The sequence below is a fragment of the Clavibacter sp. A6099 genome, from assembly GCF_021919125.1.
Lineage (GTDB): Bacteria > Actinomycetota > Actinomycetes > Actinomycetales > Microbacteriaceae > Clavibacter > Clavibacter seminis.
Genome location: NZ_CP083439.1, coordinates 2,658,116 through 2,770,774 on the forward strand (window position 1 = coordinate 2,658,116; position 112,659 = coordinate 2,770,774).

Sequence of the window (112,659 nt, forward strand, 5' to 3'; positions counted from 1 at the left end):
TCCGGCACCGTCAAGATCGGCTACCCGGCGTTCCTCGGCGTGCTGCTCGCGAACGGGCAGGGCACCGTGGCGGGCGCGCCCGTGCAGGGCGTCGTCGACGGATCCGGCGCCGCGAAGGCGGGACTCGCCCAGGGCGACGTCGTCACCTCGGTCGACGGCAAGGCCGTCGCCTCGGCCTCCGAGCTCAGCACCGCGATCTCCGCGCACAAGCCCGGCGAGTCGGTGAAGCTCGGGTGGACCACCGCGGCCGGCGCCGAGAAGACCGGCACCGTCACCCTCACCGAGGGCCCCGTGAGCTGACCCGCTCCTCCCCCACGACGACGGCCCGTCCTGCATCGCGCAGGGCGGGCCGTCGTCGTGCGGCGGGCGTCAGCTCCGGGTCACGTCCAGCACCACGACCGCCCAGGACAGCGCCGGGAGCGTGAGCGTGAGGCGCCCGCCCTCGGCGTGCACGCCCTCGAGCGGCACGAGGCCGACCTGCTCGCCCGACTCCAGCGTGTTGCTCGCGTGCCGGTCGCCGCCGTCGGGCACGCGCAGGACCTCGGCGCGGAGGATCCGCCCGGCGTCGAGCCCGCGCAGCGCGACCTCGGTCGACGCATCCTCCTCGAGCCCGCGGTTGGCGAGGAAGAGCGACACGGTGCCGGCCTCGTCGTCCCAGGTCGCGCTCACGTCGACCACGTCGGCCGTGCCGAACCGGTCGTTGTCGTAGCGGTCGCTGTCGACCTCGACCTGGAGGATCCGACCCGTCGCGAGCTGCGCCATGCGGGCGAACGGCCAGAAGATCGACTGGCGCCAGGCGGGCCCGCCCTCCTCGCTGCGGATCGGCGCGATCACGTTGACGAGCTGCGCCTGGTTCGCGATCTTCACCCGGTCGCCGTGCCGCAGCAGCGAGTTGAGCAGCGTGCCGACGACCACCGCGTCGGTGACGCTGTACTCGTCCTCGATGACCCGCGGGTGCTCGCGCCAGCCCGCCTTCTCTATGCGGTGCGGCTGGTCCTCGCCGTCGAGCCCGCGCTGGTACCAGACGTTCCACTCGTCGAACGAGAGGTCGATGCGCTTGCGGTCCTTCAGGCGCGCGCCGGTCGCGTCCGCGGTCGCGACGACCGACTCGATGAAGAAGTCCATGTCCACGCTGCTCGCGAGGAAGCTCCGCACGTCGCCCTCGTGCTCGTAGTAGTAGGCGTGCAGCGAGACGTAGTCGACGACGTCGTACGTGTGGCCGAGCACGGTCTGCTCCCACTGGCCGAACGTCGGCATGCCCGAGTTGGAGCTGCCGCACGCGACCAGCTCGATGCTCGGATCCACCAGCCGCATGGCCTTGCCGGCCTCCTGCGCGAGGCGGCCGTACTCGTCGGGCGTCTTGTGCCCGATCTGCCACGGCCCGTCCATCTCGTTGCCGAGGCACCAGAGCTTGATGTCGAAGGGCTCCTCTGCGCCGTTCCTGCGGCGCATGTCGGAGTACTTCGATCCGCCGGGGTGGTTCGCGTACTCCACCAGCGAGCGCGCCGCGTCGACGCCGCGCGTGCCGAGGTTGATGGCCTCCATCACCTCGACGCCCGCGGCCTTCGACCAGCCCACGAACTCGTGCAGGCCGAACGCGTTCGTCTCCACGGTGTGCCAGGCGCCGTCGAGGCGGCGGGGCCGATCCCCGACCGGGCCGACGCCGTCCTCCCAGTCGTAGCCCGAGACGAAGTTGCCGCCGGGGTAGCGCACGACGGTCGCGCCGAGCTCCTTGGTGAGGTCGAGCACGTCCTGCCGGTAGCCCTCGGGCGTCGCGGTGGGATGGCCCGGCTCGTAGATGCCGCTGTAGACGCACCGTCCCATGTGCTCGACGAACGAGCCGAAGAGCCGGCGGGGCACGTCGCCGATGGTGAAGTCGCGGTCGATGGTGATGCGGGCGCGCGTCATGGGCGTCCTCCTTCACGAGCGGCCCGGGCGCGTGCGTCCCGGGCGGGATGGGTGGTGCGGGTCGGGCTGTCGTCGCGCGGCATCACTGCCCGCCGAAGCCGGTGGTCGAGATGCCCTTGATGATCTGGCGCTGGAAGAAGAGGAACACCAGGATCAGCGGCAGCGCGGCGAGCACGGCCGACGCCATGTTCTGCGCGTACTGGATCCCGTAGGCGTTCTTCACGGTCTGCAGGCCGACCGGCAGGGTCATGAGCGTGGCGTCGTTCGTGGCGATGAAGGGCCAGAGGAAGTTGTTCCACGCGCCGATGAAGACGAAGATCGCGACCGCCGAGAGGATGGGGCGCGACAGCGGCATCACGATCTGCAGGAACACGCGCACGCGTCCCGCGCCGTCGACGCGCGCGGCGTCCTCCAGCTCGATCGGGATCTGGTCGAAGAACGCCTTCAGGATGAACACCATGGCCGGCTGCACGATCTGCGGCAGGATCACGGCCCAGAGGGTGTCCACCAGGTTGAACGACAGCATCTGGTAGAAGAGCGGGACGATGAGGATCTGCGGCGGGATGATGATCGACGCGACGATCGCGCCCATCAGCAGCTTGCGGCCGCGGAAGTCGATGCGGCTGAGCGCGTAGCCGGCGAGGGCCGAGAACACGACCGCGACCACGGTGATCACCGTGCTCGTCAGCAGGCTGTTCCACGTCCACAGCGGGATGGTGCCGCCGTTCAGCACCGACGCGTAGGCGTCGAGCGTGAAGCCGCCGGCCGGGAGGATCGTCACCGGGAAGGCCGCGGCGTCCGTCTCCGACTTGAACGACGTGAGCACCGCCCAGAGGAACGGCAGCAGCCACGCGGCGGCGAGCACGATGAGGATCAGTAGCGCGGCGATCCGCGACGGGGCGAACCGCGGCGTCCCCGTGCGGCCCTGGCGGGCGACGGCGCCGGTCGCGGGCCTCCGGGCGAGCGTGCCGGAGGAGAAGGCGGGACGGGTGGCGGTGGTCATGACTTCCTCCGGGTCGCGGTGAACTGGATGACCGAGATCACGACGATCAGGGCGAAGAAGATGTACGAGATGGCGGCCGAGTAGCCGAAGCGGAAGCCGGTGAACCCGGTCTCGAAGACGTACTGCACGATGGGCCGCGTCGATCCGCCTGGCCCGCCCGCGGTCATCTGGTAGATCTGGTCGAAGACCTTGAGCGACGCGAGCACCTGCAGGATCGCGAGGAGCGCGGTGGTCGGGGCGAGCTGCGGGATCGTGATGGAGAACAGCTGCCGCCACTTGCCCGCGCCGTCGAGCGCGGCCGCCTCGTACTGCTGGTCGGGGATGTTCTGCAGCGCCGCCAGGTAGATGAGGAAGTTGAACCCGACGGTCCACCACACGGTGGTGACGACGACGCTCGTCATGGCGAGGTTCGAGTCCTGGAGCCACGCGGGCTGCGGGAGGCCGAACGCCCCGGCGATCGCGTTGACGACGCCGAGCTGCGGGTTGTACATCCACAGCCAGAACAGCGACACCACCGTGGACGCGAGCAGGAACGGCAGGAAGAACGCCAGCCGCCAGAGCCACTGGCCGGGGAGGCCGAGGTTCACGAGCAGCGCGAGCACGAGGCCGACGACCAGGAGCGGGATGGTGCTCGCGATCGTGAACACCACGGTGTTGCCGAGCGAGCGCCACATCTGGCTGTCGCCGAACGCCTCGAAGTAGTTCGCGAAGCCGATGAGCTCGCTGTTGGCGCCCGTGAGGCTCTGCCCGGTGAGGCTCTGGTAGAAGCCGTAGAGGACGGGCCAGACCAGGAACACCAGGAAGGTGATGAGGAACGGGGCGATGAAGAGCATGCCCTGGGTCTGCTCCTTGGCCTTGACCTTGGGCTGCCCGACGGCGGGCCGCGGGGAGGCTGGCCCGGCCGCGGGGGCGACCGGGGTGGGTGGTGCTGCTGTCGTCACGAGTGGACTCCTTCGTCGTTTCGCTGGGAAGAGGGTGCGGCGCCGCGCACGGGCGGCGGCCGCGGGGTCGATCGGGCGCTGCGGGGTCGCGCGCTACAGGGGGTTGGGCTTGGCGAGCAGCGCGTCGATCTGCCGGATGAAGGCGTCGAGGCCATCGCCCGCCTCCTGGCGCCCGAGGAACACGTTCTGCACGTTCTCGGCGAAGTACGTCTGGAAGTCGGAGCCGGATCCGGTGAAGTACGCCACCGGGTCGTACTCGATCTGCTCGGCCGCGTTCGCGTAGTGCGCCTGCGGAAGGAGCTCCGCGTACTCGGGGCTGTCGACGATGGGCTTGTACGCCGGGATGTGCCCGGCGCCCGCCCACTGCAGCGAGTTCTTCAGCAGGTCGGCGACGAACGCGTACGTCCTCTCGCGCTTGACCGGATCCGGCGAGCTCTGGTGCGGCAGCACGAACGCGTGCGAGTCGGCGAAGGTCGCGGGCGTCCCGAACAGGTTCGGGATGGGCATCGCGTCGAACGGCACCTCCGCCTTCTGGAAGGTGGGGAGCTCCCACACGCCCGTGACGATGGCACCGCTCTTGGCGCCCGCGAACTCGGCGATGGCGGTGCCCGCGTCGCCGCTCGGGGTGGCGATCGTGCCGTCGAGCAGGGTCTGGATGTACTCGAGCGACGCGACGGCCTTGTCGCGGTCGTAGACGACCTGGCCGCCCGTGGGCAGCTCCATGTCGCCGCCCATCTGCTTGTAGAACGTGTAGAAGAGACGCCACATCTGGGCGCCGTCGCCGAGGTACCCGTAGCTCAGGGCGTGCTCGCCGGTGACGACCTGCATCGCCCGCATGACCTCGAGGAACCGGTCAGGCGACGTGATCTCCTCGAGCTGGCCGTCACCGCCCAGCACGCCCGCCTGGGCCGCGATGTCCGTGTTGTACATGAGGATGAACGGGTGGCTGTCGAGGGCGATCGAGTACAGCTGCCCGTCGACGACGCCCTTGTCCCAGACGCGCGGCTCGAAGTCGGCCTGGGTGACGCCGAGCTCGGCGAGCCTGTCGGTGTCCCATGCGTCGAGCAGGCCGCCGGGCGCGAAGCCGGGCACGCGGGCCGCGTGCATGATGGCGACGTCGGGGGCGCGGCCGCCGACCGACGCCATGGCGAGCTTCGTGTAGTACGGCTGGCCCCAGGCGAGGACGGTGGCCGTGACGTCGAAGCCGCCGCCGGAGTCGTTCGCCTCCTTCACCATCTCCGTCATGCGGATGCCGTCGCCGCCGGACAGCAGGTGCCAGTACTTCAGGTCGACGATGCCGCCGGCCGACGCCACCTGGGGCGCGCAGCCCGAGAGTCCGCCGACCAGGAACGCGCCGCCCAGGGCCGCCGCTCCGCCCATGAGGATCTGACGCCTCGACCATGCCGAGGGACGTCCCCCGGCCTTTCCCGTAACAGGATCCATTGACCACTCCTTCGTGATGCGACGATCATTACATCGTTGTAATGCGGAGCGCAACGTTTCCCCGGGCCGATCCGACGGAGGCTCGCGGTCGGGTCAGGCCGGGTCAGGCCGGGTCAGGCGGTCGGGCGCGTGCTGCCGCGGACGACTATGCGGTGCGGGATCACGAGCTGCACGGGCGGGCCGTCGCGCTCCTCGATCCGGCGCACCAGCTGGCCGACGGCCGCCTCCGCGTACGCGCGGATGTCGAAGTGCACGGTGGTGAGGGTGGGGATCGAGAAGCGCGACTGGTCGACGTCGTCGAAGCCCGCGACCTGGATGTCCTCGGGTACGCGGATGCCGTGGTCGGCGAGCGCGCGCAGGACGCCGAACGCGAGGCCGTCCGTGAAGCAGAACAGCGCGTCCGGGAGGGGGTTGCCGTCGGCCAGCCAGGCGTCGACGGCCTCGGCGCCTGACGCGCTGTTCCAGCCCGTCCGGTCGATCTCGACGGGCTCCTCGCCCGCCTCCTCCATCGCGCGCCGGTAGCCGATGCGGCGGAGGTCGCCTGCCGCGGACTCCTCGCGCGTGGCCGTGCCGAGCGCCGCGATGCGACGGGCGCCCGTGCCGAGGAGGTGGCGCGTCATGTCGTACGCCGCCTGGACGCTGTCGACGAGCACCCGGTCGACGATCTCCTGCTCGACCTCGCCGATGACCACGACGGGCGGGAGCGACTCGGCCCGCGCGATGGCGCTCCGGGACAGCAGGACGGGGTTGAGGATCAGGCCGTCGACGAGGTGCTCGCGCGCCCGGGACATCAGGTCGCGCTCGCGGTCGGGCCGCGAGCCCGTCTCCTCCATCTGGATGCTGTAGCCGGCCTCGTGCGCCACCTCCACCAGGTGATGCGCGAGCTCGGCGGAGTAGGCGGTGCCGAGGTCGGGCAGGGCGACCGCGATGACGCCCGTGCGCCCGTTGCGAAGGCCGCGCGCGGACAGGTTCGGCACGTAGTCGAGGTCGGCGACCGCCCGCTCGACGCGCTCGCGGGTGGCGGGGCTCACGGCGACGCGGCCCGTGATTACGTTCGAGACCGTCTTCGGGGAGACCCCGGCGCGCGCGGCGACGTCCTTCACTGTCGCGCGCATGGTCCTCCCGGGGCCGACCGTCGGCGGCGTCTGCCGCACGCGGTGCCCTGCGAATCTAATGCACACGCATTCCCCCGCCCGCGGAGGCGACGCCCGGGAGCGCCCGGCATACTTCACGGATGATCTCCACCGCGCACGCCACGACCCTCCTGGAGCTCGGCCTCGAGTGGAGCCCCGAGCCCGGCGACCGGTTCCGGATCCGCGGCCAGGGCTTCGAGTCCGACGTATTCACCATCAGCGAGCTCACGATCGAGGCGCACGAGCACGCCACCGGCACCGTGCTGGGCTTCAACGGGACGACCGAGTGGGCGCTCGACTCCGTGGCCCTCGAGGACAGCCTGTGGCTGCCGCGCGAGGACCAGCTCCGGGCGCTGCTCGGCGGGGCGTTCCGATCGCTGCGGCGCGAGATCGGCGGCGCGGAGGACGGCGCGCACGTGGTGCTCGTCGTGATCGACGGCGCAGAGGTGGAGCACCGCGACCTCGAGGCCGAGGAGGCCTACGCGAAGGCGCTCATCGCCGTGATGGAGGCCGCGGCACCGACGACGCCCGGCGCCTGAGGCGTACCGGCCGGCGGGCTCAGGCCCGCGCGCGCCGGCGGACGACGACGGCCGAGATCGCGCGCCAGCCGAGCATCAGGAGCCCCAGGATGATCGCCGTCGTGATGACGAACGGCACCACCACGCCCTCGCCGCTGAGCGCGCGGAGCACCATGCCGACCACGAGCGTCACTCCCCACACCACGAGGCCGGTGGGCACGACGCGCGAGGGGCTCCGCCAGGCCCGGGCGACGATCCAGCCGGCGAGCCCGCCCGCGAGGAAGGGCCACGCGGTGCCGAGGACGCCCGAGGGCGCGAGGTCCTCGCCGTGGCTCGCCCGGCCGATGAGGACGAAGACGACGATGAGCGCGGCGTCGAGGACGACGGCGCGGACGATCTCGGGACGGGCGGCGCGGCGGCGGGAGGTGCGGGGAGTCACCCGGCGATCCTAGGCGTCGCGCGCTGGGCGGTCGGCGAGTCCGTCGTCGTCGGGCACCGCGCCGGGGAGCGTGAGGAACCCGTCGGCGACGAGCGCGCGGACCCGCGGGAGCAGCTCGGCGCGCAGGGCGACCGCGTCCACGCCGGTGAGCTGCGCGACGGCGTCGACGATGGCGCCCACCGCGAGCTCTCCGTCGCACGCGCCGACGAGCGCCGCGAGCCCGGTGTCGAGCGGCACCTCGCGGCCGAAGCCCGCGCCCTGGCGGAGCGTCATGACCGTGGGATCCTCGGCACCAGGCCAGTAGTGCCGCTCCTCCGTGACGTCGCCAGCCACCACGAGCGCGAGCCCGGCGAGCGCGCGGTCGTCGACGCCGGCGAGGGCGTCGTGCGCGGCGAGCGAGGCCTGGAGGTGGTCGCCGAGGCCCGTCGGGTTGTGGCCGAGGCCGCCGTGCAGCCGCTCGATCCGGCGGAGCGTCGGCGTCCCCGCAGCGGGGCGACGGAGGGTGAGGTAGCCGAAGCCGACCGCGTCGACGCCGCGCGCGGCGAAGTCGTCGAGCCAGGCGTCCATGAGCGCCTCCGACTCGGGCGTGCCGGCTCGGGTGCCGCCGTCGCGGATCCACGTCTCCGCGTACAGCGCGGCGTCCTGCACCTCGCGCTCGACGACCCAGGCGTCGAGGCCGGATCCGGTGCGCGCGGCCGCCCGGTCGAGCCAGCCCGCGACGCGCTCGAGGCCGGGCTCCCCGGCGCGGTGCTCCCAGTTGCCGAGCAGCTGCGCGACACCGCCGGGCGTGAGGTGGTCCGCGAGGTCGGCGACGACGCCCTCGACGAGCGCGTCGCCGACGAGCCCGGCGTCGCGGTACTCGTAGGCGGGCACACCCTCCGCGCGCGGCGTGATCACGAACGGCGGGTTGGAGACGATGTGGTCGAACCGCTCCCCCGCCACCGGCTCGAACAGGCTGCCGAGCCGCAGCTCGATGGTCGTGATCCCGTTGAGCGCCGCGTTGAGCGCCGCGAACGCGAGGGCGCGCGCGGAGATGTCGGTCGCCACGACGCGGTCGGCGTGGCGGGACGCGTGCAGCGCCTGGATCCCGCAGCCGGTGCCGAGGTCGAGCGCGGTGGCGACGGGCGCGGAGATCATGAGGCCGCTGAGGGTGGCGGACGCGCCGCCGACGCCGAGCACGTGGTCCTCGTCGAGGGCACCGCCGGTGGCGAGCTCGCCCAGGTCGGACGCGATCCACCACTCGCCGACGCCGTGCGCGTCGATGAAGCCGTAGGGGCGGAGGTCGACGGCCGGGCGCACCCGCTCGCCGTCGACCTCGACGAGGCCGAGGCGCGCGGCGCCGCCGAGCCCCAAGGTCGGCAGGGCCGCGCGGAGGTCGTCCGCATCGACCGGGTCGCCGAGCACGAACAGGGCCGCGAGCACGGCTGCGGCGGGGAGCCCGTCGGACGTGCGGGCGGCCTCCACGGCGCGACGGGCCGGGATCCGGTTCCCACGGTGCAGCGCCTGGCCGGCGGCGTCGCCCCAGACGCCGAGCGCCGACGCCAGCGTGAAGGGCGCCGCCTCGAGGTCCGCCCGCAGCGCCCGCACCTCGGGGGTCGCGACGGTCACGGGCGGGATCGCGGGGCGGGGCATTGGTCGAGCTTAACCGGCGAGGCGCCGGCCGCCGGGCGGGTGCCCGACGACCGGCGCCGTGGATGCGGGATGCTGCTCAGCGGCTGGTGACCGTGAGCCGAGGAGAGGACGGGGCCGGGCCGCCCGCCGCCTGCAGGCCGACGTGCACGGTCTGACCCGCGGACAGCGCGCCCGCCCAGTCGGCACCCGTGCAGGTCACGGTGCCGGACGCGGCGGCGCAGCGCATGCCCCAGCTGTTGCCGACCGAGGTCGTGCCCGGGCTCGCCCAGGACACGGTCCACCCGGCCACCGCGGACTTCGCGGTCACGTCCACGTCGGCCACGTAGCCGGACGACCAGGATCCGCCGGGCTGCCACGTCGCCGTCACGGCACCCGAGGTGGCCGGCGCCGGCTGCGGCTGCGGCTGCGGCTGCGGCTGCGGTGCCGGCGTGGTCCCGGAGGAGGACCCGGAGCCCTTCGACGCGCCGGAGCCCGAGGACGACCCGGATCCCGACGACGAGCCCGAACCGGAGCCGGACGCCGGGTGCAGGATCGGCGCCATCGCGTCGAGCTTCGCCTGCTCGGGGGTGACCCAGTCGCTCTTCACCAGCCCGCCGGTGTCCCCGCTGTCGGGGTTGAACGACCAGAAGGACGAGCTGATGCCGGTCGTCTGGAGGTACGTCACGAGGGTCGAGAGCCACTGCTTGTCGCTGGTGGTCTCGAGCTTCGTGCCGAACTCGCCGAGCAGCACCGGGGCGATGCTCTTCTTCGCGAGGTAGCCCCAGTGGGTGTCCCACACGCTCGTGAGGTTGTTCGGGTAGTCGGGCGAGCTGAACCACGACTGCGCGTAGATGCTCGACGGATAGTCGTGCGGGGAGTACACCACGCGGTTCGGCACGCTCAGCTCGACCGGCTTGTCGCCTGCGGCGCCGAGGGCACCGGCCCACCACGTGCCGGATCCGTCGGGCTGCTTCTCGGTGCCCTCGACGATGACGAGCAGCTTCGGGTTGACCGACAGCACCGCGTCGCCACCGCGCTCGGCGGCGAGCCGCCAGTCGGTGCCCATGTCCCCGGTGCCCCACGTCGCCCGACCGTGCGGCTCGTTGTGCAGGTCGACGCCGATGACGGTGGAGTCGTCCTCGTAGCGCTCCGCGAGCATCTTCCAGTCGGCGATCCACTGCGCCTCGGAGAGGTCGTTCGAGTACCACAGCTCCGACTGGCCGTCGGTCGTCGGCCGGTGCTGGTCGAGGAACACGTTCAGGCCGTTGGCCTTCGCGGAGGCGATGGCGCGGTCCATGAGCTGCAGCGGGGAGATGCCCTTCAGATCCGGATTGGCGGTGGTGCCCCAGTCGGCGACGCTCGACGCATGGAGGCAGTCGTTCGAGAACGGCATGCGCACCGTGGTGAAGCCCATGTCGTGGAGGTGCTTCATGCCGCTGTCGAGGGTGATCTTGTCGAGCCCGTGGAGCACGCAGCCCGACGACTCGAGCCCGAACCAGGCGGCGCCGCGGATCGTGTACGTGGAACCGGACGAGTCGACGATCTTCCCGCCGTCCGTGTGGAGCCATCCGGACGCGGTGGATGCGGTCGACGCCGCGGCGGGGTTCGCCGAGGCGGAGCCCGGGTCAGCTGCGGAGGCCGAGGCGGCTGACGCTCCCGCCGCCGCGAGCGCGACCGGGAGGAGCAATCCGAGCAGGGCTGTGGTGATGCCTCTTCGTGTGTTCATGCGGGAAGGCTAGGACCGCCGCGCCCGCCGTGCGCGCATCCCTCACACCCTGTGAGGGTGCGTTCGCGGGCGACGCCGGGAAAAGCAAAAACCCCGCCGGAGCGGGGTTCTTGTGGACCTAAGGAGATTCGAACTCCTGACCTCCTCGATGCGAACGAGGCGCGCTACCAACTGCGCCATAGGCCCTGACAACTCCACGAGACTACCACGTCGCCGGGAGCCCTCCGAACCGCTGGGCCCGGAGGAAGGCGGCTCAGCCGACGGCCCTGCGGCGGCGGAGGACCTCGTCGAGGTCGCCCATGCCGGGCTCGGCGTCATCGACGATGCCCATGCGGGAGAAGCGGCTGTCCGGAGCGGTGCGCGCGGCGGGGGCGACAGGGGCGGCGGACGCGGCGGGCGCCTCCTCCTCGGCGGACAGGCGGGCGACCTCGGGCTCGAGGTGCGCCCGGCGCAGCGTCTCCTCCGACGCGGCGGCGGCGCGGCGCATCTCCTCGACGGGCGAGAGCGGCGTGCGGGGCGCGCTGCCGGCGCCGGGACGCGGGCCGGGCGCCTGCGAGCGGGAGAGGTAGAGCGGCTTGGGCACGGGCACGGGGGTCCAGGACTCGCCCTCCTCGCGCTCCGCGACGGGCTCGGCGGGCTGCGCGGCCTGCTCGTGGAAGTCGGTGAAGCCGGTGCGCGGCTTCGGGCGGGCCTCCGGCGCCTGGAGGCGGCGGGCGGCGGCGATCTGCGACATGCGCTGCAGGAAGGCGAGCGACGCGAACGTGGCGAGCGAGGAGATCACGAGCAGCGTCCACGCGCCGGCACCGGCGACCTGCGCGATCCCGGCGATCACGCCGACGAGGGCGAGGGCGAGGATCGCGGTGGCGGCGAGGCGGCTGCGACGGAGGCGCGTGGCGGCGGAGGGCGACGTTGCGGACACGGGGGCCACTTTCGGTAGGGCGCGCTGGGCGGCGGCGTCTCGCGCACGCGCTGCGGCTTCGGCTTCTTCGGCAGCACGGCGGAGGGCGCGCTGCTGCTCGACGACGCTGCGCGCGTTGGTCTCGGCGCGCACCGCGTCGGGGACCTCGGCCGTCTCGGCCAGGATCCGCAGGGTCTGCTGGAGGCGCACCGCGTTGCGCTCGGTCGCCATGTACTGGCGCCGGTGCAGCCACGTGGGCAGGAGGTAGGCGAGCCAGAGCACCGCGGAGAGCGCGATGATGATGCCGCCGGATTGCATGATCCCGAGGCTAGGAGGTCGCGTGCCCGCGGCGCGGGAAGCGCGCCGCGTGTCCACCCGCGGACCGGCGCATCCGCAGGTCCGAGGGCACGCGGATGTCAGATCCGGCGCTGCACGGCCAGCGGCGCCGCGGCCGCCTCGACGTCCGCGTCGGGGACGCGCGACCACTCGGGATCCACGCCGCCCTCCTTCCAGCGCGCGAGCACGCTGGTGGAGAGCTCCTCGACGACGAGGCCGAAGCAGAAGTGGTCGCGCCAGTCGCCGTTGATGTGGATGTAGCGGCGACGCAGCCCCTCGTACCGGAAGCCGAGCTTCTGCACGACGCGGAGGCTGGGCGCGTTCTCCGGGCGGATGCAGATCTCCATCCGGTGGAGCCCGAGCGCGGTGAAGCAGTAGTCGGTCGCGAGCGCGACGGCCGTGGGCGTGACGTTCCGACCGGCGAACTCCTGGCCGACCCAATAGCCGATGGTCGCGCTCGAGAGCGAGCCGTAGGCGATGGAGGACACGTTGAGCTGCCCGGCGAACTCGTCGTCGTAGTCGATGACGAGCGGCACCCCGAGGCCGGCCCGCGCGTTGGCCTGCAGCGACCGGATGCTCGCACGCGTGTCGAACGCCATCGGCGCGTAGGGGCTCGTGGCCTCCCACTTGCGCAGCCAGGAGCGGTTGTCGAGGAGCGAGCGCTCGAGGGCCCGCGAGTCGCGGAGCCGGATGGGCCGGACGGAGATGCGCCCGTCCCGCATGGTGGGTACGGTCTGCGGCACGTCCATGAGCCTAGGCCTCAGCGGGAGCGCCGGTGCGACCGGACCCCGCGCCGGGGGCGCGGATCAGCGCTCGAGCGTCTTGACGAACTCGGGCAGCCACTCGCGCAGGCCCTCGCCGAGGTCCTCGTGGTCGACGCCGAGCTGCACGATGGCCTTCAGGTAGTCGAGCCGGTCGCCCGTGTCGTAGCGGCGACCGCGGAAGACGACGCCGTACACGCCGCCGGTCCACTCGGGCGCGGCGGCCATCTTCTCGAGCGCGTCGGTGAGCTGGATCTCGCCGCCCTTGCCGGGCTCCGTCTTGTGCAGCACGTCGAAGACCTCGGGGCGCAGCACGTAGCGGCCGATGATCGCGAGGTTGGAGGGCGCGGTGCCGGCGGCGGGCTTCTCGACCATGCCGGTGATGCGCACCACGTCGTCGTCGTCGGTCTCCTCGACCGTGGCGACGCCGTAGAGGTGCGTCTGCGAGGGATCCACCTCGAGGAGCGCGACGACGGAGCAGCCGCGCTGGAGCTGGACCTCGATCATGCGGGAGAGGAGCACGTCGCGCTTGTCGATGATGTCGTCGCCGAGGAGCACGGCGAAGGGCTCGCGGCCCACGTGCATCTCGGCGCGGAGCACCGCGTGGCCGAGGCCCTTGGGGTCGCCCTGGCGGACGTAGTGCATGTCGGCGAGGTCGGTGGACTCGTTGACCTTGCGGAGCTTCGCGTCGTCGCCCTTGAGCTGGAGGGTGGCCTCGAGCTCGGCGTTGCGGTCGAAGTGGTTCTCGAGGGCGGTCTTGTTGCGGCCCGTGATCATGAGGACGTCGTGCAGTCCCGCGCCCACGGCCTCCTCCACCACGTACTGGATGGCCGGGCGGTCGACGACCGGCAGCATCTCCTTCGGCATCGCCTTCGTCGCGGGAAGGAATCGCGTTCCGAGTCCCGCGGCGGGGATGACAGCCTTCGTGATGTGGGTGACCATGCGATCGAGCGTACCGGGCGGATCTCCTTAGACTCGAACCATGCCGAGCGAAGTCGGGAACGAGAAGAGGGCCCTGCGCGCCCAGCTGCGGGAGCGTCGTCGGCAGATGACCTCGACGGAGCGCGACGAGGCGGCGCACGGGCTGACCAGCCGCCTGACGGAGCTCGTGGCGAACCACGACGCGAGCCGGGTGGCCTGCTACCTCTCCACGGTCGACGAGCCCACCACGCGGCCCTTCCTCCAGTGGCTGCACGCGAACGACCGGCAGGTGCTCCTGCCGGTGTCGCGCAACGACGGCCTGCTCGACTGGGTCGTGAGCGACGGCACCGAGACCGAGGGCCTGTTCGGGCTGCCTGAGCCCGTGGGCGAGCTGCTCGGGCCGATCGCCATCAACGACGTCGACCTCATCGTCGTGCCCGCCGCCGCGGTCGACCAGGGCGGGATGCGCATGGGCTGGGGCCGCGGCTACTTCGACAAGACCCTCGGATCCATGGAGGCCTGCCCCCCGGTCTACGCTGTGGTGTTCGACGCCGAGTTCGTCGACGAGCTCCCGCGGGAGAAGCACGACATGCCGGTCGACGGCATCGTGACCCCGACCCTCATCCACTCCTTCTAGGGACCCATGCCCACGTACTCCTACCGCTGCACGGTGTGCGGCAACGCCTTCGACATCGTCCAGGCGTTCACCGACGACTCCCTCACCGAGTGCCCCGTGTGCGGCGGCAAGCTCCGCAAGCTGTTCGCCGCGGTCGGCGTGAGCTTCACCGGCAGCGGCTTCTACCGCAACGACTCGCGCACCGAGGACGCGGCCAAGCGTTCGCGGTCGTCGTCCGGGTCCTCGTCGGCGAAGTCGGGCGACGCGTCGTCGTCGTCGTCGTCCTCCGATTCCTCGTCGTCCTCGTCTTCGTCTTCCGGATCCTCGGACTCGTCCGGCGGGTCCGGCTCTGGCACCGTCGGCCAGGGCTCCGGTACCGTGACCCCCAGCACCCCCTCCGGTCCCGCGTCCTCGGGCTCCGGCTCGTCCTCGCCGTCCACCTGATCGGACGGCCCGCCAGACAGGAGCACCCGTGAAGGGCTTCAAGGAGTTCATCCTCCGCGGCAACGTCATCGACCTCGCGGTCGCGGTCGTCATCGGCGCCGCGTTCACCGCGATCGTGACGGCCATCGTCACGTCCGTCTTCAACCCGGTCATCGGGGCGCTGTTCGATGCGAAGGATCTCGCGACGGCGCTGCCCGTAACGATCCCCACGGTGTCGGGCGGAGAGAACACCATCTACTTCGGGGCCGTCGTCGCCGCGATCATCAACTTCCTCATCGTCGCCGCGGTCGTCTACTTCGCGCTCGTGCTCCCGGTGAACCACCTCAAGAAGGTCGCGTTCGCGAAGCAGAAGGCCGCGGAGGAGGCGACGCCGAAGGACGTGCCGCCGACCGAGACCGAGCTCCTCATCGAGATCCGCGACCTGCTCGCCGGGCGGCCGTCGCCCGAGGGCGCGCACACGATCCCGTCGTCCACCGGCCAGCACGTGGCCGACCCCGGGAAGCCGGCCTAGCGCTCCACCCGCACGACCCGACCGCCTCCGGCGCGTCCGTCAGCCCCAGTGGGGTGGGCGGTCGAGCCGGAGGCGGTCGTCGTTCGCGTCGGAGGCGGCGGTCGCGTCGCCCCAGCCCTGCGGGGCGTCCTCGGCGGCGGTCACCGCGGGCGCGCGCGCAGCGGCCTGCGGCGTGGGGTCGGATCCGGGCACCGGCGGCGTCGACGCGCGACGCGAGCGGCGCACAGGGCGGCGCTCCCCCGCGGCGTCCGTCGAGTCGGCTCCGGACGCGTCGCGCTCGGGCATCACTCCGCCCGGTGCGCGCCGGCCTGGACCTGCACCGGAGCGGTCACCGGGTGCGCGTCCGAGATCGCGCCGAGGGCGGTGGCAATGCGGCGGGCGACGGCGTCCGGATCCGCGAACAGCTCGAAGGAGTGCACGCGCAGGTAGTGCCAGCCGAGGCGCTTGAGCATCTCGGGGCGCAGGCGCAGCGACTCGCGGAGGCTCGTCTGATTGACGACCGGATCCGTCTCGATCGCGATCGCCCGGCCGCCGTAGGACGCGACGAGCCCGAGCTTGTCGCGGTGCCCGAGGGCCGGCGCGAGGCCGAGGCCCTCGAGGCGGCGGGCGAGGTCGACGAGCATGGCGTCGCCGTCGTCCGGGATCGGGTCCTCCTTGAAGCGCGCCTCCGCCTCCGAGAGGATCTGGGCGAGCGCGACGATGCCGTGCTTCATCCGATCCTGGTCGATGTCCGAGGGCTGGAAGCAGGAGACGACCACCATCGAGCGGCGGGCGCGTGTCATGGCGACGGCGAGCAGGCGCTCCCCGCCGGGCGCCGCGAGGGCGCCGAAGTTCGACAGCACGCGGCCGTGCGGGGTGCGGCCGTAGCCGACCGAGAAGATCACGCGGTCGCGGCTCTGCGCCACGCACTGCTCGAGCGTCGCCACCATGAACGGCTCGGCGCGGTCGCCGATGAAGAACTCGGTGACGTCGCTGCGCTTGGCGGCCGCGTGGAGCACGGCCTGCTGCACGCGCACGGCGTGACGGGCGCTCGCGGTGATGACCATGAGGGACTCGCGCGGGCGGTGGCTCGCGTGGTCGAGCACGAGCTCCACCACGCGGATCACCTCGGCGTCGACGCTCTCGACGGCTCCGGTGTCCTCGTCCGGCATGCCGTGGCCGTCGGCGACGAAGTCGAGCGACAGGCTGCCGTGGCCGAGGAACGTGCCCGCCCACGGGAGGGACTGGATCCGGCCGCCGTAGAAGCGGCGGTTGACGAGCTCCGCCAGGTCCTCGCCGCCCGCGCGGTAGCTGCGCGTGAGCGAGAGGGTGGGCAGGAGCTCGCCGAGGCGCGCGAGCGCGGAGTCGGCGTGGCGCTCCTCGAGCGTCGAGTCGTCGTCCGCGAGCTGCGGCGTGGAGCGTTCCGGCTGCGGGACGACCGCGATGGTGAACGGCGACGGCGTCTGCGTGACGGGATCCCCGAACACCACGGTCTGCTTGCCGCGCCGGATTCCGCCGAGGGCCTCCGCGAGCGTCATCGCGCCCGCGTCGACGAGGAACACGGCGTCGAACGGCATCTCGTCGGTGATCGCGGGCACCTCGTAGGGCGACGCGAGCCAGACCGGCGCGATGGTGCGCGAGAGGTGGGGCGCGGAGTGGTGGAGGGCCGCGGCGTCGACGGGAGCGGATCCGCCGAGCAGCTGGCGCAGGTGGTGCGCCTCCTCGGGCCAGTCGACCACGCCGATCTTCCACGTCTCCGCGAGCTGCCAGGCGAGCAGGCCCGCGCTGGCGGTGGCATGCGCCTCGTCGACGAGGCGGAAGTCGGACTCGAGGCGGTCGAGCACGCTCGTGTTCGCGTTGAGGAGCGCCTTGTCGCCCGCGAGCATCTGCTCGAGCACGGACTGCCACCAGGCGAGCTCGAGCTCGGCGGCCACGGCCTCCTGCGGGACGTGCCGGTCGGAGAGGTCGCGGAGCAGCGGATCCAGGTCGAGGCGGCGGAGCTCCGCCAGCAGGGAGGTGCGCTCCTGCAGGTTCTGGAGCACCTCGCTGTCCTCGGCGAGCTGGGCGACCTTCACGCGCAGCTCGTCGACGGGCAGCTTGCCGAGCGGGGTGGGGCGGGTGAGCATGCTCAGCGGCTCGTCGAGCACCTTGAGGTCGGCGGCGACCTCCTGGTAGCGCACGTGCACGTCGGAGATGCCGCGCGGGACCTCGGGGGTGGAGCCGACCGCGACGTAGCGCTGCCACAGGATCCGCTGCTTCTGGATGGCCTTGAGGCTCTCGTGCATGTCGGAGATGTGGACGCCGGGGCGCACGTACTCGCGCGCGAGCTTGCGGAGTCGACGACGGGTGATGCTCGTCATCTCGGGGGCGTCGCGGCGTGATCCGGTCGCCGCGATGATCTCGCTGAGCGACCGGTCGAACACCACGGGCTGGAACTTGTCGAGCGTCTCGCGCACGTCGAGGAGGAGGCGAAGGTACACGCCGAGCTCGTCGATGGACGTGTATGCCCGCATGCGCGTCTGGCCGATGAGCTCGTCGGCGCGCTCGAGCAGGCGCGGCAGGCCGTCGGCGGAGAGCGACTTCGCGAGGTCGTGCGCGTGGGTCGCGGCGGCGCTCGTGGAGAACGTGGCGCCGTACCAGGGCGAGTCGCCCGGGCCGTAGCGGAACTCGCCGAGGCTCGCGGCCTTGACGAGGGAGGCTGCGGCGCTCGCGCGGTCGTGCGCGATGGCGACGACCGCGTCGCGGGTGAGGCGCGCGGTGGTGGCCGGCGGATCCGGCAGCAGGGCCAGGCGCGACAGCTCGCCGAGCGCGTCGAGCACGGAGACGCCGAGGTCCCTGTCTGGGCGGCCGAGCGCGAAGCGGTAGTCGAGCAGCACGTGGCGGAGGCGCACGAGCGCGTCGTCGACCTCGGCGGTCTGGGCCGGCGCGGCCTTCTCGTTGCGGACGATGGACTGGACCACGTCGCGCTTGAGCGACTTCGGCGCGACGGCGAGGCCCGGCAGGCCGACGTCGGCGAGGCGCTGGCCGATGCCCTTGAGGGAGGAGGCACGCGGGCTGACGACGAGCACGCGCTTGTTCTGCGCGACGAGGCAGCCGATCGAGTTGACGATGGTCTGCGTGCCGCCGGTGCCCGGGAGCGTGGTCACCACGAGCGAGTTGCCCGCGTTGATCTGCGCGATGACGTACTCCTGCTCGGGATCCGCGTCGAGCAGCAGGGTGTCGGTGACGGGCGGGCGCTGGTCCTGCGGGATCGGGTCGACGGGCGCGTACGCCTCGCCCACGCCCCACTTCGCGGTGGGGTTGCCGGCGATGGCGTCGATGACGAGGTGGTCGAGGTGCTCGGCGTCCTCGGCGAGCGCTCGGCCCACCTCGGCGAACGAGGAGACGACGAGGCGCGGCTGCACGGCGAACGCGGGCAGGTGCGAGGTGAGTCCGCGGAGGCGGTCGATGACGGGCTGCGGCTTGAACGCGCCGTTCTGCACGGCGAGCGCGACGAACGAGTCGGCGTCGAGCGTGATCTGGAACTGCTCCTCGAGCGCGCGCGCGAGCGCCGGGTTGAGGAACGGCTGGCCCTTGAGGCGCACCTCGTAGTCGCTGCCGTGGCGGCGGATCGCGAGCGGGCGCAGCAGCACGGGCGCACGGAACTGCTCGTCGGCGAAGCGCCACTCGGCGAGGCCGATGGCCAGGTGGATCGACTCGATGCCCCGGGCCGAGACCAGCTCGATGCCCTTCTGGGTGATGCGGTTCGCGGCCTTGCGGGCGCTGCGGAGCGCGAGGTCGTCGCGGATGAGAGAGGACAGCAGGGTCGTCTTGCCCGTGATGAACTGCGCGAGGCCACCCGGGTGCGTGGTGCTCAGCTCGATGCGCGAGCCGGGCGCGTCCACGAAGTGGAGGAGAGGAGAGGGCCCGCCGATGCCGGCGAGCTGCTCGCGCCACTCGCGCCAGCGGGGCTCGGCCACGTTGCCGCTCCCGAGCTGCACGTCGCCGACCCGGAGGTCGTGGGGGCTGGTGCTGTTGTGGGAAGCATTCACGTGGGGGTCCTCAAGAGGCTCGGCGGCGAACCCGGAGAGCAGGTCGTCGTCGTCGTCGGATCGTTCATTGGCACGCCACACCCGGCAACAGTACGACGCGTCGGGTGGGGAAACCGGCAGGCGGAGCCGGGCGGGGCCGGATCTGCGGGGCGCGGCGGCGGTCGGGCTCGGGCTCGTCGGTGGAGGGCTCGACCTCGTCGGGAGCGCGCCGCTGCCGCTACCATGGGCCGGTCAGCCTCTGTAGCTCAATGGAAGAGCAGTTCCGTCCTAAGGAAAGGGTTGGGGGTTCGAGTCCCTCCAGGGGCACCCTCCGTTTCGCGATATCGACCCGCTATCATCACGGCCATGAGCGATCCGTCCGTCGGCGAGGAGCTGCGTCGGCTGCGCCGGGAGTCCGCGCTCTCGCAGCGCGAGCTCGCCGCGGCGACCGGCGTGCCGCAGCCGAACATCGCGGCGTACGAGAGCGGTCGCCGGCAGCCGACCCCCGAGACGCTCGAGCGGCTGGGCGCGGTGCTGCGGATCCCGTCGCTCGAGCGGGTGCGGGCGTCGCGAGAGCGGATCCTCGAGGTCGCGGCCCGCTGCCGGGTGGACGACGTCCGCGTGTTCGGATCCGTCGCACGGGGGGACGCCACAGCGGGGTCCGACGTCGATCTCCTCGTGCACCCGAAGCCGGACGCGTCCATATTCGACGTGGCGGGGTTCATGGCAGAGGTCACCGAGCTGCTCGGGATCCACGTCGACGTCGTCTCCGATCGAGGCACGGGGCCGGTCATGGACCGCATCCGCGCCGAGGCCGTCGCCCTCTGATGCTCGACGAGGAACGGGTCCCCGCACTGCTCGCCGACATCGCGCGCTTCGCGGCTTCCGCACGACGAGTGGCGGAACGCGGACACGCCCGATTCACCGACCCCGACGACGACGAGCAGCGGCGGATCGCGTGCTCGCTGGTGGTGGACCTCTCCACCGCGGCGGCGCGGTTGCCGCCCTCGTTCCGCGAGGCGCACCCGGAGGTCAATTGGAACGGCATCCGCGCGGTGCGGAACTTCATCGCGCACGACTACGCCGGGACGGATCAGGAGATCCTCTGGGAGGCGGTGGCGGTGGAGTTCCCACGGGTGGCGCGGGCGCTGCTCGGGTGAGCGCTCCGCGCTAGGCGCCGACCGGCTCCCCCGCGTGGATGCGGATGGCCTCGCGGATCGTGTCCGCGTGCGCGTAGATCTCGTCGAGCGATCCGATCGGGTGGCGCGTCTCGACCTTGTGCGCGTCGAAGAGGCCCAGGTACTTCTGCTTCTTGCCGTTGAAGTGGAGGCGCGCGATGGGCTTGCGGTTGTTGTCGTCGAGCAGGATCGCGAGGTACGACTTCGCGTCGCGGTGCACCACGCGCTGCGGCTTCACCTCGCTGCAGGCGATGGCCTTGACGATCTGGTAGCCCTCGAGCTCCTCGAGCGTCGTCTCGATCTCGGTGTCGCGATCGAGGTCCGCCTCCACGACCTCCTCGCTGGTGATCACGTCGGCCGACACCGCGGTCGGCGCGGACGGGAACGCGGGAGCCCCGAGCGCCGTCTTCAGGCGGTCGTTCACCTGCTCGTTGAGGTACTGCTTGGACGCCTTGCCCACGAGCGTCGTGAACTGGTCGCGCACCTTCTCCGTGAACGAGCCCTCGTACACGCGGCGGGTGAGGAGCTTCACCCATTCCGGGGTCGGCTCACGGAACTCGGCGGCGATCGCCCGCTTCAGAGCACCGACGTACTTGAGCTCGCCCGCGGCGCTGATGATCGAGTCGAGGTCGAACACGTCCTTCGTGAGCTTCATCAGCTCGGGCAGCAGCGTCTCGTCGATGTCGGCGAGGTCGAGCACGAGGAACGGCTTCTCGTCCATGCGGTTCGGCGCGTCGAGGTCCGTGTAGAAGTGGTACGTCTCGCCGTTCGTGAGCACGGCGATCCGCGCGTTCGTCACGGCGAAGTAGCGGAACAGCTGCGAGGCGTGCTCGATCTTGAGCGGCTCCGTCGACTTCTTGCACTCGATGAGGATCTGCACCTCGCCGTCGCGCATGATCGCGTAGTCGATCTTCTCGCCCTTCTTGAGGCCGAGGTCCGCCGTGAACTCGGGGACCACCTCGAGCGGGTTGAAGACGTCGTAGCCGAGGATCGTGGAGATGAAGGGCATGATGAACGCGTTCTTCGTCGCCTCCTCCGTCTGGATGGCGTCGCGCTGGTTGCGCACATTCAGGGCCAGGGCGGCCAGTCGTTCGGCGAATTCCATGGGGACTCCCTCGTCTCGGTGATCCCGACGATACGGATGTCGATGCGTGCACATGGAGATGCGGGTGCCCCCATCTCGGGCCGACCGCGTCCGGCTCCGGGCGCCGACGGACCGCCCGGGCGGTGGAGAACAGGATCGGCGGGAGCGACCGTCCGCCCACACTGGTGCGGTCCCCGAGCATTCGTCGCTCCAGCCTGTCCGGCACCGCGGCCGCTCCGGGCAGCAGACATCAGCTCGGCGGGCATCGTCGGGAAGGCCCACGTCCGATCTGAGGAGCACGCACATGACCGCGACCAGCGACCAGACGGATCCCGCGACCCGCGCCCCGCTCTCCGTCCTCGACCTGGTCCCCGTCTCCGCCGGGTCGTCCTCCGCCCGGGCGCTCCGGGACAGCGTGGACCTGTCCGTCCACGCGGAGGCCGCCGGGTACGCGCGCTACTGGCTCGCCGAGCACCACATGAACCCCGGGCTCGCGGGATCCAGCCCGCACGCGATGCTGGCGGCCGTCGCCGCGGCGACCCGCTCCATCCGGGTCGGCTCGGCGGCGACCCTCATCGGCAACCACAGCGCGCTGCAGGTGGCCGAGGCGTTCGGCACCGTCACGGGGCTCTACGGGCCGCGGTTCGACCTCGGGCTCGGCCGCAGCCCGATGCCGCCGAAGCGGCCGGCGGGTGCGGGAGCCGACGCCGGCGCGCCTGCTGACGCAGAGTCCCGTGTCGTCGACGGCCTCCTCATCCCCGCGCGCGCTGTGATGTTCAAGGACCGGTCCCGCGCCCAGCTGCAGGCCCGGCTGCTCCGTCGCGGCGACGCCGAGGTCGCGTCCTTCGGCGAGACGGTGGACGACCTGCTCGCCTTCCTCGACGGGACGTACGCGGATCCCGAGATCGGGCCGATCGCGGCCCCGCCGTCGGACGGGTCGGCCGTCGAGGTGTGGATCCACGGGTCGTCCGCCGGCGAGAGCGCCCGCGTCGCCGGATCCCGCGGCCTCTCCTTCGGCGCCAACTACCACTCGACCCCGTGGGGGGTCCTCGATGCGGTCACGGCCTACCGGGAGCACTTCGTGCCGGGCGTCCTCGCTGCCCCGCGGGTGATCGTCTCGGCCGACGTCCTCGTGGCCGACACCGACGCGGAGGCCCGGCGCCTCTCCTCGGGGTTCGCGCGCTGGGTGCTCTCGATCCGCTCGGGTCGCGGCGCGATCCCCTACCCCGCCCCCGACGACGAGGCCGCCGCGCCGCTCGACGCCGCGGAGCTGGCCCAGGTGCAGGACCGCCTCGACACGCGCATCGTCGGGGATCCCGCGACGGTCACCCGCAAGCTGGAGACGCTCCAGCGCGTGACGGGCGCCGACGAGCTGCTGATCACGACGACCGCCCACGATCACGCCGCCCGGGTCCGCTCCTACGAGCTGCTGGCCGAGGCATGGGGGCCGCGCGGCCTCTGAGCGGTTCCGCGCCGGTGCACGGCATCAGCGCGGGCCCCCGTCCCCACCCGCCTCCCGCCGCTTCCGCTCGATCGCGTCGCGGTACTTCTGCATGGTCCGTTCCCCGGCCCGACGGCGGATCTCCTCCACGTCAGGCGCGAAGGTCTCGCGGGTCATGTCCTTCAGCTCGGCGTACCTCGCGTCGAACTCGTCATGCGTCATGCCGGGCTCCCACGGGCGGCCGATGGCGATCCCGACCGCGGATGCCATCCCCCAGGCGGCTCCCACCTCCGTGCCCATCACGAACGAGCCGCTCATGAGCCAGCCGAGGGCCACCACCGCGATCAGCGCGACGAGCGGGGGCACGAGCGCGAAGTCCCAGCCGCCCGGCGACGAGAGCTTCCGCCGCCGGGCGAAGGGATCCTCGACCAGGACCTCGATCAGCGCGCCGATGCCGACGGCCACGGCGACGAGCGCCACCAGGTCACCCGCTCCCCGCGACGGGACGCCCGGCAGGAGAGTCGCGAGTCACAGGAGCACGAGCACGACCGGCGCCTTGACGGCTCCGAGGACGAGATGCCCGAGGAGCGCCGGGCCGAAGCCGGGCGGCTCCCACGCCTCGGGGTCGCGTGGTCGATCCGATGTCATCAGGTCGTCCACTCTCGTCGAGCCGCCGGGACCTCGCCGAAACCCTCCCCCAGCACTCCGCCCCGCTTCACGCCCCCGACACGACACTCTGCACATGGTGCCCTCCGGCGGCGGATCCCTACGCTGTGGCAACCCGTCGTGACACCCGAGGAGCATCCATGGCATCCACCGCACCCGACGACTACGCGCTCGCGCGGGTCCCGCAGGAGGCGCGCTACCACTGGTTCCAGATCGCCACGCAGCGCGTCGGCCAGCTCTCCGCGCTGAGCGCCTTCGTCGTCGCCGCCACGCTCGGCTTCAGCATGAGCTTCTGGGACGCCTTCTGGGCGATCACCATCGGCGCCGTCATCCTCGAGGTCGTCTGCATCTTCACGGGCCTCATCGGGCAGCGCGAGGGACTGAACACGTCGATCCTCTCCCGTTGGACGGGATTCGGGCACAACGGATCGGCGCTCATCGGCCTGGCCATCGGGATCAGCCTCATCGGCTGGTTCGGGATCCAGTCGGGCGTCTCCGCATCCGGCCTCAACTCGATCATGCCGTGGCTCCCGGTGTGGGCCTGGTCGCTCGCGTTCGGGCTCATCATCACCGCCGTCGTGATGCTCGGCTTCCACGGGATGCAGTGGGTCGCGAACGTCGCGGTCCCCCTCTTCCTGCTGCTGGTCGGCTGGGCCGTGGTCATCGAGCTGCAGAAGCACGACATCTCGGAGCTCGTCACGCAGCCGGCTCCCGGCCCGCAGATGTCGATCATCGCGGGCGCCTCGATCGTGGCCGGCGGCTTCATCGTCGGCGCGCTCATCTCGCCCGACCAGACGCGCTACAACCGGTCGGCCGCCGACGTCGTGAAGCAGACGGTCGTGAGCATCACGGTCGGCGAGTACCTCACGGGCCTCTCCGGCGTGCTGCTCGCGCACGCGGTGCGCACGGCCGACGTGTCGGCGATCATCCTGTCGTCGGTGGGCTGGGTCGGCGTGCTCGTGATCCTGCTCGGCACCATCAAGATCAACGACTGGAACCTGTACTCGTCGGGCCTCGGCATCGTGAACTTCATCGACACTGTGTTCGGGCGGCGGGTGAACCGGGCGCTCGTCACCGTCGTCGTCGGCGTGATCGGGTCGGCGCTCGCGGCGGCCGGGATCCTCGGGCAGTTCACCGCGTTCCTCACCCTGCTGGGCGTCGCCTTCCCGCCCATCGTGGGGATCATGATCGCCGAGTACTTCGTGGTGAGGAACTGGCGGCCGGCGCTCGACGCCTCCCGCGAGGCCGGCACGCTGCCGGCGAGCGCCCCGCGCTGGGTGCCCGTGAGCCTCGCGATCTGGGTCGTGTCGGCGCTCGTCGGCTACTACGCGACCTTCGGCCTCGGCAGCCTCAACGCCGTCATCACGGCGTTCGTGCTCTACGCGGTCCTCGGCAAGGCCGGGCTGATCCGCGGCGTCGGCGAGGTGCGCACCGAGACGCCCGCGCAGGCGGCCCCCGGCGTCGCGGCGCCGGATGCGGCGACCGCCGGGAAGGTGGCCGCGCGATGAGGATCGGCATCGACGTCGGCGGCACCAACACGGACGCCGTGCTCATGGACGGCGACCGCGTGGTCGTCGGCATCAAGTCCTCGACCACCGAGGACGTGACAAGCGGCATCGTCGGGGCGCTCGCGGAGCTCGACCGGCAGCACCCGTTCGACCCCGCCGACATCGACGGCGTCATGATCGGCACGACCCACTTCATCAACGCGCTCGTCGAGGCCAGGCGGCTCGCGCCCACGGCGGCCGTGCGGCTCGCGCTTCCCGCCACGGCATCGCTGCCGCCCTTCGTCGACTGGCCCGAGGAGCTCGTGGCGGCGGTGCGCGGCACGGGCTACCTCGCGCACGGCGGCCACGAGTTCGACGGGCGGGTCATCGCCCCGCTCGACCACGACGAGCTCAAGCGGCACGCGGCCGACATCGCCCGGCGCGGGCTCCGGTCCGTCGCGATCTCGAGCGTGTTCGCGCCCGTGAACAGCGAGTTCGAGGTGGAGGCGGCCGCGGTGCTCGCCGCGGAGCTGGGGCCGGACGTGGCCATCTCGCTCTCGCACGAGATCGGCCGCATCGGCCTGCTGGAGCGGGAGAACGCGACCATCATCAACGCGTCGCTGCGGGAGCTGGCCGACCAGATCGTTGGCGGGCTCGAGGGCGCGGTGCGCGGCCACGGGATCACCGCTCCCCTCTACCTGTCGCAGAACGACGGCACGCTCATGGGCGTGGACTTCGCGCGGCGGTACCCGGTCGCGACCTTCGCGTCCGGTCCCACCAACTCGATGCGCGGCGCGGCCCTCCTCTCCGGCCTCGGCACGTGCGCGGTCGTCGACATCGGCGGCACCACGAGCGACGTGGGCGTGCTCGCGGGCGGGTTCCCGCGGGAGGCGACGGCGGAGATCAGCGTGGCCGGGGTCCGGACGAACTTCCGGATGCCGGACGTGCTCTCCATCGGCATCGGCGGCGGATCCCTGGTGCGCGGCGACGGCGACCTGGTCGGCCCCGAGTCGGTCGGCTACGAGCTCGGCCGCCGCGCGCTCGTGTTCGGCGGCGGCACCCTCACGACCACGGACATCGCGGTCGCGGCCGGCATGGTCGACGTGGGCGACCCGGCGTGCGTGGCGCACCTCTCGCCGCAGCTCGTCCGCCGCGCGCTCGACACCATCGCGATGCGCGTCGCCGACGTCGTGGAGCGCATGCGCACGTCGTCCGCCCCGCTGCCCGTGGTCGCGGTCGGCGGCGGGTCGATCCTGCTGCCCGAGGAGCTCGAGGGCCTCGGCCGCGTGCATCGCCCCGACAACTTCGCCGTCGCGAACGCGGTCGGCGCGGCCATCGCGCAGGTCTCCGGCGAGCTCGACCGCGTCTACAGCGTGAGCGAGGGATCCCGGCAGCAGGCCCTCGACGACGCCAGGCAGGAGGCCGTGGAGCGCGCGGTCGCCGCGGGCGCCTCCCCATCGACCGTGGAGATCGTTGACTTCGACGAGCTCCCCATCCCGTACCTGCCCGGCAACGCGATCCGCATCCGCGCCAAGGCCGTCGGCGACCTCGACATCAGGAAGGCCGCGCATGTCTGACACGACCGCGTCCCGCACCCGCCTCACCGAGATCCGGCTGGAGCACCTGCCCGCCATCGCGCGCGGCGCGGCGATCCTCGGCACGGGCGGCGGCGGCGACCCCTACATCGGCCGGCTGCTCGCGGGCGAGGCGATCAAGGAGCTCGGGCCCATCCCGCTCGCCGACCCGTTCGACCTGCCGGACGACGCCGTGGTGATCCCCGTCGCGATGATGGGCGCGCCCACCGTGATGGTGGAGAAGCTGCCGACGGTGGAGCAGCTGCAGGGGGCGATCCTCGCGCTCGCGCGCTACCTCGGCGTGACGCCCACGCACGTCGCGTGCATCGAGGTCGGCGGCGCGAACTCCACCATCCCGATGGTCGCGGCCGCGCGCATGGGCCTGCCGATCGTGGACGGCGACGGCATGGGGCGCGCGTTCCCCGAGATCCAGATGGTGATCCCGACCATCGACGGGATCCGCGCCACCCCCATGTCGTTCGCCGACGAGAAGGGCAACACGGGCGTGGTCGACACCATCGACAACGCGTGGGCCGAGCGCCTCACCCGGCCGGTCGCGGTGCAGATGGGCAGCTCGATGATCATGTCGAACTACGCGATGACGGGCGCGCAGGTGAAGGCGTCGTTCGTGCCGCACACGCTGTCGCTCTGCCACGAGCTCGGCACGCTCGTGGAGGAGGCGCGCGAGGCGCTCGTGGACCCGGTCGAGGCGGTCGCCGCGCGTCTCGGCGGCGCGGTGCTGCTGGGCGGCAAGGTCGTGGACGTCGCCAGGCGCACCGTCGCGGGCTTCGCGCGGGGCGAGGCGAGGATCCAGGGCGCGGGCGCCGATGCGGGCCGCGAGATCGTGCTCGGGTTCCAGAACGAGATGCTGCTCGCGTCCATCGACGGGGTGCCGGTCGCCTCGACGCCGGACCTCATCATGGTGCTCGACAGCGAGACGGGCGAGCCGATCACGACGGAGACGCTGCGCTTCGGCCAGCGCGTGCGCGTGGTCTCCGCGCCGGCCGACGAGCGGTGGCACAGCCCGGGCGGCATCGAGCTCGCCGGGCCCCGGTACTTCGGCTACGACATCGACCCCGTCCGCTCCCCGGTCGACGACTTCTCGGTGCCGCCGGGCGCCTAGGGCCGGGTGCTACCGTGACGCCCGTGAGCCGGGACCTGGGAGTCGACGAACTCCCCGACCTCGTCTCGGGGCTCCTCCTGCTGGGCTCGGGCGGGGGCGGCGACCCGCGGATCCTCGCGGCCGCCACCGCCCGCCAGCTGCGGGACGCGCCCGTGCGCGGCCTCGGGCTCGACGACCTCGACGCCGACGACCTCGTGGTCCCCGTGGGCTACATCGGATCCACCTCCGTGCTGCGCGAGAAGCTCCCGTCCGGCACGGAGCTGGCCGAGGCCGTCGAGGCGCTCACCCGCTGGACGGGCACGCCGCCCGCCGCGCTCATGGCGCTCGAGATGGCGGGCGTCAACGGCCTCGCACCTCTCTCCGCCGCCTCGACGCTCGGCCTCCCGCTCCTCGACGCCGACCTCACCGGACGCGCGCTCCCCCGGATCGACCAGTCGAGCCTCGTCGTCTCCGGCCGCGCCATCTCGCCGTGCGCCGTGACCGAGCCGGGAGGCCGCACCATGCTGCTGGACGGGGTCACCCCCGCCGAGGTCGAGGCCCTGCTCCGGCTCGTCATCGCGCACTCCTCCGGCTGGGCGGCGCTCGCCCTGCCGCCGCAGCGTGCCGCCGACCTCCGCGAGTCGGCGATCCCCGGCACCGCCGAGCGCGCGCTCCGGCTCGGCCGCGCCCTCCGCGCGGCCGACGGCGCCGGCACCCCGGCCGGGCTCGCGGCGGCGCTCGGCGGCGCGCTCCTCGGGCACGGCCGCATCGTCGACGTGGTCACCTCGCCCCGCCCGGGCCGCTTCGACGTGACGACGGTGAGCGTCGTCGACGAGTCCACCGGCGCGGTCATCCGGCTCGAGGCCGAGAACGAGTTCGTCATCGCGCTCGTGGACGGCCGGCCGGTCGCCGCGTCACCCGAGATCATCGCCGTCGTCGCCGTCCCCGGCGCCTCCGTGGCCGGGGCCCGCGTCCTCCTCGTCGACGATGCGCGGCCCGGCGCCCGCGTCGTGGTCGTCGCCCTCGACGCGCCCGCGTGGTGGACCGCGACGCCCGAGCGCCGGGCCGCCGTCTCGCCCGCCGCGTTCGGGTTCGGGCGGGTCGACGCCGACGCCGACGCCGTCGGTGCTCCCGCGTGATCCGGCCGGTGCCCCTCTCCGCGCTGCTCGACCACGCGTCGCTCGCGGACGTGCGCCGGGTGGCGGGGACGGCGGATCCCGCGGTGTCCGGCGTCCGCGGCGTGCGGATGGACGCGCCCGCGGACGGCGCGACGGCCGGCGGCACCGACAGCAGCGGCGGCGACGGCGCGGGCGACGTCCTCGTCGTCCTCGACCGCGCCGAGCGCACCACCTGGCGCTTCGACGCGCGGCTGCGCCGGCTCTCAGACCGGGGCGTCGCGGCCGTCGTGCTCGACGCGGCCGTCGCGGTGGATCCCGCGACCTCCCTCCTCGCCGCCCGCCTCGGCATCGTGGTCCTCGCCTGCGACGACGCGTGGGCGACGTCCATCGCCCTGCACGACCGCCTCGGCGACGCGCGGGCCGCCGCCGGCCGCGCCGCGCTCGACGCCGTGTCCGCGGTGTCCGACGCGGGCCGGGATCCGGCGGACGCCCTGCGCGCCGCCGCCGCGATCCTCGGGCGCCCCGCCCTCCTCGTCGACTCCTCCGGCCGCGTCCTCGCACCGGAGGGCGCCGCGCCCTCCCCCGCGGCGCACGCGGCCGTCGCTGCCGGCCTCCCCGGCCACGTCGACGCGCGCCCCGTCGGCGAGCGCGGCACCCTCGTCACCGCGCCCGTGGACTCGGGGCTCACGGCGCCGAGCTGGCTCGTGGTGGAGGTGCCCGGATCCGTCGTCGCCGAGGTCGAGGCCGTCGCCGCCGCGCTCCCCGTCGTCGCCCTCGCGGTCGGGCACCGCCTGTCGCTCCGGCGCGTGGTCGACGAACGCGAGGCCCGCTGGCGCATCGCGCTCCTCGGCGAGCTCCTCGAGGCCGGCGACTCCCCCGGCGCCGGGCTCCTGCGCCGCGCGCTCGAGCTGGGCTGGCGCGTCGAGGGCTGGCACATGGGGATCCGCGTCGTGTCGCGCCAGGACGCCGACCTCGTCGGCCGCCGCTACGAGCTCATCGAGGCGCTGGCCGCGGAGGGCCTCGACGTGGGCGTGGTCGAGCAGGGCGACGGCTGGGCCGCGTGGATCTCCTTCGCGCTCGAGCCCGACGTCCCGACGGCGCACGCCGCGGCCCGCGCGGTCCGCCGCGCCCAGCAGCGCTGGGACGACGACCTGCCGAGCGACGTCGGCGTCGGCCGCGTGCACCGCGGCCCCGCGGGCATCGCGCGCTCGCTGGCCGAGGCCGCGGACGCCGCCCGCCTCGCCGCGTCCCGCCCGCAGTCCGGCCGCTTCCTGCACGTCGACCGCCTCGGCCTCGCCCAGCTCCTCCTCGCCTGGACGCGGACGGACACATTCCAGCCCGCGGCCCTGGAGCTCCTGGCGCCGCTGCGCCGCCAGACCACGGGCGACCTGCTCGCCACGCTCGCGACCTACCTCGACGCGGAGTCCTCGGTCGCGGAGACCGCCTCGATCCTGGCGGTGCACCGCAACACCGTGGCCGAGCGGATCCAGCGCGTCCAGCGCATCCTCCAGGTCGACCTCGCCGACGCCGAGACGCGCCTCGCCCTGCACCTCGCGTGCCGCACGGTGCTGGCGGCGGAGGGCTAGGGCTCAGCCCGGCCGCCCCGCACGACGACGGTCGCGCTACCGCCGGGACCGCACGCGTCGGGATGCATCCACCTCCAGCCGCCCGTCGCGGACGCAGGCCTCGAGGGACTGGTCGAGCCGATCCACTATCGATGCGGTGAGCCGCTTGCCTCCGAAGCAGGCGATCGTCCTCCTCATGATCGACTCCAGCTCGACCCATTCCCCGGTCGCGACGAAGGACATCGCGTTGGAGATCTCTGCCGTGGGCACGAGTTCGAGAGGACGCGGAGCATCGCCGTCAGGCCTCCTGAATGCGCGCCAGCTCAGCGGATCGACGCCCACAGGCCACAGGACCCCGCGGCCGCCGGCGTGACGATATCGAGTCGGGACGAGGTCGAGGATGGCACGCTGACGTGAGGCGTGGACCTTCCCGAGGCCGAAGGCGGACGCGACCGCCTTCGCCAACCTCTCCTCGACCACCGGTCCCTCTGCGCTCATGACCTCGTCGATGACCGCAACGACCGCGTCTCGCGATGAGGTCTCGTGGAGCGTGTCCAACGTCATGACAGTGCCGGCGATCCGGGGAGTCCATGACCGGAACGGCAGCACCGGTCCTCCATCATCGGGGGTCTCCGCGACGACGACGTCCACCTCCGCCGCCGCTTCGATGACGAGAGCCGCGTCCTCGAGCACCGAACGATCCGGGCGGCTCGCGGAGGCCGCGGCGACCGGCGCTGGCCGCGCGACCGTGCCGAGCAGCACGGGCGCTGCCTGAGAGGGGAGGCACTCGTCCTGATCAGCCGCGCCGTCCGGGACGCCGCTCAGGAGGCCCCGCCCGGTGTCCCCGTGAAGGTCGTCAGCGGCTCCGGACGAGGAGCCGGCACGGGCTAGGGCGTCGGGATCCCGGGGGTCATGCGAGGGCGCGATCGCAGCGAGACCAGGGGCCGGGGCGTCCTCCACGTCGGTCGCCGCCGGCGCCTCCAGCGAGGCGACCAGACGATCGAGCACTCCTTCCCGGTCGCTCAACCACTCGGGCAACCACACGCGTTGCACAGCCGGCCACTTCATCAGCGCCGCGAGCACCTCGAGCGGCAGGGCGTCACGGTCGGCGACCGTCCCCCGCCCCGCCCACCCCGGACCGTCGAGGAGCACCGCCAGGACGGGTTCGCCCGGACGCGTCGCGGAAGCGACCGTGAGGTCCACCTTGAAGTCGGAGAGCCCGACATCCGTCCCCACTTCCGCACCGCGATGGCGGAGCGCCTCAGCGACCTCCTCCCGATGACGGTCCGTCGTCGTCATGTCCTTCGCCGACCCGTACACCGCTGCGGCACCGCGAGCGGCGACCTCGAGGTACGCGCGGAGGTCGCGGATGCCTCGCGACGTGGTCTCCTCGGCGCGCAGGTCCGAGGGATCGAAGCTGCAGAACAGGATGACCTGACGCCGCGCCCGCGTCACGGCGACGTTGAGCCGCCTCTCCCCGCCGAAGTTGGTCAGGGGACCGAAGTTCAACGGCAGGATCCCCTTGTCGTTCTTGCTGAACGCGATGGAGAACAGGATGGAGTCCCGTTCGTCTCCCTGCACGTTCTCGAGGTTCTTGACGAAGAGCCCGTCCCCTGACGAGTCGAGCGCCTCGACGATCCTGTCATCGCCGCTATCGCGGAGCAACGACTCGATAAGCGTCCGCTGCTGCGCGTTGAACGTCACGATGCCGACGGAGGGCGTCTCATCGGGAGACGCGTCGAACCGCAGCCTGATCTCCTCGACGATCGCCTCCGCTTCGACCCTGTTGGTCCTCAAGGTCCGAGCAGGACCCGACCTCAGGAACTGACCGTCCAGACGCCGGAAGGAGATGCCGTGACCGTCGATCCCCCCGTCGACCGATCCGTGCGCCGGTGCGGGGAAGGACGTGAGCTGGTCGTCGTAGTAGTGGCGGTTGCTGAAGGCGATGAGCGATTCATCCTGGCTCCGGTAGTGCCACGACAGCCAGCGGCTCTCGACGCGCGCCTGCGCGCACTCCGCGAGGATCGACTCCTCATCGCGCGTGATCACGTCCTCGAGTCGCGAGTCCTCGTCGTCGTCGTCGATGGTGGCCTCCGCGAAGGACGTCGGCGGCATCTGCCGGCTGTCGCCGACCACGACGACGGACGTGCCGCGACCCATCGCTCCGACAGCGTCGGCCACACGAACCTGGGAGGCCTCATCGAAGACGACGATGTCGAACTGGTCCGCCCGCGCGGGGAAGAAGCGGGCTACGGAGTCCGGGCTGACGAGCACGCAGGGAGTGAGGGCCGTCACAAGATCGCCGTACTGCGTCATGATCTCGCGGACCGACATCCGACCGCGCTGCTTCTCGATCTCGGAGAGGAAGCGACCCGTCCGACCTGCAGCGGTCTGGCGGTCGAACCCGCGAGCCGCGATGAGCTCGGCGGGGATCGATCGAGGGAGGTGCCCGCGCACAGCACGCGCGGACGACGTGTAGCGCTCGATCTCCCGCCCATGGGCGACGGGGTCGAATGCGTCGAGCCCCGTGGCGCGGGCGCGCTCACGAAGACCGGCCTCGGCGATCCCCCGCTCGAAGGCCTCGGACGCGGCGTCCGCGTCCACCGCCCCCGTGCGCAGCAGCTCGTGCGCCGCGTCCAACCCGGCGGCTCGAAGGGGGGCAAGCGCCGCGCACCACTCCGACCAGGCGCGCGCCGACACACCCCCGACCGACTCGGGATCCCTCCGCGTGCCTGTGGCGTGCAGGTGCGCGAGGACCGGTCGCCCACCAGCCCAGGTATCCCATGAAGCCCTATCGGTGCCGGGGAGCGCCACGACAGGCTCGAGCGCAGCGATGATCGACTCCACCTTGTCGGCCAGGTCGGGGCGAGCAGGACGGTCCTCGACCGCGACCTGCTCGAGAGCCAGCCGGAAGGACGCCGCGCCGGGGAGCGCTCTGGCCGGATCGGTGACCGAAGCGAGCCACGTCAGCCACGCGATCCGCTGCTCGACGTAGTCGCGGTTCGGCTCGTGGAAGAGATCCCACTCGCCGGCGATCCCCAGACCCGAGAGGTCACGGACGCTGCTCTGGATGGACAGCACCGCGTGTCGCAGCTCGATCGCCCGTTCCGCCCTCTGCACGAGCGAATCGGGATCGAGATCAGCTCCGGGCAGGAGGAACGGCGCGAGACGCGCAGCCACCACCTCGACCCTCTTGCGCCTTCCGAAGAAGCCCGACTCCTGAGCTGCCTGCGCGTCGTGTCTGAGCCGCTCCAGATCCAGGCCGAGCACGTCAGACGCGAGCTCACTCAGCACATCGGGGAAGCGGGCGGGCAGCGCCTGGATGTCCGCGCGCAGCCGCGCGGCGGCGGGAGCCCAGTCACCTCCTCGGATCTCCGCCAGCACGCGTGGGTGGAGAGGATCGGATCGGAGCACCGCTGCGAGCGCAGTCAGGTCCCCGGCATCACGCGCGACCCCGACGACCGGCGACAGCTCGTGATGCGTCCACGCGTCATCGAGGCATGCACGCAGCGTCGCCATCGCCGACTCGACCCGTTCCGGGTCGACTTCGAGGCCGGGAGCAGGGTCGATGAAGGACCACGGATGGTCCGCCTGGGGTCGCGCCCGGCGAGCGTGGTCGGGGAGCTCGCGGAGCACGCGCCGGATCCCCTCCAGCTCCTCCGCCGTCAGCGACCCCGCTACCCGTTCGGAGACGGGGAGATGAGGGCCCGGCTCCTGCGAGAGCTCCGCTTCGTGCGATGCGTAGAAGCTGCGACCCGAGGGATTCGGCTCATGGAGCTGATCCGCATAGCGGGACAGGCGCCGCCGTGACGCGTCCATCCTCTCGACCGAGGTCAGCAGCCCCTGCCGATCCGAGCGGCCTCGCTGCGCCAACGACGTGCGCAGGTGCTCACGCAGCGCGGCCGGCTTGCTCCCCTTGTCGTGCAGGTCGAGAGTGAAGGGACCGAGCCCGGCGCTCGTGAGACGTCGATGCACAACATCCAGGGCAGCGCGCTTCTCCGCGACGAAGAGCACCCGCTTGCCGTCCCGGACCGACTTCGCCACCAGGTTCGTGATGGTCTGCGACTTCCCCGTGCCAGGTGGGCCCTCCAACACGAAGGTCCGCCCTGCAGCCGCGGCGGCGACGGCGGCCGCCTGGGACGCGTCAGCAGAGACCGGGAGCTCCGTGAGCAGCCCGTCCAGATCCGGATCGACCCCGGCGACGGCATCGGCAGCGTGCATCGCGGGATCACGGAAGGGCTCCGTGGGCGTCTCGATCAGATGCCGCACGAGCTCGTTCGACGCCAAGGCCTCCCAGTTCTCGTCGAGGTCCTTCCAGAGTCGGAACTTCGCGAACTGGAGGAGCGCCAGATCGACCGATGTGTCGACGTGAGCGTCGAGTCCTGAGGCGAGCACCGAGAGCCGTGTCTCACGGAGGACCGCGTCGACGTCGATCCCCGACCCATCGAAGACCGGATCCGCGAGGGCGGGGATGCGGAGTCCGTGCTCAGCCTTGAGCTTCTCGAGCAGGCAGTAGTTGGGGGTGGAGGCCCCGGCGTCGTCGAGGACGATCTGGTATCCGCCTGTCCGCCCCTTCGGCTTGAGCGTGACCGGGACGAGGATCAGCGGCGACCGCACGGTCCTGTCCTTGATGCGCCAGACCAGCGAGCCGATGGCGACGTAGAGGTTGTTCGCTCCGGTCTCGTCGATCACCGTCTTCGCCTTGTGCGCGAGGGAACGGAGCACGCGCGGAGAGGCGTCCTCCGTCGCGTCCGTGTAGAGCTGTCGACGATTGCGGAACAGGGCGATGCGGTCGTCGGCGGGAATGTCTCGCCCCCGCTGCATGCCGCGTTGCTTGAGGACCTCCGGCAGCGCGTCCGCGGCGAGGAGATCGATGGGCTTCCCTGAGTTCAGGACGTCCTCGAACTCCGCGAGCCCCTCCTCCGCGACGTGCAGCGGGAAGCGGGCACGGTCACTGAAGTTGATCAGCCGATTTCGCAGGCTGAGGTCCAGCAGCGCGTTCTTCCACCTCTGCACCCTCGGCGGGACGACCTCCGCGCGCACGCCTCCAGCGGCTTCGTCTCGTCGCGATGGCACGTAGTCCGCGGGACGCGAGTGCGCCGCTTGATACTCCGTCACCACGATCGTGCCGTCCTCGCCTTGCGAACGCGCGGGAAGGGGAAGGATGCGGCTCCGGCGGGCCTGATGGACGTCCGTCACACCGACGAGGCCGTGCAGCTCACCGGTGAGGTGCTCCTCGACGGGATGCATGCGGATCCGCCGGAGGGTCTCGTCGAGGTGGTCCTCCGTCAGCATCGTGGTCTCGAGGACGGCCACGTAGTCCGTCCGCACGAGATCGGGCAATGCGGAGCCGCTGGTCGTCGCCGGGCTCGCGAGCCCGCTCTCCTCGCGCCAGTAGCCGACGAAGGCGTGCCCGGTGACGATCACGAGGAGAGGCCGGATGCCGACGCTCTCCATGGCCGCGGCCAGGGTCACCGCCGTGTCGAGGCATGTGCCGAGCCGGCCCTCGAGCACCTCACCCGGCGTGCGCACGGTCTGACCCTCGTCGGACCAGCTGGCCGGAGGCAGGCTGTAGCGGATGCGCCTGTTCCTCATGGCCTGGGCGAGGGCGTCCACGGTCGAGTCGACACGATCCGGACCGTATTCGTAACCCACGAAGGATCCGCTCCCCGTCTCGGCGACGAGCAGCTCTGCCGCCTCCTGCGCGAGCGCGGTGATGGCGGGGTGGTTGGGTTGGACGTGCGCGGCGATCATCTCGAGCGACATCTGGGTCGGCACGGCCAGCCACTGATGAGCGGCCAGGAGCAGCACCTGGGTGGATCCGCGGCCGACGTCGCGGCCGGAGTGGTGCACGGTCACCACGATCTCCGCCGGCCGGGCCTCCTCGATCCGCAGCATCGCCGCGGGGTCAGCTGAGATGTCGAGGCGCGGCACGACCGTCTCCGCCCCTGCCGCGAGATCGACGTAGTACTCGCGCGGTTCTCCGACGGGACCGTCGGCCGAAGTGATGCCGACGGTGAGCCGCGCACCCCGGAGCGACATGCTCCTGCTGGTCAGGCGGATCTCTGAGATCACGTTGAGGCGATTGTGCGCCATGGCGTAGCTGATGACGGGTCCGCAGTCGATCTCGACGTGCACGTCGGCCGGAGGCGGCGGCACGGGGACGGGTCCGTCTGATCGCGGGACGTCGAGGCGTCGATCCGCGGCGCGGGGTCCACCGCGCGACGATGCGCCTGCCGTGGTGCTGTCCTCCTGGACCCCTCCAGGGGGCTGCGTGCCCCGGCGCGGAGGGACCTGGGGCGGAGGCACACGGTCTCCCGAGGAGGAGCCAACGGTAGCGGGTGCCGACTCGGCGACGAGACGGAGCTGGACCTCCCGTCGCAGATCCCTCGCGGCCTCGGCTGCGTCATCCGCTCCGACGAGCGCGAGCAGACGCTGCGTCGAGTCGACCGCCCGATAGGCATCGTCGTGGTCGGCGTTCGTGCTGTGCGCCCACGTGTTGCGGATCTCGCGCAGCTCCCCGGCGAGCCGTGTCCCCGTGCGCCCCAGCAGCGTGTCGAAGGGGCGATGGAGCGTACCCAGCGATTCCGTCATCAGGCGGAGGAGGACCTGCACGTCGTCCTCGCGGTAGACGCCCCCCGACCGACCGCTGGCTTCGTCGCGCGCGGCCAGGAGGTCTGCCCACGACATGCGGGGAAGGAGGTGCGGACGCAGCGTCTGCTCCACGATGGGCGGCAGGGCCTGGGACAGCAGCGCGAGAGCTCGTCCGACGTACTCGTGACCGGTGGTGCTCACGCACGCCTCCTCATTGCGACGGGCAGGAGGCACGGGCCCCGCCGGGCAACGGGCCGCCGATTGTCCCTCGGGTGGTGAATTGATCGTCGCACAACCGAGCTGCGGCCAGCGTGGCGCAGTGTGACCAATGCGAGGGGTCCGCATGACGTCGCCCCACGGCGGCTCAGCCCATCAACACGAGCAAGGACGGCTCATCCACGATCTGTATCCCGTACTGCCTGGCCTTCTGAGCCTTGCCCGACAGACTGTCCGGGTCCGCCGCGACCAGCAGAGTCGTCTTCTTCGTCACGGCGCGAGCGACCTGGGCTCCCGTCGCCATCACGCGCTGCTCGAGCTGCTCACGCGTCTGCGACATCTCACCCGTCAGCACCACCACGTCGCCCGCTCCGATGCGCCGCGTCCGCGGCTCCGCACGGACCTCGGCCATGCGGGGCACGCGCAGCGCCTCCTCCCTGGCTGACGACGGGACGTCGAGCATCGTCCCCACGGCGGAGATCTGCCGGCGTTCGGAAGGCGAGAGCACGCCATCCCTCCATGCCGCGTCGACGAGGGCCGAGAAGTAGCGCGTCTGCAGATCCCTGCGTGCTCGGTCGCCGAGGCCCACGGACCGGGCGAGCTCGTGCAGCTGGTCCGACTCGTCGAGGGACAGGTAGCCGTCGGCGAGCGCCTGGTCGAGCATCCCGGCGTACGCGATCTCGGCATGGCTTCCCGCTAACGGCGCGGCATGATCCGTCGCCCGATCGAGGAGCTCGGGCGTGGAGACCGCCGTTCCCCCGCGCGACCGCGCGAGCCAATCCGCTGCGGGATGCGCCGGAGCCGGCCACGGGGCACGCGCGGCGAAGTCACCCCACTGCTCCCACCACCGACGGTCGTCCTGATCGGCGTCGAGGTAGGCCGAGAGCAGCTGCGCGGTGGCACGGGCATCGGCCAGCGCCTCATGCGCGTCCTCGAGCGTGATGTCGTACGCGGCGCAGCAGTCGGCCAGCTTGCGGCCGGAGCCCGGGAGGTACGTACCCGCCAGCTTCATGGTGCACAACGCCCCGTCATCGTCGACGGGCGACCTCAGCCCGAGGCGGGCCATCTCCGCGCGGAGGAACGTCGTCTCGAACCGGGCGTTGTGCGCGACGAGCACACGTCCTCGGAGCAGCTCGACGAGGCGTCCCGAGACCGCGGCGAACGACGGCGCATCCCGCACATCGGCGCCCCGCAGGCGATGGATGTGCGTGGGCCCGAGGTCCCTCGACGGGTTGATGACCGTCTCGAAGGAGTCCTCCATGGTTCCGTCCGGCGCGACGTGCACGACGCCGACCTCGATGATCCGATGATGGTGCGCCGGGGAGAGCCCGGTCGTCTCGAAGTCGATCACCGCGTATCCGCCGTGGGCCATGTCGTTCCTCTCGTCTCCGCCAGGCTGACACGCGGCGGGAGGACCGGCCCTTCATCGCCCCGCCCCAATCGGGGTCACACCGCCCTCCCCTGTGGACGCTCACCCGCTCCACCCAGCCGCCGCGCCTACCGTCGACATCACCGCTCATCCGCCGCACGCGCGGCTGCGCGCATCCCGGCCCGACGCAGGTGCGTCCGGCGGCCCCACTCCGACACGCACGAGAGGCACGCGCCCATGACCGACACCACCCGCACGATCCCCTGGGACGGCACGCTCGACGAGCGCGCCGCCCAGGCCCTCGAGGCCCCGGGAGGCCTCGTCGTCGCCGCCACCAAGGTCGGCTACATCCTCATGACGACGGACGGCACCGGCCTCGAGCGCAAGTTCGACGCCAAGCAGCGCAACCGCGACAAGCCGGGCGTGGTGCTCTGCACGAGCATCGCGCAGCTGCAGGAGCTCGCCGTGCTGAACGACGAGATCCTCGCCTTCTACCAGGAGCACTGGGACGCCGACGTGCTGCTCGGCTGCATCCTCCCGTGGCGCGAGGACGCGAAGCACCTCATCCCCGACGAGATCGCCGGCCAGCTCGCCATGGACCGCCGGGGCACGAGCTGCTTCGTGATCCGCTTCGGCCGCCCCGCCGAGCAGCTCGCCGAGCGACTGTGGGAGAGCCGCCGCCTGTCGTTCGCGAGCTCCGCGAACCCGTCGGGCAAGGGCAACCGCGGGCGCGTCGAGGGCATCGGCGAGCGCATCGAGCAGCAGGCCGACGTGATCGTCGCGGCCGACGACTACGTCGCGTCCATCCAGCCCGGCCTCGACGAGACGAGCCGGCACGAGCAGGGCGTCATGGTCTCCATGGTCGACGCGTCCGGCGCGCTCATCCCCGAGCAGCGCGGCGAGCGCTCGGTCACCCCGAACCCGACGCTCATCCGTCGCGGGCTCGCGGTCGACGTCATCATGTCGGCGCTCGCCCGGTCGTTCCCGTCGTGGGACTACCGCCACGGCGAGTACTACTGATCCCGCCCGGATCAGCACCCACGAGGGCCCGCGGAGCACGTCTCCGCGGGCCCTCCCGCGTCCGGGCCGCGCGGGCGCACTTTTATTCCTCGGGTGGGGAGACCATGGAGCATTCCTCGGCGATATGCCTGACGCACACCGCGAGGACGCGCAGGAAACGCCCGCGATACCACGCCCCCGCATGGGGCGGAATGCGGGCGCAGCGCCCACGGAGACGTATCGCGATGCCATCTCCGCACGAATCGGACATGAATTCCTCCGGGATTCACGCGTGGTGTCGGATTTCCCGGGGAGAACGGGTATCGTGGCTCTCGCCGCATCATCTGATGCACCATCTGCAATGAGAGGAACAGACGTGGCTCGCAAGGTTGTCACCACGCTCGTCGACGACATCGACGGCGTCGTCATCGAAGAGGGAAAGGGCGAGACCGTCCCGTTCGCGCTCGACGGCGTGAATTACGAGATCGATCTGAGCGACGCCAACGCCGCGAAGCTCCGTGAGGCGCTCGACACGTACGTCGACCGCGCGCGCCGCGTCGGCCGCGCCTCCACCGGCCGCTCGGCCGGCTCGCGCCGCTCCTCCTCCAGCGCCCCCAAGGAGGACCTCGGCGCCGCCCGCGAGTGGCTCCGCGAGCACGGCCACAAGGTCTCCGAGCGCGGCCGCATCTCCGCCGACCTGCTCGAGGAGTACCGCGCCAACAAGTAGGCGACACGACGCGCGCACCGCGCGCAGCACGTGCGAAGAGGGCCGATCCGCCACAGGATCGGCCCTCTTCGTCGTCCCGCGGTGCCCCGTAATGAATTACGCAGCCCCGGAATACCGGGGCGCGGGAGGCGCGGCGCGCCGGGCGTCACGCGCGCGTCACGCCCGCGTCGCGGATCCGTCGCGGGGGCGCGAGCACGCTTGCCGAGAAGAAGGAGCACCGTGCCGAAACACCTCGCATCACCCGGGACCGCAATTCCCGCCCGCCGCCCGGGTCACCGCATCCGCGCACGCGTCCTCGCGTCCGCGGGCGCCGCGCTCATCGCGCTCGTCGCCGTCGTCGGCCTGACCGGTCAGATGCAGTCCGCATCCGCCGCCGTCTCCCCCACGACCACGAGCCAGTGCAACGACACCCCCAACGGCGGTGGCGACCAGGTCGAATGCGACGTGACGGTCGTCAACGAATTGAACGTCGCGACGCAGACCGGATCATCGACCGTCACCACCCGCGTGTGCGCCGGCGCCGCAGGAGCGGCTCCCCTCTGCACCACCACGGTGTCGCAGCGCGACGGGATCATCATCACCGCCGTCGAGCAGTGCAACGGCGTCGCCAACGGCGGCGGCAGCAATGTCATCTGCAACGTGGACATCACGAACAACATCGTCGGCGAGAGCACGACGACGCCCGCCACCGTGAACCAGTGCATCGGCTCCGCGACCGACGGCGCCGCGGGCGGCACCGCCTGCTCGCCGGTCTCGAACACGACCGGCGCCGACGTCACCCAGTGCAACGGCTCCGGCAACGGCGGCGGCGCCGCGGGTCGCGTGACCTGCACGGTCCCGACGTCCACCGAGACCTCCGCGCTCCTCGTCTCGGTCAACCAGTGCAACGGCTCCGGCAACGGCGGCGGCGCGACCGTCACCTGCGCCACGAACATCAGCAACTTCGTCACCGCGGTCGTGACGCCGACGCCCACGGCGACAGCGACGCCCACCGCGACCCCCACGGTCGAGCCGACCACGCCCGCGCCGACGCCCACGGTGCCCACGCCCACCCCGACGGCGCCCACCCCCACCCCGACGGTCCCGACGCCGACGCCCACCGCGCCGACCCCGACGCCGACCGCCCCGACTCCCACGCCGACGGCGCCGACCCCCACCCCGACGGCACCCACGCCGACGCCCACGGCGCCGACCCCGACTCCCACCGCTCCGACGCCGACCCCGACCGTCCCGACGCCGACGGCCACCGTGCCGACCCCGACGCCGACGGTCCCGACGCCGACCGCCACCGTGCCGACGCCCACCGCGACGGTCCCGACGCCCACCGCGACGGTCGGCACGCCGACCCCGGGCACGCCCACTCCGACGGCGGGCACTCCGACTCCGACGGCCGGGACGCCCACCCCGACGAGCACCACCGCCGCCCCGATCATCCCCGGAGGCACGACGCCCGGCGGATCGCTGCCGGTGACGGGCTACGACCCCACGCCGACCATCGGCTGGGGCCTCGCCGCCCTGGTCCTGGGTGCGCTCGGACTGGGCTGGAACGCACGACGCAGGTCCGTCCAGCGGTAGCCGCCCCGCGGATCCACTGAGGGAGCGCCCGACGACACGTCGTCGGGCGCTCCCTCGCGCCTAGCCCCAAAAGCACGCCCATGGTGGGCTTTCGTGCCCGAACGGATACGGTGGCCGCGATGGAGGTGCCGGATGCATGAGCGAGTCGACGGCGGATCCCTCCGCCGGACGTGCCGCCCACCCGCCTCCGCTCGACCCCTGGCCGCTCGCCCGAACCGCGACGGAGCGCCGTCGTGATCCGCGTCGACGTGCTCGGCGGCTTCCGCGTCGCGGGCCTCGGCACCGATCCGGCGTCCGCCTCCCCCGGCTCGGATCCGGCCGGAGCCGGGCTCTCCGACGGCACGAGGCGGCTCATCGCCGCGCTCGCGATCCGCGCCCGCCCCGCCGACCGCGGCACCCTCGCCAGCCAGCTGTGGCCCGACGCGCTGGACGGCCGTGCCGCGTCGAGCCTGCGCTCCGCCATAGCCCGCCTCGGCGACGGCGGCCGCGAGATCGTCGGCTCCGCACCCGGCGGGCTCGTGCTGCACGACGCGGTCGCCGTCGACCTCCGGACGGCACGCGCGACGGCCGCCCGCCTGCTCGAGCCTCGTCACGGGGAGCCGGACGACGCGGACATCTCGCCGGCCGCGGTGGCCCTCTTCAGCGCGGACCTCCTGCCCGACTGGTTCGAGGCCTGGCTGGAGCCCGCGGCGGAGGAGTGGCGGCACCTGCGCGTGAACGCGCTCGAGGCCCAGTCCCAGGCGCTCCTGGCCCGCGCGCGCCTGCACGAGGCGGCGGCAGCGGCCCGACGGGCCATCGACGTGGATCCCCTCCGCGAGACCGCGCAGCGCTGCCTCATCACCGTGCACGTGGCCGCGGGCAACCAGTCAGACGCCCTCCGCGCCTACGAGATCTACCGCACGCGCCTCGACCGCGAGGTGGGGCTCGAGCCCACGGCGATGCTGACCGACCTCGTGTCCGGCCTGCGCCCCCGCGCCACGGCTCGCCGCGTCGGCTGACGGCCGGACGGAGGCCGCACGTCACTCCGCGGCGCTACCGCTCAGGCGCCCGCCGGCACGCCCCCGAGCCGCTCCCACAGGAACGCGTGGATGAGCGACTGCAGGCGCGCCGTCGCGGGATTGTCCGCCGATCCGCCGTGGCCGCCCGCCGTGTTCTCGAAGTACCAGGCGTCCTCGACCCCGGTCTCGTGCAGCAGCGCGACCATCTTCCGCGCCTGCACCGGACCCACGCGATCGTCGCTCGTGGCCGCGTAGACGAGCGTCGGCGGGTACGCGACCCCCGCGCGCACGTTGTGGTACGGCGAGAAGGTCCGGATGAAGTCCCAGTCGGAGGGCACGTCCGGGTCCCCGTACTCGGCGATCCACGACGCCCCCGCCGACAGCCGCGTGTACCGCCGCATGTCGAGGAGCGGCACGCCGCAGACCACCGCGCCGAACAGCTCCGGGTACGTCGTGAGCATGTTGCCGACCAGCAGGCCGCCGTTGCTCCGCCCCTCGCAGCCGAGGCGCGCGGGCACGGTCACGCCGCGGGACACGAGGTCGCTCGCCACCGCGGCGAAGTCCTCGTACGCGCGATGGCGGTCCCCCCGCAGCGCCGCGCGGTGCCACGCGGGACCGTACTCGCCACCGCCGCGGATGTTCGCGAGCACGTACACGCCGCCGCGCGCCAGCCAGCCGCGGCCCCTGACGCCGCTGTACGACGGCAGCAGGCTGTTCTCGAAGCCGCCATAGCCGGAGAGCAGCGTCGGCGCGGATCCGTCGAGCGGCAGGTCCCGCGGACCCACCTGGAAGTAGGGCACGCGCGTCCCGTCGTCCGACACGGCGAAGTGCTGCTGCACCTCGAGGCCATCGGCGTCGAAGGACGCCGGCTGCTCCTTCACGGGTCGCGGAGCGCCCTCGCCGACCACGCCGTGCAGCAGCGTCGGCGGGGTGAGGAACCCCGTGACGGCGAGCCAGTACTCGTCGGTCTCGCGGTCGGTCGCGACGACGGAGACGGACGCGAGCGGCGTTCCCACGCGCACATCCTCCTCGCGCCACCCGGCGGGCCCCGCGGCGGCAGGCGGCGTCAGCACGCGGATCCGGCTCGCCACGTCCTCGAGCAGCGTGAGCACGAGGTGCCCCGCGGTCCACGCCCAGTCCTCGAGGCTCCGCGACGAGGTCGGCGCGAACAGCACGGCGAGCTCGCGGGAGCCGGCGAGGAAGTCGTCGAGGCGCGCCGCGAGCAGCGAGCCGGCGGCGTGCACGACGCCGCCGATCTCCGTGTCGGTGCGCGGACGCAGCACGAGCCACTCGCGGTGCAGGTCGACGTCGACGTCCTCGGGCACGTCGATGGGGACGGTACCCGCGTCCGTCAGCAGGAGCGTCCGGGACGTGAAGAAGTCGGGCACCTCGCGCACGACGTCGCGCTCGAAGCCGGGCGTGGGGTCGTGCGTGACGTGGACGAGCATGTCGGTGGCCGCGACCGCGTGCACCTCCGGCGCATCCGCCAGCGCCTGCCCGCGGCTCCAGCGGCGCGCGGTCCGGGCGTACGAGCTCTCGGTGAGGCTGCCCGGCCCGAAGTCGGTGCCGACGAAGACCGTGTCCCGGTCGATCCACGACACCATCGTCTTCGCGACCGCCACCTCGAATCCGTCCTCGACGAAGAGCCCGGTCACGAGGTCGAGCTCGCGGACGGCGACCGCGTCCCCGCCGTCCGGCGAGAGCGACACGAGCGCCCGGTCACGTTCGGGCGTCAGCAGCTGCGCCCGCGAGAACTGCCACGGGATCCCCTCGGCGGCGCCCAGCGCGTCGAGGTCGAGCAGCACCTCCCATTCCGGCGCCGGAGCCTGGTACTCGTCGAGCGTCGTGCGACGCCAGAGACCCTGCACGTGGTCGGCGTCGCGCCAGAGGTTGTAGAGGTGCTCGCCGTGCCGGGTCACGTACGGGATCCGCTCGTCCGACTCGAGCACCTCGAGCAGCTCACCCGTCAGCTCGGCGCGCGACCCCTCCGGGGACCGTCCGAGCGTCCGCTCGTTCTCCGCGCGCACCCACGCGAGGGCGCGGTCCCCGTGGATCTCCTCCAGCCAGAGGAAGGGGTCGTCGGGGGTCTCGGAGGCGCGAGCGTCGGCGGTCATCCCCTCAGCCTACGGAGGCGGGCGATCCTCGCGGTCAGGCCGCCGGCGCCAGGAACTCGTCCCACCCGGGCGCGGGCCGCTCCATCCCGCTGACCACCCAGCCGCTCCCCTGCGGGGCCCGCGGCGGCGTGCGCAGCGTCCAGCCCATCTCCTCGGGCGTGCGATCGCTCTTGCGGTTGTTGCACGACAGGCAGCAGGCCACGAGGTTCTCCCACGTGTCCTTCCCGCCGCGGGAGCGCGGGAGGACGTGGTCGATGGTGGTCGCGTTGCGGGCGCAGTACGCACACCGGCCGCCGTCACGGCGCAGGACCCCGCGCCGCGAGACGGGCACGCGACGCGCGTGCGGGATCCGCACGTACCGCGTGAGCAGGATCACGGACGGACGCCCCCACGCGCCGCCGTTCCCGAGGATCGGGTGCTCCTCGTCCTGGGCGAGCATGGTGGCCTTGCCGCTCAGCACGAGCACCAGGGCCCGCTTGAACGACACGACGGCGAGCGGCTCGAAGCCCGCGTTGAGTACCAGTGTGCGCACGACATCCCTCTCAGACCGGCCTGGACGGCTTCCAGGAATCCGAATGAGGCGTCCCGCCCCCGGGAACACGCGAAGGCACCGCCGAGTGCTCGGCGATGCCTTCTAGGAGAGCGGGTGACCGCTCGGGTGGAACAGGTGGCTGCCCATCCGGGGATGATGCCGATGGCCGTGGCGCACATGCGCATCCATGGTGCGGATGTCAGGTGCGGTGGTCATCGGGGCTCCCGGGCGGGTCGAGGGACGTCTCACCGGACAGGGTAGCCCAGCGTCCCCCGTTTGTCCCGGGGAACGCAGGAGGCCGGCGGCGCATCCCACAGGATGCGTGCCGCCGGCCTCCCGGGGTCGTGCTCGTGCCGGTGTCAGCCCAGGAGGCGCACGTAGTGCACGTTGGAGCTCCAGACCGGGCGCTCCTTGACGTGGTCGCCGGGCTTCGGCGCGTCGATCATGATGCCGTTGCCCGTGTAGATGCCGTCGTGGCTGCCGTCGTTCCAGACGACGATGTCGCCGGCGCGCGCCTGGGAGGCCGGCACCGTGACGCCGGCCGCACCCTGTGCCCGCACCGAGTGCGGGAGGTTGAGGCCGAACTGGGCGAACACGTACTGGACGAGGCCCGAGCAGTCGAAGCCGGCGGGGGTGTTCCCGCCGAAGACGTAGGGCACGTTGAGGTACTGGCGGGCGACGGCGGCGACGCCGGTGGCCGAGGTGCCCGGGTAGATCGGGTTCTGGGCGAGCTGCGACGCGGACGCGCCGTTGTACGTCGTGGCGGAGGACGCGAGCTGCGTGCGGCGCTGCTCGGCGAGGGCGGCACGAGCGGCCTCGGCCTTCTGCGCGTTGAGGTCGGCGACGGACGTGGCGGTGAAGCCCTCCTCGACCGGGGCGGACGACGCGTTGTCGGCGGTGACGACCTGCGCGTTGGCGGCCGTGTAGTCCTGCAGCGAAGCGCCCTCGGCGGACGAGGTGTGCTCGAGCTGGGATCCTGCGGCGTACGCGGGGATGGCCATGACGCCGACGAGGCCGGTGACGAAGGTCATCACGACGGCGTTGGCCGCCTTCGTGCGGCGCGAACGGCCGGCGGGCGCCGGAGCCGGGCTCAGGCGGGGAGCGGGAGCCTGGAGGGTGCGGGTCGCGGAGTCGCGGCGCGGGCGGACGGCCTTCGCGGTCTCCGCGGCGCGGAGCTCGCGGCGAGTGGGCAGACGATCCATCCCGGGTGCGGGCGGTCGAGTCGGGTCGGACGGGTTCCCGACGGAACCGCTGATGTCACCATGGGCCAAGTTGTCAACCTCCTGCGTCTCGACGCCGGACATGCTGGCGCCCCGTCCCTCCAAGGTCGTCGAGGGGTACTCATGCAGGGGACGGGTGTCGAGACGCCCTGCATCGGGCCCGGAACCTCTGTGGTGGTCGGTCGGGCCTGTTCGAGAGTAAGGGACGCGCTCCCGTTTGTCATCCTGAGGGACCATATTTCTAACGAATCCATAACGGCAGACGTCATCCTCACGACGGATGCCGGACGGAATCCCCGGTGAGGGCGGCGCGTTCCCCGTGTGTGCCCAGTCCGGGGGTGGTCCTGGGGATCCGCCCGCCGTCGACGCCGGGAACCCGACGTGGGGTCAGCGCTCGATGAAGATGTGCCCCGCGACCTCGAGCGGCAGCTCGAGCCCCGGTCCCGCCCCGTCCACCCGCACCAGGACGTACGCGCCCTCGCGGGAGAAGGATCCGGTCGCACCCGGCAGCACGCCGGCCTGCTTCAGCTGGGAGAGCAGCTCCGGGTCGAACTGCACGGGCTCGCCCAGCCGGCGGATCACGCCGCGCGCGGGAGCGTCCTCCGTCGTGCCGAGCGACGCCTCGACGATGCTCACGACGCCGGCCATGAACGCGACGGCGGGAGAGTCGCCCAGCTCGTCGAGCCCGGGGATGGGGTTCCCGTACGGCGACTCGGTGGGGTGTCCGAGCAGATCGAGGATCTTCCGCTCCACCTGCTCGCTCATCACGTGCTCCCAGCGGCAGGCCTCGTCGTGCACGAACTCCCACTCGAGGCCGATGACGTCGCTGAGGAGGCGCTCGGCGAGGCGGTGCTTGCGCATCACGTGGACGGCCTTGCTGCGGCCCTCCGGGGTGAGCTCGAGGTGGCGGTCGCCGCTGACGATCACGAGGCCGTCGCGCTCCATGCGGGCGACGGTCTGCGAGACGGTGGGCCCCGAGTGGCCGAGGCGCTCGGAGATGCGCGCCCGCAGGGGGACGATGGCCTCCTCCTCGAGGTCGAGGATTGTGCGGAGGTACATCTCCGTCGTGTCCACGAGATCAGTCATCGGGCCTCCCTTGCGCCAGGGACCAGCCTACTTCCCCGGGTGCCGGATGACCGGCTCGGGTCGTGGGACGCCCCGGGGCGGCGACGGACGGTCCCCTACCATTGCCGCATGCCAGCCACGACGATCCCCACCGAACTGCTGCCCCTCGACGGACGATTCGGCTGCGGCCCGTCCAAGGTCCGGCAGGCGCAGCTCGACCACCTCGCGCTCGCGGGCGCGCAGATCCTCGGCACCTCCCACCGCCAGGCGCCCGTGAAGGACATGGTCGGGCGCGTCCGCGACGGGCTCTCCCGGCTCTTCCGCCTGCCCGACGGCTACGAGGTCGTGCTGGGCAACGGCGGATCCACGGCGTTCTGGGACGCCGCGGCCTTCTCCCTCATCGAGCGCCGCAGCCAGAACCTCGTGTTCGGGGAGTTCGGCGGCAAGTTCGCGAAGGCCGCCGCGGCGCCCTTCCTCGAGGCGCCCGACGTGATCCGGGCCGATCCTGGGAGCCGCGCATCCGCGAACCCGGTCGAGGGCGTCGACGTGTACGCGTGGCCGCACAACGAGACCTCCACCGGCGTCATGGCGCCCGTCACCCGCGTCCACGGCGACGACGGGGCGCTCACGGTCGTCGACGCGACGAGCGCGGCCGGCGGCATCGACTTCGACGCGGCCCAGGCCGACGTCTACTACTTCGCCCCGCAGAAGAACCTGGCGAGCGACGGCGGCGTCTGGCTCGCGCTGTTCTCCCCGGCCGCCCTCGAGCGCGTGGAGCGCATCGCGGCGTCCGGCCGGTGGATCCCCGAGTTCCTGAGCCTCAAGAACGCCGTCGACAACTCACGCCTGGACCAGACGCTGAACACCCCGGCGCTCGCCACGCTGCTCATGCTCGAGGACCAGCTGGACTGGATCGACCGGGCCGGCGGCCTCGCCTGGGCCGACGCCCGCACGCGCGAGTCGTCGTCCGTCCTCTACGAGTGGGCGGAGCGCGTGGAGTACGCGCGGCCGTTCGTGACGGATCCCGCGCACCGCTCGCAGGTGGTGGTCACCATGGACTTCGACGACTCCATCGACGCGGCCGCCGTCGCGAAGACGCTCCGCGCCAACGGCATCGTCGACACCGAGCCGTACCGGAAGCTCGGCCGCAACCAGCTGCGAGTCGCGACATTCACGGCCATCGAGCCGGACGACGTGCGCGCCCTCGTGCGGTGCATCGAGTTCGTGGTGGAGCAGGGCGCAGGCTGATCCCTGCCTCCCCGGACATGACGACGGCGGCGGCCCCCTCGGGGGTCGCCGCCGTCGTCATGCGGGACGCGGGTCAGCGATCGGCGCCGTCGAAGCTCGTGTCGTCGTCGTCGTCGTCATCGTCGTCGTCGTCATCGTCGTCGTCGTCGTCATCCGAGGCAGAGGCAGGGGCCTCGAAGTCGACGCCGTCGAGCACGTCGTCCGCGTCCTCAGCGGGGTCGTCGTCCTCGTCCTGGTCCTCGTCGTCGGACTCCGCCGCGAGGCGCTCGGCCTCCTGGTCGGCCTCGATGCCGGCGAGCCGGTCGGACCACGGCAGCCACTCGGGCGAGAGCAGCGCCCCCTCCCCGGGCATCAGCTCGGCCTCCAGCACGGTGGGGGCGGCATCGTCGACGCGGGCGAGCGTGACGGTCCAGAACCAGCCGGGGTAGCCGGGCATCGTGTTCGCGAAGAGGAGCGACAGCACGCGGTCGCCCTCGACGATGGACCCCGCCGGCTCGCCGACGGTCTCCGCCGGCGTGATCTCGAGCAGCGCGGCGCGCGCGAGGTCCACGGCCGCGAGCAGCTCGGCGTCGGGGACGGCCGGCTCCGCGGGCGCCTCCGTCTCCGTCACGGGCGACTCCGTGGTCGCCGCGTCTGCGGCGGACAGGTCGGCGGTCGTCTCGTCGCCCGATCGCGCCGTCGTCGTGTCGGCCGTCTCGTCGGTCGTCGTCAGCGCGTCGGTCGTCGTCTCGTCGTCCCGCGGCTCAGGCATCGAGCTCCTCCGCGACCCGGCGCAGCAGCGCCGCGATCTTCCGACCGTGGGACTCCTCGGGGTAGCGGCCGCGCTTGAGGCCGGTGCCGATCCCGTCGAGCACCTTCACGAGGTCCTCCACGATCACGGCCATGTCATCGGCGGGCTTGCGGGACATGCGGGCCAGCGAGGGCGGGGCGTCGAGGATCCGCGCCGCGAGGGCCTGCGCGCCGCGCTTGCCGTCGGCGATGCCGAACTCCAGCCGGGTGCCGGCCTTCACGCCGGCGACGCCCGAGGGCAGGGCCGACGCGTGCAGGAAGACCTCCTGGCCGTCGTCCGAGCTGATGAACCCGAACCCCTTGTCCTCGTCGTAGAACTTCACCTTGCCGGTGGGCATGCGATCCTCTTCCCTCGCCCCGGGCGGGGCTCGATGTGCTGGTGGGCGGTCCAGTCTATTCGCCGGGGCCCCGACGGAGCCGGCGGGGACGACGCCCGGCCCGCCGTCCGGGTCGGATCCGACGCGCCCGGGCGCGTGCCACGGCGTAGTCTGGGGGGATGGCATCCGAGACCGCACCGAGCGAGGGACGGGCCGAGCGGATCCTCGCGTACATGCTCGCCGGGATCCTGCTGGTCGCCGTACTGAGCATCCTCGCGATCCTGCTGGCGCCGCTCATCGCCGTCGACGCGTCGCAGTACAGCACCCCCATGTGGCAGGTCATCCTGCTGCTGCCGGCCGTGGGCATCCCCATCGCCGCGCTCCTCTTCATCGCGATCCTGATCATCAGCGTCCGTCGCCGTCGTCGCATGGACGGCACGTCCCGCTAGCGGGACGACCATGACCGACGCCCTCGTGCTCGCGGCCCGCCTGCGCGCACTCGACGACGCCGCGCTCGCCGCCCTGGTCCGCGACCGCCACGTCGATGCCGCGCGCATCGCCGACATCTTCGACCTCGCCGACGCGCTGCTCGCCCCGGACGCGGTCGCGCGGGCACTGGAGCAGCTCGACCGCACGGCGCTGGCCGTCCTCGCAGTCGCAGCGGAGGACGGGGCGACCGCCGGACCGGTCTCCCTGGGCGCCGTCCGGGACTCGCTGGCCCGCCGCTCGGGCGAGGACCAGCTGGATCCGGCGGAGCTGACGGACGCAGCACGCCGCGCCGCGGACACGCTCCTGGCCGGCGTGGACGACGCGGGCATCACGACGCATCCGGAGGTCGCGGCCGCCCTCGCCGCCTGGCCCGCCGCCGGCCTCCCGGGGACGGACGAGCTGGCCCGGCTCGCGCCGCCCGCCCCGCTCGCCGCCGTCCCGCGCGTCGACCCCGACGAGGTCGACCGACGGGCAGGCGAGAGCGCGTTCCGGTCGGTGGTCGCCGTCGCCGCCCTCGTGGATGAGCTGGCCCGCGAGCCCGCGCGCGAGCTGAGCCGGGGCGGCATGTCCCTTCCCGACGCGCGCCGGCTCGCCGCCGCGCTCGGCGCCGACCTCGACGACGTCCCCGCCTACCTGTCCCTCGCCGACCGCGCGACGCTCGTGGCCCGGTCGGATCGCGCATGGTCCACGACGACGACCTCCGCCGCCTGGTCCGCACGGCCGACCGCCGAGCGGTGGGAGGCACTCGCCGCGGCCTGGCTGGAGGCGCTGGCGCCCGCGACCCGCGGCATCCTCGCCGAGCGCGCCGAGGCGTCGTGGGGAGCGGGGCTCGTCGACAGCGTCCTCTGGCGCTTCCCCGGCGGATCCGCCTGGATCGGCGAGCGCATCACCGCCTTCACGCGCGACGCCGGGCTCCTCGGCATCTCGACGGGCGACGTCCCGAGCTCCGCGGGCCGCGCGCTCCTCACGACGGGGCCGGGTGCCGCGGCCTCCGCGCTGGCGCCGCACCTGCCCGCCGAGGTCGACCGGGTCTACCTGCAGCACGACCTCACCGTCGTCTCCCCCGGGCCGCTCGATCCCGCGGTCGAGTCGCGCCTGCTCGAGGTCGCCGACGCCGAGGGGCGGGGGCTGGCCGCGACCTACCGGATCTCCGCCGCATCCGTCACGCGCGCCCTCGCATCCGGCGCGACGGCCGACGCCGTCCGCGCCCTCCTCGCGGAGATCTCGCTGACCGGCATCCCCCAGCCCCTCGACTACCTCCTCGACGAGGCCGCCGCGCGCTTCGGCCGCCTCCGCGTCCGCCCGGCCTCGCCCTCCGACGCGGTCCCGGATGCCCGGTCGGCGATCGTCTCCGACGACGGGCCGCTGCTCGCCACCCTCCTCGTCGACCGCGACCTCGCACCGCTGCGGCTCGTGCGCGCGGGCAACGCGGTGCTCACCTCCGCCGCATCGCCCGACGCCGTGGAGCGCGCGCTCGCGGCCGCCCGGCTCGCCCCCTTGCGCGAGGACGCCGCAGGGCATCGCATCGCACCGGCCCCGCGGACCGCCCCGGCGTCTGCGCCCGAAGCGGATCCCGAGCCCGATGCCGCGGACGCCCTGGTGTCCCGCCTCCGCGCGGCCGACGACCCCGACGACGGCGCCGCCTGGACGACGCGCCAGCTCGAGGTGGCGATCCGCGCCAAGGCGGCCCTCCGCGTCCGCGTGCGCATGCCGGACGGCCGCGAGGTGGACCACGTGCTCGAGCCCTCCAGCGTGGCCGGCGGACGACTGCGCGCACGCGACCGCGTCGCCGACGTCGAGCGCACCCTTCCCCTGTCGAGCATCGTGGAGATCTCCCCCGCGCCGGCGAGCGCGTGAGCGCGCCTAGGCTGACGGGCATGCCCGACGGCCCCCTCATCGTCCAGAGCGACCGCACCGTCCTCCTCGAGGTGGCCCACGCGGACGCCGAGGACGCGCGCCACGATCTCGCCGTCTTCGCCGAGCTGGAGCGCGCGCCCGAGCACATCCACACGTACCGGATCACCCGGCTCGGCCTCTGGAACGCCCGCGCCGCCGGGCACACCGCCGAGGACATGCTCGCCACCCTCGAGCGCTACTCCCGGTTCCCCGTGCCGCAGTCGGTGACGGTGGACGTGACCGACACGGTCGGCCGCTACGGCCGCCTCGTCATCGGGCGCGACGCCGACGGCGAGCTGCAGATCTCGAGCACCGAGTCCGCCGTCCTCTCGGAGGTCGCGAGCTCCCGCCGCATCGCGCCGCTGCTCACGGAGCGCGTCGACGCGACGACCTACCGCGTGCAGGCGTGGGCGCGCGGCCAGCTCAAGCAGGAGCTCGTGAAGATCGGCTGGCCCGCCGAGGACCTGGCCGGCTACACGCCCGGGACGCCGCACGACATGGCGCTCGTGGAGGACGGCTGGACGCTCCGCGGCTACCAGACCGACGCGGTCGACCACTTCCTCGACGGCGGATCCGGCGTGGTCGTCCTCCCCTGCGGCGCCGGCAAGACGCTCGTCGGCGCGGCCGCCATGGCCCGCGCCAAGACGACGACGCTGATCCTCGTCACGAACACCGTGTCGGCGCGCCAGTGGCGCTCGGAGCTGCTCAAGCGCACCACGCTCACCGAGGACGAGATCGGCGAGTACTCGGGCCAGTCCCGCGAGGTCAAGCCCGTGACCATCGCGACGTACCAGATCCTCACCGCCAAGAGGAAGGGCGAGTACGCGCACCTCGCGCTCCTCGACGCGCTCGACTGGGGCCTCGTCGTCTACGACGAGGTGCACCTCCTGCCCGCGCCCGTCTTCAAGCTGACCGCGGACCTCCAGGCCCGCCGCCGCCTCGGCCTCACGGCCACGCTCGTGCGGGAGGACGGCCGCGAGGGCGACGTCTTCAGCCTCATCGGCCCCAAGCGGTTCGACGCACCGTGGAAGGAGATCGAGGCCCAGGGCTTCATCTCCCCCGCCGAGTGCTTCGAGGTGCGCATCGACCTGCCCGACGACGAGCGCCTCGTCTACGCCGCGGCCGCGGACGACGAGCGCTACCGGCTCGCCGCCACCGCGCCGGCGAAGCTCGACGTGACGCGCGCCCTCGTCGAGCGGCACCGCGGCGAGAGCATCCTCGTCATCGGGCAGTACCTGGAGCAGATCGACGAGCTCTCGGCGGCGCTCGGCGCTCCGAAGCTCACGGGCGCGACGCCCGTCGCCGAGCGCGAGCGGCTCTACCAGGCGTTCCGCGACGGCACCGAGCGGGTCCTCGTCGTGAGCAAGGTCGCCAACTTCTCGGTGGACCTGCCCGACGCCACGGTCGCGATCCAGGTGTCCGGCTCGTTCGGATCCCGCCAGGAGGAGGCGCAGCGCCTCGGTCGCCTGCTCCGCCCCGAGGCGTCCGGCCTGTCCGCGAGCTTCTACACGCTCGTCTCCCGCGACACCGTCGACCAGGACTTCGCCCAGAACCGCCAGCGCTTCCTGGCCGAGCAGGGCTACAGCTACACGATCCTCGACGCCGCCGGCATCGCGGCCTGATCTCCGGCGCGCATCCGCCGGGACCGCTCGCCACACGCGTCCAGGCCGCTCCCAGCGAGCGCGCAGATACTTCATCCCATGAGCGATGGCCCGAAGATCCTTATCGTCGATGACGAACCCAACATCCGCGACCTGCTGACCACGAGCCTCCGGTTCGCCGGGTTCGCGGTCCGCGCCGTCGGCAACGGCGCCCAGGCCATATCGGCCGTCCTCGAGGAGGAGCCCGACCTCATCATCCTCGACGTGATGCTGCCGGACATGAACGGCTTCGGCGTCACCAAGCGCCTCCGGGCCGCCGGGTACACGGCGCCCATCCTCTTCCTCACGGCGAAGGACGACACCGAGGACAAGATCACGGGCCTCACGGTCGGCGGCGACGACTACGTCACCAAGCCGTTCAGCCTCGACGAGATCGTCGCGCGCATCAAGGCGATCCTCCGCCGCACGATGCACGCCGACGAGGACGCCATCATCCGCGCGGGCGAGCTCACCATGGACCAGGACACGCACGAGGTCCTCGTGGGCGAGGAGCCCATCGAGCTGAGCCCCACCGAGTTCAAGCTCCTCCGCTACCTCATGCTGAACCCCAACCGCGTGCTGTCGAAGGCCCAGATCCTCGATCACGTGTGGGAGTACGACTTCAACGGAGACGCGGGCATCGTCGAGTCCTACATCTCCTACCTGCGCCGCAAGCTCGACCAGCACTCGTCCGAGCCGGTCATCCAGACCAAGCGCGGGTTCGGCTACATGCTCAAGGCAGCCAAGTCCTGAACCTCCGGGCCCGCATGAGGACCCGCTCCACCTGAACGGCCGGGCGCCCACTGGGCGCCCGGCCGTCCGCACATGCTGGGTCGCATATCCTCGACAAAGGTCAGCGAGACGGGAACACGAGGTGCGGCCAGTGCACGACTACGTGTCGGAGAAGTGGAACAACGTCTCCCTGCGCACCAAGATCACGAGCGTCACGGTGCTCCTGCTCCTGCTGGGCCTCCTCGTCTCGGGCGCCGGCACCATGTACCTGCTGCGGCAGCAGATGGTGAGCCAGCTCGACGCGCAGCTCCGGGTCACCATCACGCAGCTCCCGAAGGTGCTCAACACGGACGCCTCGATGCCGGACACCTTCACCCAGGACGACGTGGCCACCGCCGATCCCGCCTGGTTCGTGGTGCTCCTGGACGCCCAGGGCGACGTGCTCGCTGACAACTGGACGGGCGACTCCGCCGAGCACCCGCGCGTCTTCGGCCTCGACCTGGCGCGCGCCTCGCAGATCAACAACGAGATCGTCGTCTTCTCGGACAACTCAGGCAAGAAGGCCTGGCACGGCATCGTCCGGGTGTCGCAGAACGCCTCACCGGACGCGATGGAGTACTCCACGCTCGTCGTGGCCCGCCCGCTCGAGCAGGTGGACGACCTCGTCGCCACGTACATCGTCATCTTCGCGAGCTTCGGCCTCGCCGTGGTCGTGCTCGGCGCCGCGGTCACGCGCATGCTGGTGACCAGCACGTTCGGCCCGTTGCGCGAGGTCGAGCGCACCGCGGCGGCCATCGCGGGCGGCGACTTCAGCCAGCGACTCGGCGGTGCCACCCCGAACACCGAGGTCGGACGCCTCAACCGCTCCCTCAACATGATGCTCAGCCGCATCGACCGCGCCTTCGCCGACCGCGCCAAGACCATCGACCAGATGCGGCGCTTCGTCGGCGACGCCAGCCACGAGCTCCGCACGCCGCTGGTCTCCGTGCGCGGCTACGCCGAGCTGTACCGGATGGGGGCGCTGCAGACGCCCGAGGACGTGTCCCAGGCCATGGAGCGCATCGAGAAGGAGGCCATCCGCATGGGCGGGCTGGTCGAGGACCTCCTCGAGCTCGCGCGGCTGGACGAGACGAAGCCGCTGCAGCTCGCGCCCGTGGACCTCTACCCCATCGCGCGCGACGCCGCCCTCGACGCGATGGCCTCATCCCAGACCCGGACCGTGACGGCGCTCCCGCCCGTCCTCGTCAACCCCGTCGGCCCGGTCCTCGACGCCGACGGCCTCGAACCCACCCAGGACCTGTCGCCGGACGCGCAGCGCGGTACGGCGACGACGTCGGGGAACGACGCGACGGGACCCATCGCCTTCGCCGGCGCCACGCTGTCGCGGTTCCGCTCCCGGCGCTCGCGCCGCCCCGGCGAGACGGCGACGGACGCCCTCGCCCCGGCTCGCCCCGGCGACGACGACGCGCGCGTCCCCGCCGAGGGCTTCGCCATGGTGCAGGCGGAGGAGAACAAGATCCGGCAGGTGGTCACCAACCTCATCGGCAACGCGGTGCGCTTCACCCCCGCCGGCAGCCCCATCGAGCTCGCCACCGTCGTCGACGAGGCCGCACGCGAGGCGCGCATCGAGGTCCGCGACCACGGAGACGGCGTGCCCCCGCAGATCCGCGAGAAGATCTTCCAGCGCTTCTGGCGCGCCGACACGTCGCGCACCAGGGAGACCGGCGGCAGCGGGCTCGGTCTCGCCATCGTGTCCGCCATCGTCGCCGCGCACCGCGGCCGCGTGGACGTCGTCGAGACCGAGGGCGGCGGCGCTACCTTCCGCGTGATCCTGCCCCTCCTCCCCAGCACCGAGGGCTCGACGGCCTCCACGCCCAGCGCCCCCGCAGCTCCCGCATCCTGATCTCCGCATAGCCTCCGCCCGTCCCACGACGAGAAGGAGGAGACGCATGACGAGGTACCAGGTGGACAGCGAGGCCGTCCTGTCGGCCACCGCGGCGGTCCAGGGCAGCATCGGCCGCATCCAGGCGGAGGTGGCGGGCCTCCATGGCCAGCTCGCCGACCTGCAGGGGTCGTGGTCCGGCAGCGCCGCGACGGCGTTCCAGGGCGTGGTCGCCGAGTGGAAGGGCACGCAGCAGCGCGTCGAGGAGGCGCTGGCGAGCATCAACCAGGCGTTGAGCGCCGCCGCCCGCCAGTACGCGGAGGTGGAGGAGGGCAACGCCCGCATGTTCGCGCACTAGCCGCATCCGCCATCCGGCCGCGCGGCCGGACGGCCGAGGCACGACGAAGCGGGCGGCCCCGGTGAGGGACCGCCCGCTTCGTCGTGCTGTTCGTGCTGGTGAGCGGGGCGTCGCCGCCCCACGCGGTCGGACTAGAAGTCCATGCCACCCGTGGGGTCGCCGGCCGGGGCCGGGTTCTTCTCGGGCTTGTCGGCGACGACGGCCTCGGTCGTGAGGAACAGACCGGCGATGGACGCGGCGTTCAGCAGAGCCGAGCGCGTGACCTTCACCGGGTCGTTGATCCCCGCGGCGAGCATGTCGACGTACTCGCCCGTGGCGGCGTTGAGGCCGTGACCCGAGGGGAGGTTGCGGACGCGCTCGGCCACGACGCCGGGCTCGAGGCCCGCGTTGAGGGCGATCTGCTTGAGCGGAGCGTCGACCGCGACACGGACGATGTTCGCGCCGGTCGCCTCGTCGCCCTCGAGCTGGAGCTTCTCGAACGCGAGCTTGCCTGCCTGGATGAGGGCGACGCCACCACCGGCGACGATGCCCTCCTCGACGGCGGCCTTCGCGTTGCGCACGGCGTCCTCGATGCGGTGCTTGCGCTCCTTGAGCTCCACCTCGGTCGCGGCGCCGGCCTTGATGACGGCCACGCCGCCGGCCAGCTTCGCGAGGCGCTCCTGGAGCTTCTCGCGGTCGTAGTCGCTGTCCGTGTTGCCGATCTCGTTGCGGATCTGCTGCACGCGGGCCGCGATCTCGGTGGCGTCTCCGCCTCCCTCGACGATCGTGGTCTCGTCCTTGGTGATGACGACCTTGCGGGCCGTGCCGAGCAGGTCGAGGGTGACGTTCTCGAGCTTGAGGCCGACCTCCTCGGCGATGACCTGGCCACCGGTGAGGATGGCGATGTCCTGCAGCTGCGCCTTGCGACGGTCGCCGAAGCCGGGGGCCTTGACGGCGACCGACTTGAAGATGCCGCGGATCTTGTTGACGACGAGCGTGGCCAGGGCCTCGCCGTCGACGTCCTCGGCGATGATCAGGAGCTGCTTGCCCGACTGGATGACCTTGTCGACGATGGGCAGGAGGTCCTTGATGTTCGAGATCTTCGAGTTGACGATCAGGATGTACGCGTCCTCGAACACGGCCTCCTGGCGCTCGGGGTCCGTGACGAAGTACTGCGACAGGTAGCCCTTGTCGAAGCGCATGCCCTCGGTGAGCTCGAGCTCGGTGCCGAAGGTGTTGGACTCCTCGACGGTGACGACGCCCTCCTTGCCGACCTTGTCGATCGCCTCGGCGATGATGGCGCCGATGGTGGCGTCGCCGGCGGAGATGGACGCGGTGGCGGCGATCTCCTCCTTGGTCTCGATCTCCTTCGCGGCGGCCTTGAGCTCCTCCGTGACGGCCGCGACGGCCTTCTCGATGCCGCGCTTGAGGCTGATGGGGTCGGCGCCCGCGGCGACGTTGCGGAGGCCCTCGCGGACCAGCGCCTGCGCGAGGACGGTCGCGGTGGTCGTGCCGTCACCGGCGACGTCGTCGGTCTTCTTGGCGACCTCCTTGACGAGCTCCGCGCCGATCTTCTCGAACGGGTCGTCGAGCTCGATCTCCTTGGCGATGGAGACGCCGTCGTTCGTGATGGTGGGGGCGCCCCACTTCTTCTCGAGGACGACGTTGCGGCCACGCGGGCCGAGGGTCACGCGGACCGCGTCGGCCAGGATGTTCAGGCCGCGCTCGAGGCCGCGGCGGGCTTCTTCGTCAAAAGCGATGATCTTAGCCATGTGTATCTCTCGTCCCTCCCGGACGTCAGGAAAAAGGCAGTCGTCTAGCACTCCCCGTGAGGGAGTGCCAGGGACGATTCTGGCACTCGCCCTACGGGAGTGCAAGCGAGCCGCTCACAGGCCGGGCGCCGGTCGGGACACGACGACGCCGCCGCCCGGACGGGCGACGGCGTCGTGGTGGGATGCTCCCTAGGCCAGCGTGACGTTCTCCGCCTGCAGGCCCTTGGAGCCCTGGCCGATCTCGAAGGCGACGCGCTGCCCCTCCTCGAGGACCTTGTAGCCGGACATCTCGATCGCCGAGTAGTGGACGAAGACGTCCTGCTGGGCAGGACCGCCCTCGACGGCGTCCACGGTGATGAACCCGAACCCCTTCTCCCCGTTGAACCACTTCACGGTGCCGTTGGCCATGTGCTTCTCCATGTGCGAATGCGCGATGTCGGAGGCGCGGTGCCGCCACCCCCGGGTCGGCCGCGGGGCCCTGCATCGACCCCGCGCCACGCCCTCGGGACGTACGGCGCGCAGCACCTGGACGCGGCGGGCGTGCGACCAGGCAGCACGATAGACAGAGGCGACGACGCCCCGTCGGGTTACTCCACGGACACCACTCGGCGGACCGGGACGGAGGCGGTCAGCCCTTGGCGGCGTAGTCCGCGCCGAGCACTGCCGTGAGCTTCGACGCCTGGGCCGCCGCCGTGCCCTCGGCTGGCCGGAACTGGTCGGACTGCGCCACGTCTCCCACCCCCAGCTGCGCGACGAGGCCGCGCGCGGCGCCCTCGTCCGCATCGTCGTAGTAGTAGACGGTCGTGGTGGCGATGTCGGTGGAGCTGGCGTTCAAGCGGGACGCGATGGCCCAGCCCTCCTTCTCGAGCGCCGTCGCCGCCCGGGCCGAGAGGCCCGACGTCCTCGTGCCGTTGAGGACGGTCACGACCATGCCGGGCACGGCGGTGGGAGCCGCGGTCGGCTCCTCCGTGGGCGCCGCCTCCTCGGAGGACCCACCGCTCGGGATGATGTCGGTGAACGAGACCCGGTCGTTGATGACGAAGAGCCCGACGACGCCGAGGCCCACGAGCAGGCCGGTCGCGAGCGCCGCCCACGCGAAGGCGCGGAAGCGGTGGTGAGGCGGACGGGGCGCGCGGTGGGCGCCCACGCGGCTCAGGTCGCCGGGGACCTCGTCGAAGCGGTCGGGAGCGTGGGAGGGCATGGGGGTCTCGTGTCTCCTCGGTGGGGCGCGGGGTCAGCGCGCGGTCGGTCGGTGCGGGAGACCGGTGGGCAGGGCGCGTGCCGCGCGCGCGGCGGCGCGCGTCTCGCGGAGGCGCAGGAGGCGCCCGACGAGCAGGGGGTCGTAGGCGAGGGCCTCGCGCGTCTCGAGCAGGGATCCGAGCAGCTGGTAGTAGCGCGTGGCCGAGAGGCCGAAGGTCTGGCGGATGGCCTCCTCCTTCGCCCCAGCGTGACGCATCCAGTCCCGCTCGAAGTCGAGGACCGCGCGGTCGCGCGCATCGAGCTCGACGACGGGATGCGGTCCGGCCGCCGGAGCGGTCGTGGAGCTGGTCTCGCGCTGGTCCACGGCATGCTCCTTCCCCGACATCCCCCACATACTAGGTGCGCCTCGCTGGGCGCCTCGCGCAGCATGCCGGGGTGTCCACGCACCGCGACGGGCAGGGCCGCACCGCATCGCGTCCGCTCGCGTCCCGGAGCGGATCGTCCCCCGCATGCAGGAATCGACGGGTGCCTCCGGCGGTTGTCCATGGAGGCGCGCTGGGACGCCGCCCCTAGGATCGACCAGCGAGAAAGGACCCGCACATGGCCTACGAGATCGAGAAGACCGACGACGAGTGGCGCCAGGAGCTCTCCCCGGAGGAGTACGCGGTGCTGCGCCAGCAGGCCACCGAGCGCCCCTGGACCGGCGAGCTGCTGGACGAGGAGCGCACCGGCGTCTACGGATGCAAGGCCTGCGGCGCCGAGCTCTTCACGAGCGACACCAAGTTCGACTCCCACTGCGGGTGGCCGAGTTTCTACGCGCCGAAGGAGAGCGACGCGGTCAAGCTGTACACGGACACGAGCCTCGGCATGAAGCGCGTCGAGGTCGTCTGCGCCCGCTGCGGATCGCACCTCGGGCACGTCTTCGACGACGCACCGCAGACCCCCACCGGCGACCGGTTCTGCATGAACTCGGTCTCCATGTCGTTCCGCACCGCGGAGTGATCGACGTGCCGCGGCATCGGGCGGGCGGCACCCCCGACCCGTCCGGGCCCGGCACCCCCGCGCACAGCGGACCCGTGTTTGAGGCGCTCCGCGGTCGGCGGTCCCGCTCGTCCGTGGGCGAATCGGCCCCGACGCACGAGGAGCTCGTCCCGCTCGTCGCCGCGGTCTCCCGGCTCGCCGACCACGGCGGGCTGCGGCCGTGGCGGATCGTCGAGATCCGCGGAGGCGCGCGTGAACGGCTCGGCGCCGCGATGGACGAGGCGGCCGGCGATCCCGGATCGGGCAAGCACCGCAAGAAGACCCATCGCGCGAGCCTGCTCGTCGCCGTCGTCGTCGTCCGCACCCCGAGCCGCAAGGCGCCGGACTGGGAGCAGGAGGCGGTCGCCGCGGGCGTCGCGCACGCCCTCACGCTGTTGCTCGAGGAGCAGGGGTGGGGCGTGTTCTGGCGCACGGGCAGCCTCACGCGCAGCGAGCCGGTGCGACGGATGCACGGCCTGCGCGACGGCGAGGACCTGCTCGGCTGGCTCTACGTCGGCGATGCCGCCGACGACGACAAGGGCCCGCGCCCGACCGTCGACGGCGAGCGGATGATCACCGTCCTCGACTGAGCGAGCGGCATCGAGAGCCGGCCACGGGACTCGAACCCGTAACCGCCGCATTACAAGTGCGGTGCGCTACCAATTGCGCCAGGCCGGCCGACGGACCTCGCGGGCCGTCGATCCATCATACGAGCCGCGCTACGGGGCGGTCGTCGGCGTCTCGGACGGCGCGGGGGTCGGGGTGGGCGTCGTCTTCGCGTCCTGACCGGCGGCCTGGAGCACGAAGGCGGCGAACGCCTTCGCGTCGTCCGGCTGACCCGTGTACTGGCGGTCGCCCACGACGATGATCGGGGCGCCCACGACCTTGTCGACGTTCGAGTCGGGGATGTCGCCGTCCAGGACGCGGTCTGTCGCGGCGTTGACCCACGACTGGAACCGCTGGTCGGAGACGCACTTCGCGACGTCGGACGAGCCGGCGCCCGCCTGCCCGGCGAGCTCGACGATGCGATCGTCGCTGAGGCCCGTGCTCTGCTCGGCGGGCTGCTCCGCGAAGAGCGCGGAGTTGAAGGCCCAGAAGTCGTCGGGTGCCGCGTCGGCGACGCACGCGGCGGCGTTGGCCGCCCGCAGGGAGTAGGCCTGCGACTTGCTGGTGAGGATGGCGACGGGGTGGATCTCCACGGTGGCCGCGCCCGACTGGAGCCAGCCCTCCATCTGCGCGCCGTTGGTGTCCTGGAACTCCTTGCACGCGGTGCAGAGGTAGTCGACGTAGACGCGGATGTGCGCGACGCCCGCCGCCTCGGACCCAGTGGGCACCGGGTCCTGCTCCGGGTCGAGGGCCTTCGTTGGTGTGGCCGCGAGGTCCTTCCCGATGAGGATGCCGTCGCTCGCCATGTTCTGCGGCCCGGGCCCTGCGGGCCGCGCGCCCTGGACGACGACGAGGCCCACGACCACGACCACCGCGACCAGCGCCGCGGCGATGCCGCCGCGGATGAGGTACCTGCCCACGACATCGCGACGACGCTGCTTCATGCGGTTGAGCCGCGCCTTCTCCCGAGCTGCCTCGCGGCGTCGTCGGTGACCGCCGTGCGGTTCGTGCGCGGGCGGCGTGCTGCTCATGGATCCTCGCTCAGTGGATGGGGAGTCGGGCGCGGGCGGGCTCCCGGACGACCTCAGGACTCTAGGCGGCCAGTCTGGGAAAGCGGTGACGCGGCGGGCGCGGGTACACCGCCGCAGGAGACGATACAGGCCCGCGACACCCTGTCCTCGGGTGGGGAATAGCCGCCGATCCGCATCGTGCCGGGCTTCCCGACCACAGGCCCCCGTGCAATACTCATCGGGTGGTCGTCGTCGCCCACAGCGATGAGCCATGAGCATCACTTCCATCACCACGGATCGTCGGGCACGTACCTGCCCGTGAAGGAGAACACCGAAATGGCATCTGTAACTTTCGACAAGGCCACGCGCCTCTACCCGGGCTCGACGCGCCCCGCGGTCGACCAGATCGACCTGGAGGTCGCCGACGGCGAGTTCCTCGTCCTCGTCGGCCCGTCCGGCTGCGGCAAGTCGACCACCCTCCGCATGCTCGCGGGCCTCGAGGAGGTCAACGACGGCAACATCTTCATCGGCGACCGCAACGTCACGGACGTCCCGCCGAAGGACCGCGACATCGCGATGGTGTTCCAGAACTACGCGCTCTACCCGCACATGACCGTCGCCGAGAACATGGGCTTCGCGCTCAAGATCGCTGGCGTCGGCAAGGACGAGCGCGCCACCCGCGTCCTCGAGGCGGCCAAGCTCCTCGACCTCGAGCCCTACCTCAGCCGCAAGCCCAAGGCCCTCTCCGGCGGCCAGCGCCAGCGCGTGGCCATGGGCCGCGCGATCGTGCGCCAGCCCCAGGTGTTCCTCATGGACGAGCCGCTGTCGAACCTCGACGCCAAGCTCCGCGTCCAGACCCGCACGCAGATCGCATCGCTCCAGCGCCGCCTCGGCGTCACCACGGTCTACGTCACCCACGACCAGACCGAGGCGCTCACCATGGGCGACCGCATCGCGGTCCTCAAGGACGGCGTCCTGCAGCAGGTCGGCACCCCGCGCGACCTCTACGAGAAGCCGCAGAACGTCTTCGTCGCCGGCTTCATCGGCTCGCCCGCGATGAACCTCTTTACGGCGAACGTCGTCGACGGCGGCGTGCAGTTCGGCACCGCGGTGGTCCCGGTCGAGCGCGACGTGCTCGCCAACGCCACCGGCGGAGCGGTCACCATCGGCGTTCGTCCCGAGGACGTCGTCGTCAGCACCTCGCAGGGCCAGGGCCTCTCGGTCACGGTGGACCTCGTCGAGGAGCTCGGCGCGGACGGCTACCTCTACGGCCACACCGACATCGAGGGCAAGCGCACCGACCTCGTCGCGCGCGTCGACGGCCGCCTGCACCCGAACGCGGGCGACACCGTCTTCATCACGCCGCAGCCCGGCCACCTGCACGCCTTCGACGCCGAGAGCGGCCTCCGCCTCAACGCGCCGGTCGCCGCGGGCTGATCGAGCCGACCCACCGCCGCTGCCGCGGTCCCCACGCTCCCCTCGCCGGGAGCACCGGGGGCCGCGGCAGCCGCGTTTCCGGGGTCGGGTAGGGTCGCAGCATGGCCGGATCCCTGAACATCACCTCGGCGACGGTCGATCCCGCGCTCCTCGACCTGCCCTGGCAGCTGCCCCTCGACGAGTGGCCCTCCTCGGCCATCGCGACCCTCCCCAAGGGCATCTCCCGGCACCTCGTCCGCTTCGCCAACCTGTCCGGCTACGTCATCGCCATCAAGGAGACGACCGACGAGATGGCGCGCGGCGAGTACGACATGCTGCGGGCCCTGCAGCGGCTCGAGATCCCGTGCGTGGAGCCCGTCGCCGTGATCACGAACCGCACCGACGAGGACGGCGACCCGCTCAAGTCGGTGCTCGTCACCCGGCACCTCAAGTTCTCGCTCCCCTACCGTGCGCTCTTCTCGCAGCAGCTGCGGCCCGACACGGCGACGCGCCTGGTGGACGCCCTGGCCGTGCTGCTCGTGCGGCTGCACATGATCGGCTTCTTCTGGGGCGACGTCTCGCTCTCGAACACGCTCTTCCGCCGGGACGCCGGCGCCTTCGCGGCGTACCTCGTGGACGCGGAGACCGGCAAGCTCTTCAACGGCGGCCTCTCCAACGGGCAGCGCGAGAACGACCTCGAGATCGCCCGCGTCAACATCGCCGGCGAGCTCATGGACCTCGAGGCGGGCGGCCGCATCGAGGAGGGGCTCGACCCGCTCGAGACGAGCACGCGCATCGTGGCGCAGTACCGCACGCTCTGGAAGGAGCTCACCGGCCGCGAGGAGTTCCCGACCTCCGAGCGCTGGCGGATCAACGAGCGCGTGGACCGCCTCAACGACCTCGGCTTCGACATCGAGGAGCTCGCGATCCGCACGACCGCCGAGGGCTCGCAGGTGCGGATCCAGCCCAAGGTCGTCGATGCCGGGCACCACCAGCGTCGACTGCTGCGCCTCACGGGCGTGGATGCGCAGGAGAACCAGGCGCGTCGCCTGCTGAACGACCTCGACTCCTACACGGCGACGTTCGACAAGCAGGACCTCGACGAGGAGATGGTGGCGCACGAGTGGGTCGCGCGTGTCTTCGAGCCCGTAGTGCGGGCGATCCCCCGCGACCTCCGCGGCAAGCTCGAGCCCGCCGAGATCTTCCACCAGCTGCTCGAGCACCGCTGGTACATGTCGCAGAAGCTCAGCCGGGACATCCCGCTCGCCGAGGCCGTGACCGCGTACGTGCAGGACATCCTCCGCCACCGGCGCGACGAGGCGACGGTCATCGACCCGCCGACCGAGTCGATCGGCGTCATCGAGGACGAGTCGGACGTGCCGATCACCGAGGCAGAGGCCGCGGAGGACTGGCGCACGAAGGTCTGACCGCCTCCGCGTGGGGCGAACGCAGGAGGAGCCGGGACCCTGGGGTCCCGGCTCCTCCTGCGTTCGGTGCGCTACTTCCGCTTCGCGGCGCGCAGCTTGCCGATCTCGTAGAGCGTGACGCTCGCGGCGATGCCGGCGTTGAGGGACTCGGTGGAGGCCCCGATCGGGATGGAGACGACGGTGTCGCAGGTCTCGGTGACGAGGCGCGAGAGGCCCTTGCCCTCGGATCCGACGACGACCACGATCGGCCGGTCGGCGAGCGTGAACTCGTGCAGCGACATGTCGCCGCCGCCGTCGAGGCCGACCACGAAGACGCCGCGCTGCTTGAGCGCCTTCAGCGTCTGGGTGAGGTTCGACGCCATGGCGACGGGCGTGCGCGCCGCGGCACCGGCCGAGGTCTTCCACGCGCTGGCGGTGAGGCCGACCGAGCGACGCTGCGGCACGATCACGCCGTGGCCGCCGAACGCGGCGACCGAGCGGATGATCGCCCCGAGGTTGCGCGGGTCGGTGATCCCGTCGAGCGCCACCAGGAGCGGCAGCTGGCCGCGCGAGATGGTCTTGTCGAGCAGCTCGATGGCGTCCGCGTACTCGTACGGCGGCACCTTGAGAGCCAGGCCCTGGTGGACGGCGTCGTGGCCGGCGATCCGGTCGAGCTCGGGGCGCATGACCTCGAGCACGGGGATCCCGCGCCCGGTGGCGAGCGACAGCACCTCCTTGACGCGGTCGTCGTACTCGATGCGCGAGGCGATGTAGAGCGCGGTCGCGGGGATCTTCGCCCGGAGCGCCTCGACGACCGAGTTGCGACCGGTGACGACCTCGGACTCGTCCTGCTGCTTCGCGCGTCGGGCGCGCGGGGCGTCGGCCCCGGCGGGCCGGTCGGTCGCGCGGGCGCGCGGGGCCGCGGACCGGGGTGCGGGCGAGCGCTCGGCGCGCTCGTCACGGCCGCGGTTGGCGCCCGCGGACGCCGCCTCGTAGCGATCCTTCGCGAGCTTGCGCTTCCCGGCGGGGTGGTACGGCCGGTCCTCGGCCTTGGGCGTGGGCTTCTTGCCCTCGAGGGCCTGCCTGCCCTGCCCTCCGGAACCCTTGAGCGGGCCCTTCTTGGTCTTCCGTACCGCGCCTGAGCGGCTGGGCTTATTCGCCATCGATGCTCCAATGCGACCCGCCAGGCGAGTCCTCTATCGTGATGCCGGCCTCGGCCAGCTCCTGTCTGATGCGGTCGGCGAGGGCGAAGTCCCTGGCCTCCCGCGCGGTCTGTCGTTCGGCGATCCGGTGCTCGACCAGCGCCTGCAGCGCGCGGCGCGCGGGCTGGTCGGAGGCGGTGCGCCACTCGTCGGCCAGCGGGTCGATCCCGAGCACGGCCACCATCGCGGAGACGTCCGCGCGCAGCGACGCGGCCTCCTGGAGGTCGCCGGCGTCGAGGGCGGCGTTGCCCGCGCGGACGGCGTCGTGGAGCACGGCGAGCGCCTGCGGGACGCTCAGGTCGTCGTCCATGGCCTCGGCGAACTCGGCGGGCACGGCGGCGGGCGAGCCGTCCGTCGCCGCGGGCACGGCCTGGAAGCGCGTGCCGGCGAGGCGGCGCGCGCTGCGGTCGAGGAAGGTCTCGATGCGGTCGAGGGCGGCCTCGGCCTCGGCGAGCGCGCCGTCGTGGAACTCGAGGGTCGAGCGGTAGTGCGCGGATCCGAGGAAGTAGCGGACCACGACCGGCCTCGCGGAGGCGAGCAGGTCGGCGGCGAAGAGCGAGTTTCCGAGCGACTTGCTCATCTTCTGGCCGGCGACGGCGACGAGGCCGTTGTGCAGCCAGTACCTGGCGAACGGATCGCCCGCGGCCCGCGACTGCGCGAGCTCGTTCTCGTGGTGCGGGAAGCGGAGGTCGAGTCCGCCGCCGTGGATGTCGAACTCGGCGCCGAGGTAGCGCGTGGACATCGCCGAGCACTCGATGTGCCAGCCCGGGCGACCGGCGCCCCACGGGGACGGCCAGGAAGCGCTCGCGGGCTCGCCCGGCTTCGCGCCCTTCCAGAGCGCGAAGTCGCGGACGTCGCGCTTGGCGCGCGGATCCGCGTCGGCGGCGGCCTCCATGTCCGCGGCGCGCTGGCGCGTGAGCTCTCCGTACTCGGGCCAGGAGGCGGTGTCGAAGTACACGTCGCCGGAAGCGTCGTCGGCCGCGTACGCGTGGCCGCGCTCGACGAGGCGCCGGATGATCTCCTGCATCTCCCCGATGCTCGCGGTGGCGCGCGGCTCGTAGCTGGGCGGGAGGATCCCGAGGGCCGAGTAGGCGCGGGAGAACTCGAGCTCGACGCGGTAGGCCAGCGCCCACCACTCCTCGGTGCCGCCGGCCTCCTGGCCGCGGCGGGCGTTGTCGATGACCTTGTCGTCGATGTCGGTGACGTTGCGCACGAGCGTCACGTCGAGCCCGCGGTGGGTGAGCCAGCGGCGCAGCTGGTCGTACGCGAGCGCGGACCTCAGGTGGCCGATGTGCGGCGCCGACTGAACGGTGGGACCGCAGACGTAGATGCCGACCCTGCCGTCGACGAGCGGCACGAAGTCCCGCAGGGACTGCGTCCGGGAGTCATGGAGGCGCAGGGTCACAGAGAGATCCTAGTCAGCGCGCATCCGGGCCCCCGCCGGATGACGGGCCGGGACGGCGGTCGACGGCCCCCGCGAGGAGGCGGTCAGAGGCGCTCGACGAGGGCCGTCGCGACCGCGGCGACGCCGTCGCCGCGACCTGTGAAGCCGAGCCCGTCGGTGGTCGTGCCGGCGAGCGAGACGGGCGCGCCGACGGCGGCCGAGAGGATCCGCTCGGCCTCCGCCCGCCGCGGCGACAGCTTCGGGCGCACGGCCATGACCTGCACGGCGACGTTGACGACCCGGTAGCCGGCGTCGCGCACGAGCTCCGCGGTCCGCCGCAGGAAGACCTCGCCGTGCGCGCCGTCGAGCTCCGGATCGTCGGTGCCGAAGATCCCGCCGATGTCGCCGAGGCCCGCGGCGGACAGGAGCGCGTCGCACATCGCGTGGCTGACCGCGTCGCCGTCGCTGTGGCCGGCGAGCCCCGCCTCGCCCGGCCAGTGCAGGCCCGCGAGCCAGAGCGGCTGGGCCGGGTCGACCGCGTGGACGTCGGTGCCGATGCCCGAGCGGAGGCGGGAGGCGGATCCCGCGCCCTCGGAGCGCGCGACGAGCTCCTCCGCGCGCCGGAGGTCCCACGCGGTGGTGACCTTGAACGCGAGCGCGTCGCCGGGGATCACGCGGACGCGCCCGCCCGACGCCTGGAACAGGGCCGCGTCGTCCGTGTGCTCGGCGGCGGCCCGGGCGTACGCGGCGTCGAGCGCTGCCCGCGGGAAGCCCTGCGGGGTCTGGACGCCGACCAGGTCGCTGCGGTCGACGGTGCCGAGGCACTCCCCCGCCGGATCCACGCGCTTCACGGTGTCGGTGACGGGGAGGCCGGGGACGACGCCGGCGCCCTCCGCGCGGACGGCCTGCGCCACGGCGGCGAAGAGGGCGGTGGGCGTGAGCGCGCGGGCGGCGTCGTGCACGAGGACCGTGTCGACGGATCCGGAGAGCGCGGCGAGGCCCGCCCGGACGGACCCCTGCCGGGTCGCTCCCCCGACCACGATCGCCACGGATCCGCGTGCCGCGCCCGCGACGGTGTCCACGACGGCAGCCGTCTCGTCCAGGTGCGTGTCCGGCGCGACGACGACGACGTGCGCCTCCTCCGCGAGGCCGAGGACCGACGCCAGGGAGCGGGCCAGCAGCGTCACGCCGCCGACCTCCACGAGCGCCTTCGGCATCCCGGCCCCGAGCCGCGTGCCGCTTCCCGCGGCCACCACGACGACGCCCAGCCGGGGCCCGCCGGTCGCGCCGCCATCGGTCGCGGGGGCGGACGGGACGACGGGGTCGTGGCTCATGCGGTCAGGCTACCGGCGGCGACGCGCGCGGACGCCCGGCGGTCAGGAGGCGAGGACCTCGTCGAGCAGCGTGGACGCGTGCTCCTCGTCCGTCTTCTCCGCGAGGGCCAGCTCCCCCACGAGGATCCCGCGGGCCTTCTGCAGCATGCTCTTCTCGCCCGCGGACAGGCCGCGGTCCTGGTTGCGACGCCACAGGTCGCGCACGACCTCGGCCACCTTCAGCACGTCGCCCGAGGCGAGCTTCTCGAGGTTCGCCTTGTAGCGCCTGGACCAGTTGGTGGGCTCCTCGGTGAACTCGGCGCGGAGCACCGCGAAGACGCTCTCCACGCCCTCGCGCCCGATGACGTCGCGGACGCCGACCATGTCGACGTTCTCCGCGGGCACCTCGATCTGGAGGCCGCCCTGGTTGACGTCGAGCTTCAGGTACAGCTTCTCCTCGCCGCGGATGATGCGCTTCTTCACCTCGATGATGGTCGCCGCCCCGTGATGCGGGTACACGACGGTCTCGCCGACCTCGAAGAGCATGGGTTCCCCGTTCTGTGGACTTCCCCTCAGGATACCAGCCGGGTCCCGCGCGCCCGCGGGCCGCCGCCCGCCACCCGATCCCGTAGGCTGAGCGGGTCAGCTGATCCAGCGCGGACGCCTCCGGACGCCCCGGCGCCGGCCCGCGCGACAACCGGAGGGTCCCGTGAGAGCGCGTACCGCATCGTCCATCGTCCTCGCGGCCCTGATCGCGGTCGGCACGTCGTCGTGCACGTTCATCACGCCCCAGGCCACGCAGATCTCCTACTTCCCGAGCGACGGCTTCGACGCCACGGTCGGCGACATCGAGGTGCGCAACGCCATCCTCCTCTCCGAGGGCGGATCCGCGGCCGGCGCGAGCCTCGTCGTCACGCTGGTCAACAACTCGGGCGACAGCCAGCGCGTCTCCTTCCAGCACGAGCTCACCGAGGGCAGCGCGGACCGCGAGACGCGCACCGTCACGGCGGCCCCCGGACTCACGAAGTTCGGCGCGGAGGACTCCCAGCGCATCACCTTCGACTCGGTCGACCCGACGCCGGGCTCGCTCACCAAGATCTACATCCAGTACGGCGACGCCGAGGGCGTCGAGATGGACGTGCCCGTGCTCAACGGCGACCAGGAGACGTACACGAACCTGGTCCCCGGCGAGACCGGATCCACCCCGGACACGAAGGTCACCACGACGCCCGGCACCACGGACGGCGACGAGGGCCTCGGGGACAGCACGAACTAGCCCGCCGGTCGCGCTCGCGGCCTCGCACGGCGAAGGCCCCGCCCCTCAGGGACGGGGCCTTCGTCGTGCCGGCCGGTCGGTCGGCAGCCTAGGCCTCGAAGCGGTAGCCCAGCCCGCGGACGGTGACGAGGAGCACGGGGTCGGACGGCTCGCGCTCGATCTTGGAGCGGATCCGCTTGATGTGCACGTCGAGCGTCTTCGTGTCGCCGAAGTAGTCGGATCCCCACACCCGGTCGATGAGCTGGCCGCGCGTGAGCACGCGCCCGGCGTTCCGCAGCAGGAGCTCGAGCAGCTCGAACTCCTTCAGCGGCATCGCGATCTCGCGGCCGTCGACCTCGACCGTGTGGCGCTCGACGTCCATGCGCACGGAGCCGACCTCGAGCACGTTCAGCGGCTCGTCGTCGACCTCGACGCGGCGGCGGAGCACCGCGCGGATCCGCGCCAGCAGCTCGCGCGTCGAGTACGGCTTCGTGACGTAGTCGTCGGCGCCGAGCTCGAGGCCCACCACGATGTCCACCTCGGAGTCCTTGGCGGTGAGCATGATGATCGGCACGGCCGAGCGCGTGCGGATCTCCCGGCACACCTCGGTGCCGGGGAGGCCGGGGAGCATGAGGTCGAGCAGGATCAGGTCGGCGCCGTCCTTGTCGAACGAGGCCACCGCGGCGGGACCGTCCTCGACGACGTCCACCTCGTATCCCTCGCGCTGGAGCAGGAAGGCGAGCGGCTCGCTGAGCGACGCCTCGTCCTCGACGAGCATGATGCGTGTCACGTGGGTTCTCCGATGTCCGTACCGGCGAGCGCCGGAGTCTGCGATGCCTCGGGGAGGCGGATGGTGAAGGTCGAGCCGCGGCCGGGACGGGACCAGACCCGCACGTCGCCGCCATGATTCTGCACGACGTGCTTGACGATGCTGAGCCCGAGTCCCGTCCCGCCGGTGTCGCGGGCGCGAGCCTGGTCCACGCGGAAGAAGCGCTCGAAGATCCGGCCCTGCTCGTCCTCGGGGATCCCGATGCCCTGGTCGGTGACCACGACCTCGACGGCGCCGTCGTCGACCATGACGCCGATGCCGACGCGCGACCCGTCCGGCGAGTAGTTGACCGCGTTGCTCAGCAGGTTGTGCACGGCCACGACGAGCAGGGCCTCGTCGCCGTAGACGGTCGAGCGCGACCGCTTGCCCCGGGCGAGCTCGATGCCGCGGAGCTCCGCGCCGAGCCGCACCTGGTCGAGCGCGACGCTGATGACGTGGTCGACGTCGACGGGCTCCGCCTTCTCCAGCGCGTTGGCCGCCTCGAGCCGCGAGAGCTCGATGATCTCCTGCGTGATGCGCGCGAGCCGGGCCGACTCCGTGGTCAGCCGGGCGGCGAACCGCCGCACCTGCACGGCGTCGTCGGCGCACGAGTCGAGCGCCTCGGCGAGGAGCCCGACCGCGCCGATGGGCGTCTTGAGCTCGTGGCTGATGTTCGCCACGAAGTCGCGCCGCACCTGGTCGAGGCGGTGCGACTCGGTGCGGTCCTGCGCGAGGAGGAGCACGTAGCGGGTGCCGAGGCGGGCGACGCGGACGTGCATCTGGAACTCGGCCGCGCCGAAGGGGCCGCGCGCGAGCGACACCTCCTCGGCGAGGGGCTCGCCGGACCGGCGCACGCGGTCGACCATGGAGACGAGCTCGGGGTGGACGAGCGCCTGGTGGAAGACGAGGCCGGAGGAGATGGCGCCGGGCGACGCCTTCATCACGTTGTTGGAGGGGTCGAGCACGATGCCCGCCGACTCGAGCGCCTCGAGCACCTGGTCCACGCCGTCGGGGACGACCGGGTTCGTGATCTCGACGGCGCGGTCGCCGCGGTCCGCCGCGTGGTTCAGCAGCCACACGAATCCCGCGCCGACCGCCAATCCGATGAGGAGGCAGACGAGCACCAACGCACCGGTGTCCATGCGCCCACACTAGGAGACGGCATCGGGGCGTCTCGGCCGTCCGGCCCCGCCACGGGGGCCACGAGGCCGCGAATTCAGCTCGCCGGCACCGTGCGTTAACCTCGCATGACCAGAGTCGGAGGATGTGGGCCCGTCACCCGGGGTCCGCCGTGCCCGAGAACCACCCCGCCCCTCGCAGCGGGGCGGCCTGAAAGGACGTCCCCCATGCGCGAAGTGTTCCAGCAGGAGCTCCACGAGGTCCAGGAGCGTCTCATCGAGATCTCCGCGCTCGTCGCCATCTCCATCGAGAACGCGACCCGCGCGTTCAACGAGTCGAACGTCAGCCTCGCCGAGACGGTCATCGAGCAGGACCGCCGGATCGACGAGCTCGCCACGAGCCTCGACGAGCTCGCGATCAACATCCTCGCCCGCCAGCAGCCGGTGGCCCGCGACCTGCGCATCGTCGTGAGCGCGCTCCGCATCAGCGCGTCGCTCGAGCGCATGGGCGACCTCGCCGAGCACATCGCGCAGCTGTCGCGCTACCGCTTCCCGGACAAGGTGGTCCCGAAGTCCCTCCGCCCGACGTTCCTCGAGCTCGGCCAGCTCGACGTCGCGATCGCCCGCAAGCTGACGGACCTCCTCACCACCGAGGACCCGAAGCTCGCCGAGGAGATCCGCAACGACGACGACCGCATCGACGAGCTGCACCTCAGCGTCTTCGACAAGGTGCTCGGCGAGACCTGGAAGGGCGCGGCCGTCGACACGGTCGACTCCACGCTCGCCAGCCGCTACCACGAGCGCTTCGCCGACCACGCGGTGTCCATCGCGAAGACCGTGCAGTACCTCGCGACCGGCGACTGGGTGCAGGCCGACGCCTGATCCCGCGTCCGCCGGCCGTGCGCAGGCCCGCAGCGCCGCGCCGCGGTGAGATGACGAGAGCCCGACCGGATGATCCGGTCGGGCTCTCGTCGTGCGTGCAGGCGGTCTACTTCCTGGAGCCCTGCGCGGCCACGGCCGCGGCGCCTGCGGCGGCCGCCTCCGGGTCGAGGTACTCGCCGCCGGGGACGATCGGGCGGTAGTCCTCGTCGAGGCGGTACACGAGCGGGATGCCGGTGGGGATGTTGAGCTCGGCGATGTCCGCGTCCGAGATGCCGTCGAGGTGCTTCACGAGCGCGCGCAGCGAGTTGCCGTGCGCCGTGACGAGCACCGTGCGACCGGAGGCGAGGTCGGGCTGGATGTCGGACTCCCAGTAGGGCAGCATCCGCTCGATGACGTCCTTGAGGCACTCCGTGCGCGGCAGCGCGTCGCCGAGGTCGGCGTAGCGCGGGTCGGCCGACTGCGAGTACTCGTCGTCGTCGGCGATGGGGGGCGGCGGCACGTCGAACGAGCGGCGCCAGGTGGCGAACTGCTCGGGGCCGTACTCGGCGAGGGTCTGCGCCTTGTCCTTGCCCTGCAGCGCGCCGTAGTGGCGCTCGTTGAGGCGCCACGTGCGCTGGACGGGGATCCAGGAGCGGCCGGCGCGCTTGAGCGCGATGTTGGCGGTGTCGATGGCGCGGATGAGCACGGAGGTGTGCAGCACGTCGGGGAGGATGCCGGACTCGGCGAGGAGCTCGCCGGCGCGCTGGCCCTCCGCGACGCCCTGCTCGCTCAGCTCGACGTCCACCCATCCGGTGAACAGGTTCTTCTGGTTCCAGTCGCTGTTGCCGTGACGCAGCAGCACGAGGGTGCGGGGTTCAGCCATGCCCCAAGCCTATCGAGCGATGGGAGACTGGACCCATGCCGGGCGCCGCCTCCCCCGTCGGCTCCGTGACGCGCGGGACGACCAACACGAACCGCCTCCGGCGCGTCGACAGGTGGATCGCGACCCTCGGCTCCCTGCGCACCGCTCCCGCGCCGCTCGTCGTGGACCTCGGCTACGGCGCGAGCGGGATCACGGCGCTCGAGATGCACCGGCGGCTGCGCGCGACGCGGCCGGACGTGCGCGTCGTGGGCATCGAGATCGAGCCGGGACGCGTCGCGCGCGCCCGCGAGCAGCTCGCGACGTGGCCCGACGCGGAGGCCCGCGAGCGGATCTCCTTCGTCCGCGGCGGGTTCGAGGTGCCGCTGCCGGGCGGTGAGCGCGCCACGGTGATCCGCGCCTTCAACGTGCTGCGGCAGTACGACGAGGCGGAGGTGCCGGCCGCGTGGGCGCGCATGGCGGCGCGGCTGGCGCCCGGCGGATCCGTGGTGGAGGGCACCTGCGACGAGATCGGCAGGGTCGCGAGCTGGATCGACGTGCGCGAGGACGGGCCGCGGAGCCTCACGATCTCCTTGCGCCTGGCGGGGCTGGAGCTGCCGTCGATCGTGGCGGAGCGGCTGCCGAAGGCGCTCATCCACCGCAACGTCCCCGGCGAGCGCGTGCACGAGGTCCTCGCCCTGCTCGACCGCAGCTGGATCCTCAGCGCCCCGCTCGGCGTGTACGGCCCCCGGCAGCAGTGGCTGGGCGCGGTGCGGCGGATGCGCGACGCGGGCGTGCCGGTCGAGGGCGGTCACGCGCGCTGGCGTCTCGGGGAGCTGACGGTGCCGTGGTCCGCGGTGGCGCCGGGTGCGGACGCAGGAGCCGCACGCGGCGCGTAGCCGGTGTCGCCGACGGGGCACCGTGCGCGGGCTCGCGCTACCCGGCGCGGAGCACGGCGGCGGTGTCGAAGGCGACGCGCCCGCCCGCGCCGGTCATGTGCGCCCGGGCGTCCATGACGGTCATGCCGGGCATCTCCGGCATGCGCGCCATGCCCGTCATCCCGGCCGTCTCCGTCATCCCGGCCATGGGCGCCGCGGTCATGCTGTCCATCACCGTTCCCGACGGCGTCGAGTCCGTCTCCCGCGTGGGCTTCACGGTCTGCCCGTCGGATCCGCACGGCACGGTCACGTCGACCGTCGCGACGTGCGCGTCCTCGTCGATCGCGACGACGCTCACCGACATGCCGTGCTGCAGCGGCACGACGTCGCCGGCGGCGAGCCGCTGGTGCGTGCTGGATCCGTCATCGGGACGCACGAGGGTGGACGCCGCCTCTGGGTGCAGCGGGTCCGTGCGCGAGACCTGCACGCCGGACACGGGAACGTCGTAGTCCCTCGACGGCGACGGGTAGACCGACATGTACTCATCGCCGTCCACCGCGTCGCGATACTGAAGGAAGTACTGCACGGAGGGGTCGACCGGATCGGCCCACGAGGCGATCCGCTGGGCGCCGAAGCCCGCCGACATGGTCTGCAGGTCGATCCGGCGCGCGCCCCCGCACGTGGGGACGACGCGGTCCGAGATGAGCCCGAGGCGGTCGAGGGTCCCCGCGCTGAACGGCACCAGCGTGCGCGGCGTGACGCCCATCAGGTCGCTGTCGTCGCCGTACTCGTCGCGGTGGCAGTCGGCGGGCACCCCCTGGGACGCATCGAGGTCCCAGGTGGGGCACTGGACGCTCGACGCGTGGTAGAGCGACATGTTGTGGCCGAGCTCGTGCGCGAACGTGGCCGGGTCGTTCCTGCTCATGAAGACGATGCCGCCCTCGTTCACGTCCGCGCCCTCCGACGCGTTGGAGTTGGGGAGGCATCCGTTCGCGCTGGGAGTGACGGCCATGAGGTGCGCGTCCGCGGCGGGGGCGAAGCCCGACTCCCGGAGGGCGAAGCCGTTGACCGAGTCGAAGTCGTCGCAGCGGACGCTGGGGTCGTCGGGGGTGATCCAGTCGGTGATCGACGCCACGTGGACGCGGATGGCCCCGTCCGTCTCGTGCGCGTAGTACGCGTCGACCTGGGACATGGAGGTGATCACGTCGTCGCGCGAGAAGTCGGGCGTGATGCCCTGCGGCGCCACCATCACGATGGTCACCTCCTCCGTCGCCGCCGTGAACCGCGGCGCGGCCGGCTCGACCGCGTAGGCCGCGTCGGCGTGCGCGGCGGCAGGTGGCTGCGCCGGCGATGCCATGACCACGAGGGCGACGGCGGCCGCGGCGGAGATGAGCATCGATCGGGGCCTGCGCATGCGGTGTCCTGTCGTTCGGGCACGCCGGTCGGCTGTGCGAGGAGGAGGTCGGGTGCGGAGGACGCAGGACATGGCCCTGTCGAGTGCCCCGTCGACCGCGGGTGGACCGCGCGGCTCCCGGCACAGTAACCCTCGCCAGACGATCGTCGGGGTAATGCTCTACAGCTGGCGGAGGCGCCGTCGCGGGTGGGCGGACGGCCCGGTCGCCAGCCGGGCGTTCAGACCTCGGGCAGCGCCGCCCGTGCGGTCTCCGCGTCGACGCCCGCCGCCACCTGCAGGTCCACGAGGAGCGGCCGCAGCAGCATCACGAGCATGACCTCGCCGACGGGGGCGCCGGGGATGAGCTCGCGCGGATCCAGCCGCACGGCGACGAGCACGAGGTTCTGCTGCGCGAGGGGCGCCGCCGACGGATCCGACAGGCTCTGGCCGAGGAGGTTCACGCCGTTCGAGACGGTCGCCAGCAGCTCCGCGAGCACCGGGCGGCGCACCCCGTCGACCACGAGGAAGTCGATGCGGCGGGAGATGACGCGCAGGTTCCGCACGGCCAGGTCCATGCCGTCGAGCACGCGCCGCTGGGCGCGCAGCTCCGGCAGGTGGCGGCGGAGGAACGGGGAGATCCGCGCGATCGACAGCGCCGAGTCGGCCGCCGCGCTCCACGCGTCGATGAGCGGCTGGGTGCGGCGGAGGCGGTCGAGCGCACGGTCGGCGGCGGTCGCGTCGCCGAGCCGCAGCGCGGAGACGAGCGACGTGAGCGCGTAGGAGCACTCGGAGAAGACGCGGCGGGCCTCGCGCACGGCCTGGCGCCTCGGATCCCGCGGGATGAGCGCGGTCGCGAGGAGCGCCACCGCGCCGCCCACGAGCCCGTCGACGCTGCGGACGAACACCCCGCCCGGCGGGGCGGGCAGGAGCGCGACGAGCACGGCCTGCACGCCGGCGGCGACCGCGAAGGCGGCGTTCGACGACAGCAGCCGCGCCACCAGCAGCGTCGCCAGGATGATGACGAACAGCTGCCACGCTCCGCGGCCGATGCCGAGAAGCAGCACCTCGCTCAGCGTGATCCCGACGGTCATGCCGATGGCCGTCTCGAGCACCCGGACCGGCCGCGCGTCGCGGACGAAGCCGAGGCTCGTGATCGTGACGGTCGTCGCCAGCAGCGGGGTGTCGTGCCCGAGCACGTGGTGCGCGAAAGCCCAGCCGCCGGTGGCCGCGACGGCGATCTGCAGGGCGGCGGGCGCGGATCCCCAGAGGCGCAGGAGCGCGGCGCGCGGATCCGCCCGGTGCCTCAGGGTGCGGGCGGCACGGGCCGACCGCTCCCGCGCGCGCTCAGCGGCGGACCGCACCGAGCCGCGGGAGGCGCGGGACGTCGGCGGAGCGGCCGGCGTCGGTGGGCACGATCACGTCCTGCATCGCCTGCACGCGGACGTCATCGGCGACGACCTCGAGCTGGAGGGCGGGATCCACGTTGCGACGCACGACCGCGAGGGCGACCGGGCCGAGCTCGTGGTGCAGCGCGCTCGACGTCACGGCCCCGACGACCTCGCCCGCGGCGCCGTCGTCGGCGGCGGGGAGCCGCACCTCGGATCCGGGGCCGGGCAGGACCGCGTCGGATCCGTCGAGCTGCAGCAGCACGAGGCGGCGCGGCGGCCGGCCGAGGTTGTGCACCTTGGCGACCGTCTCCTGCCCGCGGTAGCAGCCCTTGCTGAGGTGCACGGCGCTGCGCAGCCAGTCGAGCTCGTGCGGGATGGTGCGGTCGTCGACCTCTGTCGCGAAGCGCGGGCGCCACGCGGCGATCCGCAGGGCCTCGGCCGCGAGGACGCCCGCGACGGGCAGGTCGCCGGACGCGGCGCGCGCGGCGACGACCGGCAGCTCGGACCGCGGCACGAGGCGCTCGCTCCAGGTCCACCCCTCGGCCGGGTGCGGCGCCGAGGCCGCGTACTGGTGGCCGCCCGCGACGACGTGCGTCCACGGATCCCGCCACACGAGCGGCACGCCGGCGGGCGCGGCGACAGGGAGGTCGGGCTCGCCGAGCGTGCCGATCACGGCCAGCTCGGCCGTGCGGTCGGCGGGCTCGACCCGGAGCATGAAGCGCATCCGCTGGAGGTACGCGAGCAGCGACCCCGCGTCGCCGGCGCCGAGCAGGAGCCATGTGGTGACGCCGTCGTCGAGCACGCCGACCGCGTGCTCGAGGCGCCCGTTCTGGTCGAGGAAGAGGGTCTCCGCGGAGTCGCCCGGCGCGAGGCCGCGGAGCGACTGGCTCGTGATGGAGTCGAGCCAGGTGAGCCGGTCCTCCCCCGTGACGGAGAGCACGGCGCGGTGCGAGAGGTCGACGATCGCGGTGCCCGCGGCGAGCGCGCGCTGCTCCGCCACGAGGGACCCGAGGTGCGCGGGCACGCCGGCGTCCGGACCCTCCGCCGCGACGGCGCCGGGCAGGTCGAGGAAGGGCGAGCGGGCGACGGCGGGATCCGGGTCAGTCGACATGCGACACCCGCCCGGAGGCGTGCGTGCGCAGCGGCTGCCCGAGCGCCGCGATGTCCCACGCCCAGAGCAGGTCGCGCTCGACGAGGCCGTAGAGCCGGGTGGCGCCCGTGTACGCCTTGGCTCCCTCGGTGCGGAGCACGGCGTCGGTCGCGAGGTCGATGCGCGCGCTCTTCACCTGGCCGACGTAGAGCTCGCTGACCCCACCCGGATGCACGAGCGCGACCTCGACGTCGAACCCGCCGTCCGCGTTGCGGAGCGTCTCGACCTCGTCGGCCGTCGTGAACGGGCGCTCGCCCGTGGGCGGCAGCATCGCCGGGCCGGGGTCGCCGTCCGTGACGCGGCGGCGCAGCCGCCAGTAGCCGGTCTCGGTGACGAAGGGCACGGGGCCGTCGTCGCCCTCGACCCACGCGTACGAGGAGTAGTTGAGGTGCGGCAGGCCGTCGTGGCTGAAGCTGATGCGCTGGCCGAACTCGCGGCGGACCACGTCGTCGCCGACCGCGTACTCGACGACGCCTGAGCCCTCCCAGACGCCGAGGAGCCAGGACAGCGGGACGAGCTCGGCGGGGAGGCCGGTCGGGATCTCGATCATGCGGCGCGCGGTCAGCGCTGGCCGCGGAAGAGGTTGTAGACCACGACGAGCGAGACCCAGCCGATGGAGAGGCTCGCCAGGACCAGCAGACCGGTGAAGAAGAGTTCCAGAGCAAGCAGCGACGACATGGCCCCAATCTACCCCACGGGCGGCCGGATCCGACCGGCCGTCCTAGGCGCCGACGGGCACGAGGAGCACGACGGCGGTGGCCGCGGCGAGCACGAGCACCGCCCCGACGACGCTGCCGACGGCACGGTCGACGAAGCCGGTCTTGCGGGGCAGCGCCAGCTGGATCACGAAGGTCGCGACGACGCACGTGGCGAGCACGAGCGGGAACCACCGCGGTGCAGCGGCGGGCCCGACCGCGAGCGCCACCACGACCGCGCCGACGGCGGCGGCCAGCCAGACGGGGACGAGGCTGCGCAGGGGGGAGGTCACCCCGCAATCCTGCCCCACGTATCATGGGGGGAATTCATCCATGGAGGATCCCTGTGGCCCAGCTGTTGATCCTGACCTCGTCCGCGGACACCGACGTGCTCCCGGCGCTCGGGCTCCTCAGCCACCGGACGCGGCACATCCAGGCGGATGCGGCGAGCCTCGTGAACGCCCCCGCGGCCGACCTCGTGCTCGTGGACGCCCGTCGCGACCTCGCCAGCGCGAAGTCGCTCTGCAAGATCCTCACCACCACGGGCGGCGGCACGCCGCTCATCCTCGTGCTCACCGAGGGCGGCCTCACGGCGGTCAGCGCCGACTGGGGCGCGACCGACGTGATCCTCGACTCCGCCGGCCCCGCCGAGGTCGACGCGCGCGTGCGCCTCGTCATCGGCCGCGCGGCGCTCGAGCACACGGGCAGCAAGATCCAGGCGTCCGGCGTGGTCATCGACGAGGCCAGCTACTCCGCCAAGGTGCACGGCAAGCCGCTCGACCTCACCTTCAAGGAGTTCGAGCTGCTGCGCTTCTTCGCCAGCCACCCGTCGCGGGTCTTCACGCGCGAGCAGCTGCTCAGCGAGGTGTGGGGCTACGACTACTTCGGAGGCACGCGCACGGTCGACGTGCACGTGCGGCGCCTGCGGGCCAAGCTCGGCGACCTCGAGTCGCTCATCGGCACGGTGCGCAACGTCGGCTACCGCTTCAACGTGTACGAGGAGGACAGTGAGCGAGTTCCCGCCCCCGCCGGAGCCTGACGCCGCGCGCGTCGCCCGCGTCGAGCCCACCCCCGATGCCGTCCGCGGGACCATCGCCCTCGCCGACCGCGCCCGCGCGGACGACGGCGTCGCCCCGTTCAACGAGCAGACCCGCCTGACGCTCGGCACGGAGGACGGCCCCGCCCTCCTCGTCGTCGATGGGAAGGACGACGGCCCGATCGGCGCGGCCGTCGTCGCACGCGGCGACGGCGGGATCGAGGCCGAGCTCGTCGTGGATCCTGCCCACCGACGCCGCGGCGTCGGCCGCGCGCTCCTCGACGCCGTGCTCGCGGACGCCGCGGGATCCCCCGTCTCCGTCTGGGCACACGGCGACCACCCCGCGGCCCGCGCCCTCGCCGCCGCGACCGGCCTCGACCGGGCCCGCGAGCTCCTGCAGCTGCGCGCATCGGTCGCCGAGGCGCGCACGGGCCTCGGCGCGCGCCCGATGCCCGCGGGCCTCGCGCTCTCCTCCTTCACCGCCGACGACGCCGACGACTGGGTCGCGCTCAACGCGCGCGCCTTCGCGACCCACCCCGAGCAGGGCCGCATGACCCGCGCCGACCTGGACGACCGCGTCGCCGAGCCGTGGTTCGACCCGGCCCTCCTGCTCCTCGCCCGCGACGCCGACGGCCGGCTGGCCGGCTTCCACTGGCTCAAGGTGGAGGGCGACCAGGCGGAGGTGTACGTGCTGGGCGTGGATCCCGACCGCGCGGCCCGCGGGCTCGGATCCGCGCTCCTCGCCGCGGGCCTCGACGTGCTCGCCGAGCGCGGCCACGACGAGGTCGACCTCTACGTCGAGGCCGACAACGCGCCCGCCCTCGCGCTCTACCGCCGAGCCGCGTTCCGCGACGCCGCGGTCGACGTCCAGTACCGCCGCGCCTGATCCCCGCGCCTCCCCCGGCGCTCCCCGATGCGGTTCACCCTGCGTTCACCTGGCGGAGGGCGGAGCGCACACCGCGATGCCATGATGGGCGGATGGACAGCGAGACGTACATCGGCGATGCGAAGGCGGTCGCCGAATCCCTGGACGACTTCGATGACGAGGACGAGCTCCTCGAGGACGACGGGACCCTCCCCGAGGGGCGCTTCCTCGACCGCGAGCTGAGCTGGCTGGCCTTCAACCGCCGCGTGCTCGAGCTCGCGGAGGACCCCGAGCTGCCGGTCCTCGAGCGCGCCAACTTCCTCGCCATCTTCGCGAGCAACCTCGACGAGTTCTTCATGGTCCGCGTCGCCGGCCTCAAGCGCCGCATCGCCACGGGCCTCGCCGTCCCCACGAACATCGGCCGCACCCCCGCCGAGGTGCTCTCCGCCATCAACGAGACCGCGTACCGCCTGCAGGTCCGCCACGCGGCGGCCTTCAACGACAGCGTGCGCCCGGCGCTCGAGGAGCACGGCATCCGCATCGTGCGCTGGGACTCGCTCGACGAGGCGCAGCAGGACCGCCTGCACGAGCTGTTCTCCGAGCAGGTGTTCCCCGTGCTCATGCCGCTCGCGGTGGATCCCGCGCACCCGTTCCCCTACATCTCCGGCCTGTCTCTCAACCTCTCGGTGCGCATCCGCAACCCGAAGACGAACCGCCAGGAGTTCGCGCGCATCAAGGTGCCGCAGATGCTGCCGCGCTTCATGCCGCTCACGCCCGACACGCGCTCCGGCCCCATCGACTTCATCGCGCTCGAGGACCTCATCGCGAACCAGCTGCAGACGCTGTTCCCCGGCATGGAGATCGTCGAGCACCACGTCTTCCGCGTCACGCGCAACGAGGACGTGCAGATCGAGGAGGACGAGACCGAGAACCTCATCCAGGCCCTCGAGAAGGAGCTGCTGCGTCGCCGGTTCGGCCCGCCCATCCGACTCGAGATCTCGGATGACATGGACGCGGTCACGCTCGACCTGCTCATGCGCGAGCTCGACATCACCGAGCAGGAGGTGTTCACGCTGCCGTCCCCCCTCGACCTCGGCGGCCTGTTCGACCTCGCCAAGCTCGACCGCCCGGCGCTGCACTACCCGAACAACGTGCCCACGACCGCTGTGGCGCTGAAGCCCGCCGAGGACAACTCGCGCGCCGACATCTTCCGCTCGATCGCGCAGCAGGACATCCTGCTGCACCACCCGTACGAGTCGTTCACCACGAGCGTGCAGGCGTTCCTCGAGCAGGCCGCCGCGGATCCGCACGTGCTCGCCATCAAGCAGACGCTGTACCGCACGAGCGGCGACAGCCCCATCGTCGAGGCGCTCATCGACGCGGCCGAGGCGGGCAAGCAGGTGCTCGCGCTCGTGGAGATCAAGGCCCGCTTCGACGAGCAGGCCAACATCACGTGGGCCCGCAAGCTCGAGAAGGCCGGGGTGCACGTCGTCTACGGCGTCGCGGGACTGAAGACGCACTGCAAGCTCGCGCTCGTCATCCGCCAGGAGAAGGGCGGGGTGCTCCGGCACTACAGCCACATCGGCACGGGCAACTACAACCCCAAGACGAGCCGCATCTACGAGGACCTCGGGCTCCTCACCGCGGACGACGTGGTGGGCAAGGACCTCACGCGCCTGTTCAACGAGCTCTCCGGCTACGGCATCGAGAAGAAGTTCAAGCGCCTGCTCGTCGCGCCGCTGCACCTGCGGAAGGGCCTGCTCAAGCGCATCGCCGTGGAGACGCAGAACGCGCTCGACGGCAAGCCGAGCGGCATCCGCATCAAGGTGAACTCCATCGTCGACGAGAAGATCATCGACGCCCTGTACCGGGCCAGCAACGCGGGCGTTCCCGTGCAGGTCTGGGTGCGCGGCATCTGCTCGCTCACGCCGGGGCAGCCGGGGCTCAGCGAGAACATCGAGGTGCGGTCGGTCCTCGGGCGCTACCTCGAGCACAGCCGCGTCTTCTCGTTCGTCAACGACGGCGACCAGGCCACCTACATCGGCAGCGCCGACATGATGCATCGCAACCTCGACCGCCGGGTCGAGGCGCTCGTGCGGCTCGTGGATCCCGCGCACCTGCAGGAGATCGAGGACCTGTTCGACCGCGCCATGGCCGACACCACCTCCGCCTGGATCCTCGACTCCGCCGGCGAGTGGACGCGCCGCAACAAGGGCGCGGACGGCACCACGCTGGAGGACCTGCAGACCGCGGTCATGGGCATCGTGACCAAGCGCAAGCGACGCGTGCTCCGCTGAGCACCGCTCCGCCGCGGAGCGTCCCCGCTAGCGTGGACGACGTGACACCCGCCCCCTCCGTCTTCGCCGCGGGCGCCGTCGTCTGGCGCGTGGTCGACGGCCGGATCCGGGTGCTCATCATCCACCGCACGCGACGCCGCGACACCTCCCTTCCGAAGGGCAAGGTGGATGCAGGCGAGACGCTCCCGCAGACCGCCGTGCGCGAGGTGCACGAGGAGACCGGCCTCCGGGTCGCGCTCGGCGTGCCGCTCGGCGCCATCGAGTACGGCATCTCCGGCGGTCGCCGCAAGTCGGTGAGCTACTGGGCGGCAGAGGCGACAGACGCCATGGTCGAGGCCGGCCGCTTCGAGCCGGGCGACGAGGTCGAGAGCGTCGAGTGGGTCTCGATCCCCAACGCCCGCAAGCGCCTCGACTACCCGGGCGAGGTGCAGATCCTCGACCTCTTCGCCGGGCTCGTGGAGACGGGCTCACACCGGTCGTTCGCCCTCATCGCGCTGCGCCACGGCCATGCCGTGCAGCCGTACGAGTGGGACGGGGCCGACGCCTCCCGGCCGCTCAGCGCGCGCGGACGCGAAGAGGCCCGCACGATCGTGCCGACGCTCCTCGCCTTCGGGCCGCGGGTCATCGCGAGCAGCACCGCCGAGCGCTGCCTGCAGACGGTCGCGCCGCTCGCGGAGGCCCTCGGCCGTCGGGTGAAGGAGGACGCGGGCATCAGCCAGGACGCGTACGAGACATACGGCGGATCCGTGCGGGAGACCGTCGCGAAGCGCGTGCGCAAGGCCCGCAGCGCCGTGCTCTGCAGCCACAGCCCGGTCCTGCCGGAGATCCTGCACGAGATCGCCCTCGCCACCGAGACGCCCCGCGCGAGCCGCATGCCGCGGGCGGGGATGCTGTCACCCGCCGAGTTCTCGGTGGTGCACCTGTCGGCGTCGGACCCGGAGGCGGGGATCCTCGCGGTGGAGACGTACGGGCCGTCGGCCTGACGGCGTCCGGCCGTCTCGAAGCCCTGAACACGGCCGACCGACAACTGTGCGCCCGACCGCCTGAGCCCGTGCCGATCCACGCGGTCTGTTCACCTCCCGTTCACCGATATCGGCCGAACCGGTCAAGAGCCCGACATAGCTTCGTCGAGGGGCATGCACCTGCCTCCTCACAGCAAGAAATACCCGGAAGGCTCCATCACGTGAAGATCTCGCGTCTCAGCAGCGCAGCAGCGCTCGCCGCCGTCACCGCACTCGCACTCTCCTCCTGCGCCTCCAACGAGGCGCCCGCCGAGGGCGGCGACGCATCGGCGTCCACCCTGTCCGGCACGCTCAACGGCATCGGCGCCACCTCCCAGGGCGCCGCCCAGGAGGCATGGAACGCCGCGTTCCAGACCGCCAACCCCGGCGTCACCGTCACCTACGCCGGCGAGGGTTCCGGCGCCGGCCGCGAGGCGTTCATGGCGGGCGGCCAGAACGCGAACTTCGCCGGCTCCGACCGCGCGCTCAAGACCGACGAGCTCACGGGCACGTTCGGCCAGTGCGCCGACGGCGTCAAGCCGATCGACCTCCCCGCGTACATCTCCCCCATCGCGCTGATCTTCCAGGTCGAGGGCGTGAAGGACCTGAACCTCGACGCCGCCACCACCGCGGGCATCTTCAAGGGCACCATCACGAAGTGGAACGACCCGGCCATCGTCGCGCTCAACCCCGACGCCACGCTGCCCGACGCCGGCATCACCGCCGTGCACCGCTCGGACGACTCGGGCACCACCGAGAACTTCGCGAAGTACCTCAACACCACGGCCAAGACGGTCTGGGACGCGGAGCCCAAGGGCGTCTGGCCCTACCAGGGCGGCGAGGCGGCCCAGGGCACGACCGGCGTGGTCGACGCCGTCAAGGGCGGCACCAACATCATCGGCTACGCCGACGCGTCCAAGGCCGGCACCCTCGGCGTCGCGAAGATCAAGGTCGGCGACGAGTTCGTCGGCTACTCGCCCGAGGCCGCAGCCGCCGTCGTCGAGGCCTCGCCCGAGGCCGAGGGCCGCGAGGCGAACGACGTCGTCTTCGACATCGACTACTCCACCACCGAGTCGGGTGTCTACCCGATCGTCCTCGTCAGCTACCTCATCGCCTGCCAGGAGTACAAGGACCCGGCCGTCGGCGAGCTCGTCAAGGCCTACCTCGGCTACGTGACCAGCAGCGAGGGCCAGCAGCTCGCCGGCGACAAGGCCGGCGCCGCGCCACTCTCCGACACGGTCTCCGCTCAGGTCAAGACCGCGGTCGAGTCGATCAAGTAGCACCAGCTGTCCGCCCCCTGATCCGCGCCAGCGCGGGTCAGGGGGCGCTCCCACGGGCGGCCCCGCCGCCCCCAGCCCCACCGTCTCGACCCAAGGGATCCCGACCCATGACGACCGCCGCCCCGCAGCCTCCCCAGGCTCCCGAGTCCGATCGGCCGCGCGACGTCGCCGCCGCCACCGCAGCTCCCCGCAGCTCCCAGGACGCGAAGCCCAAGGCCCGCGTGGGCGACCGCGTCTTCTCCGGCCTCTCCCGGGGGTCCGGCACGCTGATCCTCGTGATCCTCGCGGCCGTCGCGCTGTTCCTCATCGTGCAGAGCATCCCCGCACTCACCGCACCTCCTGCCGAGATCTCGGGCGGCGGCGGCTTCTGGGGCTACGTCGGGCCGCTCATGTTCGGCACCGTCTACGCCGCGGCGCTCGCCATGCTCATGGCCGTCCCCGTCGCCATCGGCATCGCGCTCTTCATCTCGCACTACGCGCCCCGCCGCCTGGCGCAGGGCCTCGGCTACGTCATCGACCTGCTCGCCGCCGTGCCCTCCGTGGTGTTCGGCCTCTGGGGCATCGCGGTGCTGGCGAAGTTCCTGCAGCCGTTCTACACGTTCCTCACCGACACGTTCGGGTGGTTCCCGCTCTTCGCCGGCCCCGTCTCGGGCACCGGCCGCACCATCTTCACGGTCGCGGTGGTCCTCGCCGTCATGATCCTGCCGATCGTCACCGCGCTCTGCCGCGAGGTCTTCCTGCAGACCCCGAAGCTGCACGAGGAGGCGGCGCTCGCCCTCGGCGCGACCCGCTGGGAGATGATCCAGACCGCCGTCCTGCCGTTCGGCCGCCCCGGCATCATCTCGGCCTCCATGCTCGGCCTCGGCCGCGCCCTCGGTGAGACGATGGCGGTCGCGATCGTCCTCTCCCCCGCCGCGGTCGTGAACTTCGCGTGGTTCCAGTCCACGAACTCGAACACCATCGCCGCGAACATCGCGCTGAGCTTCCCCGAGGCGTACGGCCTCAAGATCAACGAGCTCATCGCATCCGGCCTCATGCTCTTCGTCATCACGCTGGCCGTGAACATGCTGGCCCGCTACATCATCAGCCGCCGCAAGGCCTTCTCCGGAGCGAACTAATGGCGACGACCGCACCCTCCCGCACGCGTCCCGTCGCGAGCACCCTCCCCAACTCCCTCACCGCCGGCAAGCTGCACCGGTTCACGGCCCCGGCGATCTTCGTCGTGTCCTGGCTCGTCATGGCGGCCGTGTTCCTGGTGCTCGAGCTCTCGGGCGCCGCGGACAGCTTCAACGTCGTCGGCACGGCCGTGTTCGGCACGATCCTGTTCGGCATCGCGCTGTTCTGCTTCTCGCTCGCCGTGGAGGGCGAGCGGAAGGCGAAGGACCGGGTCATCACGATCCTCGTCACGGTCGCGTTCGTGCTCGCGCTCATCCCGCTCATCTCGCTCGTGTTCACGGCGGTCACCAACGGCTCCAACCGCTTCGACCCGCTGTTCTTCAACTCGAGCCTCCGCAACGTGGTGGGCGAGGGCGGTGGCGGTCTCCACGCCATCATCGGCACGCTGATCGTCACGGCCATCGCCGCGGTGATCTCCATCCCCGTCGGCCTGATGGCGGCCATCTACCTCGTCGAGTACGGCCGCGGCCGCCTCGCCCGTGCCATCACGTTCTTCGTCGACGTCATGACGGGCATCCCGTCCATCGTCGCGGGCCTCTTCGCCTACGCGCTGCTGGTGATATTCCTCGGCCCCGGCGTCCGCCTCGGCTTCGGCGGCGCGCTGGCGCTCTCGGTGCTGATGATCCCCGTGGTCGTGCGCAGCGCCGAGGAGATGCTCAAGCTGGTGCCGAACGAGCTCCGCGAGGCGTCCTACGCGCTCGGCGTGCCGAAGTGGCTGACGATCGTGAAGATCGTGCTGCCCACATCGCTCGCCGGCATCGTCACGGGCGTGATGCTCGCGATCGCCCGCGTCATCGGCGAGACCGCACCGCTCCTCATCGTCGCCGGGTTCACGCAGAGCATGAACTACAACCCCTTCAAGGACCAGATGATGACCCTGCCGGTGTTCGTGTTCCGGCAGTACGCCGACCAGGGCAGCGACGCGTTCGCCTACGTTGACCGCGCGTGGACCGGCGCGCTCGTGCTGATCCTCATCGTCATGGTGCTGAACGTCATCGCCCGGCTCATCGCCCGCATCTTCGCCCCCAAGCTCGGCCGCTAGCACCCGCTCCCCCGGCCCACTCACCCGATCGGTAGGAACACCTTTGTCCAAGAGCATCGAAGTCAACGACCTGAACGTCTACTACGGCAAGTTCAAGGCGGTCGAGGACGTCAACCTGCGGATCGAGCCGCGCACCGTCACCGCGTTCATCGGCCCGTCCGGCTGCGGCAAGTCGACCTTCCTCCGCACGCTCAACCGCATGCACGAGGTGATCCCCGGCGCGTACGTGGAGGGCGAGGTGCTGGTCGACGGCAACGACCTCTACGGCCCCGGTGTCGACCCGGTGCTCGTGCGCCGCCAGGTCGGCATGGTCTTCCAGCGGCCGAACCCGTTCCCCACCATGTCGATCCGCGACAACGTGCTCGCGGGCGTCAAGCTCAACAACCGCAAGATCTCCAAGTCGGACGCGGACGCGCTCGTCGAGCAGTCCCTGCAGGGCGCGAACCTCTGGAACGAGGTGAAGGACCGCCTGGCCCTCCCCGGATCCGGCCTCTCGGGCGGCCAGCAGCAGCGCCTCTGCATCGCCCGCGCCATCGCGGTCCAGCCCGACGTGGTGCTGATGGACGAGCCGTGCTCCGCGCTCGACCCGATCTCCACGCTCGCCATCGAGGACCTCATCGAGGAGCTCAAGGCGCAGTACACGATCGTCATCGTGACCCACAACATGCAGCAGGCCAGCCGCGTCTCCGACCGCACGGCCTTCTTCAACATCGCCGGCACCGGCAAGCCCGGCAAGCTCATCGAGTACGACGACACCACCACGATGTTCTCCAAGCCCAGCGTCCAGGCGACCGAGGACTACGTGAGCGGCCGCTTCGGCTGATCCCGACTCCTCGGACGACGAAAGGCCCCCGCATCCTCAGGATGCGGGGGCCTTGTCTCTGCACTGGCCGTGCGGCGCCGATCAGGTGCTGGTGACCGCCACGATGGGCTCGGTGGTGGGCTGCTCGGATCCGCCCTCGGGCTCGACCGTTATGGCCACGGTGTCGCCGGGGGTGTAGCTGCCGTCGAGCACGGCGTGACCCGCCCCGTCCGCGGCCGACATGACGCCGGCGGAGACGGGACCGGATGCACCGACGTACCACATCTGGAGCACGCGGCCCTCGGGCAGCGGCGACGCGTCGTTCAGGACGACGGCCGTCTTGGCCTCCGATGCGGAGAAGTAGACCGTGGCCGTGCCGCCGCCGACGACGTCGCGCTTGTCGATGACGACGTCGGACGCCGTGGTGACCCGCTCGTACGCGGAGGCGACCGGTGCCTGCGAGGTGCCGGGGCCACCCACGTTCGTGCCGACGACCACCCCGCCCACGACGAGCACGACGGCCGCCGCGGCGACGCCGATGAGGGCGCCGGGCTTGCGGAACCAGCGCTCGGAGGCCCGGGCGGATGCGGATCCGAGGCGCTCGCGCGGAACCGAGGACGATGACGCGGAGGAACCGGGGACAGCGCCCGCGGAGGCCGCGGCACGCAGCTCGGTGACCGGCGCGGGTCGGCGGTCGTCGTCCGTCGTCGCGGTCGGCGCGACGAGCGGCGGCAGCTGCGGCGTGGCGTCGAGCATGGCCATGATGTCGACCTTGAGGCGCGGCGAGGGATCCACCGGCTCGGCGGTCCAGGCGAGGTCCGCTGCGGTCGCCCGCAGCTCCGCGACCTCGGCGCGGAGGACGGGGTCGCGCTCGAGGAGGGCCTCGAACTCGGCGGCCTCCTCGGCGTCGACCGCGCCGAGCGCGTACGCCGCGGTGAGGCTGCGGATGTCGTCGTCGGTGGTCATGATGCGACCCCCATCTCGTCGCGCAGGCGGATCATGCCGTCGCGCAGGCGTGTCTTCACGGTGCCGATGGGCACGTCGAGCATCGACGCGACCTCGCTGTGGCTGTAGCCGCCGTAGTAGGCGAGGGAGACGGCCTGGCGCTGGATCTCGGTGAGCTTCGTCATGGCCTTCTTGACCCTCTCGTGCTCGATGCTGATCTCGACGGTCTCGGAGACATGGTCGTAGCCGTTCTCGTGGTCGCGGATGCCGATGCGGACATCGCGGTCGCGGCTGGACTGGGAGGCGCGCACGCGGTCGACCGCGCGGCGGTGGGCCATGGTGAGCACCCACGTGGTCGCTGCGCCCTTGGCGGGATCGAAGCGCGAAGCGGACTGCCAGATCTCCAGGAAGATCTCCTGCGTGACCTCCTCCGACTGCGCGTGGTCGACGAGGAGTCGGCGGACGAGTCCGAGGACGCGGGGAGCGAGCTGGTCGTAGAGCTCCGAGAAGGCACGCCGGTCGCCCTGGGCGACGCGGCCGAGGAGCGACTCCTTCGACTCGGGGTCCGCCGGCCCTGGGAGGTCGGGACGCTCGATCGATGAAGGCACGAGCCCCAGCATCTCAGACCCGCGAGCGAACCGCATGCAGGCAGGGCGGGGCCCGCCTGGCCTGGGTGGTGCTGCGGGGAGGTCATGTGGTGCTTTCCGGTCGTGGTGCGGATGGATGGGGAGCCGATCCGCGGGCATGCGGTGCCCCGCATCAGCCGGGATCCCGCGGTGCGGGACATCTGGGATGGCCGGGCGGCCTGCCACGCGGGCAGGACCCGACCGATGCGGGTCGCACCCTCGCGGGTGACGGATGAGAGGCGGGTGAGCGCCTCACGATGACTCTTCGGCGCGAGTCGCGTCACGGATTGGTCACAGACCGTGGGGATTCGGCGGCGCGGACGCGGGGAGCTCGGCCGCTCGCACGGGGGCCGTCCCTCCGCGGAGGAGGGGAAGGGAGATGAGGAGCCGGGCCGCAGGACGCCTCTCGGCGCGAGGCCGCTCGGAGCGGCGAATATTGGTACCCGGGAGTACTGCGGCCCGACCAGGATCCACTGTAACCGAGTCGGCGCGGGCTGTCGTCCCGGGGATCGCGCTCACAGTGAACGGGCGGATCCGCGGGCGGGACGGGTCAGTCGAGGCGGTCGCTCCGCCAGAGCCGGGCGCACTGCACGAGGTCGGCGGCCATCTGCGAGAGGCGCAGGGCGCGCGTGGTGAGGTCGCCCGCGCGCTCGGGCGACGCCGTCGCGTCGAGGTCGTCCGCGACGCTCGTGGCGCCGAGGGCGGCCAGCCGGCTGAACGCGCCCGCGCGGTCGAGGGCCACCGCGAAGTCGCCCGTGAAGAGGCCGCGGAGGATGCTGTCGGCGAGCTCGACGATCTCCGCCGGACCGGTCGGCGCGGTGGCGCCGGCGACGACGGGGTCGATGGTCGTGGCCACGTCGGTGCCGCGCTGGTAGAGGAGGCTGATGCCGTCGGGGTCCTGCCGGATGAGCGCGCGCATCAGGTACAGCCGCCAGAGCGCGCCCGGCAGGCTGCGCGGGCTGGCGCGCGACCACAGCTCGGCGACCGCGTCGATGCCGTGCTCGTCGGTGTACGCGATGAGGCGCTCGACGACCGCGGGGTCCGGATCCGCCCTCACGCGCGCCAGCAGGGCCCACGCGGTCTCGTGGGCCACGCGGCTGATCGTGGCGGGGTCTTCGCCGCCGAGCATGCTCTCGAACTTGGCCCCGGAGAACTTGGTGGGCTTGTGGTATTCGCCGGACATCCCGGCAAGCGTACGCCGGACGGATCCTCCCGAGCGGCCTCGCGCGACGTCGCCCCGCTCCGAGGCGGCCACCGTCCATCCCGTAGCATCGTTGACGCGGGCCTCTAGCTCAGTTGGTAGAGCAAGGGACTTTTAATCCCTGGGTCGTCGGTTCGAGCCCGACGGGGCCCACCCTCATCGTTGCTGGTCACACGCGCATCACGCGCTCGAGAGCTGATGCCCGAACCGGGGACGGGGAGCAGACGGGGAGCAGACGGCAGCGTCGGCTCCACGCGGTTCACGCACGCGCATGTATCGATCCCACCGCCACACGGGGGAACGACGAGAGCCCCCCGAGCGCCCGATCAAGGGCGCCCAGGGGGCTCATGACGTCAATGGCCGTGCAGGCAGCTGCCGACCGGACGGCGCCTCGGCAGGGGACGGACACGTGCGGGGCGGCGAGCGTCAGCTGCGGCTGTCGCCGTCACCGCTTCCCGTGCCCACCTGGACGGCGAGCGCATCAGCGGAGCGCTTCGTGATCAGCGCGTACGAGGCCTGGGAGATGACGATCGCCAGGAGGACCAGAGCTGGCCAGTCGGGGAGGGGATCACCCATCCACCAGGAGAACAGGACCACCGCGATCGCGAGGACGATCGCGACCACCACGGCGATGCCCTTCTTGAGCTTCGCCGGCCACCGGGGGTCGATGGCCACGGCCGTCGCGAAGGGCGCGAAGAAGTTGAGGAGGACGAGGATGCCGATCGGGATGGTCGGGATGGAGATGTCGTCGTTCATGGGGCCTTCTCGAGGGGGCGGTGATGGGCGTGCGGAGAGGTGAGGACGCGCCCGCTCCTCTGCGAGCGGAGCCGGGTCGTCGCGCGATCGCCCGGAGGACGGCGGCGCGCGGGGCTCGTGATGATGAGGTGCCCGAAGACGCGGATCGCGTCATCGGGCGCCCGGGTGCCGGCGCCGGGATGCCGGGCACCCCGGCCGGCAGGCCGGCACGATCGCCGGGTCACGTCAGGACGCGCCCGCCATCCCCTCCGCGGACCACCCGTCGAGGTGCTCCGCGGAGGCGATGCCACGGGCTGGTCGGACGGATCAGCCCTGGGCGGGCGCCTTGTAGGCGGGCGCGCGCACCTCCGCCGACACGATGCCCTGCTTCTTCTGCAGCTCGTCGACCTTCCGCTCGGTGCGGTCGGCCTGGTCGCCCATCCACCCCTGCTTCTTCAGGAGCTCGTTGACCTTGTTGACCGTGTCGACGACGACGTTCTCGACGTTGATCAGGCGGGCGTCCATCCGGTCGGCCTGCTCGCGCTGCCAGGTCTGGTACTTGAGGATGTCCGCCAGGGTGTCATCGGTGCTTGCCATGTTGTTCCACTCATCTCTTGTTGGTTTCTTGCGGGGAATGCCGGCGGGCGCGATGTCGCGCCTCGCCGCTGGGGTTCGTTCCGGACTCGGTCGCGACGTCCTGAACGCTGTGGGAGCCACGACGCGGCGCGGCGCGGCCGATCATCGGTGCGCCGGGGTGCGAGGGGGATCCGGCGACCGGGGCCGACGTCATGTGCGCCGCCGAGGTCGCGTCAGGCGCTGTGCCCGAACGCGCGTGGCGCACCTGGTCGAGCGCGTCAGCCCTGCGCGGGCGCCTTGTAGGCGGGAGCGCGCACCTCGGCCGACACGATGCCCAGCTTCTTCTCGAGCTCGTCGTACTTCCGCTCGGTCCGGTCGGCCTGGTCGCCCATCCAGCCCAGCTTCTTCGTCGCCTCGCCCGCCTTGTTGACCACGTCGACGACGACGTTCTCGACGTTGATCAGACGAGCGTCCATCCGATCGGCCTGCTCGCGCTGCCACGTCTGGTACTTGAGGAAGTCCGCGACGGCGGGTCCGGGGTTCGCGCGGTGCTCCCACTCGTTACCGGTCGCCCGGATCTGGGGGTTGCCGACGTAGACGTAGTGCCACGCCTCGCCGCGCGGGTTGGTCGCCGACTTCGTCGCAGCGCCCTGGACGTTGTTGAAGCCGTATAGCCGCGCGATGTTGTCGAAGATCCCGTGCCGGGGGTTGTCGTACGAGGCGACGCCGGACGCGACGTCGACCGCGACTCCGAGCCCGTGGTTCGACGTCCCCGGCCTGGCCGCGGTTCCGGCCGGCATGGTGTTCCAGTAGTGCTGCTGCGTCGCGATCGAGCGGAACGCCTCCGAGAGCTTCGGACGTTCGCCGATCTCGCGCCAGAACGCGGCGAGGATCGCGCGCATCTGGTATGCGGCCTCGCGGACGAGGAGGTGCCCGTCGATGACCTCGACGAGGTCGAAGTCCTCGGCATATCCGTTGCGGGCCATCAGGCGGCCCCGACTTCGGTCGATGCGAGCATCCCTGTGGATCTGATAGCGGCCATGAGCGGTCACCTTCCTGCGCTGTCGCGCGATTTCTTCTCGAGCTGGTTGGGGCGGATGTGGGGGCCGGCACAGGGCCTGTCGGACAGGCACCGGTCGGCGGACGGGGCGTGAGGGGTGCGCGGGGTCCGCGGGGTCCGCGGCCCGTGGAGGGGAAGCCGGGGAGATGCGGGTCCTCCCGCGGAGGACCCGCGCGGTCATGCGCGCGGTGCCGGAGCGGGTCAGGCCCTCGGCCGGCGCGCCTGCTCGTCGGTGAACGCCGTGGCGAGCCGAGCGACCTCGTCGTCGGAGAGCTCGCCGACGGAGGACGCCACGATCGGGGCGAGACGCGCGGCGACAGCCGCTCCGAGCTCCGCCCCATCGAGGTCGGGACGATCGCCGTCCCCCTTGAGGAAGTCGACGAACTTCTGCGTGTAGCCGACCCAGTCGCGCCACGGGGTGAGCTTCGGAGCCCCGGTCTCGTCGACCTCCCCGGCACGCACGATCGGCGTGTCGAGGATCCGGTCGGGCAGCTCACGGAGCAGCTCGTCTCGTCGGGCGGCGTCCGACACCTCGTTGTAGCGGAGGAGGTCGCCGGCTTTAGTCGGCGTCCCGGATGCGGCGTTCACGAGCAGGATGTTCCACACCGTCTCTGCGGACTTCTGCGCGATGCGGTTCATCTGGGCTTCTGTGATGTCGGCCATGTCGTTCCCGTCCGTGTCGATGGGGTGCGTGTCGCCACCTGAGGCGGTGGTCGCGGAGTAGTGCGCGAGCGGATCGCGGAGGTTCGCGTCGACGGTCGCGGTGCCGACCCAGAGCTGGTGGTGCACGTGGACGCCGACGGCCCAGGCGTTGCCCGTGTCGCCTGCGACGCCGATCTGCTGCCCTTCGGCGACGCGAGCCCCCACGCTCACGGACGGCGCGCGGTCGAGGTGGGCGCACAGGGTGGTCCACCCGTTGTCATGGCGGATGGTGATGTTGTGGCCGAAGCCGATCTGGCGATCCATGTTCGAACCGATGCCCACCACGAGGCCGGGACCGGAGGCGTGCACCGGGGTCCCACGACCGACGTAGTAGTCGAATCCGCGGTGGCCGAAGGGGTTGCCCGTCCGCCACGACTTGAATGCGCCGATAGTCCTGCTGCTCCAGGAATCGACCGGATGCCGCATGGGTGCCTCCCGGGCTGGGTGGATGGGGCGTTCCTGCCGAGCCGGCGCCTGGTGGGGTCATGGCTCGCGGCCGGTGCATCCGCGCTGGACACGAGGTGCACCGGGAGAGCCGCTCATGTGCGCGCGTCCGGAGGCAGGAAGAGCGGGGACCGGTCTCACAGGATCCCGCCTCCTGACACGCGCCCCGCACGAGAGCGTGCGGCGGACGTGGGGGCAGGGGCGTGATCCGCACCCGGGTTCATGGCCGGCACAGGGACCTCGACGGTGACGCGCGATGCGCGCGTCTCCCGAACCGGGCCGTGGTGCCTTTCTTGCCTAATCTCCATCTGTGGGGTGACGCCACGGGTCTGTCAACTCCCGCGCGACGACTTCCTGCGTCGGTACTCGGGACTGTTCGACGGGCGCGCGGTGAGGTTCTGCCGGTAATGGAGCAGGAGGTCGTCGAGGCGGATCCGCTTGCGCCCGCTCCTCCAGTGGAATCTCATGCCGTCCCGGTTAAGCCACCGCTGGATCGTCCGCGTGGACCGGTGGACGCGGTGCGCTGCCTGGCCGATGGTGAACGTCTCGCGCTCCGCGGACGGGCTGCCGCCTGCGCTGCTCACTGGGCGATCTCGCAGCGGTGTCCGCGCGCGATCGCCTCCGCTGCCGGCTGCGAACCGAGCCCGTCGGCGCGACACGTCGCGCATGCCCATCTCCACACGCCGGGTCCGAGCGGTTCGACGACCGTCTCCGGGCCGAGCCAGCCGAGAGTGCGGAGCGCGTCCGTGGGCGAGTACCGCTTCTCGCAGTTCTGGCACCGCACCACGACGTCGAGGAGGTCGGAGGATCCCCAGTGCGCGCCGACGGCGTCCTCGAAGCACGCGTCGCATGCGCGGGGGATGACCGTCCGCCGCGGGCCGGGCGCCTGCGGGTACCTCGCGGAGGCCTGGTGGATGATCGCCGCGATGTCGTCGAAGTAGACACGGGCATGCGGGTGCCGCAGGATGTCCGCTTCCATGACGCTGAGGTTCACGCACACCGCGCGGGTGAGACCCGCGGCCGTTGCCGCGTCCATGCTTCCCCGGAAGCCCTGGACCACCCCGTCGCGTGAGCTGCGCACCTGCCGCGCGACGGCGGGCGGGCGGGCGGCGAAGGTGTCACACCAGGACACGAGCCAGTCCACGAGCTGGGCGTACACGGCGTCCGCGTCATCGATCGGATCCACGCGGGCCGAGGCCGGCGGCTCCTTGCTCGCCGCGCGGGGCATGCCGTCCGATGCGCGCACGATTGAGGGGGCGACCTGGTGGCGTATGTGGCTCATCAGCTGCGGGGCTGCCGCGAGAGCCGATGCCGCCCGTGCGGCGGAGAGCCGCAGGAGGGCGTGGTCGCCGACGGTCTCCGACCAGTCCTGCTCGTCATAGATGTGGTTCATGGCTGTGTCTCCAGGGGGATCGTGCGGACCGTGAGGATCCGGTCGAGGCCCTGCTCGTCGGGCCGCGACGGCCGGGGAAGGTGTCGGGAGGTGCGGATGAGGGCCGTGGGGCGCTCCATCACGGCCGACGGCGAGGACCGGCGAGCCCGCAGGGCCTAGGTGGCCCCACGCGCGGGCCCGAACGGGTCCCATGCCCGCTCCTGCAACCGGGCGTACTGGCCTTGCCAGACCAGCGAGATCGAGCCCGTCTCGCCGTGACGGTTCTTGGCCACCGTCACGCGGAGCTCGTCCGGCCTCCGCTCCCGGTCGTGGTTCAGGAGCAGCACCACATCCGCGTCCTGCTCGATCGCCCCCGACTCGCGGAGGTCGGTGAGTACCGGCTGCTTGCCGTCCCGCTGCTGCGGCGGCCGGGAGAGCTGCGACAGCGCGATGATCGGCACGCTGAGCTGCCGGGCGAGCTGCTTCAACGTCCGCGAGAACTCCGCGACCTCCGCCTGCCGGTTCTCGAGACCTGAGCCGGACATGATCTGCAGGTAGTCGATGACGACCCCGGAGAGCCTCCCCCTCTGGCCCACTGCCCGGATGAACGCGCGGATGTCCGCGAGGGTCGACCCCTCGTCGTAGATGTAGATGGGCGCCTTCTCGTACCGCTCCCGGGCGAGCCTCACCCGCGCCCACTGCTCGTCGTCCAGATCCCGGTTCCTCAGCGCCCGCATGTGCACCTCGCCGTACTGCGCGATGAGACGCAGCTGCAGCTCCGACTCGCCCATCTCCAGGCTGATGAACGCCACCAGCCCCTCATGAGCGAGCCGCGCCGCGCACTGCAGCCCCATGATCGTCTTGCCCTCGCCGGGGCGGGCGCCGATGACGTACAGGGAACCGGGGTTGAACCCGCCGATGAGACGGTCGAGGGTCCGCCAGGGCGTGGGGTGGTAATCCGGCTTCCGTCCGAGCGAGGCGATCACGCCGTCGACGGTGGAGCCGACGGGGTGGACGTCGGCGCGCTCCGGCGCGGTGGCTCGCTCGAGCGCCGCGCGGGCGGCGTCGATGGCGTCAGCCGTGGATCCGTGCACGGCACGGCCGAGCTGCGCGATCCTCACCCCCGCCTCCGTCAGCCGCCGTCGCATCCCCCGGTCGCGGACCATCGCCGCGTAGTACGACGCGTTGCTCGCGGTGACGACATCGCTGGTGAGCGCGTGCAGGTAGCCGGCCCCGCCGGCCTTCGCCAGGTCCCCGACCCGCGCGAGCTCGTCGCTCACGGTGATGGGGTCCACGGGCTCGCTGCGCTCCACGACGGACAGGACCGCCGCGAAGATCAGAGCGTGCGCGGGGCGCAGGAAGTCGTCGGGGGCAACTTCCTCGTCGAGCACGTCGTGCAGCGCCGTCGAGGCGAGGAGCGTCGCGCCGAGCGTGGCGCGCTCCGCGTGGTCGGTGCCGTCCTGCTCGGCCAGAGCCGTGGGGTCGGCGTCTCGGCCGCTCACGACGCACGACCCTCGACACGCGCACGCCACTGCGGATCATCCCGGTTCGCCGTGTACTCCTCGAGCGTCACGCCATGCGCCGACAGCCACGCATCACGCTGCTCGCGCATCACCTCGGCGGTCACATCCGGGCCCGCAGCGGGCCGGTGCGTGCGCCCGTCGCGGACGGCGAACTCCTGCTGCTTCCGCATGCCGTTCCTCCAGGTCGCGGCCCAGTCCTGCATCGGCCTCCCGACGCCACGCCAGTAGTCCATCCACTCGTCGAGGCGGGCGTCGACGTCGACGTCAGGGGCCTCCGTCGCCGCCCACGCCCGCATGTCGTCGGTGATGGCGAAACTCGACGGGAGGCGAGCGGAGCGCATCGGCATCCTCTGTTCTTCTTGGTTCTTGAGGAGAGGAGCATCCGGCGGATTCGCCGCCTCCTGCACGCGATGCCGCCCGCTCCTCGGGGCGACATCGCCGTCTCCACGCGGCGGATTCGCCGCATCGAGCGGACGCGGGTCCACGACCGTGCGCCACGACCTCGTCCGGTCGTAGTTCCCGCCGAGCCGGTGCTCACGCGACACCATGTAGGCGCAGCTCACGAGGGTCGCGAGGGCGCGCCGCACCTGGTGCGCGGACAGGCCGACCTCCTCGCCGATGAGGTCGTTCGTCGCCGGCCACCACGCGGTGCCATCCGCGTCGATGTGGCGGTGGGCGCCGTCGTGGCAGCGGAAGTGGACGCGGGTCCACACCAGCGCTTCGTTGGCGCCGCCGAGCCGCCGCACGAGCGCGGCGCGGACCTGCATGAAGTCGTTGGCGGTGACCTCATCGGAGGGGACTCCCATGGGTGTTCTCCTCTCGGGGAGCGGGCGGTGGATGGCGAGCCTCGGAGGGGTCAGGCCGGCCGATCCTCGGAAGCGCGGTGCGGATGGACGCCGGCGCCGAGGCTGCTCGACTTCGGTGCCAGGAGCTGCGCGTCCGCAGCTGCCATCCGGAGGGCCGCGGACAGCATCACGATCACGCAGAGGACGTGGAAGCCGTTCACCACCGCCAGCGGGACCGACGAGAGGGCGCCGAGTGCGGAGATCGCCACCACGAGGCGACTCATGGCCGCCCCTCGAGCGATCGGCTCACGCTCCGCGCCTCGGCGGAGGGCGCCAGAGCCTCCTGGAGGTCCGGACGGTGGTGCGCCTCCGCGATCGGCGCGGCGGGCGGGGAGGGCCGGCGCGCGCCGCAGAGAAGGCGGTCGAGAGCGTCCATGAGCCCACTGTCCGGACGTACCGGGCAGCTCCGGGTGATCCACGCTCCGAGGGGGGTGCGGCCGCGATGCCTTGCCGCGCCTCGCGCCCGTGACCGTGAGGATCGCCGAGCAGGTCGCCCGTCGTCCCGATGACGTGCTGCAGCGGTCACGACGCTGCCCGAGACGGGGCGAGGGCCGAGGAGGGGCGGCTCCCGCCAGGTGGAGGGGATGCGGGACCCGTCATGGCGGGGAGCCTCGTTTCTATTCGGCCGTCCGCGCCGCGTGGAGCGACGCCCGGACGGGATACGGCGACGGGCGGGATCAGGCGCTCCTGCGGAAATGGAGCACGTTCGACTGGTGCCCGCAGCTGCGGCACTCGATCCACGCCTCCAGGCACGCCGGCTGGATCGACCATCGGCCGCCGACCACGCGCTGGAAGCCGTGCAGATCACCGGCTTCGAGGGCGCGACGCGTGGTGACGGGGTGACGGCGGGCGATGACGGATGCTTCCGCGACCGTCAGGAGGGGGCCGTTCACACCGCTACCACCGCTCGATGCGGCGGTGCGCTGCCGCCGAGCGGTTCATCGGCGATGATCTCGAACGCCTCGCCGAGCCCGAGATCGAACGCGCTGCACAAGGACGCCATGAAGGCCGAGGACGGAGCCGCGCCTGCATTGATGCGGCGGAGCGTCGTCCTGTCGACTCCCATGAGCCGCGCCTGGTGCTCTTCGCTGGGGAGATCACGGAGCTCGCGGAGGCGCTTGAGGAGGCCGGGCTTGATTCGGAGCTTGCTCGTCATCTGTTCTCCTTAGGTGGCTTCGAAATGAAGTGGTGCAAGGATGCAACAAAGTGAGGTAGAATTGCAACCCTAGCCTCGGAAAACGTGGCATTTTTGCATCACTCTTCCCTGATATTCCGCCGCTCAATGTTGACTAGTGAGGCAAAGATGCATCACACTGGCCCGGTGATGGAAACACTGGAAGAGTTCTTTCGCCCGTACCTCAACGGCGACAGCGGACACGAGGTGGGCCGCAAGCTCGGCATGACGAACACCACGGTCACGCGTCAGATGAAGGGCAACATGCCCGTGAGGACCGTCGTGAAGCTCTGTCGCGCCTATGCGATCCCGATGCTGGACGCCTTCGTCGCCGCCGGGTACATCACGGAGGCGGAAGCCGACGTCATGGGGCGCACCCGCGGCCTGAGGGCCGCGACGGAGCGAGAGCTCGTCCAGGAGATGATGCGCCGCGTCGTGGACGGAGACACGACCGCAACGAGCACCGAGCCGGTCGGGCAGGACATCATCGACGCGTCCGCCCGCCTCGCCACGGACAGCGAGGCCGTCCACTTCCGCGAGCCCGCCATCTCGCGCGACGGGCACACGCTCGAACACGACTGGAACGCGGATGACCTGTGACATGCGCGCTCCCGGACGATGCGGGCTCCGTGCATCGGGGCAGGGCCGCATCCGAACGGCACCGGATTCGGCGCCTCGAGCGCGATGCCGCCCGCCACGGGTGAGACAGCGACGTGGAGCACGACCCGCACACCGAGGAGGCACTCATGGCATGGACTGAGCGACGAGCTTCCGGCAGGTACAGGGGCGCCTTCCGGCTGCCGAACGGGAAGATCCGATCCGCGGGCACCTTCGACCACAAGCGAGCGGCCATGAACGCGGCAGCCGCCGCCGAGGCCGCCGCCGCATCGCTGGGGTGGAGGGATCCCCGTGCCGCACGACGCACGTGGGGCGCGTGGCGCGCCGAATGGTGGCCGACCAGGGCGGTGGAACCCTCGACGTCGAGACAGGACGCGTCGCGGGTCCGAGCCCGCCTCGCACCCAGGTGGGACGAGGTCGCGCTCATTGACATCACCCGGCAGGACATCCGCGCGTGGGCCGCCGATCTCGCGGCGGACGGGCTGTCGCCGGCATCCGTGCAGCGATGCGTCCACCTGCTCTCGGCGTCGCTGTCCGCCGCCGTGGACGCCGAGATCATCCAGGCGAACCCCGCCCTGCGCCTGCGCCTCGCCGCCGGGCAGGTGTCCCATGAACGCTTCCTGACCAGCGCCGAGCAGGCCGCGCTGCTGGAGCAGTTCAGCGGCGTCGACCGCGCACTGGTCGCCCTGCTCCTCGGAACCGGGATGCGGTGGGGCGAGGCGGTCGGGCTGCAGCTCAAGCGCATCGACACCGCCCGGGGAGTCGTGCGGGTCGCGGAGGTCTGGGACGACGCGCACTCGACACTCAAGCTGTATCCCAAAGGGCGGAAGATCCGAGAGGTTCCGCTGCCCGGCTGGGCCGCGGAAGCTCTCGAAGCGCACATCGCCGGCCGGAAGACGGGGCACGCGCTCGTGAAGGGCGGCGTCCCCATCGACTACCACAACTGGCGCAGCCGGCTGTGGCTGCCGGCCTTGCGAGCAGCCGGGCTCGGGCCACTGCGCATCCACGATCTCCGACACACCTACGCCTCGACGCTCGTCCAGGCAGGGGTCCCGCTCGAGGAGATAGGCCGACTGCTGGGGCACGTGTCCCCTCTCACGACGCGACGATACGCACACCTCGCGGAGACCCCGCGGAATGCCGTGCTGGCGGCACTGCCGCAGCCGTCGCGGGGAGCAGACGGGGAGCAGGACGCGACTGCACCGGGCACCAACGTGATCGCGTTCCGCGCCCGATTGACGACCTGATCGCCGGAAGGAAGAGGATCGCGCGGCGCCGCGCTACACCGCGCCCCACCGCCCTACCCGGCATCCAGGGCTCTTTTAATCCCTGGGTCATCGGTTCGAGCCCGACGGGGCCCACCGGAACGCATCGACCGGACGCCCGGCGCGCCGGCGGTCTGCCAGGTCAGCCCCGACCGCCCCGGTCCAGCACGAGGAACGGCGGCGTGCGGTAGAGGAACCGGAGCGGCGTGCGCATCGCCATCGCGTGCAGGGTCAGGGACGCAGCGATCGCGACGACGCTCACTACCAGGGGCAGCAGGTACGGCACGGCGCCGGACGCCTGGAAGCCCACGGCGTCGAGCACGGCGCAGGCCGCGGCGATCACGAGGACGTGCGCCACGTAGATGGGCAGCGTGTTCCGGCCGAGGAAGCGCAGCGGTCGCACGAGCCGCGTGCGCGCGAGCAGGGCCGCCCACAGCACGCCGACCGCCATCGCGAGGCACGAGACGACGAGCAGCACGCCGGGGACGCCGCTGATGCCGGTCAGCTCGACGGCGACCCCCGCAGCGCCGAACGCGACCAGGGCGGCCGCGGCCGCGACGGGCCGCGGGCGGGAGGCGACGCGGAACACCAGGTCCTTCGCGTGCAGCCCGATGAGGAAGAAGACGAGGTACTTCGCCATGCCGTCCCAGCTGAGGCTGCCGATGCGCAGCACGCTGAGGAAGAGGGCGGAGAGGACGGCGGCGACGCCCAGCTGGATCCACGGCGACACCCGCCCGTGCGCGATCTTCGCCACCACGAGGAACACGGCGAGCGCGTGCAGGAACCAGAGGCCCGTCGCGGGGAACACGAACGCGAGCAGCAGCGCCCGCGGGTCGCCCTCGTGCGGACGCGAGTCGAGCGGCACCACCGAGAAGTAGAGGAAGCGCAGCACCGACCAGATCGCCAGCGCCCACACGAGGATCGCGATGCGGGAGTTCCAGAGCTCCGGCCAGGAGCGGCGCACGGCCGACCCCGCGAGGAGCCCCGACGCGAGGAAGAAGATCGGCATCCGGAAGGTGACGAACGCGCTGTTGATGGTCGCCCAGACCGGAGAGGCGAGGTCCTCCTGCATCAGCAGGAGGCCCGCATGGAAGAGCGCCACCAGCAGGATGGCCATCGCCCTGGCCGCATCCACCCAGTCCGCGCGCGCAGCAGTGACCGTCGTTCCGTCTCCCCCAGACATGCTCGGCACCGTATCGGGTCGATGTGTCCGGCTCGTGTCGGAGGGCGGCGGCGGGAGGCGGATCCAGTGGTGATCCCAGTGGCGGGAGGAGCGTCGCGCGCCCGGGGTCGCTCGAGGCCGGCGGGCCCCCGAACGGGGTGGGACGCGGAGGACACCGCAGACCGAGATGGCCGTACGGTTCACAGGTGGGGAAATACGGGTATCGGGCGGGCGCACGGGCGCGGGCAGCATGGCGGATCGCCGGCTGGACGGCCGCGGCCGCCGTCGCGGCGTGCTCGGTCGGCCTGGTCGTCGCGGCGCTCGGCACCGGCGCGGAACCCGTCGAGAACGCGGGCGCCGTCGCGGAGTCCGGCTTCGTCTCCGGGCCCGGCAACACCATCGCGCCCGTGGCGCCGCTGGAGCTCCCCGAGGATCCCGCGGTCCTCATGTTCGGCGACTCGTTCATCCTCGGTCACGGCATCGAGACGTCGGGGCGCCCCGCCTACCCCGCGCTCCTCGCCGAGCGCGAGGGCTGGACCGACGTGCGCCTGAACGCTGCGGCGGGGACCGGCTTCGCCGCCACGTCCGACCAGCCGGCGTACCCGGATCGCCTGGCCGCGATGGGCGACGACTTCACGCCCGACCTCGTGGTCCTCCAGGGCAGCGTCAACGACATCAAGCCGGGCGAGGTCGCGGTGCGCATCGGCGTGACCCGGATCCTCGCCGACATCGCCGAGCGCTGGCCCGACGCCCAGACCGTGATCATCACGCCGATGACGGGCGTGCAGAGCTACGAGAAGCTCGCGTCCGCGTACACGGGGCCCGCGCTCGGGAAGGCCCACGTGATCGACGCCACGGGTCCGGAGAGCTGGCTGCCCGTCGACCGTCCGGACCTCCGCACCGAGGACGAGTGGCACCCCAGCGCCACCGGGCACGAGGTCATCGCGACCGGGATCCAGACGTCCCTCACGGCGCTCGCCGGCTGAGCCGGCGCCCGGACGTCAGGCCGCCGGCGCCGAGCCCGTCCCCGGGTCGGTGAGCGCGCGACCGAAGCCGTCGACGCTGCGGACGCCGCGGTCCGTGACGATCGAGGCGAAGGGCGTGTCGGGGTTGTTGGGCAAGGACGGCCGCTCGACGCGGGTGTCGCGGGCGAACGCACCCACCACCACCACGCGCTGCGACGGGTACTTGCTCGGGGTCATGAACATGGTGCCGCGGCCGACGAACGTGTCCTGGGCGAGCCGCCCGCCCTGGTCGACGAGGCCGACGCCGATGCCGTGGGCGCCGAGGTCGCCGCCGGTCACGATGTTGTACCCGACGACGGTGGCGCCGACGCCCGCCCCGATCTCCATCTGGTATCCGCCCGCGCCGGAGTTGCCCTCGAGGCGCATGCCGTTGATGCCGAGCTCGGAGACCATGGACGACGCGTTGCTCGTGGGGATCGCGAGGAAGCCGCGGGCCGCCTTGTTGCCGGCACCGCAGCCGATGACGCGCGTGTTCTCGAAGCGCGCGTTGGTGGGGGCGATGCGGATCCCGCCCGCCGTGCAGTTCACGATCTCTGTGTCGCGCATGACGATGTCGATGGCGTTGACCCCGTCGCAGTCGACGCCCCAGGTGCCCGCGGTGATGACGCGCAGGCCCTCGATGACGTTCGCGTAGGAGTACTCGTCGCTGGCCGCGGTGAAGGCCGCGCGGGCGAAGAAGACCCCGGCACCGCCGGTGGAGTTGAGCTCGATGTCGGTGATCCGGCAGTGCAGCAGCGAGCGCAGGTACAACCCGTGGCGGCCCGTGCGCGTGCCGGTGATGCTGAAGCCGGTGAGCGAGACCGTGGCCTTGTTGTTCGCGGCGGGACCGGCGTCGGCGCCGATCTTGCCCTGCACCTTGAAGACGTCGCCCGTGGATCCCGCGATCTGCCGGATGGTCGTGACGCGCCGGCCGTAGCCCTCGATCGAGATGGCCGGGTACCCGTACGGCGCGCCCGAGAGGGGCTGCTTGGGCCAGGCTGCGCTCGAGTAGTCGATGCCGGTCGACGTGACGCGGATCTCGCACGGCGGCAGGATCCCCCGGCCTCCGGTCTTCTGCAGCGCCGCGAAGAACGCGGCCATCGCCTTGGTGTGATCGGCCGCCGACGGCACGAAGCCGAACTGCTCCGGGTAGTACACGCGCGACTGGTCGCCCACGACGGCGGCGGCCGAGGCGGGCGGCGCCGCGGCGGGCGCGGCGACGGATGCGGCACCCGCGGTGGCGCCGACCGCAGCCAGGAAGACGGCGCGGCGGCCGAGGAGCGGCGGCCGCTCGGCGGGCGCCGGGGCGTCCTGGGCGAGCGCCTGGGCGGGCAGGTCGGTGGTGGGCGCAGGCGCGTGCGCGCGTGACTGGGACAAAGGGGAGCCTTCCGGGTGGGCCGTGCTGACGGGCGCGGTCGGGTCGCGTCGATCCGCTCCCCCGAGCACCGGACGCCCCACGCTGGATAGGGCAAGGGTGCGGCCTGCTGCCGCCCGGAGCGTACCCCCAGTTCGGGGAGACGCGATCGCGGTCTCCACGGGGCGCGGAACCGCGTGCGCATGGGGATCCCGTCGCCTACCGCGCGACGGCCACGGCGGAGGCGATGCGATGCTGGATCGCATGAGCATGCAGGCCGACGAACTCGTGATCGCGATGCTGACCGCCGAGGAGACGAGCGAGCGCTACGACCTGCTGAAGTCCGCGCTCGAGGAGCACGACGACCGCGGCGTGCAGTACCTCTCGGGCGTCGTCGGACGGCTGCTCGCCTACATCGACGGGCTGCGCGAGCCCGAGGAGAACCGGATCGCGCTCGAGCGGTACACGCAGCGGGTCGCGCTGCAGTGGGCGCAGGAGGACGAGGGCTAGCCTGCTCGCCGGCGGATGCGGAGGGCGACGACCAGCGCCACGACAGCCAGGAGCAGCCCCGCCGACCAGCAGACCGCGGCGAGGTCGGGAACCAGATGCGCGGCCAGGGGCATCGCCGCCGCCAGCACGATCATCGCCACCACCGACCGTCGCGGAGGTGCGCTCGGCGTCGCGGGCGGGCGTCTCGTCATGCTCGGCCTCCTGGCGGTGGGGATCCGCCCATCAGGCCACACGTCACGGCGTCTCGCTGGCCGCGTGCACAGGCCCGGTCCGGATCCCCGTCAGAAGCCCGTCGCGCGGATGCCCCAGCTGAGCGTCCACTCCTCGCCGGCCGCCAGGCGGCGCACGCCGACGCCGGAGTTGAAGGCGTCGGCCGGTGCGGTCATCGGCTCGATGGCGACCGCCTGGCCGCCGTGGGTCGGGAACTCGCGCGGCGTGTAGACCTGCAGGAACCCGAACGACGCGTCCGCCCAGAGCTCGACGCCGCGGCCGTCGGGCGCGGTGAGGCCGTGGCGGCTCGTGCCGCCCTCCACGTGCACGTCGCCGTAGCCGGTGTTGAGGTCGAGCTCGCCGACGACGCGTCCGGTGCGGAGGTCCTCGTCGGCGCCGTCGACCGGGTGGTCGGCGACGGGGATCAGCGCGTCGTCGACCTCGGACCACGTGTCGGCCCGGACCGTGAGCGTGAGCTCGGAGGAGGGGACGCCGCCGATGGCGAGGTACGGGTGCGCGCCGACCGCGACGGGGGCGGCGCGGTCGGAGTCGTTGCGGATCCGGTGCGTGACGACGAGGCCGTCGTCGGTGAGCCGGTAGGTGACCGACGTGTCGAGGAGGAACGGGTAGCCGTGCTGCGGGAAGACGGTGGCCGAGAGGGTGACGCGGTCGTCGGCGCGGTCGGAGGCCGTGTAGCCCGTGTTGCGGAGGAGGCCGTGCGAGGCGTTGCCGAGCGACGGCTCGGAGACGTCGAGCGCCTGGGCCTTCCCGTCGAGCTCGTAGCGGGCGCCGCGGATCCGGTTCGGCCACGGCACGAGGACCATGCCGGCGCCCATCGGGGCGACGACGTCCTCGCCGTAGGGCTCGACGAGGTCGACGCCGTCGAGGGTGAGTCCGCGGATCGCGGCGGCGAGCTGCACGACGGTGGCGCGGAGCTCGCCCGTCGGGCCGGCGTGGACGAGGTGGTGCTGCTCTCCGGTGACGGGTCTCATGGGATCCACGTTACGGCCGCGCGGCCGCGGACGGCCCGCCCGCCGCGGCGACGACGCGCAGGCCCGCATCGCGCAGCCGGCCGACCTCGTGCGGATCCGCGTCTGCGTCCGTGAGGAGCGTGTCGACGAGGTCGAGCGGCGCGACGGATCCGAGGTGCGTGCGCCCGAGCTTGGCCCCGTCCGCGACGACGACCGTGCGGGCGCTCGCGGCGACCATCCGGCGCTTCACCTCGGCCTCGGGCAGGTTGACGTTGGTGACGCCGCGGTCCACGTCGATCCCGTTGCAGCCGATGAACGCGACGTCGGGGTGGAGGCGGTCGAGCACGACGGTGGCGAGCGGATCCACGAGGCTGTGCTGCAGCGCGCGCAGCGTGCCGCCCGTGACGACGACGGTGAAGCGCGGCATTGCCCGCTCGAGCTCGAGCGCCAGGGTGAGCCCGTTCGTGATGACCGTGACGTCGACCAGGTCCTCGCGCGCCACGAGCGCGCGGGCCACCTGGAGCGTCGTGCTGCCGACGTCGAGCAGCACGCTCTGCCCGCTCTCGACGAGGTCGGCGGCGGCCCGGCCGATCGCGCGCTTGGCGTCGGCCGCGGACTCGAGCGTCACCTCGAGGCTCTGCTCGCGCGCGCCGAGGCCCGAACGGAGGACCGCGCCGCCGTGCACGCGCTGGACGGCGGCGGAGTCGGCGAGCGCGTCGAGGTCGGCGCGGATCGTGACGGCGGAGACGCCGGCGTCCGCGGCGAGCTCGGCGACGGTCGCGAAGCCGCGGTCGGCGAGCCGCTCGAGGATGCGCGACCGGCGGGTCGGTGCAGGGACGGATGCGGAGTCGTCGGCCATCCCGCGAGCCTCGCCCACCGCTTGCCGGAACGCAAGCCGGGGGTTTCGCGAGCGCAGATCCGAGCCCTGAGAGCCCGTAGGATCGAGGGATCATGCATGCCGACCAGACCGTCACGACGTCGCCGTCCGGGATCACGCAGCGCCGCACGCTGCTGTCCGACGGCCGCGAGCTCGTCTACTTCGACGACGCCGACACGACCCTGCCGCCCGAGCGCGCCGCCGACGCACGCCCCGCGGCGCCCCGGCCGCCCACCGCGACGATGCGGCAGGACGTGCTCACGGGCGAGTGGGTGTCCATCGCCGCCGCGCGCCAGAACCGCGCGCACCTGCCGCCGGCGGAGCTGGATCCCCTCGCCCCGGCGAGCCCGTCGAACCCGTCCGAGATCCCGAGCATGTACGACGTCGCGGTCTTCGAGAACAAGTCACCGTCGTTCGGACCCGCGCTCGCGGACACCGCGGGGGTGGACGCGCCCGTCGACGACGACGACCTCGCCTCCATCGGCCTGGAGCGCACCCGCACCTCGGTGGGCCGCTGCGAGGTCGTCTGCTTCAGCCCCGCGCACACCGGCTCGTTCAGCGGCCTCACGCCGTCGCGCGCCCGCACCGTGGTGGAGGCGTGGGCCGAGCGCACGCGCGCCCTCTCCACGATGCCCGGGATCCGCCAGGTGTTCCCGTTCGAGAACCGGGGCGAGGCCATCGGCGTGACGCTGCACCACCCGCACGGGCAGATCTACTCGTACCCCTACATCACGCCGCGCACGCGCCGCCTCGTCGAGTCGATCGAGCGGTTCGGGCCGGGCCTGTTCCAGCGGATCCTCGAGACCGAGCAGGCGTCCGAGCGCGTCGTGCTGCGCGGCGAGCACTTCACGGCGTTCGTGCCGTTCGCGGCGCGCTGGCCCGTGGAGATCCACATGCTCCCCCACCGCCACGTGCCCGACCTCGCGGAGACGACCGAGGCCGAGCGCGACGAGCTCGCGACGATGTACCTGCGGCTGCTGAAGGGGATGGACCGGTTGTACGACACCCCGACGCCGTACATCTCAGCCTGGCACCAGGCGCCCGTGGATGCGCACCGCGACGAGATCCGGCTGATGCTGCAGATCACGTCGCCGCGCCGTGCGGCCGACAAGCTCAAGTTCCTGGCCGGATCCGAGGCGGCCATGGGCGCCTGGATCGGCGACGTGCCGCCGGAGAAGGCGGCCGAGATGATCCGGAAGGCAGTGGAGGACGCATGACCGACATCCGAGACGACGTGCGCGAGGGCTTCCGCGCCCGCTTCGAGCGCGAGCCGCACGGCGTGTGGTCCTCGCCCGGGCGCGTGAACCTCATCGGGGAGCACACCGACTACAACGAGGGCTTCGTGTTCCCGTTCGCGATCGACCGCCGCACGGTCATCGCGCTCGCGCCGCGGGACGACGACCGGATCCGCCTGGCCAGCTCCTTCTCGGAGGAGGTCGTGGAGGCGCGCCTCGCGGACCTCACCGGCGAGCGCATCGACGGCTGGCAGGCCTACCCGCTCGGCGTCGCATGGGCGCTCGGGCAGCGCGGGGCCGACCTCGGCGCCGTACCCGGCTTCGACGTCTTCATCGACAGCGACGTGCCTGTGGGCGCGGGGCTGTCGTCGTCGGCCGCGCTCGAGGGATCCATCGCCCTCGCGCTCGACGACATCTGGCGCCTCGGCCTCGACCGGCCGGCCCTCGCCGCGGTCGGCCAGCTCGCCGAGAACGAGATCGTGGGCGCGCCGACCGGGATCATGGACCAGTCCGCGAGCCTCCTCGGCCGCCAGGACGCGGGCGTGTTCCTCGACTGCCGCTCGCTCGACGCCGAGGTCATCCCGCTCGGGCTCGAGGCCGCCGGCCTCACCATCGCCGTGATCGACACCCACGTCGCCCACGCGCACGCCGACGGCGGCTACCGCGCGCGCCGCGAGTCGTGCGAGCTCGGTGCGCGCCTCATGGGCGTGTCCTCGCTCCGCGAACTGACGGTCGACGACCTGGTCCGCGCCCGCGAGGTGCTCGACGACGAGACGTTCCGCCGCGTGCGCCACATCGTCACCGAGAACCAGCGCGTGCTCGACACCGTGCGCGCGCTGCGCGAGGAGGGCCCGCGCGCCATCGGCGAGCTGCTCGACGCGAGCCACCGCTCGATGCGCGACGACTTCGAGATCAGCGTCCCGGAGCTCGACCTCGCGGTCGAGGTCGCGCAGAACGAGGGCGCGATCGGCGCGCGCATGACGGGCGGGGGCTTCGGCGGATCCGCCATCGCGCTCATCGACGTCGACTCCCTGTCGCGCCTCCAGGTCGCGATCGACGGCGCGTTCGCCGAGCACGGCTACACGGGCCCGACCGTCTTCACGGTCACGCCGTCGGACGGGGCGAAGGCGGAGCAGTAGGGGCGGGCCTCCCCCTAGGCTCGGCGGCATGCGACCACCCGCGGGACTGACCGAGATCGCCGACGACCGGGACGGGGACATCCGCGACATCGCGCGCGCCCTGTCCGCCTGGTTCCCCGCGTCCACCCACCCGGGCGGATTCGCGTGGGAGGCGTCCACCGGCCAGCTGCCGGAGCGGATGGCCGTCGTGCGCGACGGGGCCGGCGCGCTCGTCGGCTGGGCCGCCTTCTCCACGGACGACGCGCGCGTCGAGTGCGCGACCGGCGACGACGCCACCACCGAGCAGCTCGCGGCGTGGATCCTCGACGCCGCCGGCGACGGGCGCGTGAGCGTCGCCGTCCACCGCGGCCAGGACCGGCTGCGCGGGATCCTCGCGGCCCGCGGCTTCGTCGACGAGCCCGTCCCGCTCGCCGGGCTCCGCCACGCGGCCCGCGACACGGGTGCACGGCCGCCCGCGGGGTACCGGATCCGCCCGGTCGCGGAGGGTGAGGAGCAGGCCAAGGTCGACGCGCACCGCCGCGCCTGGAAGCCTGTCGAGCTGCCCTTCACCGACGGATCCGGCGACGGCATCGACCCCGAGGCCGAGAGCCGCTTCGACGCGGACGGCTACGCGGCCATGCAGGCCGCCGCCGTGTACCGGCGCGACCTCGACCTCGTGATCGAGGCGCCCGACGGCTCGCTCGCCGGCACCTGCACGGCCTGGCTCGACCCCGCGAGCGGCTGGGCGGAGCTCGAGCCGCTCGGCATCGTGCCCGCGCACCGCCGTCGCGGGCTCGCGCAGACCCTCGCGCTCGACGTCTGCCGCCGCGTCGGCGACCTGGGCGGGCGAGACGTCTTCATCAACGCCTCGCCGCTCCCCTACTACCGCGCGCCGTGGGACGCGTACGTCGCCGCGGGCTTCGCGCCGATGGAGCGCGGCACGCGGATGCGCCCGGGCGCGTGACCCCTCGGCCTACCCTGGCGGCATGACCGTCGATCCCCAGGCCACCGTCCGCGCGCTCCCCGGATCGCCCGCGCCCGACATCGCGCCCGACGCCCTCGTGGCGGCGGGCGCGCGCGTCGTCGGACGGGTGACGCTCGCCGCAGGATCCAGCGTGTGGTTCAACGCCGTGCTGCGCGCGGAGGCCGCCGACATCGTGATCGGCGCGGGCTCGAACCTGCAGGACAACGTGAGCTGCCACGTCGACGCGGGCTTCCCGCTCACGGTGGGCACGGGCGTGAGCGTCGGCCACAACGCGGTGCTGCACGGCTGCACCATCGAGGACGACTGCATCGTCGGCATGTCCGCCACCGTGATGAACGGCGCGGTCGTCGGCCGGGAGTCGCTGCTCGCGGGCGGCACCGTGGTGCTCGAGGGGCAGGTGATCCCGCCGCGCTCGCTCGTCGCGGGCGTGCCCGGCAAGGTGCGGCGCGAGCTCACCGACGAGGAGGTGGCCGGGCTCCGGGCGAACGCCGACCACTACGTGGAGAACGCACGGCTGCACGCGGGCGCGATCCCGACGCCGGCCATGCTGCTGGGCGCCGAGCGCGCCGAGGCGACGCCGCCTTCACGCGAGGAGGGGACGGCCTGACCAGCCGTCCCCTCCTCACATCACCGCCGCGCTGTCGCGGCGAGCGCCGTCAGCCGCGCAGCTCGGCGGCCAGGCGCGCGTCGCGCTCGGCGGCCTGCACCACGTTGGCGAGCAGCATCGCCCGGGTCATCGGCCCCACTCCGCGCGGGTTCGGG

At 72.3% G+C, this 112,659-nt stretch carries 106 protein-coding genes and 4 tRNA genes (2 of these 110 only partly in view); 49 read left to right on the top strand and 61 right to left on the bottom strand.

Annotated elements, in window-relative coordinates; translation table 11 throughout:
• On the top strand, positions 1-300 hold the 3' end of the coding sequence (locus tag KYT88_RS12570) for a S1C family serine protease (RefSeq protein WP_237583673.1). 1,317 nt of this gene lie to the left of the window's left edge; only the last 300 of its 1,617 coding nucleotides appear in the window; its start codon lies beyond the left edge, outside the window; the stop codon is at positions 298-300.
• 69 nt (positions 301-369) lie between these two features.
• Here KYT88_RS12570 and arfA read toward each other — a convergent pair whose 3' ends face one another.
• From arfA to KYT88_RS12595, 5 genes are all read right to left on the bottom strand, one after another.
• Positions 370-1,908: an arabinosylfuranosidase ArfA gene (gene arfA / locus KYT88_RS12575; RefSeq protein WP_043583326.1), complete on the bottom strand. Its 1,539-nt coding sequence runs from the start codon at positions 1,906-1,908 to the stop codon at positions 370-372.
• Positions 1,909-1,990: 82 nt separating this feature from the next.
• Complete coding sequence (locus KYT88_RS12580) at positions 1,991-2,911, bottom strand: carbohydrate ABC transporter permease (RefSeq protein ID WP_043583324.1); 921 nt, start codon at positions 2,909-2,911, stop codon at positions 1,991-1,993.
• The gene (locus KYT88_RS12585; RefSeq protein ID WP_012039126.1) at positions 2,908-3,852 is read right to left on the bottom strand and encodes a carbohydrate ABC transporter permease; all 945 of its coding nucleotides are present in this window, start codon (positions 3,850-3,852) and stop codon (positions 2,908-2,910) included. Before KYT88_RS12585 ends, KYT88_RS12580 begins: the two co-directional genes overlap by 4 nt.
• A gap of 93 nt (positions 3,853-3,945) precedes the next feature.
• On the bottom strand, positions 3,946-5,295 hold the full coding sequence (locus tag KYT88_RS12590; RefSeq protein WP_043583322.1) for an extracellular solute-binding protein: 1,350 nt from the start codon (positions 5,293-5,295) through the stop codon (positions 3,946-3,948).
• 113 nt (positions 5,296-5,408) lie between these two features.
• Entirely contained in the window at positions 5,409-6,410 is a 1,002-nt protein-coding gene (locus tag KYT88_RS12595) for a LacI family DNA-binding transcriptional regulator (RefSeq protein WP_043583320.1), read from the bottom strand.
• A 119-nt stretch (positions 6,411-6,529) separates the two neighbouring features.
• On the opposite strand from KYT88_RS12595, the gene KYT88_RS12600 reads away from it, so the two are divergent.
• Positions 6,530-6,967 (top strand): hypothetical protein, encoded by a 438-nt coding sequence (locus tag KYT88_RS12600; protein WP_043583318.1) that lies wholly within the window; start codon positions 6,530-6,532, stop codon positions 6,965-6,967.
• 19 nt (positions 6,968-6,986) lie between these two features.
• On the opposite strand, the gene KYT88_RS12605 is transcribed toward KYT88_RS12600, so the two are convergent.
• The 7 genes from KYT88_RS12605 to galU form a co-directional block, all read right to left on the bottom strand.
• Positions 6,987-7,385, bottom strand: a complete 399-nt coding sequence (locus tag KYT88_RS12605) for a DUF3054 domain-containing protein (RefSeq protein ID WP_051629177.1) — start codon at positions 7,383-7,385, stop codon at positions 6,987-6,989.
• A 9-nt stretch (positions 7,386-7,394) separates the two neighbouring features.
• Positions 7,395-9,017 (bottom strand): DUF7059 domain-containing protein, encoded by a 1,623-nt coding sequence (locus KYT88_RS12610; protein ID WP_043583316.1) that lies wholly within the window; start codon positions 9,015-9,017, stop codon positions 7,395-7,397.
• A 76-nt stretch (positions 9,018-9,093) separates the two neighbouring features.
• Positions 9,094-10,722, bottom strand: coding sequence for a cellulase family glycosylhydrolase (locus KYT88_RS12615; protein ID WP_043583314.1), 1,629 nt, complete (start codon positions 10,720-10,722; stop codon positions 9,094-9,096).
• 113 nt (positions 10,723-10,835) lie between these two features.
• Positions 10,836-10,908 (bottom strand) — tRNA-Ala (locus KYT88_RS12620).
• Positions 10,909-10,975: 67 nt separating this feature from the next.
• Positions 10,976-11,938 (bottom strand): hypothetical protein, encoded by a 963-nt coding sequence (locus KYT88_RS12625; RefSeq protein WP_043583312.1) that lies wholly within the window; start codon positions 11,936-11,938, stop codon positions 10,976-10,978.
• Positions 11,939-12,036: 98 nt separating this feature from the next.
• Complete coding sequence (locus tag KYT88_RS12630; protein ID WP_051629176.1) at positions 12,037-12,705, bottom strand: GNAT family N-acetyltransferase; 669 nt, start codon at positions 12,703-12,705, stop codon at positions 12,037-12,039.
• Positions 12,706-12,762: 57 nt separating this feature from the next.
• A complete protein-coding gene (gene galU / locus KYT88_RS12635; RefSeq protein WP_012039135.1) occupies positions 12,763-13,659 on the bottom strand; it encodes a UTP--glucose-1-phosphate uridylyltransferase GalU in 897 nt (298 codons plus the stop codon).
• Positions 13,660-13,699: 40 nt separating this feature from the next.
• On the opposite strand from galU, the gene KYT88_RS12640 reads away from it, so the two are divergent.
• The 3 genes from KYT88_RS12640 to mscL are packed head-to-tail and all read left to right on the top strand — an operon-like array spanning position 13,700 to position 15,209.
• Entirely contained in the window at positions 13,700-14,275 is a 576-nt protein-coding gene (locus tag KYT88_RS12640; protein ID WP_043583310.1) for a 5-formyltetrahydrofolate cyclo-ligase, read from the top strand.
• A gap of 6 nt (positions 14,276-14,281) precedes the next feature.
• A complete protein-coding gene (locus tag KYT88_RS12645; RefSeq protein WP_043583308.1) occupies positions 14,282-14,698 on the top strand; it encodes an FmdB family zinc ribbon protein in 417 nt (138 codons plus the stop codon).
• Between the two features lie 28 nt (positions 14,699-14,726).
• Positions 14,727-15,209: a large conductance mechanosensitive channel protein MscL gene (mscL, locus tag KYT88_RS12650; protein WP_043583306.1), complete on the top strand. Its 483-nt coding sequence runs from the start codon at positions 14,727-14,729 to the stop codon at positions 15,207-15,209.
• 39 nt (positions 15,210-15,248) lie between these two features.
• On the opposite strand, the gene KYT88_RS12655 is transcribed toward mscL, so the two are convergent.
• Together KYT88_RS12655 and KYT88_RS12660 are read right to left on the bottom strand one after the other, a co-directional pair.
• Positions 15,249-15,494, bottom strand: coding sequence for a hypothetical protein (locus tag KYT88_RS12655; RefSeq protein WP_043583305.1), 246 nt, complete (start codon positions 15,492-15,494; stop codon positions 15,249-15,251).
• On the bottom strand, positions 15,494-19,300 hold the full coding sequence (locus KYT88_RS12660; RefSeq protein ID WP_043583303.1) for a DUF4011 domain-containing protein: 3,807 nt from the start codon (positions 19,298-19,300) through the stop codon (positions 15,494-15,496). The genes KYT88_RS12655 and KYT88_RS12660 overlap by 1 nt, the downstream gene beginning before the upstream one ends.
• Positions 19,301-19,453: 153 nt before the next feature.
• On the opposite strand from KYT88_RS12660, the gene KYT88_RS12665 reads away from it, so the two are divergent.
• From KYT88_RS12665 to KYT88_RS12675, 3 genes are all read left to right on the top strand, one after another.
• Positions 19,454-19,525: transfer RNA gene (locus tag KYT88_RS12665), tRNA-Arg, on the top strand.
• Between the two features lie 39 nt (positions 19,526-19,564).
• Positions 19,565-20,026, top strand: coding sequence for an XRE family transcriptional regulator (locus tag KYT88_RS12670; protein ID WP_043583301.1), 462 nt, complete (start codon positions 19,565-19,567; stop codon positions 20,024-20,026).
• Positions 20,026-20,358: a HepT-like ribonuclease domain-containing protein gene (locus KYT88_RS12675; RefSeq protein WP_043583298.1), complete on the top strand. Its 333-nt coding sequence runs from the start codon at positions 20,026-20,028 to the stop codon at positions 20,356-20,358. The genes KYT88_RS12670 and KYT88_RS12675 overlap by 1 nt, the downstream gene beginning before the upstream one ends.
• Positions 20,359-20,368: 10 nt before the next feature.
• On the opposite strand, the gene KYT88_RS12680 is transcribed toward KYT88_RS12675, so the two are convergent.
• Positions 20,369-21,481, bottom strand: a complete 1,113-nt coding sequence (locus tag KYT88_RS12680) for a type I restriction endonuclease (RefSeq protein ID WP_043583296.1) — start codon at positions 21,479-21,481, stop codon at positions 20,369-20,371.
• 283 nt (positions 21,482-21,764) lie between these two features.
• On the opposite strand from KYT88_RS12680, the gene KYT88_RS12685 reads away from it, so the two are divergent.
• Positions 21,765-22,922: an LLM class flavin-dependent oxidoreductase gene (locus tag KYT88_RS12685; protein WP_043583295.1), complete on the top strand. Its 1,158-nt coding sequence runs from the start codon at positions 21,765-21,767 to the stop codon at positions 22,920-22,922.
• Between the two features lie 24 nt (positions 22,923-22,946).
• On the opposite strand, the gene KYT88_RS12690 is transcribed toward KYT88_RS12685, so the two are convergent.
• Positions 22,947-23,381 carry a hypothetical protein gene (locus tag KYT88_RS12690; protein ID WP_237583674.1) on the bottom strand — a complete coding sequence of 145 codons (435 nt, stop codon included), beginning with the start codon at positions 23,379-23,381 and terminating at the stop codon, positions 22,947-22,949.
• A gap of 326 nt (positions 23,382-23,707) precedes the next feature.
• On the opposite strand from KYT88_RS12690, the gene KYT88_RS12695 reads away from it, so the two are divergent.
• The 5 genes from KYT88_RS12695 to KYT88_RS12715 are packed head-to-tail and all read left to right on the top strand — an operon-like array spanning position 23,708 to position 30,434.
• Entirely contained in the window at positions 23,708-25,075 is a 1,368-nt protein-coding gene (locus tag KYT88_RS12695) for a purine-cytosine permease family protein (RefSeq protein WP_043583293.1), read from the top strand.
• Positions 25,072-26,631 (top strand): hydantoinase/oxoprolinase N-terminal domain-containing protein, encoded by a 1,560-nt coding sequence (locus KYT88_RS12700; RefSeq protein ID WP_043583291.1) that lies wholly within the window; start codon positions 25,072-25,074, stop codon positions 26,629-26,631. The genes KYT88_RS12695 and KYT88_RS12700 overlap by 4 nt, the downstream gene beginning before the upstream one ends.
• The gene (locus KYT88_RS12705; protein ID WP_043583289.1) at positions 26,624-27,751 is read left to right on the top strand and encodes an S-methyl thiohydantoin desulfurase family protein; all 1,128 of its coding nucleotides are present in this window, start codon (positions 26,624-26,626) and stop codon (positions 27,749-27,751) included. The genes KYT88_RS12700 and KYT88_RS12705 overlap by 8 nt, the downstream gene beginning before the upstream one ends.
• A 23-nt stretch (positions 27,752-27,774) precedes the next feature.
• Positions 27,775-28,869, top strand: coding sequence for a DUF917 domain-containing protein (locus tag KYT88_RS12710; protein ID WP_237583675.1), 1,095 nt, complete (start codon positions 27,775-27,777; stop codon positions 28,867-28,869).
• 8 nt (positions 28,870-28,877) lie between these two features.
• Complete coding sequence (locus KYT88_RS12715) at positions 28,878-30,434, top strand: PucR family transcriptional regulator (RefSeq protein ID WP_237583676.1); 1,557 nt, start codon at positions 28,878-28,880, stop codon at positions 30,432-30,434.
• Between the two features lie 36 nt (positions 30,435-30,470).
• On the opposite strand, the gene proA is transcribed toward KYT88_RS12715, so the two are convergent.
• Entirely contained in the window at positions 30,471-37,208 is a 6,738-nt protein-coding gene (gene proA, locus KYT88_RS12720) for an anti-phage protein ProA (RefSeq protein ID WP_043583285.1), read from the bottom strand.
• Positions 37,209-37,371: 163 nt separating this feature from the next.
• Complete coding sequence (locus KYT88_RS12725) at positions 37,372-38,595, bottom strand: exonuclease domain-containing protein (protein ID WP_043583283.1); 1,224 nt, start codon at positions 38,593-38,595, stop codon at positions 37,372-37,374.
• A gap of 234 nt (positions 38,596-38,829) precedes the next feature.
• On the opposite strand from KYT88_RS12725, the gene KYT88_RS12730 reads away from it, so the two are divergent.
• From KYT88_RS12730 to KYT88_RS12745, 4 genes are all read left to right on the top strand, one after another.
• Positions 38,830-39,612 carry an L-threonylcarbamoyladenylate synthase gene (locus tag KYT88_RS12730; protein ID WP_043583281.1) on the top strand — a complete coding sequence of 261 codons (783 nt, stop codon included), beginning with the start codon at positions 38,830-38,832 and terminating at the stop codon, positions 39,610-39,612.
• A gap of 355 nt (positions 39,613-39,967) precedes the next feature.
• The gene (locus KYT88_RS12735; RefSeq protein WP_043583279.1) at positions 39,968-40,318 is read left to right on the top strand and encodes a histone-like nucleoid-structuring protein Lsr2; all 351 of its coding nucleotides are present in this window, start codon (positions 39,968-39,970) and stop codon (positions 40,316-40,318) included.
• A 219-nt stretch (positions 40,319-40,537) separates the two neighbouring features.
• On the top strand, positions 40,538-41,893 hold the full coding sequence (locus KYT88_RS12740; protein WP_051629175.1) for a hypothetical protein: 1,356 nt from the start codon (positions 40,538-40,540) through the stop codon (positions 41,891-41,893).
• Between the two features lie 233 nt (positions 41,894-42,126).
• Entirely contained in the window at positions 42,127-42,891 is a 765-nt protein-coding gene (locus KYT88_RS12745; protein WP_043583276.1) for an AfsR/SARP family transcriptional regulator, read from the top strand.
• A gap of 41 nt (positions 42,892-42,932) precedes the next feature.
• On the opposite strand, the gene KYT88_RS12750 is transcribed toward KYT88_RS12745, so the two are convergent.
• The 4 genes from KYT88_RS12750 to KYT88_RS12765 all read right to left on the bottom strand — a co-directional run bounded on the left by KYT88_RS12750 (position 42,933) and on the right by KYT88_RS12765 (position 47,843).
• Positions 42,933-45,005, bottom strand: a complete 2,073-nt coding sequence (locus tag KYT88_RS12750; RefSeq protein WP_043583274.1) for a prolyl oligopeptidase family serine peptidase — start codon at positions 45,003-45,005, stop codon at positions 42,933-42,935.
• Between the two features lie 34 nt (positions 45,006-45,039).
• On the bottom strand, positions 45,040-45,537 hold the full coding sequence (locus KYT88_RS12755) for an HNH endonuclease (protein WP_012039154.1): 498 nt from the start codon (positions 45,535-45,537) through the stop codon (positions 45,040-45,042).
• A gap of 359 nt (positions 45,538-45,896) precedes the next feature.
• Positions 45,897-46,739: a C40 family peptidase gene (locus KYT88_RS15960; protein WP_275450915.1), complete on the bottom strand. Its 843-nt coding sequence runs from the start codon at positions 46,737-46,739 to the stop codon at positions 45,897-45,899.
• A 405-nt stretch (positions 46,740-47,144) separates the two neighbouring features.
• Positions 47,145-47,843, bottom strand: coding sequence for an iron-dependent transcriptional repressor DtxR (locus KYT88_RS12765; RefSeq protein WP_012039156.1), 699 nt, complete (start codon positions 47,841-47,843; stop codon positions 47,145-47,147).
• A 108-nt stretch (positions 47,844-47,951) separates the two neighbouring features.
• On the opposite strand from KYT88_RS12765, the gene serC reads away from it, so the two are divergent.
• Positions 47,952-49,070: a phosphoserine transaminase gene (serC, locus tag KYT88_RS12770; RefSeq protein WP_043583270.1), complete on the top strand. Its 1,119-nt coding sequence runs from the start codon at positions 47,952-47,954 to the stop codon at positions 49,068-49,070.
• A gap of 73 nt (positions 49,071-49,143) precedes the next feature.
• Here serC and KYT88_RS12775 read toward each other — a convergent pair whose 3' ends face one another.
• On the bottom strand, positions 49,144-49,821 hold the full coding sequence (locus tag KYT88_RS12775) for a DUF3027 domain-containing protein (RefSeq protein ID WP_043583268.1): 678 nt from the start codon (positions 49,819-49,821) through the stop codon (positions 49,144-49,146).
• On the bottom strand, positions 49,814-50,197 hold the full coding sequence (locus tag KYT88_RS12780) for a cold-shock protein (protein ID WP_043583266.1): 384 nt from the start codon (positions 50,195-50,197) through the stop codon (positions 49,814-49,816). Before KYT88_RS12780 ends, KYT88_RS12775 begins: the two co-directional genes overlap by 8 nt.
• Before the next feature lie 158 nt (positions 50,198-50,355).
• Between KYT88_RS12780 and KYT88_RS12785 the strand changes: the two genes are divergently transcribed.
• The 6 genes from KYT88_RS12785 to KYT88_RS12810 all read left to right on the top strand — a co-directional run bounded on the left by KYT88_RS12785 (position 50,356) and on the right by KYT88_RS12810 (position 57,173).
• Positions 50,356-50,625 (top strand): hypothetical protein, encoded by a 270-nt coding sequence (locus KYT88_RS12785; protein ID WP_012039160.1) that lies wholly within the window; start codon positions 50,356-50,358, stop codon positions 50,623-50,625.
• Between the two features lie 10 nt (positions 50,626-50,635).
• Positions 50,636-52,522, top strand: coding sequence for a helicase-associated domain-containing protein (locus KYT88_RS12790; RefSeq protein WP_237583677.1), 1,887 nt, complete (start codon positions 50,636-50,638; stop codon positions 52,520-52,522).
• 20 nt (positions 52,523-52,542) lie between these two features.
• Positions 52,543-54,183 (top strand): DNA repair helicase XPB, encoded by a 1,641-nt coding sequence (locus tag KYT88_RS12795; RefSeq protein ID WP_043586025.1) that lies wholly within the window; start codon positions 52,543-52,545, stop codon positions 54,181-54,183.
• Between the two features lie 78 nt (positions 54,184-54,261).
• Positions 54,262-54,954, top strand: coding sequence for a response regulator transcription factor (locus KYT88_RS12800; protein ID WP_012039163.1), 693 nt, complete (start codon positions 54,262-54,264; stop codon positions 54,952-54,954).
• A gap of 121 nt (positions 54,955-55,075) precedes the next feature.
• Positions 55,076-56,836, top strand: coding sequence for a sensor histidine kinase (locus KYT88_RS12805; RefSeq protein ID WP_043586027.1), 1,761 nt, complete (start codon positions 55,076-55,078; stop codon positions 56,834-56,836).
• Between the two features lie 46 nt (positions 56,837-56,882).
• A complete protein-coding gene (locus KYT88_RS12810) occupies positions 56,883-57,173 on the top strand; it encodes a WXG100 family type VII secretion target (protein WP_043586029.1) in 291 nt (96 codons plus the stop codon).
• Positions 57,174-57,304: 131 nt separating this feature from the next.
• Here the strand turns inward: KYT88_RS12810 and groL are convergent, their stop codons facing one another.
• The 4 genes from groL to KYT88_RS12830 form a co-directional block, all read right to left on the bottom strand.
• Entirely contained in the window at positions 57,305-58,924 is a 1,620-nt protein-coding gene (groL, locus tag KYT88_RS12815) for a chaperonin GroEL (protein WP_043586031.1), read from the bottom strand.
• A gap of 189 nt (positions 58,925-59,113) precedes the next feature.
• Positions 59,114-59,332 (bottom strand): cold-shock protein, encoded by a 219-nt coding sequence (locus tag KYT88_RS12820; protein ID WP_012039167.1) that lies wholly within the window; start codon positions 59,330-59,332, stop codon positions 59,114-59,116.
• Between the two features lie 220 nt (positions 59,333-59,552).
• The gene (locus KYT88_RS12825) at positions 59,553-60,125 is read right to left on the bottom strand and encodes a LytR C-terminal domain-containing protein (protein WP_043586033.1); all 573 of its coding nucleotides are present in this window, start codon (positions 60,123-60,125) and stop codon (positions 59,553-59,555) included.
• 33 nt (positions 60,126-60,158) lie between these two features.
• Positions 60,159-60,488: a DUF3263 domain-containing protein gene (locus KYT88_RS12830; protein WP_043586036.1), complete on the bottom strand. Its 330-nt coding sequence runs from the start codon at positions 60,486-60,488 to the stop codon at positions 60,159-60,161.
• Positions 60,489-60,724: 236 nt separating this feature from the next.
• Here KYT88_RS12830 and msrB point away from each other — a divergent pair, with 236 nt between their 5' ends.
• On the top strand, positions 60,725-61,126 hold the full coding sequence (msrB, locus tag KYT88_RS12835) for a peptide-methionine (R)-S-oxide reductase MsrB (RefSeq protein WP_012039170.1): 402 nt from the start codon (positions 60,725-60,727) through the stop codon (positions 61,124-61,126).
• Positions 61,127-61,131: 5 nt separating this feature from the next.
• On the top strand, positions 61,132-61,734 hold the full coding sequence (locus KYT88_RS12840) for a nitroreductase family protein (protein WP_043586156.1): 603 nt from the start codon (positions 61,132-61,134) through the stop codon (positions 61,732-61,734).
• A 15-nt stretch (positions 61,735-61,749) separates the two neighbouring features.
• Here KYT88_RS12840 and KYT88_RS12845 read toward each other — a convergent pair.
• Positions 61,750-61,822 (bottom strand) — tRNA-Thr (locus KYT88_RS12845).
• A 41-nt stretch (positions 61,823-61,863) separates the two neighbouring features.
• Complete coding sequence (locus KYT88_RS12850; protein ID WP_043586038.1) at positions 61,864-62,781, bottom strand: DsbA family protein; 918 nt, start codon at positions 62,779-62,781, stop codon at positions 61,864-61,866.
• 315 nt (positions 62,782-63,096) lie between these two features.
• Between KYT88_RS12850 and KYT88_RS12855 the strand changes: the two genes are divergently transcribed.
• Together KYT88_RS12855 and KYT88_RS12860 are read left to right on the top strand one after the other, a co-directional pair.
• Positions 63,097-64,197 (top strand): ABC transporter ATP-binding protein, encoded by a 1,101-nt coding sequence (locus tag KYT88_RS12855; RefSeq protein ID WP_015491080.1) that lies wholly within the window; start codon positions 63,097-63,099, stop codon positions 64,195-64,197.
• A gap of 101 nt (positions 64,198-64,298) precedes the next feature.
• Complete coding sequence (locus tag KYT88_RS12860; protein WP_043586040.1) at positions 64,299-65,603, top strand: DUF4032 domain-containing protein; 1,305 nt, start codon at positions 64,299-64,301, stop codon at positions 65,601-65,603.
• A 71-nt stretch (positions 65,604-65,674) separates the two neighbouring features.
• On the opposite strand, the gene rlmB is transcribed toward KYT88_RS12860, so the two are convergent.
• From rlmB to KYT88_RS12880, 4 genes are all read right to left on the bottom strand, one after another.
• A complete protein-coding gene (gene rlmB / locus KYT88_RS12865) occupies positions 65,675-66,745 on the bottom strand; it encodes a 23S rRNA (guanosine(2251)-2'-O)-methyltransferase RlmB (RefSeq protein WP_012039175.1) in 1,071 nt (356 codons plus the stop codon).
• A complete protein-coding gene (cysS, locus tag KYT88_RS12870; RefSeq protein ID WP_043586042.1) occupies positions 66,735-68,189 on the bottom strand; it encodes a cysteine--tRNA ligase in 1,455 nt (484 codons plus the stop codon). Before cysS ends, rlmB begins: the two co-directional genes overlap by 11 nt.
• 83 nt (positions 68,190-68,272) lie before the next feature.
• Positions 68,273-69,502, bottom strand: a complete 1,230-nt coding sequence (gene ispD / locus KYT88_RS12875) for a 2-C-methyl-D-erythritol 4-phosphate cytidylyltransferase (protein ID WP_051629335.1) — start codon at positions 69,500-69,502, stop codon at positions 68,273-68,275.
• Between the two features lie 42 nt (positions 69,503-69,544).
• Complete coding sequence (locus KYT88_RS12880) at positions 69,545-70,027, bottom strand: CarD family transcriptional regulator (RefSeq protein WP_043586044.1); 483 nt, start codon at positions 70,025-70,027, stop codon at positions 69,545-69,547.
• A gap of 163 nt (positions 70,028-70,190) precedes the next feature.
• On the opposite strand from KYT88_RS12880, the gene KYT88_RS12885 reads away from it, so the two are divergent.
• Positions 70,191-70,757 carry a hypothetical protein gene (locus KYT88_RS12885; RefSeq protein WP_043586046.1) on the top strand — a complete coding sequence of 189 codons (567 nt, stop codon included), beginning with the start codon at positions 70,191-70,193 and terminating at the stop codon, positions 70,755-70,757.
• Between the two features lie 88 nt (positions 70,758-70,845).
• On the opposite strand, the gene KYT88_RS12890 is transcribed toward KYT88_RS12885, so the two are convergent.
• Both KYT88_RS12890 and KYT88_RS12895 read right to left on the bottom strand, forming a co-directional pair.
• Positions 70,846-71,526 carry a response regulator gene (locus KYT88_RS12890; RefSeq protein ID WP_012039180.1) on the bottom strand — a complete coding sequence of 227 codons (681 nt, stop codon included), beginning with the start codon at positions 71,524-71,526 and terminating at the stop codon, positions 70,846-70,848.
• Complete coding sequence (locus tag KYT88_RS12895; protein ID WP_012039181.1) at positions 71,523-72,686, bottom strand: sensor histidine kinase; 1,164 nt, start codon at positions 72,684-72,686, stop codon at positions 71,523-71,525. Before KYT88_RS12895 ends, KYT88_RS12890 begins: the two co-directional genes overlap by 4 nt.
• A 204-nt stretch (positions 72,687-72,890) precedes the next feature.
• On the opposite strand from KYT88_RS12895, the gene phoU reads away from it, so the two are divergent.
• Positions 72,891-73,544, top strand: coding sequence for a phosphate signaling complex protein PhoU (gene phoU, locus KYT88_RS12900; protein WP_012039182.1), 654 nt, complete (start codon positions 72,891-72,893; stop codon positions 73,542-73,544).
• 106 nt (positions 73,545-73,650) lie between these two features.
• Here the strand turns inward: phoU and KYT88_RS12905 are convergent, their stop codons facing one another.
• Positions 73,651-74,406: a phosphoglyceromutase gene (locus tag KYT88_RS12905; RefSeq protein ID WP_043586049.1), complete on the bottom strand. Its 756-nt coding sequence runs from the start codon at positions 74,404-74,406 to the stop codon at positions 73,651-73,653.
• A 35-nt stretch (positions 74,407-74,441) separates the two neighbouring features.
• Here KYT88_RS12905 and KYT88_RS12910 point away from each other — a divergent pair, with 35 nt between their 5' ends.
• Positions 74,442-75,281, top strand: a complete 840-nt coding sequence (locus KYT88_RS12910) for a class I SAM-dependent methyltransferase (RefSeq protein WP_043586051.1) — start codon at positions 74,442-74,444, stop codon at positions 75,279-75,281.
• Between the two features lie 37 nt (positions 75,282-75,318).
• Here the strand turns inward: KYT88_RS12910 and KYT88_RS12915 are convergent, their stop codons facing one another.
• From KYT88_RS12915 to KYT88_RS12935, 5 genes are all read right to left on the bottom strand, one after another.
• Positions 75,319-76,674, bottom strand: a complete 1,356-nt coding sequence (locus KYT88_RS12915; RefSeq protein WP_162178073.1) for a zinc-dependent metalloprotease family protein — start codon at positions 76,672-76,674, stop codon at positions 75,319-75,321.
• A 218-nt stretch (positions 76,675-76,892) separates the two neighbouring features.
• On the bottom strand, positions 76,893-78,014 hold the full coding sequence (locus tag KYT88_RS12920) for an FUSC family protein (RefSeq protein WP_043586055.1): 1,122 nt from the start codon (positions 78,012-78,014) through the stop codon (positions 76,893-76,895).
• Positions 77,998-79,152: a CAF17-like 4Fe-4S cluster assembly/insertion protein YgfZ gene (gene ygfZ / locus KYT88_RS12925; RefSeq protein WP_043586058.1), complete on the bottom strand. Its 1,155-nt coding sequence runs from the start codon at positions 79,150-79,152 to the stop codon at positions 77,998-78,000. The genes KYT88_RS12920 and ygfZ overlap by 17 nt, the downstream gene beginning before the upstream one ends.
• On the bottom strand, positions 79,142-79,741 hold the full coding sequence (locus tag KYT88_RS12930) for a heme-binding beta-barrel domain-containing protein (RefSeq protein WP_043586059.1): 600 nt from the start codon (positions 79,739-79,741) through the stop codon (positions 79,142-79,144). Before KYT88_RS12930 ends, ygfZ begins: the two co-directional genes overlap by 11 nt.
• A gap of 171 nt (positions 79,742-79,912) precedes the next feature.
• A complete protein-coding gene (locus tag KYT88_RS12935) occupies positions 79,913-80,179 on the bottom strand; it encodes a hypothetical protein (protein WP_043586061.1) in 267 nt (88 codons plus the stop codon).
• A gap of 53 nt (positions 80,180-80,232) precedes the next feature.
• On the opposite strand from KYT88_RS12935, the gene KYT88_RS12940 reads away from it, so the two are divergent.
• The 8 genes from KYT88_RS12940 to pstB all read left to right on the top strand — a co-directional run bounded on the left by KYT88_RS12940 (position 80,233) and on the right by pstB (position 89,406).
• Entirely contained in the window at positions 80,233-80,925 is a 693-nt protein-coding gene (locus KYT88_RS12940; RefSeq protein ID WP_012299972.1) for a response regulator transcription factor, read from the top strand.
• Positions 80,894-81,808 carry a mycothiol synthase gene (gene mshD / locus KYT88_RS12945; RefSeq protein WP_043586063.1) on the top strand — a complete coding sequence of 305 codons (915 nt, stop codon included), beginning with the start codon at positions 80,894-80,896 and terminating at the stop codon, positions 81,806-81,808. The genes KYT88_RS12940 and mshD overlap by 32 nt, the downstream gene beginning before the upstream one ends.
• 92 nt (positions 81,809-81,900) lie before the next feature.
• Positions 81,901-84,084, top strand: a complete 2,184-nt coding sequence (locus KYT88_RS12950; RefSeq protein ID WP_043586065.1) for an RNA degradosome polyphosphate kinase — start codon at positions 81,901-81,903, stop codon at positions 84,082-84,084.
• Positions 84,085-84,116: 32 nt separating this feature from the next.
• Complete coding sequence (locus tag KYT88_RS12955; protein ID WP_043586067.1) at positions 84,117-85,067, top strand: NUDIX hydrolase; 951 nt, start codon at positions 84,117-84,119, stop codon at positions 85,065-85,067.
• A gap of 200 nt (positions 85,068-85,267) precedes the next feature.
• A complete protein-coding gene (locus KYT88_RS12960) occupies positions 85,268-86,365 on the top strand; it encodes a phosphate ABC transporter substrate-binding protein PstS (protein WP_043586069.1) in 1,098 nt (365 codons plus the stop codon).
• A gap of 107 nt (positions 86,366-86,472) precedes the next feature.
• The gene (pstC, locus tag KYT88_RS12965) at positions 86,473-87,483 is read left to right on the top strand and encodes a phosphate ABC transporter permease subunit PstC (protein WP_043586071.1); all 1,011 of its coding nucleotides are present in this window, start codon (positions 86,473-86,475) and stop codon (positions 87,481-87,483) included.
• A complete protein-coding gene (gene pstA, locus KYT88_RS12970) occupies positions 87,483-88,583 on the top strand; it encodes a phosphate ABC transporter permease PstA (RefSeq protein ID WP_043586073.1) in 1,101 nt (366 codons plus the stop codon). Before pstC ends, pstA begins: the two co-directional genes overlap by 1 nt.
• A 43-nt stretch (positions 88,584-88,626) precedes the next feature.
• Positions 88,627-89,406 carry a phosphate ABC transporter ATP-binding protein PstB gene (gene pstB, locus KYT88_RS12975; RefSeq protein WP_012298002.1) on the top strand — a complete coding sequence of 260 codons (780 nt, stop codon included), beginning with the start codon at positions 88,627-88,629 and terminating at the stop codon, positions 89,404-89,406.
• An 81-nt stretch (positions 89,407-89,487) separates the two neighbouring features.
• On the opposite strand, the gene KYT88_RS12980 is transcribed toward pstB, so the two are convergent.
• The 3 genes from KYT88_RS12980 to KYT88_RS12990 form a co-directional block, all read right to left on the bottom strand.
• Complete coding sequence (locus tag KYT88_RS12980; protein WP_043586076.1) at positions 89,488-90,351, bottom strand: anti-sigma factor; 864 nt, start codon at positions 90,349-90,351, stop codon at positions 89,488-89,490.
• Positions 90,348-90,950, bottom strand: coding sequence for a sigma-70 family RNA polymerase sigma factor (locus KYT88_RS12985; protein WP_043586078.1), 603 nt, complete (start codon positions 90,948-90,950; stop codon positions 90,348-90,350). The genes KYT88_RS12980 and KYT88_RS12985 overlap by 4 nt, the downstream gene beginning before the upstream one ends.
• A 556-nt stretch (positions 90,951-91,506) precedes the next feature.
• Positions 91,507-92,139, bottom strand: a complete 633-nt coding sequence (locus tag KYT88_RS12990; RefSeq protein WP_043586079.1) for a hypothetical protein — start codon at positions 92,137-92,139, stop codon at positions 91,507-91,509.
• Positions 92,140-92,237: 98 nt separating this feature from the next.
• Here KYT88_RS12990 and KYT88_RS12995 point away from each other — a divergent pair.
• Positions 92,238-92,310 (top strand) — tRNA-Lys (locus KYT88_RS12995).
• A 273-nt stretch (positions 92,311-92,583) separates the two neighbouring features.
• On the opposite strand, the gene KYT88_RS13000 is transcribed toward KYT88_RS12995, so the two are convergent.
• The 10 genes from KYT88_RS13000 to KYT88_RS13045 all read right to left on the bottom strand — a co-directional run bounded on the left by KYT88_RS13000 (position 92,584) and on the right by KYT88_RS13045 (position 100,570).
• On the bottom strand, positions 92,584-92,913 hold the full coding sequence (locus KYT88_RS13000) for a hypothetical protein (protein ID WP_043586082.1): 330 nt from the start codon (positions 92,911-92,913) through the stop codon (positions 92,584-92,586).
• Between the two features lie 306 nt (positions 92,914-93,219).
• A complete protein-coding gene (locus tag KYT88_RS13005) occupies positions 93,220-93,489 on the bottom strand; it encodes a hypothetical protein (RefSeq protein ID WP_043586084.1) in 270 nt (89 codons plus the stop codon).
• Positions 93,490-93,746: 257 nt separating this feature from the next.
• Positions 93,747-94,454 carry a M15 family metallopeptidase gene (locus KYT88_RS13010; RefSeq protein WP_043586086.1) on the bottom strand — a complete coding sequence of 236 codons (708 nt, stop codon included), beginning with the start codon at positions 94,452-94,454 and terminating at the stop codon, positions 93,747-93,749.
• A 275-nt stretch (positions 94,455-94,729) separates the two neighbouring features.
• Complete coding sequence (locus tag KYT88_RS13015) at positions 94,730-95,656, bottom strand: M23 family metallopeptidase (protein WP_043586089.1); 927 nt, start codon at positions 95,654-95,656, stop codon at positions 94,730-94,732.
• A gap of 598 nt (positions 95,657-96,254) precedes the next feature.
• On the bottom strand, positions 96,255-97,067 hold the full coding sequence (locus KYT88_RS13020; RefSeq protein WP_043586095.1) for a hypothetical protein: 813 nt from the start codon (positions 97,065-97,067) through the stop codon (positions 96,255-96,257).
• A gap of 155 nt (positions 97,068-97,222) precedes the next feature.
• Positions 97,223-98,548, bottom strand: coding sequence for a replicative DNA helicase (locus tag KYT88_RS13025; protein WP_043586096.1), 1,326 nt, complete (start codon positions 98,546-98,548; stop codon positions 97,223-97,225).
• A complete protein-coding gene (locus tag KYT88_RS13030) occupies positions 98,545-99,375 on the bottom strand; it encodes a hypothetical protein (RefSeq protein ID WP_043586097.1) in 831 nt (276 codons plus the stop codon). The genes KYT88_RS13025 and KYT88_RS13030 overlap by 4 nt, the downstream gene beginning before the upstream one ends.
• Before the next feature lie 50 nt (positions 99,376-99,425).
• A complete protein-coding gene (locus KYT88_RS13035) occupies positions 99,426-99,638 on the bottom strand; it encodes a hypothetical protein (protein ID WP_156032206.1) in 213 nt (70 codons plus the stop codon).
• 453 nt (positions 99,639-100,091) lie between these two features.
• A complete protein-coding gene (locus KYT88_RS13040) occupies positions 100,092-100,307 on the bottom strand; it encodes a helix-turn-helix domain-containing protein (RefSeq protein WP_043586100.1) in 216 nt (71 codons plus the stop codon).
• Positions 100,304-100,570, bottom strand: coding sequence for a helix-turn-helix domain-containing protein (locus tag KYT88_RS13045; protein WP_051629336.1), 267 nt, complete (start codon positions 100,568-100,570; stop codon positions 100,304-100,306). Before KYT88_RS13045 ends, KYT88_RS13040 begins: the two co-directional genes overlap by 4 nt.
• 84 nt (positions 100,571-100,654) lie before the next feature.
• Between KYT88_RS13045 and KYT88_RS13050 the strand changes: the two genes are divergently transcribed.
• Both KYT88_RS13050 and KYT88_RS13055 read left to right on the top strand, forming a co-directional pair.
• Positions 100,655-101,188: a hypothetical protein gene (locus tag KYT88_RS13050; protein ID WP_156032208.1), complete on the top strand. Its 534-nt coding sequence runs from the start codon at positions 100,655-100,657 to the stop codon at positions 101,186-101,188.
• A 146-nt stretch (positions 101,189-101,334) separates the two neighbouring features.
• Entirely contained in the window at positions 101,335-102,453 is a 1,119-nt protein-coding gene (locus KYT88_RS13055) for a tyrosine-type recombinase/integrase (RefSeq protein WP_119373998.1), read from the top strand.
• Positions 102,454-102,613: 160 nt separating this feature from the next.
• Here the strand turns inward: KYT88_RS13055 and KYT88_RS13060 are convergent, their stop codons facing one another.
• Positions 102,614-103,654: an acyltransferase family protein gene (locus KYT88_RS13060; RefSeq protein ID WP_043586105.1), complete on the bottom strand. Its 1,041-nt coding sequence runs from the start codon at positions 103,652-103,654 to the stop codon at positions 102,614-102,616.
• A gap of 185 nt (positions 103,655-103,839) precedes the next feature.
• On the opposite strand from KYT88_RS13060, the gene KYT88_RS13065 reads away from it, so the two are divergent.
• Positions 103,840-104,619 carry an SGNH/GDSL hydrolase family protein gene (locus KYT88_RS13065; RefSeq protein ID WP_043586108.1) on the top strand — a complete coding sequence of 260 codons (780 nt, stop codon included), beginning with the start codon at positions 103,840-103,842 and terminating at the stop codon, positions 104,617-104,619.
• Positions 104,620-104,634: 15 nt separating this feature from the next.
• On the opposite strand, the gene KYT88_RS13070 is transcribed toward KYT88_RS13065, so the two are convergent.
• The gene (locus KYT88_RS13070) at positions 104,635-106,014 is read right to left on the bottom strand and encodes a hypothetical protein (protein WP_043586110.1); all 1,380 of its coding nucleotides are present in this window, start codon (positions 106,012-106,014) and stop codon (positions 104,635-104,637) included.
• Between the two features lie 241 nt (positions 106,015-106,255).
• Between KYT88_RS13070 and KYT88_RS13075 the strand changes: the two genes are divergently transcribed.
• Entirely contained in the window at positions 106,256-106,501 is a 246-nt protein-coding gene (locus KYT88_RS13075; RefSeq protein WP_234425060.1) for a hypothetical protein, read from the top strand.
• Here KYT88_RS13075 and KYT88_RS13080 read toward each other — a convergent pair.
• The 3 genes from KYT88_RS13080 to KYT88_RS13090 all read right to left on the bottom strand — a co-directional run bounded on the left by KYT88_RS13080 (position 106,498) and on the right by KYT88_RS13090 (position 108,541).
• Positions 106,498-106,692 (bottom strand): hypothetical protein, encoded by a 195-nt coding sequence (locus KYT88_RS13080; protein WP_147362294.1) that lies wholly within the window; start codon positions 106,690-106,692, stop codon positions 106,498-106,500. The genes KYT88_RS13075 and KYT88_RS13080 overlap by 4 nt on opposite strands.
• Positions 106,693-106,782: 90 nt before the next feature.
• On the bottom strand, positions 106,783-107,703 hold the full coding sequence (locus KYT88_RS13085) for an aldose 1-epimerase family protein (RefSeq protein WP_043586163.1): 921 nt from the start codon (positions 107,701-107,703) through the stop codon (positions 106,783-106,785).
• Positions 107,704-107,713: 10 nt separating this feature from the next.
• The gene (locus tag KYT88_RS13090) at positions 107,714-108,541 is read right to left on the bottom strand and encodes a DeoR/GlpR family DNA-binding transcription regulator (RefSeq protein ID WP_043586114.1); all 828 of its coding nucleotides are present in this window, start codon (positions 108,539-108,541) and stop codon (positions 107,714-107,716) included.
• Positions 108,542-108,633: 92 nt separating this feature from the next.
• Here KYT88_RS13090 and galT point away from each other — a divergent pair, with 92 nt between their 5' ends.
• The 4 genes from galT to KYT88_RS13110 are packed head-to-tail and all read left to right on the top strand — an operon-like array spanning position 108,634 to position 112,504.
• Positions 108,634-109,776, top strand: coding sequence for a galactose-1-phosphate uridylyltransferase (gene galT, locus KYT88_RS13095; protein ID WP_043586115.1), 1,143 nt, complete (start codon positions 108,634-108,636; stop codon positions 109,774-109,776).
• The gene (gene galK, locus KYT88_RS13100) at positions 109,773-110,933 is read left to right on the top strand and encodes a galactokinase (RefSeq protein ID WP_043586117.1); all 1,161 of its coding nucleotides are present in this window, start codon (positions 109,773-109,775) and stop codon (positions 110,931-110,933) included. The genes galT and galK overlap by 4 nt, the downstream gene beginning before the upstream one ends.
• Positions 110,934-110,961: 28 nt before the next feature.
• Positions 110,962-111,876 carry a GNAT family N-acetyltransferase gene (locus tag KYT88_RS13105; protein ID WP_051629337.1) on the top strand — a complete coding sequence of 305 codons (915 nt, stop codon included), beginning with the start codon at positions 110,962-110,964 and terminating at the stop codon, positions 111,874-111,876.
• Positions 111,877-111,898: 22 nt separating this feature from the next.
• Positions 111,899-112,504 carry a gamma carbonic anhydrase family protein gene (locus tag KYT88_RS13110; protein ID WP_043586119.1) on the top strand — a complete coding sequence of 202 codons (606 nt, stop codon included), beginning with the start codon at positions 111,899-111,901 and terminating at the stop codon, positions 112,502-112,504.
• A gap of 49 nt (positions 112,505-112,553) precedes the next feature.
• Here the strand turns inward: KYT88_RS13110 and KYT88_RS13115 are convergent, their stop codons facing one another.
• On the bottom strand, positions 112,554-112,659 hold the 3' portion of the coding sequence (locus KYT88_RS13115; RefSeq protein ID WP_043586121.1) for a bifunctional methylenetetrahydrofolate dehydrogenase/methenyltetrahydrofolate cyclohydrolase. The gene runs 797 nt beyond the window's last position; 106 of the gene's 903 nt are visible here — the last part of the coding sequence; its start codon lies beyond the right edge, outside the window — the gene reads right to left on this strand; its stop codon occupies positions 112,554-112,556.

Bases quoted from the DNA above. Each gene is read 5' to 3' on its own strand.
- KYT88_RS12645 (WP_043583308.1), top strand. From the start codon at position 14,282: ATGCCCACGTACTCCTACCGCTGCACGGTGTGCGGCAACGCCTTCGAC.
- KYT88_RS12750 (WP_043583274.1), bottom strand. From the start codon at position 45,005: ATGACCGCCGACGCTCGCGCCTCCGAGACCCCCGACGACCCCTTCCTC.
- KYT88_RS12675 (WP_043583298.1), top strand. From the start codon at position 20,026: ATGCTCGACGAGGAACGGGTCCCCGCACTGCTCGCCGACATCGCGCGC.
- galT (WP_043586115.1), top strand. From the start codon at position 108,634: ATGCATGCCGACCAGACCGTCACGACGTCGCCGTCCGGGATCACGCAG.
- KYT88_RS12685 (WP_043583295.1), top strand. From the start codon at position 21,765: ATGACCGCGACCAGCGACCAGACGGATCCCGCGACCCGCGCCCCGCTC.
- KYT88_RS13010 (WP_043586086.1), bottom strand. From the start codon at position 94,454: ATGGCCCGCAACGGATATGCCGAGGACTTCGACCTCGTCGAGGTCATC.
- KYT88_RS13080 (WP_147362294.1), bottom strand. From the start codon at position 106,692: ATGACGAGACGCCCGCCCGCGACGCCGAGCGCACCTCCGCGACGGTCG.
- groL (WP_043586031.1), bottom strand. From the start codon at position 58,924: ATGGCTAAGATCATCGCTTTTGACGAAGAAGCCCGCCGCGGCCTCGAG.
- KYT88_RS12855 (WP_015491080.1), top strand. From the start codon at position 63,097: ATGGCATCTGTAACTTTCGACAAGGCCACGCGCCTCTACCCGGGCTCG.
- KYT88_RS12800 (WP_012039163.1), top strand. From the start codon at position 54,262: ATGAGCGATGGCCCGAAGATCCTTATCGTCGATGACGAACCCAACATC.
- arfA (WP_043583326.1), bottom strand. From the start codon at position 1,908: ATGACGCGCGCCCGCATCACCATCGACCGCGACTTCACCATCGGCGAC.
- KYT88_RS12640 (WP_043583310.1), top strand. From the start codon at position 13,700: ATGCCGAGCGAAGTCGGGAACGAGAAGAGGGCCCTGCGCGCCCAGCTG.
- pstA (WP_043586073.1), top strand. From the start codon at position 87,483: ATGGCGACGACCGCACCCTCCCGCACGCGTCCCGTCGCGAGCACCCTC.
- KYT88_RS12705 (WP_043583289.1), top strand. From the start codon at position 26,624: ATGTCTGACACGACCGCGTCCCGCACCCGCCTCACCGAGATCCGGCTG.
- KYT88_RS12700 (WP_043583291.1), top strand. From the start codon at position 25,072: ATGAGGATCGGCATCGACGTCGGCGGCACCAACACGGACGCCGTGCTC.
- KYT88_RS13060 (WP_043586105.1), bottom strand. From the start codon at position 103,654: ATGTCTGGGGGAGACGGAACGACGGTCACTGCTGCGCGCGCGGACTGG.
- KYT88_RS13090 (WP_043586114.1), bottom strand. From the start codon at position 108,541: ATGGCCGACGACTCCGCATCCGTCCCTGCACCGACCCGCCGGTCGCGC.
- KYT88_RS13015 (WP_043586089.1), bottom strand. From the start codon at position 95,656: ATGCGGCATCCGGTCGATTCCTGGAGCAGCAGGACTATCGGCGCATTC.
- KYT88_RS15960 (WP_275450915.1), bottom strand. From the start codon at position 46,739: ATGGATCGTCTGCCCACTCGCCGCGAGCTCCGCGCCGCGGAGACCGCG.
- KYT88_RS12990 (WP_043586079.1), bottom strand. From the start codon at position 92,139: ATGTCCGGCGAATACCACAAGCCCACCAAGTTCTCCGGGGCCAAGTTC.
- rlmB (WP_012039175.1), bottom strand. From the start codon at position 66,745: ATGGCGAATAAGCCCAGCCGCTCAGGCGCGGTACGGAAGACCAAGAAG.
- KYT88_RS12580 (WP_043583324.1), bottom strand. From the start codon at position 2,911: ATGACCACCGCCACCCGTCCCGCCTTCTCCTCCGGCACGCTCGCCCGG.
- KYT88_RS12910 (WP_043586051.1), top strand. From the start codon at position 74,442: ATGCCGGGCGCCGCCTCCCCCGTCGGCTCCGTGACGCGCGGGACGACC.
- msrB (WP_012039170.1), top strand. From the start codon at position 60,725: ATGGCCTACGAGATCGAGAAGACCGACGACGAGTGGCGCCAGGAGCTC.
- KYT88_RS12630 (WP_051629176.1), bottom strand. From the start codon at position 12,705: ATGGACGTGCCGCAGACCGTACCCACCATGCGGGACGGGCGCATCTCC.
- KYT88_RS12725 (WP_043583283.1), bottom strand. From the start codon at position 38,595: ATGGCCCACGGCGGATACGCGGTGATCGACTTCGAGACGACCGGGCTC.
- phoU (WP_012039182.1), top strand. From the start codon at position 72,891: ATGCGCGAAGTGTTCCAGCAGGAGCTCCACGAGGTCCAGGAGCGTCTC.
- KYT88_RS12765 (WP_012039156.1), bottom strand. From the start codon at position 47,843: ATGACTGATCTCGTGGACACGACGGAGATGTACCTCCGCACAATCCTC.
- KYT88_RS13020 (WP_043586095.1), bottom strand. From the start codon at position 97,067: ATGAACCACATCTATGACGAGCAGGACTGGTCGGAGACCGTCGGCGAC.
- KYT88_RS12625 (WP_043583312.1), bottom strand. From the start codon at position 11,938: ATGCAATCCGGCGGCATCATCATCGCGCTCTCCGCGGTGCTCTGGCTC.
- KYT88_RS12915 (WP_162178073.1), bottom strand. From the start codon at position 76,674: ATGCGCAGGCCCCGATCGATGCTCATCTCCGCCGCGGCCGCCGTCGCC.
- KYT88_RS12850 (WP_043586038.1), bottom strand. From the start codon at position 62,781: ATGAGCAGCACGCCGCCCGCGCACGAACCGCACGGCGGTCACCGACGA.
- KYT88_RS12595 (WP_043583320.1), bottom strand. From the start codon at position 6,410: ATGCGCGCGACAGTGAAGGACGTCGCCGCGCGCGCCGGGGTCTCCCCG.
- KYT88_RS13045 (WP_051629336.1), bottom strand. From the start codon at position 100,570: ATGACGAGCAAGCTCCGAATCAAGCCCGGCCTCCTCAAGCGCCTCCGC.
- KYT88_RS12895 (WP_012039181.1), bottom strand. From the start codon at position 72,686: ATGGACACCGGTGCGTTGGTGCTCGTCTGCCTCCTCATCGGATTGGCG.
- KYT88_RS12615 (WP_043583314.1), bottom strand. From the start codon at position 10,722: ATGAACACACGAAGAGGCATCACCACAGCCCTGCTCGGATTGCTCCTC.
- KYT88_RS12905 (WP_043586049.1), bottom strand. From the start codon at position 74,406: ATGGCTGAACCCCGCACCCTCGTGCTGCTGCGTCACGGCAACAGCGAC.
- ispD (WP_051629335.1), bottom strand. From the start codon at position 69,502: ATGAGCCACGACCCCGTCGTCCCGTCCGCCCCCGCGACCGATGGCGGC.
- KYT88_RS12950 (WP_043586065.1), top strand. From the start codon at position 81,901: ATGGACAGCGAGACGTACATCGGCGATGCGAAGGCGGTCGCCGAATCC.
- KYT88_RS13105 (WP_051629337.1), top strand. From the start codon at position 110,962: ATGCGACCACCCGCGGGACTGACCGAGATCGCCGACGACCGGGACGGG.
- KYT88_RS12795 (WP_043586025.1), top strand. From the start codon at position 52,543: ATGCCCGACGGCCCCCTCATCGTCCAGAGCGACCGCACCGTCCTCCTC.
- galK (WP_043586117.1), top strand. From the start codon at position 109,773: ATGACCGACATCCGAGACGACGTGCGCGAGGGCTTCCGCGCCCGCTTC.
- KYT88_RS13055 (WP_119373998.1), top strand. From the start codon at position 101,335: ATGGCATGGACTGAGCGACGAGCTTCCGGCAGGTACAGGGGCGCCTTC.
- KYT88_RS12670 (WP_043583301.1), top strand. From the start codon at position 19,565: ATGAGCGATCCGTCCGTCGGCGAGGAGCTGCGTCGGCTGCGCCGGGAG.
- ygfZ (WP_043586058.1), bottom strand. From the start codon at position 79,152: ATGTCGACTGACCCGGATCCCGCCGTCGCCCGCTCGCCCTTCCTCGAC.
- KYT88_RS12785 (WP_012039160.1), top strand. From the start codon at position 50,356: ATGGCATCCGAGACCGCACCGAGCGAGGGACGGGCCGAGCGGATCCTC.
- KYT88_RS13035 (WP_156032206.1), bottom strand. From the start codon at position 99,638: ATGAGTCGCCTCGTGGTGGCGATCTCCGCACTCGGCGCCCTCTCGTCG.
- KYT88_RS12880 (WP_043586044.1), bottom strand. From the start codon at position 70,027: ATGCTCTTCGAGGTCGGCGAGACCGTCGTGTACCCGCATCACGGGGCG.
- serC (WP_043583270.1), top strand. From the start codon at position 47,952: ATGCCAGCCACGACGATCCCCACCGAACTGCTGCCCCTCGACGGACGA.
- KYT88_RS12600 (WP_043583318.1), top strand. From the start codon at position 6,530: ATGATCTCCACCGCGCACGCCACGACCCTCCTGGAGCTCGGCCTCGAG.
- KYT88_RS12985 (WP_043586078.1), bottom strand. From the start codon at position 90,950: ATGCTGGGGCTCGTGCCTTCATCGATCGAGCGTCCCGACCTCCCAGGG.
- KYT88_RS12775 (WP_043583268.1), bottom strand. From the start codon at position 49,821: ATGCCTGAGCCGCGGGACGACGAGACGACGACCGACGCGCTGACGACG.
- KYT88_RS13030 (WP_043586097.1), bottom strand. From the start codon at position 99,375: ATGGGAGTCCCCTCCGATGAGGTCACCGCCAACGACTTCATGCAGGTC.
- KYT88_RS13005 (WP_043586084.1), bottom strand. From the start codon at position 93,489: ATGGCAAGCACCGATGACACCCTGGCGGACATCCTCAAGTACCAGACC.
- KYT88_RS12860 (WP_043586040.1), top strand. From the start codon at position 64,299: ATGGCCGGATCCCTGAACATCACCTCGGCGACGGTCGATCCCGCGCTC.
- KYT88_RS12780 (WP_043583266.1), bottom strand. From the start codon at position 50,197: ATGCCCACCGGCAAGGTGAAGTTCTACGACGAGGACAAGGGGTTCGGG.
- KYT88_RS13110 (WP_043586119.1), top strand. From the start codon at position 111,899: ATGACCGTCGATCCCCAGGCCACCGTCCGCGCGCTCCCCGGATCGCCC.
- KYT88_RS13075 (WP_234425060.1), top strand. From the start codon at position 106,256: ATGAGCATGCAGGCCGACGAACTCGTGATCGCGATGCTGACCGCCGAG.
- KYT88_RS12810 (WP_043586029.1), top strand. From the start codon at position 56,883: ATGACGAGGTACCAGGTGGACAGCGAGGCCGTCCTGTCGGCCACCGCG.
- KYT88_RS12655 (WP_043583305.1), bottom strand. From the start codon at position 15,494: ATGCCCGAGCGCGACGCGTCCGGAGCCGACTCGACGGACGCCGCGGGG.
- KYT88_RS12790 (WP_237583677.1), top strand. From the start codon at position 50,636: ATGACCGACGCCCTCGTGCTCGCGGCCCGCCTGCGCGCACTCGACGAC.
- KYT88_RS13085 (WP_043586163.1), bottom strand. From the start codon at position 107,703: ATGAGACCCGTCACCGGAGAGCAGCACCACCTCGTCCACGCCGGCCCG.
- KYT88_RS12825 (WP_043586033.1), bottom strand. From the start codon at position 60,125: ATGCCCTCCCACGCTCCCGACCGCTTCGACGAGGTCCCCGGCGACCTG.
- galU (WP_012039135.1), bottom strand. From the start codon at position 13,659: ATGGTCACCCACATCACGAAGGCTGTCATCCCCGCCGCGGGACTCGGA.
- KYT88_RS12820 (WP_012039167.1), bottom strand. From the start codon at position 59,332: ATGGCCAACGGCACCGTGAAGTGGTTCAACGGGGAGAAGGGGTTCGGG.
- KYT88_RS12930 (WP_043586059.1), bottom strand. From the start codon at position 79,741: ATGATCGAGATCCCGACCGGCCTCCCCGCCGAGCTCGTCCCGCTGTCC.
- pstC (WP_043586071.1), top strand. From the start codon at position 86,473: ATGACGACCGCCGCCCCGCAGCCTCCCCAGGCTCCCGAGTCCGATCGG.
- KYT88_RS12680 (WP_043583296.1), bottom strand. From the start codon at position 21,481: ATGGAATTCGCCGAACGACTGGCCGCCCTGGCCCTGAATGTGCGCAAC.
- KYT88_RS12610 (WP_043583316.1), bottom strand. From the start codon at position 9,017: ATGCCCCGCCCCGCGATCCCGCCCGTGACCGTCGCGACCCCCGAGGTG.
- KYT88_RS12590 (WP_043583322.1), bottom strand. From the start codon at position 5,295: ATGGATCCTGTTACGGGAAAGGCCGGGGGACGTCCCTCGGCATGGTCG.
- KYT88_RS13000 (WP_043586082.1), bottom strand. From the start codon at position 92,913: ATGAACGACGACATCTCCATCCCGACCATCCCGATCGGCATCCTCGTC.
- KYT88_RS12730 (WP_043583281.1), top strand. From the start codon at position 38,830: ATGACCGACACCACCCGCACGATCCCCTGGGACGGCACGCTCGACGAG.
- KYT88_RS12695 (WP_043583293.1), top strand. From the start codon at position 23,708: ATGGCATCCACCGCACCCGACGACTACGCGCTCGCGCGGGTCCCGCAG.
- KYT88_RS12980 (WP_043586076.1), bottom strand. From the start codon at position 90,351: ATGACCACCGACGACGACATCCGCAGCCTCACCGCGGCGTACGCGCTC.